Source organism: Rouxiella sp. WC2420, from assembly GCF_041200025.1.
GTDB lineage: Bacteria > Pseudomonadota > Gammaproteobacteria > Enterobacterales > Enterobacteriaceae > Rouxiella.
In genome coordinates this window covers 2,818,591-2,933,933 of record NZ_CP165628.1, presented here as the reverse complement: position 1 = coordinate 2,933,933, position 115,343 = coordinate 2,818,591, and the positions used below count along the sequence as shown (strand labels likewise).

Annotated in this window: 113 protein-coding genes and 1 pseudogene (2 of these 114 only partly in view); 58 read left to right on the top strand and 56 right to left on the bottom strand. The window is 49.3% G+C overall.

Going from position 1 to position 115,343, the window contains the following annotated elements; translation table 11 throughout:
* Both AB3G37_RS13370 and AB3G37_RS13365 read right to left on the bottom strand, forming a co-directional pair.
* A protein-coding gene (locus AB3G37_RS13370; protein ID WP_369788052.1) for an IS3 family transposase occupies positions 1-646 on the bottom strand; the annotation gives its coding sequence in 2 pieces (ribosomal slippage) (positions 1-397 and positions 397-646; 1,170 coding nt in all) (it extends 523 nt beyond the left edge of the window).
* Positions 647-715: 69 nt separating this feature from the next.
* Positions 716-1,513 (bottom strand): SDR family NAD(P)-dependent oxidoreductase, encoded by a 798-nt coding sequence (locus tag AB3G37_RS13365; protein ID WP_369788085.1) that lies wholly within the window; start codon positions 1,511-1,513, stop codon positions 716-718.
* 14 nt (positions 1,514-1,527) lie between these two features.
* On the opposite strand from AB3G37_RS13365, the gene AB3G37_RS13360 reads away from it, so the two are divergent.
* The 3 genes from AB3G37_RS13360 (at position 1,528) to AB3G37_RS13350 (ending at position 3,754) form a co-directional block, all read left to right on the top strand.
* Complete coding sequence (locus AB3G37_RS13360; protein ID WP_369788084.1) at positions 1,528-1,917, top strand: winged helix-turn-helix transcriptional regulator; 390 nt, start codon at positions 1,528-1,530, stop codon at positions 1,915-1,917.
* 161 nt (positions 1,918-2,078) lie between these two features.
* Complete coding sequence (locus AB3G37_RS13355) at positions 2,079-2,624, top strand: TetR/AcrR family transcriptional regulator (protein ID WP_369788083.1); 546 nt, start codon at positions 2,079-2,081, stop codon at positions 2,622-2,624.
* Positions 2,621-3,754 (top strand): MFS transporter, encoded by a 1,134-nt coding sequence (locus AB3G37_RS13350; RefSeq protein ID WP_369788082.1) that lies wholly within the window; start codon positions 2,621-2,623, stop codon positions 3,752-3,754. Before AB3G37_RS13355 ends, AB3G37_RS13350 begins: the two co-directional genes overlap by 4 nt.
* Positions 3,755-4,104: 350 nt before the next feature.
* Here AB3G37_RS13350 and AB3G37_RS13345 read toward each other — a convergent pair whose 3' ends face one another.
* The 4 genes from AB3G37_RS13345 to AB3G37_RS13330 form a co-directional block, all read right to left on the bottom strand.
* A complete protein-coding gene (locus AB3G37_RS13345; RefSeq protein WP_213052767.1) occupies positions 4,105-4,422 on the bottom strand; it encodes an EthD family reductase in 318 nt (105 codons plus the stop codon).
* Positions 4,423-4,477: 55 nt separating this feature from the next.
* Positions 4,478-5,932: an MFS transporter gene (locus AB3G37_RS13340; protein ID WP_213052917.1), complete on the bottom strand. Its 1,455-nt coding sequence runs from the start codon at positions 5,930-5,932 to the stop codon at positions 4,478-4,480.
* Positions 5,933-5,981: 49 nt separating this feature from the next.
* A complete protein-coding gene (locus tag AB3G37_RS13335) occupies positions 5,982-6,578 on the bottom strand; it encodes a TetR/AcrR family transcriptional regulator (protein ID WP_369788081.1) in 597 nt (198 codons plus the stop codon).
* Positions 6,579-6,688: 110 nt separating this feature from the next.
* Positions 6,689-7,177: a hypothetical protein gene (locus AB3G37_RS13330; protein ID WP_369788080.1), complete on the bottom strand. Its 489-nt coding sequence runs from the start codon at positions 7,175-7,177 to the stop codon at positions 6,689-6,691.
* Between the two features lie 126 nt (positions 7,178-7,303).
* Between AB3G37_RS13330 and AB3G37_RS13325 the strand changes: the two genes are divergently transcribed.
* The 3 genes from AB3G37_RS13325 (at position 7,304) to AB3G37_RS13315 (ending at position 11,118) form a co-directional block, all read left to right on the top strand.
* The gene (locus AB3G37_RS13325) at positions 7,304-8,194 is read left to right on the top strand and encodes an AraC family transcriptional regulator (protein ID WP_369788079.1); all 891 of its coding nucleotides are present in this window, start codon (positions 7,304-7,306) and stop codon (positions 8,192-8,194) included.
* 531 nt (positions 8,195-8,725) lie between these two features.
* Complete coding sequence (locus tag AB3G37_RS13320) at positions 8,726-10,366, top strand: RNA-directed DNA polymerase (RefSeq protein WP_369788078.1); 1,641 nt, start codon at positions 8,726-8,728, stop codon at positions 10,364-10,366.
* On the top strand, positions 10,363-11,118 hold the full coding sequence (locus AB3G37_RS13315; protein ID WP_127087896.1) for a hypothetical protein: 756 nt from the start codon (positions 10,363-10,365) through the stop codon (positions 11,116-11,118). Before AB3G37_RS13320 ends, AB3G37_RS13315 begins: the two co-directional genes overlap by 4 nt.
* Positions 11,119-11,278: 160 nt before the next feature.
* Here the strand turns inward: AB3G37_RS13315 and AB3G37_RS13310 are convergent, their stop codons facing one another.
* From AB3G37_RS13310 to minC, 5 genes are all read right to left on the bottom strand, one after another.
* On the bottom strand, positions 11,279-12,097 hold the full coding sequence (locus AB3G37_RS13310; RefSeq protein ID WP_019082174.1) for a haloacid dehalogenase-like hydrolase: 819 nt from the start codon (positions 12,095-12,097) through the stop codon (positions 11,279-11,281).
* A 503-nt stretch (positions 12,098-12,600) separates the two neighbouring features.
* The gene (locus AB3G37_RS13305) at positions 12,601-12,870 is read right to left on the bottom strand and encodes a hypothetical protein (protein WP_369788077.1); all 270 of its coding nucleotides are present in this window, start codon (positions 12,868-12,870) and stop codon (positions 12,601-12,603) included.
* A gap of 181 nt (positions 12,871-13,051) precedes the next feature.
* Positions 13,052-13,327: a cell division topological specificity factor MinE gene (minE, locus tag AB3G37_RS13300; RefSeq protein WP_009638075.1), complete on the bottom strand. Its 276-nt coding sequence runs from the start codon at positions 13,325-13,327 to the stop codon at positions 13,052-13,054.
* A gap of 3 nt (positions 13,328-13,330) precedes the next feature.
* Positions 13,331-14,143, bottom strand: a complete 813-nt coding sequence (gene minD, locus AB3G37_RS13295) for a septum site-determining protein MinD (protein WP_009638074.1) — start codon at positions 14,141-14,143, stop codon at positions 13,331-13,333.
* A gap of 58 nt (positions 14,144-14,201) precedes the next feature.
* Positions 14,202-14,900 carry a septum site-determining protein MinC gene (minC, locus tag AB3G37_RS13290; protein ID WP_369788076.1) on the bottom strand — a complete coding sequence of 233 codons (699 nt, stop codon included), beginning with the start codon at positions 14,898-14,900 and terminating at the stop codon, positions 14,202-14,204.
* Positions 14,901-15,036: 136 nt separating this feature from the next.
* Between minC and AB3G37_RS13285 the strand changes: the two genes are divergently transcribed.
* From AB3G37_RS13285 to AB3G37_RS13270, 4 genes are all read left to right on the top strand, one after another.
* Positions 15,037-15,309, top strand: coding sequence for a YcgL domain-containing protein (locus AB3G37_RS13285; protein ID WP_009638072.1), 273 nt, complete (start codon positions 15,037-15,039; stop codon positions 15,307-15,309).
* A gap of 140 nt (positions 15,310-15,449) precedes the next feature.
* Entirely contained in the window at positions 15,450-16,643 is a 1,194-nt protein-coding gene (locus tag AB3G37_RS13280) for a lytic murein transglycosylase (protein ID WP_369790957.1), read from the top strand.
* A gap of 12 nt (positions 16,644-16,655) precedes the next feature.
* A complete protein-coding gene (locus AB3G37_RS13275) occupies positions 16,656-17,342 on the top strand; it encodes a fumarylacetoacetate hydrolase family protein (protein ID WP_369788075.1) in 687 nt (228 codons plus the stop codon).
* Positions 17,343-17,479: 137 nt separating this feature from the next.
* The gene (locus AB3G37_RS13270; protein ID WP_369788074.1) at positions 17,480-17,929 is read left to right on the top strand and encodes a YcgN family cysteine cluster protein; all 450 of its coding nucleotides are present in this window, start codon (positions 17,480-17,482) and stop codon (positions 17,927-17,929) included.
* Positions 17,930-17,989: 60 nt separating this feature from the next.
* Here the strand turns inward: AB3G37_RS13270 and AB3G37_RS13265 are convergent, their stop codons facing one another.
* The 5 genes from AB3G37_RS13265 to AB3G37_RS13245 all read right to left on the bottom strand — a co-directional run bounded on the left by AB3G37_RS13265 (position 17,990) and on the right by AB3G37_RS13245 (position 20,099).
* Positions 17,990-18,205, bottom strand: a complete 216-nt coding sequence (locus tag AB3G37_RS13265; RefSeq protein ID WP_369788073.1) for a hypothetical protein — start codon at positions 18,203-18,205, stop codon at positions 17,990-17,992.
* Positions 18,198-18,395 (bottom strand): hypothetical protein, encoded by a 198-nt coding sequence (locus tag AB3G37_RS13260; protein ID WP_009638067.1) that lies wholly within the window; start codon positions 18,393-18,395, stop codon positions 18,198-18,200. The genes AB3G37_RS13265 and AB3G37_RS13260 overlap by 8 nt, the downstream gene beginning before the upstream one ends.
* Positions 18,396-18,452: 57 nt before the next feature.
* Positions 18,453-18,689 carry a hypothetical protein gene (locus AB3G37_RS13255; RefSeq protein WP_009638066.1) on the bottom strand — a complete coding sequence of 79 codons (237 nt, stop codon included), beginning with the start codon at positions 18,687-18,689 and terminating at the stop codon, positions 18,453-18,455.
* A gap of 92 nt (positions 18,690-18,781) precedes the next feature.
* Positions 18,782-19,048, bottom strand: coding sequence for a hypothetical protein (locus tag AB3G37_RS13250; RefSeq protein WP_369788072.1), 267 nt, complete (start codon positions 19,046-19,048; stop codon positions 18,782-18,784).
* 370 nt (positions 19,049-19,418) lie between these two features.
* A complete protein-coding gene (locus tag AB3G37_RS13245) occupies positions 19,419-20,099 on the bottom strand; it encodes a LexA family protein (RefSeq protein WP_369788071.1) in 681 nt (226 codons plus the stop codon).
* Positions 20,100-20,688: 589 nt separating this feature from the next.
* On the opposite strand from AB3G37_RS13245, the gene AB3G37_RS13240 reads away from it, so the two are divergent.
* The 21 genes from AB3G37_RS13240 (at position 20,689) to AB3G37_RS13140 (ending at position 40,380) form a co-directional block, all read left to right on the top strand.
* Positions 20,689-21,297 (top strand): hypothetical protein, encoded by a 609-nt coding sequence (locus AB3G37_RS13240; RefSeq protein ID WP_369788070.1) that lies wholly within the window; start codon positions 20,689-20,691, stop codon positions 21,295-21,297.
* Positions 21,298-21,726: 429 nt separating this feature from the next.
* Positions 21,727-22,020 (top strand): hypothetical protein, encoded by a 294-nt coding sequence (locus tag AB3G37_RS13235; RefSeq protein ID WP_369788069.1) that lies wholly within the window; start codon positions 21,727-21,729, stop codon positions 22,018-22,020.
* A gap of 121 nt (positions 22,021-22,141) precedes the next feature.
* Positions 22,142-22,936 carry a hypothetical protein gene (locus tag AB3G37_RS13230; protein ID WP_369788068.1) on the top strand — a complete coding sequence of 265 codons (795 nt, stop codon included), beginning with the start codon at positions 22,142-22,144 and terminating at the stop codon, positions 22,934-22,936.
* A gap of 16 nt (positions 22,937-22,952) precedes the next feature.
* Positions 22,953-23,168 carry a hypothetical protein gene (locus AB3G37_RS13225; RefSeq protein WP_369788067.1) on the top strand — a complete coding sequence of 72 codons (216 nt, stop codon included), beginning with the start codon at positions 22,953-22,955 and terminating at the stop codon, positions 23,166-23,168.
* Between the two features lie 58 nt (positions 23,169-23,226).
* Positions 23,227-24,783 (top strand): phage tail protein, encoded by a 1,557-nt coding sequence (locus AB3G37_RS13220; protein ID WP_369788066.1) that lies wholly within the window; start codon positions 23,227-23,229, stop codon positions 24,781-24,783.
* Between the two features lie 47 nt (positions 24,784-24,830).
* The gene (locus AB3G37_RS13215) at positions 24,831-25,262 is read left to right on the top strand and encodes a hypothetical protein (protein WP_369788065.1); all 432 of its coding nucleotides are present in this window, start codon (positions 24,831-24,833) and stop codon (positions 25,260-25,262) included.
* Positions 25,263-25,275: 13 nt separating this feature from the next.
* On the top strand, positions 25,276-25,653 hold the full coding sequence (locus AB3G37_RS13210; RefSeq protein ID WP_369788064.1) for a hypothetical protein: 378 nt from the start codon (positions 25,276-25,278) through the stop codon (positions 25,651-25,653).
* 284 nt (positions 25,654-25,937) lie between these two features.
* Positions 25,938-27,803: a hypothetical protein gene (locus AB3G37_RS13205; protein WP_369788063.1), complete on the top strand. Its 1,866-nt coding sequence runs from the start codon at positions 25,938-25,940 to the stop codon at positions 27,801-27,803.
* Positions 27,804-27,813: 10 nt separating this feature from the next.
* Positions 27,814-28,860 (top strand): hypothetical protein, encoded by a 1,047-nt coding sequence (locus AB3G37_RS13200; RefSeq protein ID WP_369788062.1) that lies wholly within the window; start codon positions 27,814-27,816, stop codon positions 28,858-28,860.
* Positions 28,861-28,862: 2 nt separating this feature from the next.
* Positions 28,863-29,966 (top strand): phage late control D family protein, encoded by a 1,104-nt coding sequence (locus tag AB3G37_RS13195; RefSeq protein WP_369788061.1) that lies wholly within the window; start codon positions 28,863-28,865, stop codon positions 29,964-29,966.
* Entirely contained in the window at positions 29,963-30,559 is a 597-nt protein-coding gene (locus AB3G37_RS13190) for a phage baseplate assembly protein V (RefSeq protein ID WP_369788060.1), read from the top strand. The genes AB3G37_RS13195 and AB3G37_RS13190 overlap by 4 nt, the downstream gene beginning before the upstream one ends.
* Before the next feature lie 11 nt (positions 30,560-30,570).
* Positions 30,571-30,936, top strand: coding sequence for a hypothetical protein (locus AB3G37_RS13185; protein ID WP_009638051.1), 366 nt, complete (start codon positions 30,571-30,573; stop codon positions 30,934-30,936).
* A gap of 4 nt (positions 30,937-30,940) precedes the next feature.
* Complete coding sequence (locus tag AB3G37_RS13180) at positions 30,941-32,068, top strand: baseplate J/gp47 family protein (protein ID WP_369788059.1); 1,128 nt, start codon at positions 30,941-30,943, stop codon at positions 32,066-32,068.
* The gene (locus tag AB3G37_RS13175) at positions 32,069-32,812 is read left to right on the top strand and encodes a hypothetical protein (protein ID WP_369788058.1); all 744 of its coding nucleotides are present in this window, start codon (positions 32,069-32,071) and stop codon (positions 32,810-32,812) included.
* Positions 32,813-32,869: 57 nt separating this feature from the next.
* Positions 32,870-34,783, top strand: a complete 1,914-nt coding sequence (locus tag AB3G37_RS13170; protein WP_369788057.1) for a hypothetical protein — start codon at positions 32,870-32,872, stop codon at positions 34,781-34,783.
* 1 nt (position 34,784) lies between these two features.
* On the top strand, positions 34,785-35,240 hold the full coding sequence (locus tag AB3G37_RS13165) for a hypothetical protein (protein WP_369788056.1): 456 nt from the start codon (positions 34,785-34,787) through the stop codon (positions 35,238-35,240).
* Positions 35,241-35,254: 14 nt separating this feature from the next.
* Positions 35,255-35,725 carry a hypothetical protein gene (locus AB3G37_RS13160; protein WP_369788055.1) on the top strand — a complete coding sequence of 157 codons (471 nt, stop codon included), beginning with the start codon at positions 35,255-35,257 and terminating at the stop codon, positions 35,723-35,725.
* A gap of 80 nt (positions 35,726-35,805) precedes the next feature.
* On the top strand, positions 35,806-37,416 hold the full coding sequence (locus AB3G37_RS13155) for a phage tail protein (protein ID WP_369788054.1): 1,611 nt from the start codon (positions 35,806-35,808) through the stop codon (positions 37,414-37,416).
* A 104-nt stretch (positions 37,417-37,520) separates the two neighbouring features.
* Positions 37,521-38,492, top strand: a complete 972-nt coding sequence (locus AB3G37_RS13150) for a hypothetical protein (RefSeq protein WP_369788053.1) — start codon at positions 37,521-37,523, stop codon at positions 38,490-38,492.
* A protein-coding gene (locus tag AB3G37_RS13145) for an IS3 family transposase (protein WP_369788052.1) occupies positions 38,473-39,641 on the top strand; the annotation gives its coding sequence in 2 pieces (ribosomal slippage) (positions 38,473-38,722 and positions 38,722-39,641; 1,170 coding nt in all). Before AB3G37_RS13150 ends, AB3G37_RS13145 begins: the two co-directional genes overlap by 20 nt.
* Positions 39,642-39,663: 22 nt before the next feature.
* On the top strand, positions 39,664-40,380 hold the full coding sequence (locus AB3G37_RS13140) for a hypothetical protein (protein ID WP_369788051.1): 717 nt from the start codon (positions 39,664-39,666) through the stop codon (positions 40,378-40,380).
* Positions 40,381-40,512: 132 nt separating this feature from the next.
* On the opposite strand, the gene iraP is transcribed toward AB3G37_RS13140, so the two are convergent.
* Positions 40,513-40,863: an anti-adapter protein IraP gene (gene iraP / locus AB3G37_RS13135; protein ID WP_369788050.1), complete on the bottom strand. Its 351-nt coding sequence runs from the start codon at positions 40,861-40,863 to the stop codon at positions 40,513-40,515.
* A 223-nt stretch (positions 40,864-41,086) separates the two neighbouring features.
* Here iraP and AB3G37_RS13130 point away from each other — a divergent pair.
* Positions 41,087-42,114 (top strand): annotated as a pseudogene (locus AB3G37_RS13130) (IS3 family transposase).
* A 95-nt stretch (positions 42,115-42,209) separates the two neighbouring features.
* Here the strand turns inward: AB3G37_RS13130 and AB3G37_RS13125 are convergent.
* Both AB3G37_RS13125 and AB3G37_RS13120 read right to left on the bottom strand, forming a co-directional pair.
* Positions 42,210-42,350: a hypothetical protein gene (locus tag AB3G37_RS13125; protein ID WP_369788049.1), complete on the bottom strand. Its 141-nt coding sequence runs from the start codon at positions 42,348-42,350 to the stop codon at positions 42,210-42,212.
* Between the two features lie 372 nt (positions 42,351-42,722).
* Positions 42,723-43,109, bottom strand: a complete 387-nt coding sequence (locus AB3G37_RS13120) for a winged helix-turn-helix transcriptional regulator (protein ID WP_369788048.1) — start codon at positions 43,107-43,109, stop codon at positions 42,723-42,725.
* A gap of 189 nt (positions 43,110-43,298) precedes the next feature.
* Here AB3G37_RS13120 and AB3G37_RS13115 point away from each other — a divergent pair, with 189 nt between their 5' ends.
* Positions 43,299-44,156: an SDR family oxidoreductase gene (locus AB3G37_RS13115; RefSeq protein ID WP_369788047.1), complete on the top strand. Its 858-nt coding sequence runs from the start codon at positions 43,299-43,301 to the stop codon at positions 44,154-44,156.
* A gap of 80 nt (positions 44,157-44,236) precedes the next feature.
* Here AB3G37_RS13115 and dsbB read toward each other — a convergent pair whose 3' ends face one another.
* Positions 44,237-44,767: a disulfide bond formation protein DsbB gene (gene dsbB, locus AB3G37_RS13110; RefSeq protein WP_009638040.1), complete on the bottom strand. Its 531-nt coding sequence runs from the start codon at positions 44,765-44,767 to the stop codon at positions 44,237-44,239.
* A 263-nt stretch (positions 44,768-45,030) separates the two neighbouring features.
* On the opposite strand from dsbB, the gene fadR reads away from it, so the two are divergent.
* The gene (gene fadR / locus AB3G37_RS13105) at positions 45,031-45,750 is read left to right on the top strand and encodes a fatty acid metabolism transcriptional regulator FadR (protein ID WP_369788046.1); all 720 of its coding nucleotides are present in this window, start codon (positions 45,031-45,033) and stop codon (positions 45,748-45,750) included.
* A gap of 124 nt (positions 45,751-45,874) precedes the next feature.
* Here the strand turns inward: fadR and AB3G37_RS13100 are convergent, their stop codons facing one another.
* Positions 45,875-47,410 (bottom strand): SpoVR family protein, encoded by a 1,536-nt coding sequence (locus AB3G37_RS13100; protein WP_009638038.1) that lies wholly within the window; start codon positions 47,408-47,410, stop codon positions 45,875-45,877.
* A 248-nt stretch (positions 47,411-47,658) separates the two neighbouring features.
* Complete coding sequence (locus tag AB3G37_RS13095; RefSeq protein WP_369788045.1) at positions 47,659-49,167, bottom strand: MFS transporter; 1,509 nt, start codon at positions 49,165-49,167, stop codon at positions 47,659-47,661.
* 114 nt (positions 49,168-49,281) lie between these two features.
* On the opposite strand from AB3G37_RS13095, the gene ftrA reads away from it, so the two are divergent.
* The 3 genes from ftrA (at position 49,282) to dadX (ending at position 53,153) form a co-directional block, all read left to right on the top strand.
* The gene (gene ftrA / locus AB3G37_RS13090) at positions 49,282-50,283 is read left to right on the top strand and encodes a transcriptional regulator FtrA (protein WP_369788044.1); all 1,002 of its coding nucleotides are present in this window, start codon (positions 49,282-49,284) and stop codon (positions 50,281-50,283) included.
* Positions 50,284-50,697: 414 nt separating this feature from the next.
* Positions 50,698-51,999, top strand: coding sequence for a D-amino acid dehydrogenase (locus AB3G37_RS13085; RefSeq protein WP_009638035.1), 1,302 nt, complete (start codon positions 50,698-50,700; stop codon positions 51,997-51,999).
* Positions 52,000-52,079: 80 nt separating this feature from the next.
* Positions 52,080-53,153 (top strand): catabolic alanine racemase DadX, encoded by a 1,074-nt coding sequence (dadX, locus tag AB3G37_RS13080; RefSeq protein ID WP_369788043.1) that lies wholly within the window; start codon positions 52,080-52,082, stop codon positions 53,151-53,153.
* 39 nt (positions 53,154-53,192) lie between these two features.
* On the opposite strand, the gene AB3G37_RS13075 is transcribed toward dadX, so the two are convergent.
* Positions 53,193-54,386: a multidrug effflux MFS transporter gene (locus AB3G37_RS13075; RefSeq protein WP_369788042.1), complete on the bottom strand. Its 1,194-nt coding sequence runs from the start codon at positions 54,384-54,386 to the stop codon at positions 53,193-53,195.
* Between the two features lie 165 nt (positions 54,387-54,551).
* On the bottom strand, positions 54,552-55,376 hold the full coding sequence (nadE, locus tag AB3G37_RS13070) for an ammonia-dependent NAD(+) synthetase (RefSeq protein ID WP_369788041.1): 825 nt from the start codon (positions 55,374-55,376) through the stop codon (positions 54,552-54,554).
* Positions 55,377-55,749: 373 nt separating this feature from the next.
* On the opposite strand from nadE, the gene AB3G37_RS13065 reads away from it, so the two are divergent.
* Positions 55,750-56,514, top strand: coding sequence for a YdiY family protein (locus AB3G37_RS13065; protein WP_009638031.1), 765 nt, complete (start codon positions 55,750-55,752; stop codon positions 56,512-56,514).
* 990 nt (positions 56,515-57,504) lie between these two features.
* On the opposite strand, the gene AB3G37_RS13060 is transcribed toward AB3G37_RS13065, so the two are convergent.
* The 3 genes from AB3G37_RS13060 to yeaG all read right to left on the bottom strand — a co-directional run bounded on the left by AB3G37_RS13060 (position 57,505) and on the right by yeaG (position 62,072).
* Positions 57,505-57,837 (bottom strand): hypothetical protein, encoded by a 333-nt coding sequence (locus AB3G37_RS13060; protein WP_369788040.1) that lies wholly within the window; start codon positions 57,835-57,837, stop codon positions 57,505-57,507.
* 974 nt (positions 57,838-58,811) lie between these two features.
* The gene (locus AB3G37_RS13055) at positions 58,812-60,086 is read right to left on the bottom strand and encodes a YeaH/YhbH family protein (RefSeq protein WP_369788039.1); all 1,275 of its coding nucleotides are present in this window, start codon (positions 60,084-60,086) and stop codon (positions 58,812-58,814) included.
* 51 nt (positions 60,087-60,137) lie between these two features.
* Positions 60,138-62,072, bottom strand: a complete 1,935-nt coding sequence (gene yeaG / locus AB3G37_RS13050) for a protein kinase YeaG (RefSeq protein WP_009637962.1) — start codon at positions 62,070-62,072, stop codon at positions 60,138-60,140.
* Positions 62,073-62,547: 475 nt separating this feature from the next.
* Here yeaG and AB3G37_RS13045 point away from each other — a divergent pair, with 475 nt between their 5' ends.
* Positions 62,548-63,297 (top strand): MipA/OmpV family protein, encoded by a 750-nt coding sequence (locus AB3G37_RS13045; protein ID WP_369788038.1) that lies wholly within the window; start codon positions 62,548-62,550, stop codon positions 63,295-63,297.
* Positions 63,298-63,523: 226 nt separating this feature from the next.
* Complete coding sequence (locus tag AB3G37_RS13040; RefSeq protein ID WP_009637964.1) at positions 63,524-64,378, top strand: aldo/keto reductase; 855 nt, start codon at positions 63,524-63,526, stop codon at positions 64,376-64,378.
* A 116-nt stretch (positions 64,379-64,494) separates the two neighbouring features.
* On the opposite strand, the gene AB3G37_RS13035 is transcribed toward AB3G37_RS13040, so the two are convergent.
* Positions 64,495-65,361, bottom strand: coding sequence for a D-hexose-6-phosphate mutarotase (locus AB3G37_RS13035; RefSeq protein WP_369788037.1), 867 nt, complete (start codon positions 65,359-65,361; stop codon positions 64,495-64,497).
* A gap of 157 nt (positions 65,362-65,518) precedes the next feature.
* Positions 65,519-66,517 (bottom strand): glyceraldehyde-3-phosphate dehydrogenase, encoded by a 999-nt coding sequence (gene gapA / locus AB3G37_RS13030; protein WP_009637966.1) that lies wholly within the window; start codon positions 66,515-66,517, stop codon positions 65,519-65,521.
* A 347-nt stretch (positions 66,518-66,864) separates the two neighbouring features.
* On the opposite strand from gapA, the gene msrB reads away from it, so the two are divergent.
* The gene (msrB, locus tag AB3G37_RS13025) at positions 66,865-67,278 is read left to right on the top strand and encodes a peptide-methionine (R)-S-oxide reductase MsrB (protein ID WP_009637967.1); all 414 of its coding nucleotides are present in this window, start codon (positions 66,865-66,867) and stop codon (positions 67,276-67,278) included.
* 149 nt (positions 67,279-67,427) lie between these two features.
* Positions 67,428-67,697 carry a YeaC family protein gene (locus tag AB3G37_RS13020; protein ID WP_009637969.1) on the top strand — a complete coding sequence of 90 codons (270 nt, stop codon included), beginning with the start codon at positions 67,428-67,430 and terminating at the stop codon, positions 67,695-67,697.
* A 109-nt stretch (positions 67,698-67,806) separates the two neighbouring features.
* On the opposite strand, the gene AB3G37_RS13015 is transcribed toward AB3G37_RS13020, so the two are convergent.
* From AB3G37_RS13015 to AB3G37_RS12990, 6 genes are all read right to left on the bottom strand, one after another.
* Entirely contained in the window at positions 67,807-69,447 is a 1,641-nt protein-coding gene (locus AB3G37_RS13015; RefSeq protein WP_369788036.1) for a GMC family oxidoreductase, read from the bottom strand.
* A complete protein-coding gene (locus AB3G37_RS13010; RefSeq protein WP_369788035.1) occupies positions 69,444-69,977 on the bottom strand; it encodes a sugar dehydrogenase complex small subunit in 534 nt (177 codons plus the stop codon). The genes AB3G37_RS13015 and AB3G37_RS13010 overlap by 4 nt, the downstream gene beginning before the upstream one ends.
* Positions 69,964-71,367: a cytochrome c gene (locus AB3G37_RS13005; RefSeq protein ID WP_369788034.1), complete on the bottom strand. Its 1,404-nt coding sequence runs from the start codon at positions 71,365-71,367 to the stop codon at positions 69,964-69,966. The genes AB3G37_RS13010 and AB3G37_RS13005 overlap by 14 nt, the downstream gene beginning before the upstream one ends.
* A 168-nt stretch (positions 71,368-71,535) precedes the next feature.
* Positions 71,536-72,273 carry a hypothetical protein gene (locus tag AB3G37_RS13000; RefSeq protein WP_369788033.1) on the bottom strand — a complete coding sequence of 246 codons (738 nt, stop codon included), beginning with the start codon at positions 72,271-72,273 and terminating at the stop codon, positions 71,536-71,538.
* Complete coding sequence (locus tag AB3G37_RS12995; protein WP_369788032.1) at positions 72,273-73,421, bottom strand: lactonase family protein; 1,149 nt, start codon at positions 73,419-73,421, stop codon at positions 72,273-72,275. Before AB3G37_RS12995 ends, AB3G37_RS13000 begins: the two co-directional genes overlap by 1 nt.
* 76 nt (positions 73,422-73,497) lie before the next feature.
* Entirely contained in the window at positions 73,498-74,823 is a 1,326-nt protein-coding gene (locus AB3G37_RS12990; RefSeq protein ID WP_369788031.1) for an MFS transporter, read from the bottom strand.
* Positions 74,824-75,101: 278 nt separating this feature from the next.
* Here AB3G37_RS12990 and AB3G37_RS12985 point away from each other — a divergent pair, with 278 nt between their 5' ends.
* Positions 75,102-76,136, top strand: coding sequence for a LacI family DNA-binding transcriptional regulator (locus AB3G37_RS12985; RefSeq protein ID WP_009637976.1), 1,035 nt, complete (start codon positions 75,102-75,104; stop codon positions 76,134-76,136).
* 156 nt (positions 76,137-76,292) lie between these two features.
* Here the strand turns inward: AB3G37_RS12985 and AB3G37_RS12980 are convergent, their stop codons facing one another.
* Positions 76,293-77,564 (bottom strand): alpha-hydroxy acid oxidase, encoded by a 1,272-nt coding sequence (locus AB3G37_RS12980; RefSeq protein WP_009637977.1) that lies wholly within the window; start codon positions 77,562-77,564, stop codon positions 76,293-76,295.
* A 271-nt stretch (positions 77,565-77,835) separates the two neighbouring features.
* Between AB3G37_RS12980 and AB3G37_RS12975 the strand changes: the two genes are divergently transcribed.
* Genes AB3G37_RS12975 through AB3G37_RS12965 form a run of 3 tightly spaced genes read left to right on the top strand, consistent with a single transcriptional unit; the run spans position 77,836 to position 80,575 of the window.
* The gene (locus AB3G37_RS12975; protein ID WP_369788030.1) at positions 77,836-78,501 is read left to right on the top strand and encodes an aspartate/glutamate racemase family protein; all 666 of its coding nucleotides are present in this window, start codon (positions 77,836-77,838) and stop codon (positions 78,499-78,501) included.
* Positions 78,502-78,504: 3 nt separating this feature from the next.
* Positions 78,505-79,776, top strand: coding sequence for a 3-oxo-tetronate kinase (otnK, locus tag AB3G37_RS12970; protein ID WP_369788029.1), 1,272 nt, complete (start codon positions 78,505-78,507; stop codon positions 79,774-79,776).
* Between the two features lies 1 nt (position 79,777).
* A complete protein-coding gene (locus AB3G37_RS12965; RefSeq protein ID WP_369788028.1) occupies positions 79,778-80,575 on the top strand; it encodes a hydroxypyruvate isomerase family protein in 798 nt (265 codons plus the stop codon).
* A gap of 49 nt (positions 80,576-80,624) precedes the next feature.
* On the opposite strand, the gene AB3G37_RS12960 is transcribed toward AB3G37_RS12965, so the two are convergent.
* From AB3G37_RS12960 to sppA, 8 genes are all read right to left on the bottom strand, one after another.
* On the bottom strand, positions 80,625-82,046 hold the full coding sequence (locus tag AB3G37_RS12960) for an efflux transporter outer membrane subunit (RefSeq protein ID WP_369788027.1): 1,422 nt from the start codon (positions 82,044-82,046) through the stop codon (positions 80,625-80,627).
* Positions 82,047-82,111: 65 nt separating this feature from the next.
* Positions 82,112-84,094 carry an ABC transporter permease gene (locus AB3G37_RS12955; protein WP_369788026.1) on the bottom strand — a complete coding sequence of 661 codons (1,983 nt, stop codon included), beginning with the start codon at positions 84,092-84,094 and terminating at the stop codon, positions 82,112-82,114.
* Positions 84,091-85,134, bottom strand: coding sequence for an efflux RND transporter periplasmic adaptor subunit (locus tag AB3G37_RS12950; protein ID WP_369788025.1), 1,044 nt, complete (start codon positions 85,132-85,134; stop codon positions 84,091-84,093). Before AB3G37_RS12950 ends, AB3G37_RS12955 begins: the two co-directional genes overlap by 4 nt.
* A gap of 226 nt (positions 85,135-85,360) precedes the next feature.
* The gene (locus tag AB3G37_RS12945; protein WP_009637984.1) at positions 85,361-85,609 is read right to left on the bottom strand and encodes a hypothetical protein; all 249 of its coding nucleotides are present in this window, start codon (positions 85,607-85,609) and stop codon (positions 85,361-85,363) included.
* Between the two features lie 384 nt (positions 85,610-85,993).
* Positions 85,994-86,779, bottom strand: coding sequence for a type I methionyl aminopeptidase (gene map, locus AB3G37_RS12940; protein WP_009637985.1), 786 nt, complete (start codon positions 86,777-86,779; stop codon positions 85,994-85,996).
* A gap of 92 nt (positions 86,780-86,871) precedes the next feature.
* Complete coding sequence (gene pncA, locus AB3G37_RS12935) at positions 86,872-87,519, bottom strand: bifunctional nicotinamidase/pyrazinamidase (RefSeq protein WP_369788024.1); 648 nt, start codon at positions 87,517-87,519, stop codon at positions 86,872-86,874.
* A gap of 9 nt (positions 87,520-87,528) precedes the next feature.
* Positions 87,529-88,539 (bottom strand): asparaginase, encoded by a 1,011-nt coding sequence (gene ansA / locus AB3G37_RS12930; protein ID WP_369788023.1) that lies wholly within the window; start codon positions 88,537-88,539, stop codon positions 87,529-87,531.
* 153 nt (positions 88,540-88,692) lie between these two features.
* Positions 88,693-90,549 (bottom strand): signal peptide peptidase SppA, encoded by a 1,857-nt coding sequence (gene sppA, locus AB3G37_RS12925; RefSeq protein WP_369788022.1) that lies wholly within the window; start codon positions 90,547-90,549, stop codon positions 88,693-88,695.
* Between the two features lie 165 nt (positions 90,550-90,714).
* Here sppA and AB3G37_RS12920 point away from each other — a divergent pair, with 165 nt between their 5' ends.
* The 3 genes from AB3G37_RS12920 (at position 90,715) to AB3G37_RS12910 (ending at position 94,277) form a co-directional block, all read left to right on the top strand.
* Positions 90,715-91,266 carry an NAD(P)H nitroreductase gene (locus AB3G37_RS12920; protein ID WP_009637989.1) on the top strand — a complete coding sequence of 184 codons (552 nt, stop codon included), beginning with the start codon at positions 90,715-90,717 and terminating at the stop codon, positions 91,264-91,266.
* A 241-nt stretch (positions 91,267-91,507) separates the two neighbouring features.
* Entirely contained in the window at positions 91,508-92,074 is a 567-nt protein-coding gene (locus AB3G37_RS12915; RefSeq protein WP_369788021.1) for a C40 family peptidase, read from the top strand.
* 271 nt (positions 92,075-92,345) lie between these two features.
* Entirely contained in the window at positions 92,346-94,277 is a 1,932-nt protein-coding gene (locus tag AB3G37_RS12910; protein ID WP_369788020.1) for a DNA topoisomerase III, read from the top strand.
* Between the two features lie 110 nt (positions 94,278-94,387).
* Here AB3G37_RS12910 and AB3G37_RS12905 read toward each other — a convergent pair whose 3' ends face one another.
* Both AB3G37_RS12905 and xthA read right to left on the bottom strand, forming a co-directional pair.
* Positions 94,388-94,801 (bottom strand): pyrimidine (deoxy)nucleoside triphosphate diphosphatase, encoded by a 414-nt coding sequence (locus AB3G37_RS12905; protein ID WP_369788019.1) that lies wholly within the window; start codon positions 94,799-94,801, stop codon positions 94,388-94,390.
* On the bottom strand, positions 94,798-95,607 hold the full coding sequence (xthA, locus tag AB3G37_RS12900) for an exodeoxyribonuclease III (RefSeq protein WP_009637993.1): 810 nt from the start codon (positions 95,605-95,607) through the stop codon (positions 94,798-94,800). The genes AB3G37_RS12905 and xthA overlap by 4 nt, the downstream gene beginning before the upstream one ends.
* 251 nt (positions 95,608-95,858) lie before the next feature.
* Between xthA and tyrR the strand changes: the two genes are divergently transcribed.
* Complete coding sequence (tyrR, locus tag AB3G37_RS12895) at positions 95,859-97,430, top strand: transcriptional regulator TyrR (protein ID WP_009637994.1); 1,572 nt, start codon at positions 95,859-95,861, stop codon at positions 97,428-97,430.
* A 178-nt stretch (positions 97,431-97,608) separates the two neighbouring features.
* Here the strand turns inward: tyrR and proP are convergent, their stop codons facing one another.
* The 3 genes from proP to AB3G37_RS12880 all read right to left on the bottom strand — a co-directional run bounded on the left by proP (position 97,609) and on the right by AB3G37_RS12880 (position 100,148).
* The gene (proP, locus tag AB3G37_RS12890; protein WP_369790956.1) at positions 97,609-99,081 is read right to left on the bottom strand and encodes a glycine betaine/L-proline transporter ProP; all 1,473 of its coding nucleotides are present in this window, start codon (positions 99,079-99,081) and stop codon (positions 97,609-97,611) included.
* Between the two features lie 457 nt (positions 99,082-99,538).
* A complete protein-coding gene (locus AB3G37_RS12885) occupies positions 99,539-99,874 on the bottom strand; it encodes a biofilm/acid-resistance regulator YmgB/AriR (RefSeq protein WP_009637996.1) in 336 nt (111 codons plus the stop codon).
* Positions 99,855-100,148, bottom strand: a complete 294-nt coding sequence (locus AB3G37_RS12880) for a hypothetical protein (protein WP_369788018.1) — start codon at positions 100,146-100,148, stop codon at positions 99,855-99,857. The genes AB3G37_RS12885 and AB3G37_RS12880 overlap by 20 nt, the downstream gene beginning before the upstream one ends.
* A gap of 706 nt (positions 100,149-100,854) precedes the next feature.
* Between AB3G37_RS12880 and AB3G37_RS12875 the strand changes: the two genes are divergently transcribed.
* The gene (locus tag AB3G37_RS12875; RefSeq protein ID WP_369788017.1) at positions 100,855-101,178 is read left to right on the top strand and encodes an EthD family reductase; all 324 of its coding nucleotides are present in this window, start codon (positions 100,855-100,857) and stop codon (positions 101,176-101,178) included.
* A 101-nt stretch (positions 101,179-101,279) separates the two neighbouring features.
* Here AB3G37_RS12875 and tpx read toward each other — a convergent pair whose 3' ends face one another.
* Positions 101,280-101,783 carry a thiol peroxidase gene (gene tpx / locus AB3G37_RS12870; protein WP_369788016.1) on the bottom strand — a complete coding sequence of 168 codons (504 nt, stop codon included), beginning with the start codon at positions 101,781-101,783 and terminating at the stop codon, positions 101,280-101,282.
* Between the two features lie 165 nt (positions 101,784-101,948).
* On the opposite strand from tpx, the gene ycjG reads away from it, so the two are divergent.
* Positions 101,949-102,929, top strand: coding sequence for an L-Ala-D/L-Glu epimerase (gene ycjG, locus AB3G37_RS12865; protein WP_009638000.1), 981 nt, complete (start codon positions 101,949-101,951; stop codon positions 102,927-102,929).
* 88 nt (positions 102,930-103,017) lie between these two features.
* Here ycjG and AB3G37_RS12860 read toward each other — a convergent pair whose 3' ends face one another.
* Together AB3G37_RS12860 and AB3G37_RS12855 are read right to left on the bottom strand one after the other, a co-directional pair.
* Entirely contained in the window at positions 103,018-103,443 is a 426-nt protein-coding gene (locus tag AB3G37_RS12860) for a hypothetical protein (protein WP_369788015.1), read from the bottom strand.
* Positions 103,444-103,740: 297 nt separating this feature from the next.
* Positions 103,741-104,430: a VIT family protein gene (locus AB3G37_RS12855; RefSeq protein WP_369788014.1), complete on the bottom strand. Its 690-nt coding sequence runs from the start codon at positions 104,428-104,430 to the stop codon at positions 103,741-103,743.
* A 270-nt stretch (positions 104,431-104,700) separates the two neighbouring features.
* Between AB3G37_RS12855 and AB3G37_RS12850 the strand changes: the two genes are divergently transcribed.
* From AB3G37_RS12850 to zntB, 3 genes are all read left to right on the top strand, one after another.
* Entirely contained in the window at positions 104,701-104,955 is a 255-nt protein-coding gene (locus tag AB3G37_RS12850) for a biofilm development regulator YmgB/AriR family protein (RefSeq protein ID WP_369788013.1), read from the top strand.
* An 823-nt stretch (positions 104,956-105,778) separates the two neighbouring features.
* The gene (locus AB3G37_RS12845) at positions 105,779-106,849 is read left to right on the top strand and encodes a hypothetical protein (protein ID WP_369788012.1); all 1,071 of its coding nucleotides are present in this window, start codon (positions 105,779-105,781) and stop codon (positions 106,847-106,849) included.
* A gap of 296 nt (positions 106,850-107,145) precedes the next feature.
* Complete coding sequence (zntB, locus tag AB3G37_RS12840; protein WP_369790955.1) at positions 107,146-108,129, top strand: zinc transporter ZntB; 984 nt, start codon at positions 107,146-107,148, stop codon at positions 108,127-108,129.
* A 221-nt stretch (positions 108,130-108,350) separates the two neighbouring features.
* Here the strand turns inward: zntB and AB3G37_RS12835 are convergent, their stop codons facing one another.
* The 4 genes from AB3G37_RS12835 to AB3G37_RS12820 all read right to left on the bottom strand — a co-directional run bounded on the left by AB3G37_RS12835 (position 108,351) and on the right by AB3G37_RS12820 (position 111,642).
* A complete protein-coding gene (locus tag AB3G37_RS12835; RefSeq protein WP_369788011.1) occupies positions 108,351-108,866 on the bottom strand; it encodes a hypothetical protein in 516 nt (171 codons plus the stop codon).
* Between the two features lie 167 nt (positions 108,867-109,033).
* Positions 109,034-109,462 (bottom strand): hypothetical protein, encoded by a 429-nt coding sequence (locus AB3G37_RS12830; protein ID WP_369788010.1) that lies wholly within the window; start codon positions 109,460-109,462, stop codon positions 109,034-109,036.
* A 34-nt stretch (positions 109,463-109,496) separates the two neighbouring features.
* A complete protein-coding gene (locus AB3G37_RS12825) occupies positions 109,497-110,408 on the bottom strand; it encodes a hypothetical protein (protein ID WP_369788009.1) in 912 nt (303 codons plus the stop codon).
* A 133-nt stretch (positions 110,409-110,541) separates the two neighbouring features.
* A complete protein-coding gene (locus tag AB3G37_RS12820; RefSeq protein ID WP_369788008.1) occupies positions 110,542-111,642 on the bottom strand; it encodes a hypothetical protein in 1,101 nt (366 codons plus the stop codon).
* Positions 111,643-112,152: 510 nt separating this feature from the next.
* Here AB3G37_RS12820 and AB3G37_RS12815 point away from each other — a divergent pair.
* The 3 genes from AB3G37_RS12815 to AB3G37_RS12805 form a co-directional block, all read left to right on the top strand.
* Positions 112,153-113,061, top strand: coding sequence for a homocysteine S-methyltransferase family protein (locus tag AB3G37_RS12815; protein WP_369788007.1), 909 nt, complete (start codon positions 112,153-112,155; stop codon positions 113,059-113,061).
* 100 nt (positions 113,062-113,161) lie between these two features.
* Positions 113,162-114,706 carry an ABC transporter substrate-binding protein gene (locus tag AB3G37_RS12810; protein WP_369790954.1) on the top strand — a complete coding sequence of 515 codons (1,545 nt, stop codon included), beginning with the start codon at positions 113,162-113,164 and terminating at the stop codon, positions 114,704-114,706.
* Positions 114,707-114,734: 28 nt separating this feature from the next.
* Positions 114,735-115,343, top strand: the 5' portion of a protein-coding gene (locus tag AB3G37_RS12805) for an ABC transporter permease (RefSeq protein ID WP_009638008.1). Its footprint extends 381 nt past the window's final position; only the first 609 of its 990 coding nucleotides appear in the window; it begins with the start codon at positions 114,735-114,737; its stop codon lies off the right edge, out of view.

Sequence of the window (115,343 nt, the reverse complement as noted above, 5' to 3'; positions counted from 1 at the left end):
GCGAACTGTCGCTCAAGATGGTTCGGGATAGCAACGTGCTCATGACCGCCACGTTTATACCGGTGAGTCGGCTGCTGGCAACTGACCAGTCCCAGCTCTTTCATGAGCCTGCCAGCAAGCCAGCGCCCCATCTGGTAGCCTCTCTGGGTTGCCATTGTGGCGATGCTTCTTGCTCCGGCCGAACCGTGGCTGATGCCATGCAGCTCAAGTACCTGACTGCGTAATATAGCCCGTCTGCCGTCTGGCTTTTCAGGACGGTTTTTCCAGTATTTGTAGCTGCTGCGATGAACCCCGAACACATGGCAGAGTGTGGCCACAGGATAACGCGCCCTGAGTTTCCCGATTATCGAGAACTGTTCAGGGAGTCTGACATCAAGAGCGCGGTAGCCTTTTTTAATATTTCATTTTCCATTTCAATACGTTGCATCTTCTTCCTGAGCTCACGTATTTCGATTTGTTCCGGCGTTATCGGGGAAGCTTTTGGCGTTTTGCCCTGACGCTCATCACGCAGTTGTTTGACCCATTTCGTCATCGTGGAAAGACCTACATCCATAGCCTTAGCGGCATCAGAGACGGTGTAGTTTTGATCGACAACCAGCTGAGCAGATTCGCGTTTGAATTCAGGACTAAAATTTCTTCTTTTCATTGGAGCACCTGTGTTGTTCTGAGGTGAGCATATCACCTCTGTTCAGGTGGCCAAATTCAGTAAACCACTTCAGATGTAGCTTGCTCGAGGGCTTGCAAGAAATGTGATAGCGTCGGCAATTTCGTCAAGCGTGCCAACGCGACCCATGGGAACTTGTGCGAACATGGGGAGCACTGATTGTTCAATTTCCTCCCACGGTGCATCATAAGGCAGACCTATATTTTTACCGGCCTGACGGAATGCTTTTTCGAGACGGAAACTAAGTATTGTGCCAGGTGAAATGGTATTTACAGTGATGCCTTCTTTTGCAACCGCTTTGGATAATGAAGATGTCATTGCAATAATCCCAGCTTTAGCCGCAGCATAATCGGGGCGTTGATCTGGTGGCATCAGAGCCGCCATGCTTGAAATATTGATGACTCTTCCCCACTTTTTTGCGCGCATATCCGGGAGAAAGCGATTGATGACACGTAAGGCTGAGAGAACGTTTTTATCATACCCTTCAGCCCATGTTTCTGGACGGGTTGATGTCCAGTCTTCAGTGAGTCCAGAACCGCCGGCGTTGTTTATCAAAATATCTACCGTTTCCACACATGATTTCACTTGTTCGAAAAGAAGATGAACATCATTGTCGCTCGTTAAATCACCCTTCACAGAGTAAGCCTGCCCACCCTGATTGGTAATATCCTTAGCAATACTTTCAGCTTTAGGCTTATCGCGGCCATGTATGATGACAATGGCCCCTTCATTTGCGAGACCTCTGGCTATAGCCTCACCGATGCCTTTGCTGCTGCCTGTTATCAGTGCAACTTTACGCTTAAGTTTTAAGTCCAAAATTTCTTCTCCTGTAATGACGTTGAAACCCATTGGAAGACATATCAATGAATGAATCAATTACGCACTTTAAAGTGCCTATAGAAGACGAAGGCAGTAAGCAATGTCTTGGACCAGAGGGCTCAGTGGCTTATGTTACTAAGGTTCTTAAAATTATTTCTGGAAGATGGACGCTTCCGATCTTATTCAGATTGTTTGCCGTATCTAACCTGCGCCCCTCACAGTTCTTGAAGAGTATTCCTGAAATATCACACAAAGTGCTTACTGAACATTTACGAAAGCTGGAAAAGGATGGGCTGATAAGCAGGAACGATTTTGGAGAAAAACCCCTACGAGTAGAATATGGACTTACTGCTTCAGGTAGGGATCTGATGCCAGTATTGATCTCGATGAGGGAGTTTTCCCGGCATCATCTCGAAAAATCGGTTGATGGTTAATAAGGCGGCTTTCTAGAATATCTTGCCTGACCCGCCCTCGTTGATAGACTCACTTTATTATGTCAGCTTTTCGCTCATTGCAGCCCCATGGCATCGGTCAATCAGAAAGGTGCAAAAAATAATCACCTTGAAAAAGTAAAGCGATCGGTTTACTTTTAGGTATGAATAAAAAAAGAGACATCCTGCAAGCCGCCGAGCGGTTGTTCTACCTCAACGGCTTTCATGCAACCAGCACTGATAACATTTGTAGTGAAGCGGGAGTATCGACCCGGACTCTCTATCGCTACTTTCCCACGCGTGAAGCGCTGACGGCGACAATTTTGGATGAGCGTCGCAAACGTTTCTTCTCTGAACTGTGTGATCCTCGACACCCTGACTCCATAAGTCATCTGTTTGATGTGATGGGAAACTGGATGAGTGTCTACGGCATCAGAGGTTGCTTTTTCCTGAAGGCTTGGGGTGAGTACTCTGGAGAGGTTCCCGTACTGGCAGAACAGGCCATGTCATATCGGTATGCAATGCGTGCATACATTGCGAAATGCATTGGCCATGCCTGTAGCAAAGAGAATCTCCCGCTCGCCGACGCTATTTGGACGTTATTTGAAGGCACGCTAACGACTGCCCTTGTAATGGGTGCAGTCGCAGCCTGCGATGCCGGAAAAACGGCCTCACTTATGCTCATCAACAGTTCTGGCGAGTACAAATGAAAAATGCGTGGTTAGGTCTGACAGGATTTACGCTTATTGCCGTCTCATATGGCATGGCGCGCTTTGCGTGGGGACTGATGCTGCCTGATGTTATGCGCGATATCGCCTTCACACCGCGGTTGGCAGGAATTCTCTCCGGCTGCAGTTTTATCGCCTACTGCATAGCCATTCTGGTAGCACCGTTACTCTCAGCGTTTGCAGGTCCGAGATTGCCTGCGCTAATGTCATCGCTTAGCGCAGCCTTTGGCCTGCTGATTATTGCTGTTGCCGGTTCGCAATGGCTATTGGGCCTCGGGCTTTTTATCGCCGGAATGAGTGCCGGCCTTGCCTCACCGGCACTCGCTGCAGCAGTCAGTCAAGCTATTGCTCACAGACAGCAGCCAATAATGAACACCCTAATAAATGCTGGGACCAGCGCAGGAATTATCCTCTCCGTGGCAGTTTTATCCTGGCTGCCGGGGGGCTGGAGAATGTCTTGTCTGTTGTTCGCATTTTTGGCGCTGCTGTGCGCGTTTCCCGTGTGGCATATTCTGCCAAAAGATAAGCCATTGGCTCGATATGGTTTTTTTCATGTGATACTGCATCAGCGCGCACTTCACCGAATGATGGCGATTGCTTTTTTTAGCGGGATTGTTAGCGCTGCCTGGTGGAGTTTTGGACCTGCATTGCTGCTTCGATTGGGTATTAAGCCAGATATCATCAGTCTATTATGGATGACGGCGGGTGCCGCTGGGATCACCGGCGCATTAACTGGACCGCTGGCGAAGATCATTGGCATGAATCGGGTCTATCAGTTTTCACAGTGCTGTCTGGCATTTCCGCTATTGCTCATCGCTTTTAGTCAGCATTTTACCTGGTGGCTGGTACCCGCGGTTGCACTGGGAGGCGCAGGTTATGTGACGCTTTCTGGCGTACTGTTGGTGTGGGGAGTTTCTGCGTCAGAAAACTCACCGGCAGTCGGCGTCAGTGGGCTGTTCTTTATGCTGGCCGCGGGGCAGGTTGTTGGATCAATGATTTTTGGTCAGATATATGCGATGACCAGCGGGGAGACGGCTCTACTCATCTTCGCCACGCTGCCCTTATTATTGGTTTTTGCAGTTCGAAGCAAAGACCTTAACCCGACATATTAATGCAGGTCGGTTTCAATATGCCAGTGCATTGATGCGTCCAATGTATGAGTCTGCGCGACTCATCCATAAATTTCTCAATCCGTTCAAAGTCCAGGCCACATACCGCCATCAAGCCTTAAATTAGCTCCGGTGATTGTCGTTTACCGAATATGGACTGTTACTAATTACATTCTTCCTGTAATAAGTGCGTTATTTCCAGGTTCGCTCTTCGCTCAAAGCTGCCGATAAATTTCGCCACAACCACAGTTAAATTAAGCATTCTAAAAAAATTATTTTGTTTTTTCTTAGACTGTGGAGGTCAGTTTCAGTATGCGCTACCGAGCAGTAGCGCATACTTGTCCTACCTTTCTTTATAAGCGTTGCGCACGCACGCGGACGGGGGTGAGATCGGTGAAAATTGGCACGTCTGCCATCACCGTAGGCACTTCCGGGGAGGAAAAGACAACTTCCATTGCCGCCTCATCACGGAAGATACACTCACAAACGGCGACCGTTCCTGTTTCTTCCACGGCTGGATAGAATGCGGCGACGTTGAGCAAACCATATTTACCCCATGAACGCATCACCAGCGGTAGGTGTACGTTATTATAATGTTCCCGATCAAACCGATCCTCCGGCGTTCCTTGATAAGTCACATACACAACGACCTGTGAATCATAAATACTCATAGTCTTCTCCTATTAAATGAATCAATAATTTATGTGTTACTTAAAAGTGCATAATTTAACGGGCTGCTTGCTTTTTAAACGCAGACGTTTCAACAGATTGCCGTGCAAGCTTAATGGCCAGTCCTGCCCCCATAGCCAGACAGCAGGCGATGCAGAGGATCGCGACAAGAAATGCATGAGTGATAGTTGCTGTGCTCTGGTGGTCGCCGATGAGGGTATAAAAAATTCCACCAATGACTGCAACGCTGAGTGCGGTGCTGATTTGTAAAGTTGAACTCGCTACCCCGGCAATCATGCCCGAGAAAGCGGGGGCAACGCGGCCTGTCACCATCCGCATTAGCGTTGGCAGCCCAAGACCCTGCCCAAAGCCGATGACAAACAGCAGCACAGCGAGCGGGGCGGTTGGGGGCGAGGCCCCAATAGCGGTATCTGAGATGAGGCAGGCCATGCCAATGAGCCCCAGAGTTTCCAATCCCATGCCAATGGGATTGACATAGTTCCCGGCAAAGCGCTTCAAATAAGCTGTTAACAGCGGGCCTAGCAGCAATCCTGCACCGAATGGCAGAAACACCAGTCCCGCGCTCAGTGCACTCTGATGTAAGGCACTTTGCAGGTAGACCGAAAAAAGCAGAAAGAAAACGCCGATCGAGTAAAACATTAAAGCCACCATCAGGCCTCGCGCTAAACCCGGCGTGCGCAGAACCCGCGGATCGATCAGCGGCGTTCCTCCCTTCTGACCAAGGCGAGTCTCATAGCGCCAAAACAACGTTGCCAGCAGTGGTACGGTTATGAACGATAACCATACCCACCAAGGCCAGCCGGCTGTACGACCTTCGATTAACGGGACTATCAGCAGACTCAGCGTCACTATGGATAACAGCACGCCGCCGGGATCCAGCTTGGCCGCATGCTTCGCCCGCGTTTCTTTTAGCAATGGGATGCCGAACATGATGACCAGCAGTGCGACTGGCAGGTTAACGAGAAAGATCGCGCGCCATCCTAAACCAAACAGGTTCAGCGAAATCAGGATACCGCCCAGTGCCTGCCCGATAACGGATGCGAGGCCAAACATCGCGCCATACAGGCTGAGTGCAAGCGGTTTTTCAGATTCGGGAAAAATGACCTGAATAGAGGCAAGTGCTTGAGGTGCCATAACAGCTGCCGTCAAGCCTTGCAAAATACGCCCGGCAATGAGCGTCCATGGGGACCAGGCAAAGCCACACAGCAGTGATGCGCCCGCAAAGCCTATAAGGCCAAGAAAAAACATTCGGCCACGTCCGTAAAGGTCACCTAACCGACCACCGGTAATTAATGTCACGGCATAAAATGCTGCGTAGGAGGAAATAACTAATTGTTCTGCCGAAGAGGAAGTGCCTAATTCTCCCTGAATCGAAGGAAGCGCAACATTGACAATAAAAAAATCAAGCGGCGGGAGGAACGTGCCAACCAGCAGTACCATGAACATGGCCCAGCGCCGTGGCTCAGCAGCTTTAGCATTAGTCGTTGACATAAAATCCTCTTTATGGAACCGATTGGTTCCCAATTGGGTAAAAAATTTCTTATTCCAGAATACGCATTGCACAATCCACCAAACCAATCATGTCTGCTTCAACCGCGCCAGTTTTACCTAACACTCGCATCCCTTGGATTTGGCATACCAGAAAACGCGCCATAACCTGCTCATCGCGTTCTGGGATCTCACCGTTTGCCTGACCGCGTACGATGGCACCCGCGTAAAGTTGCTGCAATCGTCGGAACATGCGTCCGGTTCGCTCTGCCACTTCAGCATCATGCGCCGCCATTTCAGTAGCCAACGAGACCACGAGACATCCGCGTAGCCCAAGATCACCCGATGACAGTTGAGCGCAGCGTAAAAGTGACTCACGAATTGTGTTCTTGACCTTGCCTGGTTGGGACAGCAAATTTGCAGTTTCCCGTAACCCTTTAGACATGTACAAATCAAGCGCGGCCAATAACAGACCTTTTTTATCGCCGAATGCCTTGTAGAGGCTGCCGCGCGATAATCTAGTGCCTGCGATTAAATCGGGCAACGACGTTCCTTCATATCCTTTATCCCAAAAGACCTGCAGGGCATCATCGGCTGCGGCACCAAGTTCAAATTCACGCGGTCGCCCGCTGCCAGTCGGATTTCTCATGGTTGTCCCTGCTTTTTTATCGCATAATTAGAAACTGATTGGTTCCTATGTTAGCGTCAACTTTAAGGGAACATCAAGTATTTAATGCGTCTAGCGTTGAGGTCAATGGGTTACCGGGCAACGGACCTGCTTCGTTTCCTTATATGAAATACTTGTGCTGTCACGCCAACTACCAGAGCGAGGGCAATAAACCCGAGAATACCGCTGAGCAAAGGAGATTGTGGGTTGGTCACAATAGGGTGGCTGTCAGGCACTCTTCGCAATGTTTCAGATACTGTCGGGACCATCAGAAAAAATACGGTCAGACTCAGGATAATGGTTTCCAGGTATAAGCCCGCTTGCCCTTTCCAGGGGATGAAACCTACGATGTATCCTGCGAGTAACAGTAGGAGAGTGGCGGCACCAATTACCGGACTTATGGGCTGATGTGCCACCAGAAAAACGGTGCAACAGCCAATTAACATGCTGAAGAAGTAGGCCACGCCCGCCTTTGAGCGAGGAACTATGCGGCCATGTTTGATGAACATATAAGCGGCCAATGGTACGGCGGGTAGGCTTCCTAATGTGTGTACCCAACCCAGCGGAGTTATTCCGAACATGCGACGATTCCTGTTTGAGAGATCTGTTGAAAGAGATAAGCTTCGTCGCTGTAATGTGTCAGTAATGACAGCGTTGAAGCGTTAAGATTACGATGCTTAAGCTATCAGAACCCTAGTGGGACCAACATGACCGAATTACTCGAAAATTTGACCATTCTTCCAGAGATGAGTCTGGACGGGCTCGCCTCAGGGGATCTTCTCTCACAGGTATTGGCCCAAATTCGCCTCACTGGGGATCGTGTCTACTCTTCGACACTGGCGCTTGGTGAACGGCTTGAATTGGATGCAAAAAGTGCCCATGTCTGCGTGCTTCGATGCGGCGAGATGCAGATAGAGGGTATTGATGGCCAGCAAGTGACAATCAGTCAGGGCGATATTGTATTGCTTCCTCATGATTCGGCATCGATAAATATCATCATGAGTGAGGGGAATGCGCTGGTAGTTATTTGTCGATTTTGGTTCGATGCCAGCAGTTTTCAAGCGATGCTGTTTGCAATGCCCAATCTGATCCATATCAAACAGGCCGAGGCGGCTACTTGGGCAGAAGGCATACTTCACTTTATGTTATTAGAGGCTAACGACTCGCAGCCAGGTGGCGCATTGATGGTTTCTCGTTTGATAGATCTCGTCGTTATTCGAATCCTAAGAACATGGGTCCAGCAGGGCTCTGCTTCAGGATGGCTTGGAGGCCTGTCTGATGAAAACATTGCCCGCACACTCAAAGCCATCCACGAAAAACCCGGTCAACAATGGCGCATTGATGCACTTGCTTCGTTAGCTGGAATGTCTCGATCCGGTTTTTGCGAACGTTTTAATAGGCTGGTTGGACGTTCACCGCTGCGCTATCAAAATGAATGGCGACTCAGCCTGGCGAAAGCCATGCTTTCAAAAAAAGATAGCCGCATAGGTAAGGTAGGTTTTGCCGTTGGCTATGAATCCGAAGCGTCCTTCAGCCGGGCATACAAAGCTTATTTTGGCCGTTCCCCTCGAGAGGATATTAGTCAGAAATTCGATTAGCTTTGGTCGGGTAAACTTTCTGCGCTAAACAGCCTACCCGTGACGATCCTCAGCATAGTGCCGGGAAGGAGCGAGGGGCCGTCTCATTAAATAACCTACGTTAACCCTGTTTCTTAAACGGACATGACAGTCTGCTGTGTGCCAGTAGCGGACATTGCTGACATCACAATGTGTTAATCAACCGGGAACAGTTTAGTCAGCAGGTGATGGGAGTGAGTTGTCAAAAGTTGTCGCCCGCCATCACCGCTAGCGAGGATTCTTGACTGTACGCGCTCTGAGATACAGTTGCTTCATTCAGTGGGCTACCATACTTAAGTTTTAAAATGATTCCCTTTATAAAATACATTTTAAAATAATACACAAAGTAAATTATTACCATTGTAACAATCAATCTATCTGAAGTGGTATTGGATTTTAATCAGGAAAAGTACTTTTTATTTTCAAGGGTAATAAGAACTTGCCTATTAATGAATCTTGTCATAAGTTAACTTTTTATATCTGAATATAAATGCAATTAATGAGTCGGTGGGGATGATGAATACAGTGAAACTTGAACACTTTATAAGAGCTATTGAAGATATTGGCGCTCATGGCGACAATGACATGTTGCCTTTTGATATCGATACAGTTTTCATTTCAGATTCAAAGACGCAGATAGCAAATATGGCTTTTGACTTCTTTGAAAGGCTTGAGAAAGATGGCAAAACAAATGCAAGAAATACTTTGAATGGAATTCAGGTTTACTCGGAGAGATTGCTTTCGCCAACTGGTGCAAGCGGCTTTAGAATTTCTACAAAGATACATCCATTTTGGAATATATATCTTAATGGTCTGGCTATCGCGATTGCAGAAATAAATGAATCAAAAAGAAGTCCAAATGCACACTCATATCGTTACGTAGAAACTGGTGAAAATTTATTTGATAGAGATAAGTCATGGAGGGCATATAAAGAAGTAACAATTAATGATGCGGCATTAATTAATGATGGGGCTGTTGTCATCCAAACAGATATATCAAGCTTTTACGAGCACATTTATCATCATCGTATCGAGAATTGTATTAATGATTTATTTGGTGAGGGTTCTACAGTTGCAACTCAAATAGATAGATTGTTAAGTCAGTTGTCAGCTGGCAGATCATTTGGCTTGCCGGTCGGAGGGCAATGCTCAAGAGTTTTAGCAGAGTTGCTAATGACCTCAGTTGACCAACTTTTGACATCATCAAAACTTAAGTGGCATAGGTATGTGGATGATTTTACTATTATTGCCAGTGATCAAGCTGAAGCGTATCGTGCTATTTCAATTCTGTCGAACGCTTTGGCAGATTATGGATTGTCATTAAACAGAACTAAAACAACAATTTTAAAAGCCCAACACTATAAAAACTTTGTTTATACACAATTGTTTGTTGATGATGATAAATCTAGTAAACTTAAAAAAATTGACTTACATTTTGACCCCTATTCAGACAATCCTGTTTCTGATTATGATGAACTAGTTGAAACTGTCGAGAAACTAAATGTACAAGCCTTACTTGATTTAGAAATCCATAAAAGTCAGCCAGACACTTTCTTAGTTAATCAAATAAGTAGAACATTGAAACTTCATGAGCCAGCTTTAGCATTACAGTTATGTATAACATTACTCTCTCCAGAAAATTTACATTCCTTTAGAAGTTCATTTTCTACAATTATTAAAGGTGTAATTTCCATTAGGAATGATGAGCGGTATTCTTCTATCTATCAAATGCTTGATAGGATGGTAGATGATATTGTTGTGCACTCTGAGCATCTACTGCTACCAGAAGCGAACTGTTTGCATTATTTACGTTCTCTAAGAGTAATTAGAACAAATAATCGAGCTACTTATGTTCATAGTTTATTAAATGAAAGTTCATCTGAAACAATTAAAAGAGCGTGTCTTGATTGTATAAGAAATTGGAAAGATAGACCTTCATTCGTTTCTGAGAGAAATAAGTGGTCAAAATTGACACCGGAAGTACAAAGAATACTTTGGCTCGCATCCTATAAATTTGGTGATGACGGAAAACATTTTAGGGATCAAGTAAAAAAAGCAATACCTAACTCTTGGTCATTAGGAATTGAACAAAAAGGAAAAACATCATTTTGTGAAATATTTATTAATTGGTGCCAAGGGGCGGAGAATAAATGAGATTTTTAAGGTTACCTGTCAAAGATCCTAGAACTGTAGCGCGAGATATTCCCGGCATCTGTGATTTGTTATTTCCACAATTGCTACCGGCAATCGTTGCACATCTCAATCGCGAGGCACAACCTATACCCGGCTGCACGATTATTGATGAAAGTATGTTGGTAGGAATAGATACAAATGCAGCTATGCTATTTGAAGTTGCCTATGTAAGAGCAGAGCAAATACTTGAAGAAAAAAATGAAGATTGGAATGAGTGTTTGTCTATCGCCCTGATTCGGCAATCAAGGTATTTTGATGCAGTTTTACCCGATAATTTATCAGATATTGAGATTAAAATAGCTAATCAAACTGCTACTAATCTAACAAAATCAATAAGATATTTGAGTGAGGAATGGGGTGATGGTAATGTAATTAGGTCTCCCATCATTCCTGGATTTCAATGGATAGCACAAGGTCAAGGAGATTTCTCAATCGGCCAGCGGCTGATCGAAGTAAAATGCACAAATAGAAACTTTTCGTCTTCTGATTACCGGCAGATTTTAATTTACTGGCTATTGAGTTTCTCATCCTCAATTGAGGGTGGTACGGATGAGTGGAAGACAGGTGTTCTATTGAACCCTAGAGCAAACAAATATATTGAAATTAATTTCAATGAGTTAGTTAGCATAGCAGCTTCTGGAAGAACTAAGTTAGAGTTGTTGGAGTTATTTTCGTCAATTGTGGGTGATTATGCATACAAATTAGGTGAGTAAATTCTACGAAATGAGTATGAGTGCTTTGCCTTCGCAGCCTGTAGTGGATAGCTAAATTTGGCCACTTTAACAGATATGTTAGTTTCCGCTTCTCGCTCATAGCTGACATGCGCTCCTTGCAACAGGCAGCATTGTGCCAGGAACGGACATCATTGACTGGCTATCCCTTTCTCTTAAATAATTGTAACAGTCCTTTTACTGTAACATCCAATTGACTCCCCTCGTTATACAAAGCAGGAACAACATAATTAGCCCTCTCTTCAGCTATTAACTTCTCGACTTTTTCTTGCGTAGTCTTATTATTCCATTTTTTATTGTCAAATACAGCCAAAGAAACTCCACCTTGATATCGAACCATTTTCATTGCTGGAATGTCTGTGTCTCCATCTCCAAAGTATATCATTTTTTGGAAAGGGATCTCGCGATCTTCGGGCTCAATGAATTTATTGATGGCTGCATTATCCCATGAGTTAGGAATGCCTTTATTTATTCTAAATAAAAATTGAGTCTTTGTAGTGTAATTGATTGCTTGTGCTGGCCATGTAACGGATTTACCATCAGGAGAATAATGATATTTACATGCATAGATATCACGGAATTTACAGCCTATGGATGTCCCTCTAATCATCGCATCTAAACCACTGGAAATTATGTAATGATATAATTCCAAGCCGTGTTGTTGAGCATAATCATTTATTCGCTCAAACCAGCCTTCAACACCGGGGAATAACGGGATTGATTTTCCATGTTTTTTCAAGTTGGCTTCAGTTAACTCTTGGGAACCAAGCTCACTTGCTTTCTCAGCAAGAAGTCCAAGATAAGACAATATTTCATCGCCATCATCATTCTTGGCCCGGTGTTTAACGGACTGCCAAAAAGAAGCAACATCATCAATTCCTAAAGCGGGCATAAGTCCGTGTTGGGCACAATCACCTTCTGCTAGAGTTCCATCAAAATCATAAATTAACGCACATTTCATCGGTTATACCTTCTTAACGTAACGCAAAAATATGGAACATAGTATGCAATGGTTGGAGGCAACGCAGTGATGTAAAAGATCAAAACTATATTAATGCCGATTTAAAATCGGTCAATAGAGATTTTAGCAATATGTCAAAAATTCTGCTCCACCAACTGGCTATTTCCTTTTGATTAAAACAACCAGATGTTTTTGATGCCCTAACTAATTGGACAAATAACAGTGAACTTCCGCTCCTCGCTCAAAGCGGACTCCTGCCTTCCAAAAAACCACCATTCTGATACTTAATTTCAGGTTGTTCGCCGCTTTAGCCCAGTCAGAATGACAGAGTAATCTTTGATGCTTCGGCAGTTCGAAAGAAGCGCCCTCGGGCGACTGCAAATCCTCATGGCCTGAAAGAGCGAGCCTTTCTGGTGGCCCCCCGTATAGCCTTTGAAATCGGAAATCATCCAACGGTGATCAAAGTATTTTAACTCCGCCACCCTGTGGCCTACTCTTCGCCGTCAGGCGAACTGGGAGGCGGCAAGCAGGATCAGTTCAAGCATGACTGAAACACAACCTTTTGAGTCAATAATGATGACGTCATAATGGCTGAATGATGCGTGTTTTAACTGGTTACGTAAGCGAAGACGCCCATCGGGTGTCTGTAGCATGGTGAGGGTCAGGCGGTCATTAGGATCGTTGGAGATAATAGGAACAATAATTGGAAAACAGACGCCACGAGGCAAAGACGGAGTTGGGGCATAGGGTGCTAAAACGGTAGCATTAATCATTTCACATACCTGAATAGGGGTTATTCAAGCGTCTCATTAATGAGGTGATAAATATTTTTGAATCTAAAGTAAGCAAACAGGTAACAGGCGTCGGCTCGCCAGACGTAATGGCGTGAGAAATAAACGTTAACCGGTAAAATTACCCCCCGTTCGAGAACAGGGGGCAGTCAGACGGCATCGGTCATTTAGGCGGTTCTTCCGATTCCGTCTCGGGCAGAGTAACGTTTAACTCTAGCACCGATATATCGTCACCTTTTTGCTCGAACTGAACGTGGAGCATTTCAGGGTCAATCTGAATGTACTTACAGATGACCGCTAAAATATCACGTTTCAGATCCGGCAAATAAGCGGGTTCACTGTCCCCTCGACGCCGTTCGGCTACGATGATCTGTAGCCGTTCCTTGGCTATATTGGCTGTCGGTTTTTTGCGGGACAAAAAGAAATCTAACAAGGCCATGGCTTATCCCCCAAACAGGCGTTTCAGAAAACTCTTCTTCTCTTCCTCAATAAAACGGAACGCACGTTCCTCACCCAGCAAACGACTCACGGTGTCGTCGTATGCCTTTCCGGCGTCTGATTCCTGATCCAGAATAACTGGCTCGCCCTGGTTGGACGCACGCAGTACGGACTGATCTTCAGGAATAACACCAACCAGTGGAATGCGCAGGATCTCGAGCACATCTTCCATGCTCAGCATGTCACCACGGCTGACGCGACCTGGGTTGTAACGTGTAAGAAGCAGATGCTCCTTGATCGGATCCAGACCTTGTTCTGCACGGCGGGATTTTGAAGACAAAATGCCCAGAATGCGGTCGGAGTCGCGAACAGAGGAAACTTCCGGGTTAGTGGTAATGACCGCTTCATCGGCAAAATACAGTGCCATCAGCGCGCCGGTTTCGATACCTGCCGGTGAGTCACAAACGATGAAGTCAAAGTTCATCTCACCCAGGTCGTTCAAGATTTTTTCAACGCCTTCACGAGTCAGCGCATCTTTGTCGCGCGTCTGTGAAGCCGGTAAAATGTATAGGTTCTCAGTGCGCTTATCTTTAATAAGAGCCTGATTCAGAGTTGCATCACCCTGAATAACATTGACAAAATCATACACAACGCGACGTTCGCAACCCATGATCAGGTCGAGATTACGCAAACCGATGTCAAAATCTATGACGACGGTTTTTTTGCCTTTTTGGGCAAGGCCGGTAGCAATGGCTGCGCTTGAAGTAGTCTTGCCAACGCCCCCTTTACCCGATGTAACAACAATTATGCGTGCCATGTAAGGATTCCTTGTCAAAGGTCGTAGTACCTGCTCGATACGTGTAGAAAGCAGGGACTTAATATAGAGGTTGTACGGTTAACACATTATCCAGGAGGCTAAGTCTCGCGGCCTGTCCAAAATAGTTGGATGGGATTTGATCGCTCAACCAGTACTGACCTGCGATTGAGACTAACTCAGCGCCCAGATGGGTGCAAAAAATCTGACAATTCGTATCACCCGCCGCGCCAGCCAGTGCACGACCGCGCATCATGCCGTAAATATGGATATTACCATCGGCTATGAGCTCGGCACCGGCGCTTACGCTGCTGGTTACAATAAGATCGCTGTTACGGGCATAAATTTGTTGGCCTGAACGGACTGGCGTGCTGACAATCCGCGTTTTTGCAGGTGCATTATCCGCAACAGGTGGCACAACCGGTACCGGGGGCTCTGCAATAACGCGCTTTGCCCGACCTTCGTTTAAAAGCGGTAATCCTGTAAGAGCGATCGCGCGCTTTTGCTGCTCATCTTTGCACCCACTGATGCCTACAACGCGAAAGCCTGCAGAAACGACAGCCTGTTGAATGTTTTTCCAGTCTGCATCCCCCGTTAGGGCTGCAACATTAATAACAACAGGGGCATTTTTCAGAAAATCGGGAGCTTGCTCAACTTTTTCCTGTAATGCCTGGTGAATAACCTTTGGCTGTGCGCTGTATAAATGCACAACTGATAAGGTAAAACTGCTGCCTTTTAGTTCTATTGGCGATTGTGACATCTATCCTGACTCAGTCTCAGCAACTTTAAATCCCCGGAATACCACACGGGGGGCGATATTCCGATGTACGTTATGCATGGTATAGTTACAGCTATATCTAGGCAAGCCACCGTTCCAATAAAATAGAGTTAAAAAAATGCTTTGTGCAATTTATAGAAGTAATAAACGTGATCAAACCTACCTGTATGTCGAAAAAAAAGACGATTTCACTCATGTTCCTGAAGAACTGATGAAAAGTTTCGGCAAACCGGATTTTGCAATGGTGCTAAATCTTGCAACTCGTGACAAGTTGGCGCACGCGGATATCGAAAAAGTTAAACAAGCTTTAATCGACCCAGGTTATTACCTGCAAGTACCGCCTCCGGTCGAGAGCTTATTAAATATTCACCTTGAGTCAGGCAATAAATAATCAGGTTATTTTAGGGTAAATCTGACATTTCCCGTCTTTTGTTAAAATGAGAGGCGGGAACCTTGCATTCATTCGCCGACTCCTTCAGGTTAATCTCTAAGTGGAATATTGATTGCCAAAAAAGGAAGCACGCGATGAGGATGAGATTATCGGTTATCACTCTGGCGATGGGTGCTGTCATGTTAAGCAGCTGCGCCAATGATAAAAATCAGGCTGCGGCCGCTGTTCCCGCGGGTCAAATTCAGGGCTCGGCTCCCACTCCGGCACAGGCTTCGCCGCAAGGGCCGGATCAGGCCCCTGCAGGCGCGGTTAATCCATTTGCTCCTAAAAACACTACAACAATTCCTGCGGTCACCCCTAAGCCCGGTCAAACTACGTTGGCAGCTCAAGGGCGTAATCCGGCCGAATTCCCAGGCTACGTTGAACAGTTAAAGGCCAAAGCTCAGCAGCAGGGGATAAGCCAAACCACCATCGATAGCGCATTCGCCAACATTCACTTTATTGACAGAGCGATCAGCTCGGATCAAAACCAGCTGGAAAATAAAATCACTCTCGACGATTACCTGCGTCGGGTATTGTCTGACTCGAAAATTCAGGAAGGTCAGTCTCTATTCCAGCAAAATAGTCAGGCATTACAGCAAGTCAGTGCCAAATACGGCGTTCAGCCGCAGTACGTAGTGGCGCTTTGGGGCATGGAAAGTGGCTACGGAAAAATACAAGGCAAAGACGACGTATTTTCTGCATTGGCCACTTTGGCGTTCGAAGGTCGTCGAGAAGCATTTTTCACCAAAGAATTTTTAGCCGCGCTGACTATTGTTGATCAAGGTAAAGCCAGCAGCGAGATGATGAAAGGTTCCTGGGCCGGTGCAATGGGGCAGTCGCAATTTATGCCAAGCTCTTATTTGAGATACGGTGCTGACGGCGATGGCGATGGCAAAATCGATATCTGGAATAATACGGCTGACGTTTATGCCTCGACCGCTAATTATTTATCCTCTGAAGGCTGGAAAAATAATCAGAGTTGGGGGCAAGAGGTCAAACTACCTACCGGATTCGATACCACACTGGTTGGATTAAAGAACGATCAGATGCGCAGCGTCAGTGACTGGCAGCAAAAAGGCATTGTCTCTGCCGATGGCAAACCTTTACCCGCTTCTGTGACACGTGCCTGGATTATTACTCCCGACTCCGATCAGGGACGTGCATTTTTGGTTTACGATAACTTCAGGACCATTATGCATTGGAATCGCTCGTACTATTTTGCTATCAGCGTGGGCATGATGGCAGATGATATTGCCGGAGCTGCCAATAGCGTTTCCGAAAATAGCGAATAAGGAACAGGGATTATGTATCAGCATCATGACTGGCATGGCGCATTACTTGATTTTCCCGTAAGCAAAGTGGTTTGCGTGGGCAATAACTATGCTGATCACATCAAAGCTGATCACATCAAAGCTGATCACATCAAAAACATCGGCAGTAAGCAGGACAGCGAACCGGTCGTTTTTCTCAAACCGGAAACGGCGCTGTGCGATCTTTTGCAGCCAGTTGCTATCCCCAAGGACTTCGGTGCGGTGCATCATGAGATTGAGCTAGCGGTGCTGATCGGCTCTCCCTTAAAGCAGTCTACGCAAGAGCGCGTGGCTGAGGCCATTGCCGGATACGGCGTCGCGCTGGATATCACGCTCAGAGATTTGCAGTCAGGATTTATCAGGCAGGGGCAGCCCTGGGAGAAAGCCAAGGCTTTTGACGGCTCCTGCCCGGTCTCTGGATTTATATCGGCGGCGGAATTTGGCGATGCGCAACAGGCAGAGCTTGTTTTGTCGGTTAATGGAGAAATCCGCCAGCAGGGCAACACGCGCGATATGATCACCCCGATTCTACCGTTGATTGCTTACATGAGCCGCTTCTTCACGCTCCGCGCTGGCGATATTGTCATAACCGGCACGCCAAAAGGAGTGGGGCCGATTGCAGCAGGCGATCGTCTCGAGATTTCACTCAACGGCAGGCTGTTAAACACGCGAGTGATTTAACCCGACTATAATGTTGGATGACGTTGAGATATCACTGAAGGCAAAGCGGTTAATGTCGGATTTCAGCCGCTTTACTTGCATCTCGCGGCTAAAGCGTCTATATAGTCACCCTCATTTTACTAAAACCGGATGTCACTATGTCTCAACTCGCTTTTTGGCAGCAAAAAACGCTGCCTGAAATGACCGATGAAGAATGGGAAGCACTGTGCGACGGTTGCGGGCAATGCTGTTTACATAAGTTAATTGATGAAGACACGGACGAGATTTACTTCACCAACGTTGCCTGCAACCAGTTGAACATCAAGTCTTGCCAGTGTCGCAACTACGAAAACCGCTTTGCACTCGAAGAGGACTGCATAAAACTGACTCGTGAAAATCTCACCAAGTTTGATTGGCTGCCGCCTACCTGCGCTTATCGTCTTATCGGTGAGGGCAAAGATCTGCTGCCGTGGCATCCGCTGCTAAATAAAGACTCCAAGTCAGCGATGCACGGTGCGCGTATTTCGGTACGCCATATCGCCGTCCGCGAAGACGACGTGGTGGATTGGCAAGATCACATCCTCAACAAGCCGCAGTGGGCTAGATAAATTAATAAACAAAATGGGCTAAAGTTTGGCCCATTTGGTGACTATAAAACTCCATTGCCATCATCGGAATATCTTACGATTATTCCTGGCCCACAGCTCTTTCTCATGATCTTCTCTGCACTCACGACAGCAATAACTTGTGCCAGCCAAAGATTTCTCACCACAGTCGCCGTTTTTGCAAATCGGGGAAGGCGGGGTGGGTTTAGCGCGATTAGCTATTGCTGCATTGAGATGATGCTCAAATTCAGCGGTTGCTTCATCAATAATATCAGCCATGAGATTGCCTCCTGCTTTTCACTGTCATCGTTTTATTTTCAATTGCTTCGTCGTAACCCCGTTGATAGACATCATCAAAAAACGCTCTGATAAACTCAACGCGAGGCAGGCTCATTGAATGCCTTCTCTTAATTATCCTCCCGCTAACATCTTCAATATATTCATTCATATACTCATCAAATTTGTTCATTGAAACCTCTTTTACCCGCGGCAATAAGCCTCGATTCAACGAGGCTCGCCATGTTTTTTATGACTTATTTCTTTCCGTAATCATTGCATCGGCGATGGCGTATGCGGCCTCACTCAAGTCGCCATAGTTAGATGAAGTCATCGCGCTACCCTGCGTAATAATCGCGCCCAGCATGGCGTTGGTTGCCAGATAGTCGCGCAGAGTCATACCGTCTTGTGCATAGTTGTGCTCTTCGAGCCAGTCGTCTTTGCTATAGGGCCGCGCAAAGGCTTGCCCGCCATTATCGATAGTCATAATTCCATCCTTATCAGTTGTTTAGGCGAAAAAAAAACGCTCAAGGCGGCGTTCAGTGTGTGATGTCGTTGTTCGCGGTAACGGGAAACGCGCTATTTCCGAGGCGCGACGGCGAAAAGTGCGACCTGAGGCAGGCAAAGATTGTCAGCGCTGGGGTAATAACGCGTCTCGCGGACTGACAACGCTTTATCAACCCGGTTTACCGGTTTGCGCTTGCAGCTGAGTTCGGCACGGCTGGGTCGTCCCGGCGTAACATTCAATTCTTTGCTGAAGTCGTTAACCGCCAGCGTTTGCAAATGTTGGCGGCTTTCGCGACGTCGAGTGGCCGCTGTTCCATTAAATGAAGTCTTGCGAGTCATGTTGATCTCCTAGGTCGTGTAGAGAAAAATAGCTTGCTGAACCAAATGGTTGCTTAGCATTTTGATTGGCTTTTCAGCCACGTGGGTGTGATATGCACCGTTCTAAAGAGCTGATTGAGTTAGAGGGACTTTATGCGGTCGCCAATTCCCATTCGATAATAAATATTGAACTAATAGTACGATATTGGCAAGGGTGTTTAGTACTTTATGTGGTAATTTAAAATGAACTTTTGGTTTAAATTTTGAATGGTAAGGGATTTATTTTAGAAAATTGCTGCTGAGGGGATGAGGTCGTGAAATGAAAGAGCAGGGGCGTAAAAAACCCAGCACAAGGCTGGGTTGGTGCGTAGTAACTATTTAAACAGGCCGATTACAGCAGCCTAAGCTTGGTCTCAACGGCGACGCCAATAATCCGGCAATTACCGTTGATAGGAACCATTGGCCATGCAGGATTAAGCCCTTTAAGGTATTTTTGCCCGCTGTCGATCACAAACTTCTTGAATGTCGCTTCGTTAAAGTCGGTGAGTTTAGCCACCACCAGTTTTCCGTTGGTGGCTTCTTTACCCGTATCAAAGAGAACGAAAGTACCTTCAGGAATACTCAGGCCCATTGGCGCGGTCATTGAATCGCCGTCAACCAGCAGCCAGAATCCTTCGCCTTGTATATGGGCTTCTGATTCAAGCCACAAATCGATTTCTTTAAGACTGTAGGCTTCAATGGCTTCGTTCCAGGCTCCGGCCTGCACCTTGCTGAGTACCGGATAGGTTGCCCCACGGGTGTATGGCCTGAAGTTTGAAACGTTACTGTTTTCACCGGTAGTAATTCCTAACTGTAACCACACCGGGTCAACTTTTAGAAACTTGGCCAATTCTGCCATCACTGCGGGGCGCGGTAACGATTCGGCATTTAACCATTTGCTGACGCCTTTCGATGAAAGGCCTGTCGCACGGGATAAAGCCATCCCGCGTCCGTGTTCGTCGAGCCCAGCATCTTTACAGGCTTGCGCAAGCCTCTGAGCAAATTCTTCACGCAATTTTTCAGTTCGAACCATGAGTACGATAATAAACCTCTTGTAAAAACTTTCAGTACAATTGTAATATGTACTAAAAGTACGAGATTGGGTTGCCGCTAGCATATCGGAAGTTGCGATTAAAAAATAGCCCAACCCGGAGATATAGGCTTCTCGACGGAAAAAACTGGCTTGCCACCTCGCTCTTTAAACAACGGACCTCATGTACTACGTCGCTGCAAAGCGAATTTAAAGAATTCAAGACCCTGTTAAAGCCCAAATCAATAGAGCAAACCAACAGTGTAAAGCTTCACGCCAGGCATGGGCCAAGGGGGCCATATGAAACGAAGCTGGTTTTTTTACGATGATCTCACTTCGGCAGAAGCCGACGAATTAATCCTCCAGTATCAATCGCGCAACATCCAGACCCGCAGGGAACTTAACCCAGACAGATTGTCCTGGAGCGTGTCCGCGTATCTTGAAGAAAACCCTCGGCGCCCCAGGCCTAGCAGTCGCTGGCTGAGCGTCCTTGGAAAAATCATTTGATGCACTCTTTCTTGACAGATCTGCCGCGTATTTTTATGCACCGAGGCAACGTCACCATCAAGTTTTCGCAATAATGGAGAAATAAATGAGAAAGCAAGACGCCATTTACACACTGCCGATGATTTTAAAACAAGCAGACTTGCGCCGGGTGTGGTGTCGTGGTCGCAAGACCATCACTCCTTCTCAACGAGTGTGGACGCGCTACATGCTGTCTCTATGGGGCAAGCATTTAGGAGGCGATGATGCACCGGCAGGTTGTGTCAACGTGATAGGCCGCTTGATGATCCGTTCCGAATGGAGCCACGATCAGGCCGAAAGAATTATTAATGTCGTAAAAGATCTCTACAGCCAGGGTTATCGGGGTGAAGAGCTATTCAACGTTGCGCGAGGGATAGTCCTGCCTGGTACTTCGATAAACGGCATATTCGCTTCATTTTCAGAAACCGAGGATGCGGCTTTTGTCGAATCAGTGATGCATAAAGAAATTAAGCGCGATAGTCCGATTCGCTCTATTGCTATTAAACGCTATTGCGATCGCCGCACAGTCCAAAATATCGCGCAAGATATTAACTACCACACCGGCTTTGATATTCAGGCTGCCCGAAAGCGCGTGACGTGGTGTGAAGAGATACTGGAGGAAGAGTTATTTTTTGCAATGAAGCGCCTTTTAGAGGTGGAAGTTACCCACAATTAAAATAAATTAGGAATTTATTTAAAAAAAGATTGCCAAATAAGAAATTAAGCTGTATATTTCATCTAAGCTTGAAAATTAAAGCGACAACAAATCACCGCAGTAAAGCCGCAGTAAATAAGTACGCCAATCTAAGTACAGTAATTAAAAGCACACCAAATACAATACGGTAATAGAAAGTACGGTAATAGAAAGTACGGTGACAAATTAACGGTTTACGTTTTAGCATTTCATTAAAACTTCAGCGCCGAACAAATTCAGAGGCCTTTGCAGAAATGCAGAGGCTTTTTCGTATGCAAAATCGGGCTACGTTTATTGCTCACCCTACAATCTTTTTAATCTCCCTTTAACAAGGGCGATTATTTAAAAGCACTCTCCTCATTACGTATGCGAAATATCCAACTCTAAGGCTCACCTCGGTGAGCTTTTTTTATGACTACAGCACACCTAACAACGGTTGGCGTTGGAGACAATGAGATGAACCAAAACGGTGACGGATTTTGGACTCACTATTGGGCCACGGTTACAGCTTTGGCCAGCGCGGCAGGGTTGACCACTGAACAGTGGATTTACGTATTTTGCGCCATCTTTGGCGCGCTTTTGTCGTTTGGTTCCTACCTGGGCAATCGACAGGCTTTTAAGGCAAAACAAAACGAGGACGAGAAGCGTACTGAAATGCTTCGCACTTATCTTTCTTCCAGAAAAGACAATTCAGCCGCCCAGTAACACCATAGAACCCCGCAGAATTTAATTTCCAACTGATGACGTCATTGACGTGATGTCATTTCCCGCGCCGAGCTTCACAACATGTAATGGCGCTTAACCGCAATGCAGGCAATAACCTGATATGGCTGATCCATCAGAAATACTCAATGTCATTGCGGCGCAGGTAGCCGCAATTGTCTACCCAAACGGCACGAGTTCGGCCAGCATTTCCGGCACGGCACTCAATGTTTACGCAGGCTGGCCCGTTCATAGTGTGCTTAATACTGACATTCTGGCCGGAACCTCACACATCTCGGTATTTCCACTGGATGGAGAGCAAAAAATTCCCACCGCGCTGGGGCGGCCCTATCGGGAAGTGGAAAGCGGGGACCCCACGATCGTTGCGACGGTAAGTGATTCATCTGTCACGCTTTCTGGCACGGTATCGACACCGCAGAACGTTTACCTTCTGGTCGATGGCACCGGGTATCACTACGCCGTGCAGTCCGATGACACGCTGACGACAATTGCCACCGCGATGTCGACGCTTATCCCTGCCGCCAGCAACGTTGATGCCGTCATCTCCATACCGCAGGCGATTGAGATTATTGCCAGAGTCGGGGGAGTCGGTTCACAGGCGCGCGAGCTACGCAGACAAACCAAGGAGTTCATGGTCACTGTCTGGGCGCCAACTACCGCGCTGCGCGATAGTTTAGGCAGTGCGCTGGATTCAGGACTGTCAATAAACAGCAATCTACAGCTGTCTGACAACCTGCCGGCGTTTATGATTTATTCCCGCTCGATGTTTTCCCGGGACACCCAGATTTACCGGCGCGACATCGTTTTTTCGGTGAACTACGCCACCTCGCAAACCCTCTCGGCGCCACAGGTAGTGGCACCGGTTATTAGCATCAACGACTACACCCAACCCCACTAAATTATCAGGAGTAATCATGGCAGATACCGATGACGTTAACGCGTCAGGCACTATTGCGCCCGTAAGCGCAGCTTCATCCTCGGCAGCAGTGGCTTCAAGCCTCGGCTTTATCTTGGTCACCCGCTTTGCATTTGCAGATTATCAGGTCGGCGACGAGATAACCGATGAGGATGAAATTAAAGACATTCTCGCTGGCGAACTCGCTGTCTATGTGATTAAACGCGCAGCATAAAACCCCTCTCATTTAACACCAGAGCCCGCCTGAAGCGGGTTTTCATTTGGAGATAGCCATGCCGATTTATCAAGCTGGCAGTTTGAACACCTCTGCGCTGACCGCGCCAGACTTATACGTCCAGGTTGTTGCACCCAAGACGCAATACATTAACGGCGTTGCTACTGACGGCCTTGGGCTGGTTGGTATCGCAAGCTGGGGCCCGGTTAACAGCCCGTTCCAGATTGGTTCAGCCAGCGATCAGGCGCTGTATATTGGCAGTCAGCAGAACCGTAAATACGATCTTGCCACTGCGGTAGCGATCTCCCTACAGTTGGGGGCGACTAATCTGAACTGCGTTCGTGTCACAGACGGCACCGACATTGCCGCCAGCGTTGCGTTAAATGATGCGGCAAGCAGCCCGGTTGCCGGCGTTACGCTGACTGCGATTTACAGCGGCACTACCGGTAACAGCATTCAGGCGATGATTACTGGCGGCACCGCGGCCAACTCGTACAAGTTGACTATTTATCTGCCTGGGCAAACCGCCGAAGTGTTCGACAACATCACCGGTACCGGTGCGGCCTTCTGGTCGAATTTGGTCAGCGCGGTGAATAACGGTCAGACCAGCGTGCGCGGCGCAAGCCAGTTGGCCATTGCGACCCTGGGTTCAAGTACTGCACTGCCGGAGGTAACGGCGACTTACACACTGGTTGGCGGCACTGATGGTGTTGATTCTATTAGCGATACTACGCTGATTGGCATCGACGGCAGCAGCACGACCCGTAAAGGCATGTATGCTCTTCGCGGCACCAACTCGCAGGTGATCAATCTGGTCGGTCTGACCACCTCGACCCTGTGGCCGACAGTGAATACCTTTGCCGCCAGCGAAGGCTCCTACGCAGTCTCGCAGTTCACGGCAGGCACCACTTATTCCACTGCGGCAACTCTGCTCACCGCTGCCGGTGTCGACAGCTGGAACTTCAAGGCGATGGTCGGCGACTGGACCTACTGGCTGGACAGCGTTAACGGCCTGACCCGCATGGTTGAACCGGCAACTTTCGAGGCGGCCAATATCGCCTCTCGTAGTCCGAGCGTGTCAACTCTCAACAAGTCGATTAGCACCATCGTTTCTACCCAGCGCAGTCTGGCTAACCAGCCTTACTCGCTGTCAGAAATTGGTTCAATCAACTCGGCACGTTTGGACGTAATTACCAACCCATGCCCGGGTGGCAATTACTTTGGTATCCGCTCTGGCCGTAATACCAGTTCCACCGCCAGTCAGAATGATGATACCTACACTCGCATGACCAACTATTTGTCACTGACTCTGGCGGCGAGCTTTGGCGATGTCGTAGGCCAAAACCAGACTGCCGACCTGCGTCGTGAAACCAAAAGCACTATTGAGGCGTTCCTGCAAAACCTTGACGATCAGGGGATGATTGGCGACCCGAACGGCGGCGCGTCCTTCTCTGTCACTCTGGATTCGACCAATAACTCAGACTCTCAGGTAGCACTCGGTTACATGCAAGCCGATGTCGCCGTCAAATACCTCAACGTAGTGCGTTATTTCCTGATTAACCTCGAAGGCGGCGGTAGCGTCTCCATCTCGGTTTCTAATTCAGCGTCCAACTAATCACTCAATAGACCCGCTACGGCGGGTTTTCTTTTCGGAGCAAAACTATGCCGCAAAATGGATACACTCTTGGCCGCGATATCGCAGTCGATATCGTTACCGCCTATGGAACTCTGCGTATTCCGCAGGTTATCAGCTTTGAAGCCAAACCCAGCGTTAGCAGCCTGGTTATCACGCCGCTGACTGGCCTGACCGATGAACTGCTGATCCCCAAAAACTGGAGCGGGACCCTCGAAGCCGAACGGCAGGATGCAACCCTCGACGCCTGGTGGGCGCAGTGGGAAGCCGACTATTACAACGGCGTTAACCGCGCGGCGGGCACCATTACTGAAACCGTCGAAGAAGTGAATGGTTCAGTCAGCGTGTGGCGTTATACCAACGTGCAGGTCCACTTCAGCGAACCGGGCAAGAAGTCGGGCGATCAGACTGTTCGCCAGTCAATGACCTTCACCGCACAGCGCCGCATCCGCGTATCCTGATTAAGAGAAACACATGGCCAATTTAAACGTTCACGCAAGTAAAGATAGAGACCTGAAGCCGCTACAGGAAGAGGGCAGCGCTGTGACTGATGCACGCGGCCGAGTGATTAAAATTCGCGAGCTGGATGCCGTTCAGGAGGCCAGAGTATTTTGTGCGGCAGGTGCAGAAGACGCGGTGAACATGCCTTACATGAATATGTACGTTTTTCCGGCAGCCAGGGTTGAGGAGATTGACGGTGAGAAATATGCCGTTCCTACCAACAAACTGCAAATCAACGGCATGCTTAGCGTATTGGGCAAGGCCGGTTTGAATGCAGTGCAGGAGTTTATGTTCCAGCAAATTGGTGAAGAAAACACTAATCAGCTGGATGATAACGCCGCAAAAAACTAGCCCGGAATCCCGAGTTTCGCAATCAATGCTGGTTGATGAAAAACGGGGTTCCTTTCCATATCGTATTCAACATCACCGAACTTTTGCCACATGAAAGATTCGCGATGGCTATCGTGTTTAGCGAATTTGAGGGCAACAAGTTTAACTGGACGACAAAACAGTTTGAGGAGCCGAGCTGATGATACCGGCGGAAATCTCCGGCCAGAAAGCTCGCACTTCGATACGGTTATCAACAACCCTGGCCATGGTGCCAGGGTTTTTTATTGCTACGCATGAGGTGGTCTATGGGGTCCAAAAAGAGGGGCCGTCGCGGCGAAAGCGGCAAGAATCGCAAGAGGAGGCCAAACAGCCCGCCGGGCAACAGGCCAGAAAATGAAGTGCCTGAAGAAGATAAAAAATCTGACGACAGTATCCAGTCCAAATGGGAAAAGTTAAAAGATTTTGCGGGAAAAGGTAAGGATACCTATGACAAACTCAGCGCGGTCAATGATATAGGCGTAAATTATGAAAGGCTGCTGGCGGGTATGCGAACGCGAGGGGTGAGTGAGCCGCAGATCAAACAGGCGCAAGATGACGTTTTTAACAACTATGTTCCCGGCACTTCTCGATTAGATCGGATGAGTATTCTCGCTGACGCGCAAAAAACCTTTAACCCCGGGCTCACCAAAGACAAGTCTCTGCAAGCGGCTGAAATGATGGTGCCGATACTTTCGCGCTATGACGTCGCCTCTAAATTGAGTGATGATGCCTACGATGCTGCTAAAGATGATAATCGAAATACTATCAATGATTTAGTTTCCTCAATGGGCGCGCTAAACAATCCGGAACGCGCCACCGAAATAGTCGATAGCGTTTTTAAATATACTCAGGGCACTGGCCAGACTATCGATGAGAAGAAAACCGAGGCATTTCTCGCCAACAAAAGTGTGGCCAGTCACAACCAAAACCTGCACGCGCTTTTCAGCGTTCTTGAACCGGTTATCAGTGACCTCGGCGGTGATGAGACGGCCAGCGGTTTGCAGAAAGCCTCCGACTTTATTAACGGCAAGAAGCCATTGTTACCGAATTCTCGTCGGGAAATTTTAAGACTGGGCATCGGCAATGCGCAAGGTACGGGGCAGTCACCGAGTCTACATGCTCTGCAGAATTCAGACGTATCAAGCTACACGCAGCAGCTGAAAACTATTTACCAAGCCCACGGTATCAACAGTTCAGCCGATATGCAGCGTGAGAACGGCATTCTTTTTGGCCGCGCAGGAGCAAAAGTCTATAACCAGATAATGGGCGCCATGGATAAAACGCAACCCGGTTATGACAGCGCCATGAGCGTTGGGTCGGTAGTCGATAATCCTGCAAATCAGCTGTTGCTTGCGAAAGATCAGGTTGAAAAGGCCAAGGCGGATGTTCAGTTATCGGCTGCAGAAAAGACTGGAATTATGCCGATTTTTAAAAAAATCAATCAGGGCCAGGCTAAAGCCAGCGAATACGCTGCAAACTTTATCGATAAACACCCGCTACTGGATAAGGTCGGTTTGGGGGGATATTTAGCTTATCAAGTCCCCGGTGTTAAATCCTGGCTTGAGAAAAAAGCGTTGGCGCTTGGCGGCCCGCTGAAACGTGCCGGAGGCTACCTTGGCCGCATGGCTGTCAATGTTGCAAAAAACAGGTTGCCTGCGTTGGGCAGAGCAGCATTACCCTTTCTTGCCGAGACACTCCCCGAAGTCGCATTAGGTGCCCTGTTAGCGCCAGAAGTCCTCGCAGCTGCTACGGTGGTCGGGGCCGGTTACTCGGGATATGAGCTTTACAAATACTTCAAAAAAGACCCCCCGCAGGGAGACAATTTCAAAGCGGTGACGGCTGTTGCAGCCAAAGGGTCGTCGCCATTTAACGTGAGCAATCCTGATGCGGCCGAGCAATATCGGCATCTGGTTAATCCTGACCTATATCCTGCCGTGCCTGCGAAATCATCCTCCAATGAATCTCGGCAGGTTAATTTGCTGATGACCAGTGAAGGGCGACAGGTGCTTATTGCCACCGTGGTGGGAGGGATAAATAAAGAGGCTTCCAAACCCAGAAATAGCGTCAGCGGTTACGACGCTTCTCTCTACGGTATTTTACCCGGCTCGGTAAGCAAATTAACGACCAATTAACGGAGTTTATATGTCGGTATTAAGCGTACTGAATAAACTGGCCCCGGCGACAGACACGACCACGACCCGACTGAAACTCGGAGACTTCCAGTTTGCTGATTTTGAAGTCCCGGAACGTATGTCGATTCCGGCCAGGCAGAAAACAGTCATTCACCAAATGATTGGCGGTAAGCGCGTCATCGACGTGCTCGGCGTTGAGTACGACGCGTTTAGCTGGTCCGGCATTATTACCGGTGCCAAGGCGGCTGACCGGGTGACCACGCTGGAACATATGCGTGACGCCGGAAAGGTGCTGAAGCTTACACTGGGAACCTATAGCTTTAACGTGGTGATCACCCGTTTTACGCCAGTGTTCGAGTTTATCTATCGTAGACCTTACACCCTCGAGGTGGCGATCGTTGAACGAACAGATGCACCGGTTCGCGCCGATACACTGACCGGTGCGCTGGATGCGCTGGTGAACAGCGACCTTGGCAAAGCGCTGGATCTTGCCAGTATTGCGGGCTCTTCGTCGGTCAAAGGCGCCACCACCAAGGCAACTTCACTGATAGGTGAGGTGAAGACCGCGGTCAGTACCGTGCAGTCGGCAATAAACGGTGTGAAAAACTTTGCCTCGGCGACGATAGATGAGGTGCAAACGGTGGTCCGCCCGATAGTCGCCGCGCAGAAGTTGGTCAGTCAGTCGATTACCCAGGTTGAAACCGAGGCGAACAGCATTGCCACGCTCGGCGGTTTAGTTCCCGGTAATCCTATTTCAAAAACCATTACCAACCTGGCCACTCAGGCTCAAACCGCGGTACAGCTACCCGCGCTTTACCAGTTGCAGAGTGTGCTTGGGAGGCTGAGCAAAAACGTTCAGTCCGGCCAGACCGCAGACGGTGTCAAGACTATTACCCATTCTGGCGGCAACCTTTTCCAGCTGGCCTCCGAATATTACGACGACGTCTCCAAGTGGATTAGCCTTTACATTACCAATCATTTCACCGATACCACTCTCACCGGTATCAACACCGTGTCTATTCCCTCCAATCCAACCAGCGAAATTGAAACGAGCTAACTATGGATATCAACAACCCGATAGTGACGCCCAATGCGCGTGGCGTGGGTGGGCGATGCCTGTTAAACGGCGTCGAAGTACCTTTTGTATCATTTGACGTAGAAAGTAATTCGTTCAAATCGGCGTCAACATTCAATCTGACGTTAGCAACTTCGGCGCTTCCAGCCGCAATGGGATTGCTCAGCTACTGGTCCACCCAGACCACCATCAAGGTTGAGCTATCGGTAAAGCTGACGACCGCCTCGGGCACAGACGAGAAAAAGCTGATTGTCGGCAATATTGACAGTTGGGAGTTCAATCCGGCGCATTTTGAAATTACGGCCAGCGGGCGCGATTTTACCGGACTATTGATTGACGCCAAGTCAGCCGGAGAGAGCTTCAAGAACTACACCAGCTCGCAGATTGCCAGCCTGCTCGCGCAACGTCACGGACTGACTCCGATAGTGACGGCAACCCGCGGGCGTTTTGGTGAATTCTACCAGATTGACTCGGCGCATCTCACCGGCGAGCAGACCGAATGGGACCTGCTCAACCAGTTGGCGGCGATTGAGGGCTACACCACTTACGTGGACGGTAACAGCCTGTATTTTCAGCCGATCCCTGACCCCGCGAAGGCTAAAAACTATGTGATCCGCTGGCAGCCGCCGGGGTCGCTGGCTTATCCGCAGTGTAATGTTTCGGACGACTTGCATTTCACCCGCGCCTTGACGATTTCTAAAGGCATCAAGGTCGAAGTGAAAAGCTGGAACTCAAAGCGCAAAAACAGGCAGTTCGTTGCCACCTATCCCAAGACTACGGCAACCAGCACCAGCGCCCAGCCGCAGCTTTACAGCATTGTCCGTAACGGGCTATCGCCGGAGACCGCCGATGCATTGGCAATGTCGATTTATAAAAGTATCTCGCAGCATGAAATGAAGTTCACCGCCTCGACCGCGGGGGACAACCTGCTCACGCCGCAGACACTTATCCGCATTGAAGGAACGCAAAGCCCGTTTGACCAGACTTATTACTGCGACAGCGTGCATCGTTCACTGAGCTGGGACGCGGGTTACACCATGTCGATTTCCGGCAAAAACCATAGCCCGGCACTGGAAACTTCATCATGAAAGCACTAATGAACGCCATTGCGGGGCGTGCGATGCAGGCCAGCGCAGGGGACACCGGCACGCGGCAGGGCATTGTTACCGCTTACGATCCCGATGTTTACGCCGTCAAAGTTCAGTTACAACCGACTGGCGAAGAAACAGGATGGATACCGTTGCAATCGCCCTGGGTTGGTAACGGCTGGGGGCTGGTGGCAGGGCCGGTGATTGGCGCGGTAGTGGTCATCGAATCTGACTCTTTCAACATTGGTAACGGCGTGGTCGCAGGGCAGTTGTTCAACGATATCGACCGGCCACCGTCTGTGCCGTCCGGTGAATTTTGGCTGGTTCATCAGTCCGGCTCGCTGCTGAAATTCACCAACGATGGGCAAGTGCTGGTCAGTTCGCCCAAAAAAATCACCTATACCGCGCCCGCTCATCACTTCACCGGTGGCGACGTCACGATTGATGAAAACCTGATTGTAGTTAAAGACATTTACGATCAGAACCAGGCGGTGGGATCGGTCAACACTCTGCGCACTACTTATAACGGCCATACCCATATCGAGAACGGCAAGGGGAGCAACACCGCGAGTCCGAACCAGCAAATCAACTAAACGGGTAATTCATGAAGGATATTTATCACTATATAGGCGGTGACCTGAGCACCTCGCCGACGGGAGACCTGCGCCCGGTTGAAAGTACCGAACGCGGCAAGCAGCGGGTTCTCCGGCGGCTGATGACCAACCCCGGAGATTATATTTTTCACACCAGTTACGGCGCAGGTCTGGGCCAAAAAGTCGGTGAATCAGTCAACATTAATGAATGGACCGCGTTGATCCTTGGGCAAATGCTGCTCGAGGATGCGGTGGCGCAAGACCCGACGCCCACCATTACGCTGACCATTATCGATCAGGGCGTTAGCGTTTATGCCAGTTACACCGACGCAACAACCGGCACTCCTGCAACTCTCAGTTTTGACGTGACGAGGTAATCGCGTGGCTCTCAATTTAAAAACATTTGCAACACTGGTCAGCGATCAGGTCACCGCACTACAGGGTGCAGCTGCCGGGCTGGTGGATACGGCAATAGGCAGTATTTTGCGATCGATTGTTGAATCCAACTCAGCGGTAGTGATGTGGATCCAGCAACTTATTGTAGATCTTTTGGTGACAACCCGCGCCGCAACCAGCTCGGGCGATGATCTCGATAGCTGGATGGCGGATTTCAGCTTTACCCGCCTCGCGGCTACGGCAGCGACGGGGCAAGTGGTGTTCAGCCGCTTTACTGCGACCAATCAGGCGGTAATTCCGGTCGGCACTCAAGTGTCTACCACCGACGGCACGCAGGCCTATCTGGTCACTACGGATACCACTAATGCCGCCTATGACGCGACACAAACCGGCTATGTGTTAGCCGCCGGCGTGGCATCAGTCAGTGTGCCGGTACAGGCCGTGACGGCGGGTGCGGCGGGAAATGCGCAGCAGGGAACGATCACCGTGATCTCCGGCTCGATTCAATATGTTGATACGGTGACTAATACGGTGACGTTTGGCAGTGGCGAAGATGCAGAAAGCGATACCGATTTTCGGGCCCGTTTTGTGCTGTGGATTGCCTCGCTCTCGAAATCGACCCTGTCGGCGATTGGTTACGCGCTGTCGAGTATGCAAAACGGCGTGACCTACACCTTGACCGAAAATCAGACCTACAGTGGCCTGTCTCAGCCTGGCTATTTCTATGCCGTGGTGGACGACGGAAGTAGCTCCCCGTCAAGTACCTTTCTGGGGCAGGCCTACAGCGCGATCGACGCGGTGCGCGGGTTTACGGTCACATTTAGCGTCTTTGCGCCTGAGCTGGTCACCGCCAATATCGCGATGACCCTCACGCTGAGCGCGCCCGCCGTGCGATCCGAGGTGGTGGCATTGGTCGACGCGGCGCTGGAGTCATACGTCGCGTCACTGGCTTTGGGGCAAACATTGCCTTTCACCCAGCTGGCCACCATTGCCTATGGCGCCAGCCCGTATGTCACCAACGTAACCGGGGTCACGCTGAACGCCAGTTCTGCCGATGACTTAACAGCAACCGCCAGTCAGGTTATTCGCGCTGGCACAATTTCGGTGAGCTAAATGGCGACTGGCGATTCCCAAGATATGTTAAGTCGTCTCAAGGCGCTTATCCCTCCGACCTGGTATGGGGACAGCAGCCCGATTAGAGACGCGATCCTCACCGGCTGCGCCACGTCGCTGGCCTGGTGTTATTCACTTTACCGGTATGCAAAACTGCAAACCCGTATCAACACGGCGACCGACGGCTGGCTGGATATCGCTGCTTATGATTTTTTTGGTAAAAATCTGAGCCGCTCTGCTGGCCAATCGGACGATCTTTTTCGCAATACCATCCACACCAACCTGTTCCGCGAACGAGGGACGCGCCAGTCGATAATCAATATCCTTGAGGATTTGACCGGCAAGTCTCCCGACATCTTTGAACCTTCAAGACCGCAGGACACCGGGGCCTACGCAAGCCCGACTCTCGCCTACGGTTTGGCGGGCGGATATGGCTCCATCCTGATCCCCTATCAGGCGTTCGTCACGGCTTATCGCCCCGAGGGTACGGGCATCCCCTATGTGGCCGGTTACAATGCGGCTTCGTCGGGTTATAGCGATGCGTCACGTGGCGAATATGCCTCACAGGACATGATAGGCGGGTTGATTACCGATGCACAAATCTATGAAGCCATCGCCTCAGTGAAAATGGAAGGCACGCTGGTGTGGGTAAAAATATTATCGCATCGCACTGACGGCTATCCCCGCCTGGGGATTGATTTCACCCTCGATGAGTCATTGCTGCTGGAATATTCGCAGTGGTAATGGCGTGCATCGCAAAACAATTATCCAACACATATTTCCCTCCACTGGAGAATCATAATGGCATTTACTGATGGTCAACTTTTGACCGCGGCTGAATTAAACGATTTGGCCAACAAAGCCGATCTCGACAGCGCGGTTGCAGCCAAGATTGACGAGATCAATGGCTACAGTTTAAGCGCTGCACAATCGGCAGACACAGCGGCCTCAAACAGTACTTCGGCGCAGAATGCGGTTGCGCTTGCTCAGCAGGCGGCAGCCGAGGCGCTGGCGGCAGAAGACGTATTGCGAGCCAATCTGGCCGCAACTGCCGGTGCGGGTTTGTCGGGTTATGCGCTAAGTCAGAGTTATCCCGCCAATACTGTGGGTAAAAAACTTAATCGTAGAATCGATATCGAAGATTTCGCTGATGAAAACTCGGAGGCCGGTGACTGGACTATTGCCATTCAGGCCGCGATCAATCAGTCACTGATCGACGGCAGTGATGTTTATGGCGCTGGTGACTACACCATCTCCAACACGCTAAAAATTGCCGGTTTTGCTTCTCAGGGATTAAATCTGTATCTCAACTCATTGAGTGTGAATACCGCCTTTCCAAAGTGCGATAGCTTCTGGGATTCACCTACGCCAATGATCCTGATTGGCGATGGTGGCGCTAACGTCACAGGAATCAATATCACTATTGGCACTCTAAGAGGCGGGTTAACGGATGCCACGACCCAGGCGGTCGAATATGTTGCTGACGGAATTAAGCCTAACGGTAACGGCTTTGCTCTATCCCATATTCATATCGGCAGTGCAATTTACTGTTATGCGGTTATTCGCACGGGGGATCAGCTAACGCCTAATGCTTCAATGTGGATCACTGGGGATTTCTGGACGCAGAATTATCTTGGCGTATTGATAAAAAGCGGTACCGGTACTGGCTCACCGATAGTCGAGGGTTGGAAGTTCTTCGTTAAGTTTATTGCTGCTAACCACTATGGCGGTATCTGGTTTGATAACGGGGGCCAATATGCTCAGGTGAATGGCGATTTTGATTTCAATGGCGGCTGGCTTAGTATCATGCATCTTTCGGATGGAACTAACGTCGCAGAGCTAGCAGGAACCGCTGGTGCAAAACTCACCGATGGCACGACTGAACTGTCATTTATTGCCCACTACACCTATCAAGGCTCTGACTATGTCATCGTCGCCGCTGATAGCGCTATCTCCACTTATGGCGGAGGTACGGGGGTATTCCCTTGGACGGCAGGAACTACGATCACCACCGTGGATTCCAGCGATCTGGCGATTAAGTTCGACACCGTGATGGTGCCAGGGGACAACGCTTCTTCAAACAACTTTATCGACATTATTCATGACTTCCAGTACACCGCTTTTGGCAAAATTCAGGTCGTTGCTGGTTATTTGTCGGGGGTTTATGGCGGTTTGCTGCACAGTTCAGTACTCCTTTATCAAAACTCATTCGATGGAGTTACCCAAACTATAGATGGTATGGCGTTTGCAAATTCTGGAAGCACGTTGAGCTTTTACAATAAAACTCTTTCAGATGCTCCTTTTGCAAACATTACTTCTGAGTTCATCAACTTCGAGAAAAGGCTTTACCAAAAAGACCACACCACGATAGGGATAAGTACTTATATTGCCGTTCCCAGAGCTACCGGCATAGATGATTTTACTCATATTCTGCCGCTTACCGATTCATCCACTGATAAGTACGGGCTTGAAGGCTCTGCGTGGCATGTCGAGATTAATTCCAATTATTCCGGTTGTGGTGGTTCTCATGATGTTTTTGCCTGGGGTATAGGCAATGCCACGGTGTGCAACCAGCAGCAGTTCGGATATGCCTATGAGTGGCGATATATGCAGCAGGTTAGCGATGATGGTACAGCGATTACAGGTGTGAACTTGGAAATACGTCAGGATTCGCAAGATGTCATTATTTTTGCAGTGAATATGAGGAGAATTTAAAATGTCAGATACAGTCGTTCCCGTCGTTGCAACGTCGTCTAGAATTAGTGCAAATGCAGGAGGTACTGCGACCGCAGGAACCTCTTTGCTGGCTGTCTATACCAACCCGGTTTTTGTCAATTTGCCTTTGTTGAATGCTATGGGGGTTGAGATTGATGGCGAGAATTATGCTCCTATCTGGGATATGCTCAATATTGGTGGGCGTATTACCCAAGATACCAATGCTATTCAAAAGGTGGGGCCAGGCATACTGGCAGATATATCTATTACAGATATCAATAGAACACTCGATACCACAGATGAAACAGACGTAGTGCAGGAGATTTATAAAAACCAACTGCTTATTGCAGATAATTTAAATTATATTGTGAGCCAAATTAATCTCCATCGTGAAAATTACACTATTCTGCTTCAATATATGATCAACTATAAATTATTAAATTCTGCCTCATCTTAATAAGGAAAATCATCATGGCTTTAACTGGTTCTATTTCAATTAACTCTCAAAATTTAGCTGCTGCCTACGTGGTTGTTAGCTCCATTACCCTAGAGGGGACTCAAGCACTGGCAATGTTTTCTCTGTATGCTAGCGCGGATGCTTATATTGCCGGTGCATTACCGATTATCACCTATCCTGGATATATTCCTTACTCTATGAGTCAGGTTCCGTTAGACGTGGTGGAAACCTCAAGCTATGCTGCGGGTTTATTCCCAGATTTTACTCGAGTCACTACTGCAAATAAAGCATCTGTTACTACTGTGTCTACAGACCGAGCTGCAATTCTAGCCGCTGCACAGGCTTCTCTTGCAGCCTCGACTAGCGCTTCAGGTGCCACTTCTACGACTGCAGCATCTTCAACGACATCAACAGATGCTGTCGCCAGTGATTCGGCATCGACTGCCAGTGATACCTCGGGGACTACAGAAAGTACTTCAAACTAATTGACAGTATTATTAATTTGTTTCCGCATTACTTATTATTTCTGCAGTCGAGATATAACTTAAATCCTCATGGAGTTAAAATGGATCGCCAAATCGTCTATCCAGGCGCAATTCCGCTTGAAACAGATCTATTAAATACCAATAAATATGCCTTAATAGGTTTGGCCAAACTGTCTTCATCAATAATGGGCGCCTCGACCTATTTTAGAGGGTTGGAGTGTACGCCATCCGATTCTGCCGCAATGACCATTGATATTGCTAAAGGCGAAATATATAGTCTGCAAAATATAGATGGAACCGCGTATTCATCAATTAATGCAGACACAACCAATTCAATTCTTAAACAAGGCATTATTCTTTCATCAACGTCATTTAGCCTATCGGCCCCGGAGACTGCGGGCCAGTCAATTAATTATCTTGTTCAAGTAACTTACAGTGATATTGATTCCGGCGCTGCCGTTTTGCCCTATTATAATACCGCGAATCCAACCGTTGCTTATAGTGGGCCTGCTGGATCAAGCGCTGCGCAAAATACCGTCAGGTCCGGCGTATGTAGCGTTTCATTAAAACAAGGCGTTGCGGCATTAACCGGCACTCAAGCTACGCCGTTGCCAGATGAAGGATATAACGCAGCCTGGATCATTGCTGTGGCCCAAGGTGAAACGGCTATTACTGCTGCTAACATTAGCGTTTCTCCTGACGCAACTTTTCTCCCGGCCAAGGGGATAGTTGATGCTGCACAGTCAAAGGTGATGACACACGGTGTTGATACCGGCGCGACCAATGCCTATTCCGTAAACTTTTCACCCGCAATTACTGCTTTGACGGATGGCATGGAGCTGACCTTCCTGGCAAATAGCAGCAATACTGCCGGAACCACTTTGGCCGTTAATTCTTTATCAGCTTCGCCACTGGTGAATATCGCGGGTTTAATTCTGGCTGGTGGTGAAATCGTTTCCGGCGGCTACGCTACGGTTAAATGGAATGCCGCGATTGACGTGTGGATGTTGATTAATTCAACGGGAATTGGGGCTTCATTAGCCAATCTGGGGCTGAGCTCGTTATCTTTGCAGGGGGGATTGTTGGGTATACCTAAAGTGTATACGACCAGTGGTACCTATACGCCGACCTCGGGGACCCGATTTGTGAAAATCACCTTGACAGGCGGTGGCGGCGGGGGTGGCGGCGCAAATGCCACGACTACTTCGCAATCCTTCTCCGGCGGCGGCGGTGGTGCCGGGGCCACAGTCGTCGCTTATTTTACACTAACCGGAGTTAGCCATTACGCCATTACGGTCGGGAAGGGCGGCGCGGGCGCAAGCAACGCATCTGCGGCTACCGGCGGTACCAGCTCTTTTGCTGGACTATATTCTGCACTGGGGGGCGAAGGGGCAAAACTTGTCTCCGTTACCCGTGCGGCGGGGGGTTCAGGCGGAATTGCTGCTGGCGGAGTTATAAATATTGATGGTGGATATGGTAACGACGGGCAGAACGGTGCTTTTTTGCTAACAGCAAACGGCGGCAGCTCCTATTGGGGCGGTGGAGGTCGCAGTTCAGATGGCGTGGTGGGTTTGGCTGGAGTGGCTTTCGGCTCTGGCGGTGGTGGTGCGTATGATGCTTCACTAACCGGAACTGCTTTTACCGGCGGTGCGGGTAAGACGGGCATCGTGGTTATTGAGGAATACGCATAATTACACACGCCAACAAACAGCGACAAGAAAGTCTGTGCCAACTTTTTGAATAAATTTAAAAATCATAAATCCGCTGCGGCGGGTTTTTTATTTTGGAGACATAAATGGATCGCCAAATAGTTTATCCGGGTGCCATTCCGCTTGATAAAGACCTGCTGTACACCAATAAAAATACCATGATTGGTCTCGCTAAATTATCAGCGTCACTAATGGGTTCATCAACCTATCTTCGAGGACTGGAATGTACGCCATCGTCGCCCGCCTCGATGACTGTCAATATCGCCGAAGGTGAAATTTATAGTTTGGAAAACATTGATGGTACGGCCTATTCCTCGCTGGATGCCGATACCGTTAATTCAATTCTTAAGCAGGGGCTGATTCTTTCTGCTACCTCATTTACTTTATCTGCACCAGCAACCACGGGCCAGTCAAGAAACTACCTTGTCCAGGTCACTTATACTGACATCGACACCGATTCTGAGGTTTTACCGTATTACAACTCTGGGAATCCCTCGGTGGCTTACAGCGGACCGGAGGGAAATGGTGCAACGCAGGATACCGTTCGCTCTGGAGAGTGTTCAATCGCACTTAAGGCCGGTGTTGCAGCCGTTACCGGGACACAAATCACACCCGCTACTGATAATGGATACACTGCTGCCTGGGTAATTACCGTTCCTGCGGGGGCGACCACAATTACCACAGCCAATATCTCACAGGCAGTCAGCGCGCCGTTTATTCCCGCCTCGGGTCTGGTTGATGGCATTCAGAAAAAATTACTGACCCACGGTAGTGATACTGGCTCTGCCAACGCCTATAGGGTGAATTACAGCCCGGCGATAGCAGCACTCACCGATGGGATGGAGCTGAGTTTCAAGGCGGCCTTTAGCAATACCGGAGCTTCTACATTTTCTCAAAACGGCCTGACGGTAAGCCCTATTTTCAGCGTAGGCGGCGGCGCATTAAAGGGTGGGGAAATAGTCTCCGTGAAGTGGTTTACTGAATTTGGCCACCTGAACAGAGGTGATATGCTCACCTCAGAACAACACAGGTGCTCCAATGAAAAGAAGAAATTTTAGTCCTGAATTCAAACGCGAATCTGCTCAGCTGGTTGTCGATCAAAACTACACCGTCTCTGATGCCGCTAAGGCTATGGATGTAGGTCTTTCCACGATGACGAAATGGGTCAAACAACTGCGTGATGAGCGTCAGGGCAAAACGCCAAAAGCTTCCCCGATAACGCCGGAACAAATCGAAATACGTGAGCTCAGGAAGAAGATGCAACGTATTGAAATGGAAAATGAAATATTAAAAAAGGCTACCGCGCTCTTGATGTCAGACTCCCTGAACAGTTCTCGATAATCGGGAAACTCAGGGCGCGTTATCCTGTGGCCACACTCTGCCATGTGTTCGGGGTTCATCGCAGCAGCTACAAATACTGGAAAAACCGTCCTGAAAAGCCAGACGGCAGACGGGCTATATTACGCAGTCAGGTACTTGAGCTGCATGGCATCAGCCACGGTTCGGCCGGAGCAAGAAGCATCGCCACAATGGCAACCCAGAGAGGCTACCAGATGGGGCGCTGGCTTGCTGGCAGGCTCATGAAAGAGCTGGGACTGGTCAGTTGCCAGCAGCCGACTCACCGGTATAAACGTGGCGGTCATGAGCACGTTGCTATCCCGAACCATCTTGAGCGACAGTTCGCCGTAACGGAGCCCAACCAGGTGTGGTGCGGTGATGTGACCTATATCTGGACAGGTAAACGCTGGGCGTACCTCGCCGTTGTTCTCGACCTGTTCGCAAGAAAACCAGTGGGTTGGGCAATGTCGTTCTCGCCGGACAGCAGACTCACCATGAAAGCGCTGGAAATGGCATGGGAAACTCGCGGTAAGCCCGTCGGGGTGATGTTCCACAGCGACCAGGGTAGTCATTATACAAGCAGGCAGTTCCGGCAGTTACTGTGGCGATACAGGATCAGACAGAGTATGAGCCGGCGCGGAAACTGCTGGGATAACAGCCCAATGGAGCGCTTCTTCAGGAGTCTGAAGAACGAATGGGTGCCGGTGACGGGTTACGTAAGCTTCAGCGATGCAGCTCACGCCATAACGGACTATATCGTTGGATATTACAGTGTACTAAGACCGCACGAATATAATGGTGGGTTACCACCAAACGAATCGGAAAACCGATACTGGAAAAACTCTAACGCGGTGGCCAGTTTTTGTTGACCACTACACCGGTGGCAGCGTGGTGCTTAAATGGAATGCGACACTCTCTGCCTGGTCTCTGATGAGTACGACCGGAAGTGGTGCTCAATTAGCCAACCTCGGTATTGGCAGTGGAACCTTCAAAGGCTGGCTGCTGGGGGCGCCAAAAGTGTTTACTGCCAGTGGCACCTACACGCCAACTGCCGGCACCAAAATGATCCGCGTAACCGTTACTGGCGGCGGTGGTGCGGGCAGTGGTTGTCAGGGAACGACGACTGCACAAACTATTTCTGGTGCTGGAGGCGGTGCCGGAGGCACGGCAATCAAGACCATGGCGATAACCCAAAGTTCTAGCTATCCAGTCATCATTGGTGCTGGTGGCACTTCGGTTACAGGGGCAAGTGTCAGTGGCGGCAGCGGTAACCCGTCTTCGTTCAATGGGGAGGTGATTGGCTACGGAGGTGGCGGTGGCGGCGGAGGTGTTACAGCGTCATCGGCCGGAGGAGTGGGAGGGGCATCTTCAGGCGGGGACATTAATATCAGCGGTGGCTATGGCAGTGATGGTCAGTCGGGTACTTTTGTCTTTGCAGGAAACGGCGGCACATCATTCTGGGGCGGGGGCGGTCGCGCGGGTTCTAGTTCTGGCTCTGTCGGGCAAGCTTACGGATCAGGCGGCGGAGGTACATATTCCAGTTCTGGTACAGCGCAAACAGGCAGTGCCGGTAAATCAGGCATTGTTATCATTGAGGAATTCTCGTAGATATTACATTACTGTTTGAATTCCAACGCGTTAAATAATCCGCCCTGTTGAAAACCAATATCTAAACCAGCCGATGCGATACAGAGAATATTGCTGTCACCAAGGGGCATTTCGCCCCCTGGTTTGCCATTGTTACAGCGGACTTTTAGGTTCTTCCTCTTTTAAAGAGGCGAAATTATCAATTGATTGCTGGCTGATAGTTTCATCGGCTTTTTCAATCAATGAAGTCATTTCAAGTAGTTCCTGGAATTTGGATAATAACAGTTCAGCATCTGATTTAATCAAATCATCCGAGGAGGCGAGCACCGAGTTGATGGCTTTACTTACGCTGCCTATCATCTCGGAAGGGCCTCCCTCTTTGCCAATCGTCAGCATCAGCGCGCTTATCAGCAGGGATTGTGCTTCAACCTGTGCAGTAAGCTGTTTATATTCTGCATCCATTGTAGATATTTTGTTGAGCATATGAATGATGACGTTTCTCATAAATACCCTTGGATCAAATGGTTAACTGCAATCCTAAACCATCGAGGTGACATATCCTCTGAAGTTTACTAAGCGAGTCCTTTTACGGAAAGCTTAATATGCCAGAAACAATGTCTTTTATGATAGCGAAGCATCACACTCATTGCGCAAATCCTATAAAAAAACCCACCAAATGAACTGCACCCCAAAAGTTGGATACCCGACTAAGTAAGGTGCAATTTTTATGAGCAAGTATTCTCTCAGCTTTAAGCTTCAGGTCGTGCGGCACTATCTCTCCGGGCTGGAGGGGCAAAAGGCCACGGCAAAACGCTTTGGTATCGATCACAGTACCGTTCGTAAATGGTCTGCCGCCTGGGAACTTCATGGTGAAGCCGGGCTGACCACCCGCCATTTCTCCTATTCTCCGGCCTTTAAAGAGTCCGTTATTTTGCATATGCGTGAACACCGCCTGTCCGTTCGCGAAGTCTGTGCAAAGTTCCCTATCCCTGCTTTTTCCTCGGTTTGCCAGTGGGAACGACTGTATGATGAAGGCGGTCTTGAAGCCCTGACAGACAACCGCCGCAGGAAAAAAATAATGCCGGAAAACCCTGAAAATAAGCCAGCCGCCCCTTCGCAAACGGACCTTAACTCGGACGAACGTGAGGAGCTTGAACAGTTACGCGTTGAGGTGGCCTATCTAAAAAAGCTGCAGGCCTTGCTCAGGGAAAAAAACGCGGCAAAGCCGCCGGCAATGTTCTGAACCGCCAGTTCAGCGTGGACAAACCCAACCAGAAGTGGGTAACGGACGTGACGGAATTTAAGATAGGCAGGGAAAAGCTGTATTTATCCCCGGTTCTCGACCTGTATAACGGTGAGATAGTCGCGTATCAAATGGAATCTCGCCCGCGGCTGTCGATGGTTGACGATATGTTGACTAAGGCTTTGTCGGTTCTGAGCGAGGGCGAATATCCGCTGCTGCACTCAGATCAGGGCTGGCAGTATCAGCTGGGGCACTATCAGAAACGTCTCAGGGAAGCAGGGCTGAAACAGAGCATGTCACGAAAGGGAAACTGCTATGACAATGCGGTGATAGAGAGCTTCTTCGGCACGCTGAAAGCGGAGTGCCTGCGTCTGGATGAATATCGAAATATCAGCGAGTTACGAGCAGGTATTGAGAAATATATCGACTATTACAACCATGAAAGAATAAAACAAAAGCTAAAAGGCCTGAGTCCGGTAGAGTACCGAACCCAGGCCCAATTAGACGCCTGACATAAACCTTCCAACTTTTTGCGGTCAGTTCACAAAGGCGGGTTTTAGCATGGTATGTTTTCAGAGCTAGGCTGTTTAAGTGATGCTAAGTCGTTTTAGTGATGATAGTAGCCGCCACCACCGCCGCCGTGATAGCCACCGCCGCGATGACCATCGTGATAATAACCTGGCCAGAAACAACCACTCAGTGAAGCAATAACCAGCAGAACGCTAACCGCTTTTAATGCATTTTTCATGATCTACCTCCAATAAATTCATATTGAAAGTATCCAATATTCAACGTTTTTATCTATCAACTTTATCTTAAAAAAAAGAGTTAAAAAAAGAGATAAAAAAACCCACCAAAAAGGTGGGCGGAAAGAATTTCCAAAAATTTACACACATATGCTAATGATAGCGTTGGTTATCATACCATTTAGTTATTGTTCCGCATGTAAACTCTTTGTAAGCGTTCGTTAAATAAACACTAGTTCTTAACAAGGGTTTTATTCATCCTGCTCATACTTTAAGTAAGAGATAAAAAAGAGAGTTAATCCGCATGATGACTTATTAATACATATAAATAATCAGTAGGAAATTTATTATCACTTACCTTTTTAGATCGATTTTTATACTTGGTCGTTACCGCTGGCTTCAAGTACCCGAGGTAAATTGTGTTCTATCCAGTCACTTAACTGAATGACTTGTTGATAGACTTCCAGCCCCAAGGGGGTGAGGGAATATTCAGTGTGTGGTGGCATCACCGGCAGCATGGTGCGATGAATGAACCCGTCTTTTTCGAAAGTTTGCAGCGTTTGTGACAGCATTTTTTCGCTGATACCGACAATTTTCTTTCTCAATTCGTTGAAGCGTAGAGTGTCTTTGTCTAACGCGATCAAAACCAAAATGCCCCATCGACTGGCAATATGCTGCAAGACTTGCCGAGAAGGGCAGTTGATATCCAGCAATTTCCCGTGCCTAACTTTCTGAATACTATTTATATTGCTGTCGCTCATAGGTTTATTTCCAACAAATTTAATACTAACAAAATTGTAAGTACTTACTATTGGATAGTATATATTTTATAGTGCCTGCCGTACAAGGTGTGAACATCAATTACCTCGGGCAAGCTGGTGTGCTGAGTCTGCAAGTTTCATTTCTATGCAAAATTTAGCGTGGCCAAAGTTCAACTTATGGAGAACATTATGATCGCAGTTACGGGTGCAACAGGTCAGTTAGGCCGTTTAGTCATTGAAGCATTACTCAAAAAAGTTCCTGCCGGTGAAATCGTTGCGGCGGTGCGCAATCCGGTGAAAGCTGAGGATCTCAAACAGTTAGGTGTTGTCGTTCGCCAGGCTGATTACAGTCAGCCTGAAACTTTAAAATCGGCGTTTACAGGAGTCGACAAGCTGTTGTTGATATCCTCTAGCGAAGTGGGGCAGCGCAGTGCTCAGCATCAGGCGGTAATAGATGCGGCAAAAGGCGCGGGCGTGAAACTGATTGCCTACACCAGCTTGTTAAATCTGGATAATTCGCCATTGTCGCTGGCACGCGAACACCGTGATACGGAGGCCGCTCTGCGCGCTTCCGGCATTCCTTTTGTGCTGCTGCGAAATGGCTGGTACACCGAAAATTATGCCGCCAGCATTGCGCCCGCATTGGCACACAACGCGTTTATAGGGGCCGCCGGCGATGGAAGAATTGCCTCTGCTCCCCGCGCAGACTACGCCCAGGCTGCAGCGAATGTGATTTTGGCCGATTCTCAGCAAGGCAAAGTGTATGAACTGGCTGGGGATGAAAGCTACACGCTGGCCGAATTTTCCGCCGAAATCGCACAGCAGTCTGGCAAAACGGTAAATTATGTGAATTTATCTGAATCAGAATTCGCTGCGGCGCTGAAAGGAGCAGGGCTGCCGGAAGGTTTGGCGGATATGCTGGCGGACTCAGATGCCGGTGCCAGTAAAGGCGCGTTGTTTGATGACAGCGCAACGTTAAGTCGTTTGCTTGGGCACGGCACGGGTTCTTATCAGGGCGTGATTGCCGCCACCCTTAAATCGCTGTGATCCGGATATTGCGCAGCCTGTAACAGGTAACAAAAAGGCTTCCCACAACAGAAGCCTTTTAATATGTTCAAAGAACTCGTTTAACGAGAAAACAAATCCCGACGCCGGCTCTTAACAAATTGAGCAACCGCGACCAGAATGCCAATCAGCAAGAATACGCCGAAGACACCTACCAGCCACTGCGGCATGCCAAGTGTCAGGAAGGTCCAGGATCTCTCTGCACAGTCACCCGTTGCTACAAACACGCTCGGCAGCCATTTATCCAGCGGCAACCAGCCTGGAAAACGGGCAGCAAAGTCACAGGTGACAAAAGGTGACGGGTGTAGCTGGATCATAGTGTGTTGCCATGACAGGCGCAGGCCCTCGGCGGCACTGTAAATCCAGATAATAATCGCGCCGTAACGTAGCCAGGTTGCCGGGGCAATGGCTCCGACGATGCCAGCACCAAGAATGCCAAACAGGGCGCAACGTTCATAAATACACATCACACAAGGGAGTAACAACATCACGTGTTGGAAATACAGCGCGGCCAATTCTAGAACAAGTGCGGTCAATGCCATCAACAGCCAAGCTCCGCGCCCCTGAGAGCAACGGTTAAGATATTGCAACATAGGTTTATCTTCCATGCAGTAAACTATCGACAGGCAGTGTAAACCAATTCACCCCAACTGCCAGTGACTTAAGGGAAAAAATGTCTTTGCTAAATGTTTAGAAGATATGTTGCACAAAACCGCTGTACAACGCACATTTCGTCCAAACCAATCTTAATAAGTAAGAAACAGAAGCTATAACCGAAGTTTTTCATCTGGTATGATGAGCTGAATTATAACTTCTTATAAGACAGCTGAAGAAGCTGTAACGGAAAGCCACAAACATGGTTATCAAGGCGCAGAGTCCTGCCGGTTTTGCCGAAGAATATATTATTGAAAGTATTTGGAACAGCCGATTTCCTCCAGGTACTATTTTGCCAGCAGAAAGAGAGCTTTCTGAACTTATTGGTGTCACCCGTACAACGTTGCGTGAAGTGTTGCAACGTTTGGCGCGTGATGGCTGGCTGACCATTCAGCACGGCAAACCCACTAAAGTGAACAACTTTTGGGAAACCTCGAATCTCAATATTTTGGAAACACTGGCCCGTCTCGATCATGAAAGCGTGCCACAGTTGATCGATAACCTGTTGTCTGTGCGAACCAATATCGCGACCATTTTCATTCGCAAGGCAATGCGTTCCAATCCTGAAGAAACACAGCAGGTATTGGCCAAAGCCTCGATAACGGACGATACCTCAGAAGCGTTTACCGAACTTGATTACGGCATTTTCCGCGGATTGGCATTTGCGTCGGGTAACCCGATTTACGGATTGATTATTAACGGCTTGCGCGGTCTGTACACTCGCGTTGGGCGCTATTATTTCTCCAATCCGGCTGCCCGCAAGCTGGCAATTGATTTTTATCAGCAGCTTTCCACTATTTGTGAAGAGAAAAAGTTTGATCAAATAGTCGACTGCGTGCGCAGTTACGGTAGGGAAAGCGGTGCGATTTGGCACAGTATGCAGCTTGCCATGCCCAAAGATTTAGCGGATCAACGCCGTTAAGCCGAGTGAAAGTTTACTAGAAGGGCGCCTGAGCGCTTGATACCGGCGGTTAACACTGGCTGGTATCACGCGCTCAGGCGCCCTTTTTTGCTTTCTACTAGCTGATAAAAATACTTGCCATCAATTACAGTGCAGAAGGGCGAGCCGGACAGCGTTCCAGCATCTCTACGCTGCCGTCCTCGTTTAACTGCTCCATATAGACGTCGAATCCCCACAGTCGATGAATGTGTTTCATCACTTCGCGGCGGCTCTTGTCCAGCGGCGCACGATCCTGCGGAATGTAACGCAGGGTTAAAGAACGGTCGCCGCGCAAATCCACGTTCCAGACTTGGATGTTCGGCTCGTGATTGCTCAAGTTGTACTGCGCTGAAAGCTCCTGACGAATTGCCCGATAACCTTCTTCATTATGAATAGAGGAAATCTCGAGATAATTGTTGCGATCGTCGTCGAGCACGGTAAACAAGCGGAAATCACGCATGACTTTTGGCGAAAGGAACTGACTGATAAAGCTTTCGTCTTTGAAATCCCGCATGGCGAAATGCAGCGTTTCAAGCCAGTCAGAACCCGCGATGTCCGGGAACCAATATTTATCCTCCTCGGTCGGAGACTGACAAATACGTTTGATGTCCTGGAACATGGCGAAGCCCAGAGCATACGGATTGATACCGCTGTAATACGGGCTGTTGTAAGGCGGCTGGAACACCACATTAGTGTGGCTGTGCAAGAATTCAAGAATAAAGCGATCGCTGACTTTTCCCTCATCATACAGATGGTTGAGAATGGTGTAGTGCCAGAAAGTCGCCCAGCCTTCGTTCATGACCTGAGTCTGTTTTTGTGGATAAAAATACTGGCTGATTTTACGCACGATACGCAAAATTTCGCGCTGCCAAGGCTCAAGCAGTGGCGCATTTTTTTCCATAAAGTACAAAATATTTTCCTGCGGTTCGGAAGGGAAGCGGCGCACCTGTTCTGGCGCATCCTCTTTATCCTTGCGAGGCAGGGTTTTCCACAGGGTATTTACCTGACTTTGCAGATAGGCTTCGCGACTTTCCTGGCGGGCTTTCTCTTCAGTCAGCGAAATTTTCTGCGGACGTTTATAGCGATCGACGCCGTAGTTCATCAGCGCATGGCAGGAGTCGAGCAAGCGTTCCACCTCTTCCTCGCCATAACGCTCTTCACAGCGGCTGATGTAACGCCGTGCAAAGATCAGATAGTCAACTATTGAGCTGGCATCGGTCCAACTGCGGAACAGGTAGTTATTTTTGAAAAATGAGTTGTGGCCATAACAGGCATGGGCAATAACCAGCGCCTGCATGGTGATGGTATTTTCTTCCATCAAATACGCGATACAAGGATTGGAGTTAATCACAATCTCATAGGCCAGACCTTGCTGACCGTGCTTATAACGCTGTTCGGTTTCGATAAACTTTTTACCGAATGACCAGTGGGTATAGTTGATAGGCATACCGATGCTGGAATAGGCATCCATCATCTGCTCGGAGGTGATTATCTCGATTTGATGCGGGTAGGTTTCTAGCCGATAACTCTTGGCAACCCGGTCAATCTCTTCCAGATAGGTCTGGAGCAACTCAAACGTCCAGTCTGGTCCATCACTCAAACGTTTGTCTTCAGTTTTATGTTCCTGGGTCTTTGTCGTCATCAGCGCACCCTCAGTCAGTTACGGACGCAACAGTGTTTTAAATATATGCATCCACTATTAATCGTAGCTCAATCTCAACCTCGTGCAGGCCGTAGAGCATATTTATATGCTTTTTCATTGCCTTAACGATTTAACAATTTTAGCTGGGGCAAACCGGGGGATGAGACTTTTCCCCGGTTACGAAATCTATATCCCTAGCGGCTGATGGTGTCAATGACAAAGCAGAAGAATGCTTTGTAAAGAAATTCTTATGATTCAATCTCGGCGCGGCCCAGCGCCGACTTTACTCGGAAATTGAAAAGAAAATGACTGGCCAAAGCCAGAATACATACCCCTGCTGCTCCATACAGTAGAACCCCACTGAATCCTGAAATCAGCGCCTCTCGCGCTACAGAGGCCAGAGCCGGTGGTAAAGAGTTTTCGCCACCGGCCAATTTTTCGGCAAGAGATTGCAGCCCTTGCATACTATTCTCTGCAGGAAGAGCTTCGCACAACGCCAGCTTTACTCCCGCAACCAGCAGCGTTCCCATCATGGCGATATTGATTGCCAAAGTAATCAGTCTGGCGCTCATGTCCATTCCCGAGGCCATACCGGCCCGATTGGCAGGTAAAGCGCCGGTAGTCGTATGGGTTACCGGAGTATTTGTCAGCCCCAGCGCTACTCCGGCCACCACGGCACCCGGCAGCACGCCAATAGTCCCATGCAGTCCGAAGTACATTAGCCAAAAACCTATGCCAATCCCCAGCAATCCGGAGGGAATTACTTTTCCTGCGCCAAATCTTGAAACCAGTCTCGTGGCGAGCGGCGGCATTAGCAAGGTAGGCAGGGTGTAGGCCAATAAATAAAGTCCCGCGGTCACAATGTCGTAGCCCAGTACCGTCTGAAAATAGATGGGCAGATAAATCATAAACGGCCAAAAACTGAAATTCATGCCTATTGACCCCAGCAACGCGCCAGAGAAAGCGCGGTTACGGAATACGGTAAAATCAAACATAGGATGCGGATGGCGGCGCTCGATATAAATGAATATCATCAGGCACAGCAAAGCAATGCCGACAATGAACAGTCCACGATCGCTGAGATAGCCTATTTGTCCGCCCTGGGTGATATAAAATGTCAGGCTCAGCACCGTGGCGGTGAGCGAGACGACTCCGCCAACGTCCAGCTGCTGATTTTCGTGATCGCGCGATTCCTCGACATTTTTATAAGCCAGCAAGCCAGTGATTATTGCGATCACCACGTGGATCAGAAAGACCCATTGCCAGCTCGCCAAAGCCACAATCAGGCCGCCAATCATTGGCCCAAATCCCAGCCCGAAACCAAACACAACACCCCAGGCGGTAAACGCCGTATTGCGTGCTTTCCCAGGTGGAAATTGCGATGACAGAATGGCAATCAGACAAATTAGCATCGCGCCACCGCTCATTCCCTGCAGAAAACGGCCAAAGATAATCAATGAGGGAGAATTTGCAGCGCCACAGAGCAAAGACGTCAGGCCGAATCCTGTAATACTGATTAAAAATAAACGCTTGCGACCAAAACGATCCGCCAGTGTTCCGGTCGCCATCAGTACGGTGGTGCAGGCCAAGGTATAAGCATTCATTATCCATTGCAGCTGGGTAAAGCTGGCGTGGATTTGCTTTTCAAGTATTGGCAGGATTACCGGAACGCTGGATATCTCCAATCCTGACATCATCGCGGCCAGACACACGGCAGTAAGCGCCAGTTTGTTTCGAGTCGAAAGTAAAACGGCCATAAGAAAGTCCTATCACGCTGTAAAGGCGGTCAGCATGAAAGATTCGAACAATACTGGAAATATGTGGTTGTGCCATATATCGTCAATATTATGCCAATGAGAAACCCGTGAATTATGCCAACACTTTCCGTAACACCTGTGTTTAATCGACGATTAGTGCTTCTAGCCTATGAAAGGCTGTGTACTTTCGAATTTGGGATTGCCGTTGAGGCTTTTGGTCGGGCGGATGAAACTACCGGCGAGCCGCTGTATGAGATGGCCGTTGCTTCAGTTGAAAATGGAATCTTTGCCGCGCAGGGGGGAATACGGCTGGTGGTGGATGGTGGCCTGGAACTGCTGGAAGGTGCAGGGACCATCGTTATTCCGGGCTGGCGCAGTATTGACGAACCGCCAACTGCCGAGTTAATTGCCGCTTTACAGCAAGCTCATGCCAGTGGCGCGAGGATTGTATCGATTTGCGCTGGAAGTTTTGTGCTGGCCGAAGCCGGGTTGCTTGACGGCAAACGCGCTACTGCCCACTGGAACAGTACTCAGGCGCTGGAGGATCGTTACCCGGCAATCAAGGTGTGCCACGGCGTGATTTATGTCGATGAAGGCAGCCTGATAACCTCATCGGGAGGGGCTGCGGGCGTTGATCTGTGCCTGTATCTCATACGTCGTGATTACGGAACGGTGGTGGCGAACCGCGCGGCACGCAGGATGGTTACGTTTTCCCATCGTGAAGGAAATCAGGCGCAGTATTTGCCCCAGCCGGTGAGCGGCCGAGAAAGCAAAAGTCTTTCGCCACTGCTCGAAAGTCTGCGCAGTCGACTGGATAAACCGCTGGCGATTGCCGAGCTTGCCGCGGAAGCCGGAATGAGTCGCCGCACTTTTCTACGTCGTTTCCAGGAGACTACGGGCACGAGTCCGGGGGAGTGGATGCTTGGCATCAGGATACAAAACGCCTGCCGACTTCTTGAAAGCCAAACTCTGAGTATTGAGCACGTTGCCGAACTTGCGGGTTTTGGATCGGCGGAAACGCTACGCCACCATTTTCGTCAACGGATGGGGATTACGCCAACGCAATATCGCAAACAGGCAGTGGAATCACAGCCGATTCAGCATTCCACCGTTTGATCTCTCGGCGTGGCATGAAAATCGGGATTATAAATCTCCATGCTCGTTAAAAGGGCATGCCATGGTGCAGAAACAGAGAATCTCATTTAATAGCGGTTGGGTAGTTGAATATTTCAATTTTTAGCCACTAACCCAGTATTTAATCCTGAGTATAGGTGCGCTTTGTGACGGCCAATTGCCCTTGATAGCAATGATAGCATTGCTATCAAAATGCCAGAAATTGCTTCCAATTAGCAGAAAATGTTGCTGTATATCGTTATTTAGTCGCGCCTATTGAAAAATTATTCAGTTTCAACGATAAATGTTTGTGAAATTCTTCACAATTCTGGCTCTGAATGTTGGGTTAACGCCGTTTTCAGGTTAACTTCTGCGCCAGAATATTATGCTTTGTAGTAAGCCGAACTGGAGTCGAGTATGCGAGTGGTGATTTTAGGCAGTGGTGTAGTAGGTGTCGCCAGTGCATGGTATCTGGCAAAAGCGGGACACGAAGTTACGGTGATTGACCGTCAGTCCGGCCCGGCAGAAGAAACCAGCGCAGGTAATGCCGGTCAGATCTCACCCGGTTATGCCGCTCCGTGGGCCGCTCCTGGCGTTCCGTTAAAGGCCATCAAGTGGATGTTCCAGAAACACGCGCCTTTGGCAATTCGTCTCGACGGCACCAGTATGCAGTTGAAATGGATGTGGCAGATGCTACGTAACTGCGACATGAATCATTATCAGACCAACAAAAGTCGCATGGTGCGTTTGTCGGAATACAGCCGTGACTGCCTCAGGGCTTTGCGTGAGGACACCGGCATTCAGTATGAAGGTCGTCAGGGCGGGACATTGCAGTTGTTCCGCACCGAACAGCAGTTCGCCAGCGCCGCTAAAGACATTGCCGTGCTGGAAGAAGCCGGGGTGCCTTACCAGCTGCTGGAGTCGAGCCAGTTGGCTACCGCTGAACCTGCATTGGCGCAGGTGGCCCATAAGCTGACGGGTGGCCTGCGTTTGCCTAATGATGAAACCGGTGACTGCCAGCTGTTTACTCGTCAACTGGCTGAAATGGCGCGTAAAATCGGCGTGAAATTTGAATTTAATAAAAGCGTGGATCGCCTTTTGGTTGAGAATGGCCAAATTTCAGGCGTGCAGTGTGGCAGTGAAATCGTAAAAGCCGATGCTTATGTGGTGGCCTTTGGGTCTTATTCCACCGCGCTGTTGGCCGATTTGGTGTCGATCCCGGTTTATCCGCTGAAAGGTTACTCACTGACTATACCTATCGCGGACGAAGCCTCCGCGCCGTTTTCTACCGTGCTCGACGAAACCTATAAAATCGCTATTACTCGATTCGACCAGCGGATCCGCGTAGGCGGGATGGCGGAAATTGTTGGTTTTAATACTCAACTGGCCAAGGCGCGTCGAGCAACGCTGGAAATGGTGGTTAAAGATCTTTACCCCAACGGTGGCCGCGTTGAAGAGGCGACTTTCTGGACCGGTCTGCGCCCAATGACGCCAGACGGCACGCCAATTGTTGGTAAAACCACCTTGAAAAATCTTTACCTGAACACCGGGCATGGAACTTTGGGGTGGACCATGGCCTGTGGTTCGGGTCAGTTGCTTGCCGATATTATGTCGGGCGTGACTCCGGCAATTCCGTCAGAAGACTTGTCTGTGGCGCGTTATAGCGCCGACTTTATTTCGCACAATGATAAAGCCCATAAAATGCATCCGGTAGGCTAAAGCTTTCTGAGTCGGAATATAAAGATAAAGGTCCGCCGCATTCATCACGGCGGGCGAAAAGAGTTATTTCAGGAGATTTCATGCCACGCCCGATTTCTGCCATCCTGTCGATGTCAGCGTTACAAAACAATCTGCAGGTAATTCGTCGCCACGCCCCGCAAAGTAAGGTTTGGTCGGTGGTTAAAGCCAACGCTTACGGCCACGGCATTGCGCGTATTTGGCAAAGCCTGGCAACAGCGACCGATGGTTTTGCTTTACTAGACTTTCATGAAGCCATTTTGCTCAGAGAGGCCGGTTGGCAAGGCCCGATATTGCTGCTTGAGGGCTTTTTCAGCCCAGAAGATTTGTTAGCCATTGATCACTACAGTTTAACTACTGCCGTGCACAGCCGTTGGCAGTTGGCGGCTCTGGCAGCAGCAAAAGTTACTGCGCCGCTGAATATTTATTTAAAAATTAACAGCGGGATGAATCGTCTTGGATTCCAACCTGCTGAAATTAATGAAGTCTGGCATCAACTACGCGCATTGCCGCAGGTTGGTGAAATAACGCTGATGAGCCATTTTTCCAGTGCAGACAGTCTGGAAGGAGTTAAGGCTCAGGAAGATATTATCGAAAAAGGTACCCGTCAGCTGCCTGGGCCACGTTCGCTGGCCAATTCTGCGGCAACTTTGTGGCACCCACAGACACACCATGATTGGGTTCGCCCGGGGATTATTCTTTATGGAGCCTCGCCCAGCGGCAATGTACAAGATATTGCCCATACTGGCCTCAAGCCGGTGATGCAGCTTCGCAGCGAGCTTATCGCGGTGCAACATCTTCAGATTGGCGATCGCGTGGGTTACAGCGGTCGCTATCGCGCTGAGCGAGAGCATCGTATTGGCGTGGTGGCTTGTGGTTACGCTGACGGGTATCCACGCCATGCGCCTAGTGGAACTCCGATAATTGTTGACGGTGTGAAAACCATAACACTCGGGACCGTTTCAATGGATATGCTGATGGTTGATCTTACCCCTTGCCCGCAGGCTAAAATCGGTTCGCAGGTTGAACTGTGGGGCGATCGGTTGCCCATTGACGAGGTGGCTCTAGCGGCGGGCACGCTGGGATATGAACTGATGAGCGCACTGGCTCCCAGAGTGCCGGTTATCGTAGCCTGATTTTACTCAGCTTTTGAACTGGCCCGCTCGGGCCAGTTTCTAATTCAGAGCCGCAATTTTACCTTTAATCCTTTTACTGCGACGTTTTGCCGTCCAGGCCCAGACAAAAGCGGTCAGCATCACCAGCGCCAGACTGGCCTTAGGCGGCAAAGGCAGTGCCATAGCAATCAGCCCAAGCGCCGCACCGCCAGCCATTTGTACAAATCCTACCAGAGCTCCGGCAATACCTGCCTCGCTGGAATAGGGCTCAAGCGCGTAGCTGGTGGCCGGTCCAATAACAAAAGCTAATCCCGCACAGGCGCTGGCAACCGGAAGCATATAAGCCCAGGTCGACAGCTGAGTCTGGTCCGATAACATGGCCAGCTCGGCGAACAGTGCGATGCCGCCTAGCAGCATCAGAATAGCCCCGGTAGCCAGGCAGGTTGGCCGTCCTACTTTGCGAATAACTTTACTGGCGATAAAACTCATCAGCATGATCCAAAAGCCGTTAGCGCCAAAGACCAGTGAAAATTGCAGCGGAGTCAGGCCTCCGTTGGTCATCAAAACCGTAGGTGCCAGCGAAACATAGGTCAGCGCCATTCCCATTGCTCCGGCATTCACCAGCGCAAAAATCAGGAAATTGCTGTCACGCAAGATACGCAAATATTGCCGCAATGGCAGGCTGCCGACCTGTTTGGTATTGGCAGGGCGAGTTTCTGCCAACAAAAACACCACCAGTAACAGGGTGATCAGGGTATAGCCGCACAGTGCCCAAAACGGCGCGCGCCAGCCATAGTATTGAGCAATAAGCCCTCCGATAAGAGGGGCTAAAGCAGGGACAATATTTAACGTTCCATTAAGAAAACCAAAGGCGCGTGCGGCGTCATCGCCCTCCAGCCTGTCGCGTACACTACTGAAAATCACCACCGAGGTGCAGCATACGCCAAGGCTTTGTACTACGCGTGATGCCATAAATAACGCGGCGCTAACGGCTGTTGCAGCCATCACCACTCCCAGCATGTAAAGCAGAATACCGGCGATGGCAACCGGGCGACGTCCATAGCGGTCAGCTAAAGGGCCTGCCAGTAACTGTCCGATGCCCAGCACCAAAATAAATAATGAAATAGAAGATTGGATCAAGCTTTCGCCGCTGTTCAATCCGCTGGCAATTGCCGGAATAGCAGGAAGATAGAGATCGATGCCTAGCGGACCAAGCAGAACCAGAGTCAGTAATAAAAAAAGGAATTTTTGCATTTGTTACCGCGCATCCATTCGAAAAAGGGAACAAGAGTAATGATTTCGTTATGAAATGAAAAGCGATGCGTGGGATCTATTACACAGAATTGGGATGCAGGCCGAGGGGATGGCTATCAGGACATCTGGAGAGATGTCCTGATTATTCACAACAGCTAGAAAGCGTTATTTCCAGAAATCATCAAACACGGTGATTGGCGGCTGACGTTTATGTTCAGTACGCAGATACCAATTTTCTATAATTTTGACATATTGGGTATCAACTGTTTTGCCTTCCAGATAATCATCAATCAGCTCATAGGTCACCCCAAGAGCCGCTTCATCAGGCAGTGCAGGGCGGTTATCTTCAAGATCGGCAGTGGGAGCCTTGGTATATAAATGTTCAGGGCAGCCTAAATGTTTAAGCAGCGCTTTCCCCTGGCGCTTGTTTAAACGGAAAATAGGGTTGATATCGGTGCCACCATCGCCGTACTTGGTGAAGAAACCCGTCACTGCCTCTGCAGCATGATCGGTGCCCACGACGACACCGGATTTCATTCCTGCAATACTATATTGCGCTTTCATACGCTCACGAGCTTTTTCGTTGCCCTTGATAAAATCGCTTAATTCGATACCCGTATCACGCAGGCTGGCTTCGCTGGCCAGGATAGCATTCTTGATGTTTACCGTTAACACATTGTCTGGCTTGATAAAGTCGATAGCATCAAGGCAGTCGGACTCATCAGCTTGAACACCATAAGGCAGCCGTACAGCATAAAATTGGTAACCGGCTTCTGGCAATTCATTTCGTAATTCATTAATTGTCGTTTGGCAAAGTTTGCCGGTAAGAGTAGAATCCTGCCCGCCGCTAATGCCCAATACCAATGATTTTATGAAAGGGTGGGCGCGCAGGTAACTTTTAAGAAAATCGACGCTGACGCGAACTTCCTGCTCGGCATCGATTTGTGGTTTAACGTGCAGAGCCTGGATTATCTCTTGCTGAAGTGCCATGACCATTCCTCCTGAGAGCTGCCAGCGAAAACCGCGGCAAATATTTTTGAATTAGACAGTTAGTTTAAAACTAACCTGCTCCGGAAGAAAGGACAAGGTACGGGGTTCAAGAATGACGTTGAGAGTAAAGAACAATCCTTTAAAGCGTAATGTTTTTGTATGTTTGATTTTCAGAAAATATACAACCTTAGGAATGTTCTAAAAAATCAGAAGGTAAAAGGATATTACCAGCCTGGTGTTGTATATTTGTTGACTGTTAATTATGCAAAATGCCATCGGTTAGTTCTGCATTAAAGAGAGTGTGCAGAGGATGGTATTTAAAAAATCACCCGCTTAATCTTGTTATTTGCCTTACATTCATTGGGGATGCAAAATGTTTTTTAGTGTTGTTCGTCGTTTACCCGCCTGTGCCTTAGTTTGTGGTGCGGCACTGTTTAGTGTTTCAAGTCTTGCAGACACCGATGTTTTCACTGCATTGGACAACCCTGCTACCGCGAAGAAAAACTTCGATGGTAACGTGCAGGCGGGTTACAGCGCACAGACCGGCAACACAAGTAATAATAATCTGAATGCCAATACCACCATGACTTGGTTCCAGCCAAACACGGCTTACAGTATTTGGGCTTCAGCCGTTAATACTTCCTCTTCAGGCGTTCGTTCCTCTGAAAAATATCAGGCTGGTGCTCGTACTCGTTATAACTTGTCAGACGTTAACTATCTGTTTGGTCAAGCAAACTGGTTAACTGACCGCTTCAATGGCTACCACGCGCGTGATACTGCAACGCTCGGTTATGGTCGTCAGATCTGGAACGGCCCCGTTCATACTCTGAACCTCGAAGCCGGTCCGGGCGTCCGCCATGATGAATTTACCGAAGGCAGCAGTACGACAAAACCGATTGCTTACGCATCCGGTACTTATTCCTATCAGATTAGCGATACTGCTAAATTCAGCGAAGGCGTTTCAGTTCTAGCCAACGATGATACTACGTTGAACTCTGAGACTGCGCTGTCAGTAGCTATTAACAAGAGCTTCTCATTGAAGCTGGCTTATAACGTGACTTATAACACTAAGCCACCATCCAGTGCGCCAGATAAGACAGATACTGTGACCTCAATTAACCTGGTATACGGACTGTAATCCCTTAGTTAATTAGTTTTACCACTTAATAGTGTATTTAAAAAAGCCAGCCTTCGAGCTGGTTTTTGTATTTTTAGTGATAAATTGCAAAAAAATTATAAAAAATGCTTTTTGCTAGCAAGATGACATATGGGACGGAGTCAACGATCAAAAATTTCCAGCAATAATGAAGATTAGTTTGACATCAAATATTTCCATAACCAGTGATACGACAGATAACCCATGCAGGCAAGCACTTGAGCGTCAGGTTTCAAAAGTCCTAAAGTTTGTCCGTAATTTTGTGGTGTGTTTGTTTTAATGAAAAATTGCTAGCAAATTTTTTTTGATATTGTAATCAGTTTTACACTATTTATCAAACTGCGGGCGGAAGCTTTCCGCTGGTTTAATTAGCAGCTGTATATGTTAGTTTTAAAGGGGAATAGGCCGTACTGGTTAAATGGTGAGCGGTTGTAAAGTGAAAGATGAGACTTGAATAGATGAAAATTTTGTTAATTGCACGTTTTTTAATCGAGCACTCAATTTCTAAGATTAAAGATATGAGATTTAGCTCACTTTTTTTCAACACCATGGCCCAGAAAGCTACATAGCTTTTAAAGTATGAGATTTCCATCACTAATTCGGGTGATATTTTATGTCAAGATTTTCTTAACATAACTAGCAAGGATTAAGAAAATGATGAAAATGGAACAAGAACACTCACTGATGACTTTCAACGAAAAGGTGTGGTTAGGTATTTTTGCCGTCTGTTCGCTGTTCTGGATGTCCTTGGTCGCAGCGGGTGTCTATGCGGTTGTTTCATGATTCAAGAATGATGAAGCTCTGCATGCAACGTGCCTTGAAATGCCTGTACAATTTATCTTTGATTTCGATGTCGTAGATAATTTACTTGAACGATGATGAAATTATTTCCTCTTAAAATTTCAAGTAAGTGCAGGTAGTACTAACGTCAAAAAAGATTTGATATTCAACCTATTACAATATTCATCATATTTACACGGGAAAAGTTTTCTTTTTCCAAATAACATTACCTCTATTTTTAAATTTAAAAATAAGTTTAGGAATAGTCAGTGAAAGAATTATTGAAACAATAAAAAGAAGAAAGCTTAAGAGATTATTTTGTGATGTTGGGGAGTAATTAGCATAATAAACAATGCTAAGTACAGTCAATGTTACTCGCGACCACAAAATTATTCTTCTCTCATTACGGCTAATATGCCCCTCTATGCGTTCACTGCCGCACTTTTTACAGCGAGTTATATCTTGTTCCAACTCATTTTCACAAAAAGGACAGCAGTTCACTTCTGTAAAATTTTTGTTGTTCATAAATAGTTCCCACGTATTAGATTTTTAATCGATAAGCGTTGTCTAAATCCTCCATTGGGATATGTGATAAACAATCACGCCACTTATCACTTGATACTGGTTAAGCTGGTTTAAACGGATTGTGACAATGTTAGTCAATTGGAATAATAGAGTACTCTCAAACCTTACGTCATTCAATGGCGCTATGGTTAAATAGCATATAGTGCTTAACTTGAGTTGGTGTCAGTTACACTCTTCAGCTTCAATAAAGTATTAAGATGTTTCTAATTCCTCAATGAAACAGCAAGTGAGAAATGCTATCTAGCTCTAGTCTAATCACAAATATCCCTTAATATTTTCAAGCTACATCATTACAATAATAAGATGCACTATCGAATATATGTCGATTGTGACTTAACTCATATTTATTTTATAAATACATAATAGCCATATTTAGTGTAAAAGCTATTCAAATCGAATTGGATATTTTTTATATTAATCTTCTCATTTGTATTCAAGGGGTTACATTATTTGGGTTCGGTGCTGAGAATGTTGATTCTAGAAATATTTTAAAAATTAAAAACGCTTAAAATTAAGTGTTACTTAGAGTTCAAAAATTATTCATTTTAAATGCGTACTTTTAATTGATTAGTTTTTTTAACATTATTTAATATGATTAAATGAAAAAAATTAATGTAATAGTTCAGGATTACTCAAATTGAATTAACCCGTTATTTTAATGATCAATGGAACGATTTAAGTTAATTATTCTCTACATTTAGATGTGCTAGTAATAGTTTCATTGGATGCTTTTTCTATATCGATGTTTTGTGTTATGAAATAATAGTTCCCACATTTCAAACCTTTACCAAAAGTTTTCATTTATTGTTAAATTTATATAAGAATTATTTTAAGTATGAGGAGAGGGTATGTCGCAAGATAGGCATAAAAAAGCCGGAGCAAAATTCTGTCCGGCTTTTAGTTTGATAATGGGTTTAGTTATCTGCCGTTTGCTTATGGAAAAGTTCGCGGAATACAGGATAAATATCTTCCTGCTCGCGAATATGTTGCATCGCAAAGTTCGAGAAATGTTGCTGTAAAACTTCATACTCGCGCCACAGAGTCTGGTGCGCGCGGCGGGTTATTTCGATGTAACTATAATAACGCACCATTGGCAAGATCTTCTGAGCCAGCAGTTGGTGGCAAAGTGGCGAATCGTCTGCCCAGTTATCACCATCGGAAGCCTGCGCAGCGTAGATATTCCACTGAGCAGGGTCGTAGCGTTCCTGAATAACTTCATCCATAAGCTTCAATGCACTTGAAACAATGGTGCCCCCGGTTTCCTGAGAGTAGAAGAACTCCTGTTCGTCCACCTCTTTTGCCTGGGTGTGATGACGGATGTAGACAACGTCAACGTTTTTATAAGTCCGACTCAGAAACAGGTAGAGCAGAATATAGAAACGTTTGGCCATGTCTTTGGTTGCCTGATCCATGGAACCTGATACGTCCATCAGGCAGAACATCACCGCCTGGCTGGAAGGTTCGGGACGGCGCTCGTAATTTTTATAGCGCAAGTCGAAAGTATCGATAAACGGAACCTTGGCAATTTTCTGCCGAAGTTCGGCTATCTCTTTACGCAGCCGCTCCTCCTCCAATAGTTGGGCAGGCTCAGTGTTTTCAACTTCATTAAGTGTGTTTTCAAGCTCACGCAGTTCGCGCTTTTTACCCGCAGACATCGCGGTACGGCGAGCCAGCGAGTTTTGTAATGAACGGACTACGCTAATATTTGCCGGTACGCCGTTTGAGGTGTATCCGGAGCGGTGGGTTTTGAATTCGGTAAGCTGCTTGTACTGATTCTTTTTCAGATTGGGCAGCGCAAGGTCCTCGAATAACAGATCGAGATATTCATCTTTTGAAATCTGGAAGGAGAATTCGTCCTGACCTTCACCGTCCTGACTGGCATCCCCTTGACCACTTCCGCCGCCACCGCCGCCCTGAGGACGCTCGATACGGTCGTTAGTGATGAAGTGATCGTTGCCGGGATGAACACGGTGGCGCAAACCACCGCGGCCCTGGTGGAACATGGGTTCGTTGATATCTTCATTGGGGATCGAAACAGACTCCCCGCTGCTCACGTCGGTTACCGAACGCTTATTGATGGCTTCGGCGATCGACTGTTTTATTTGCGACTTATAGCGGCGCAAAAAGCGCTGGCGGTTAACCGCGCTTTTATTCTTGCCATTCAGTCGACGGTCAATAAAGTACGTCATATAGCCCCCAAACAACGTTGCCAACGATCCCCGCTTTACTGAGATTGCCTTTTACGATGACTTCCTGACACGCAGATACCACTCGCAAAGCAGGCGAACCTGTTTGCGCGTATATCCTTTTTCCATCATTCGATCGACAAAGTCATCATGTTTTTTCTGTTCGTCAGTCGATGTCTTGGCATTAAAGGAAATAACAGGCAGCAACTCTTCGGTATTGGAGAACATTTTCTTCTCGATAACCGTGCGCAACTTCTCGTAACTGGTCCAGTTCGGATTACGGCCACTATTATTAGCACGGGCACGCAGCACAAAGTTGACGATTTCGTTACGGAAATCTTTAGGGTTACTGATACCCGCCGGTTTCTCGATTTTTTCCAATTCCGCATTCAGAGCCTCGCGGTCGAAGAGCTGACCGGTGTCTGGATCGCGGTATTCCTGATCCTGGATCCAGAAATCGGCATACGTGACATAACGATCGAAAATGTTTTGTCCGTACTCAGAATAGGATTCCAGGTAGGCGGTCTGGATCTCTTTACCGATAAACTCGGCATATTTAGGGATCAGATAGCCTTTCAGGTGCTCAAGGTATTTTTCGGCAATGTCCTGCGGGAACTGTTCGCGCTCGATCTGCTGTTCAAGAACATAGAACAGATGTACCGGGTTGGCGGCAACTTCTGCATGGTCAAAGTTAAATACCCGAGACAGAATTTTAAAGGCAAACCGCGTTGACAGGCCGTTCATACCTTCATCGACGCCTGCGTAGTCGCGATACTCCTGGTATGACTTGGCTTTCGGATCAGTATCCTTAAGGCTTTCACCGTCATAAACCCGCATTTTCGAATAGGTGCTGGAATTTTCTGGTGTTTTCAAACGTGAAAGGATAGAGAATCGTGCCAGCGTTTCCAGAGTTCCGGGCGCGCATGGGGCGTGTACCAGCTCACTGTTGCTAAGCAGTTTGTCGTAAATTTTGATTTCTTCCGACACGCGTAGGCAGTAAGGCACCTTCACAATGTAAACGCGGTCAAGGAATGCTTCGTTGTTCTTGTTATTACGGAAAGTCACCCACTCGGATTCGTTGGAGTGAGCAAGAATGATCCCGTTGAACGGCAGGGCAGAAATACCCTCGGTTCCGTTATAGTTACCTTCCTGAGTAGCGGTTAGCAGCGGATGCAAGACCTTGATTGGTGCCTTGAACATCTCGACGAATTCCATTACCCCCTGGTTGGCACGGCACAGTGCGCCGGAATAACCGTAGGCATCCGGGTCGTTCTGGGCGTGATTCTCGAGTTTACGAATATCGACTTTACCGACCAGCGCAGAGATATCCTGATTATTTTCGTCACCCGGCTCTGTTTTGGCGATTGCAATCTGCTCGAGAATACTCGGCCAGACTTTAACCACTTTAAATTTGGTTATATCGCCGCCAAATTCATGCAGACGCTTCGCGGCCCATGGCGACATGATAGTGCCAAGGTAGCGGGTAGGGATGTTGTATTCTTTTTCAAGAATATGGGCATCCTCCTGAGGATTAAACAGGCACAGAGGATGATCATTCACCGGGCTGCGTTCGCCGTTGGCACTCAGTACGTAAATGGGTACTCGTTGCATCAGAGCTTTAAGTCTTTCAGCCAGAGAGGACTTACCGCCACCGACCGGACCCAGCAGATAGAGGATTTGTTTTTTCTCTTCCAGACCTTGAGCGGCGTGTTTGAGGTAAGAGACAATCTGCTCGATTGCATCCTCCATGCCGTAAAACTCTTCAAAGGCAGGATAGCGTGCGACGACGCGGTTGGAGAATAGACGCGACAGGCGTGGTTCAAGCGCGGTGTCGACCATGACGGGTTCACCTATTGCCATCAACAGGCGTTCCGCGGCGTTAACATAAGCACTGCGATCTTGCCGAGCGATGGTAAGAAATTCCTGCAGTGTGAACTCTTCATCCTTGGCAGCTTCATAGCGCTGGCGATAATGGTCAAATATGTTCATAGATGCCCGTCCTTCGTTATTTAGCACAGGTTAAAGAGAGCTTGAAATGCGGTGGAACAGCTCCCGGAAGAAAATTTCCCCAACTGACTCTGTCATACAGATTTAGCAACCCTTATGCCAACTTACTTGTTGCTCTATTTAATTTAAGTAGAGTCATGTTTACGGTCATGAGCAACACGAACAGGTTACTTTGCCAGCAGTTTTTTCTCCTAATATTAAGCGTAGTTTGACCTGCGAAAAATTTCCTGTGTTAAATTGCAGTTTTTTAAGCCATATCAAGGACTCAGTTGTTGTGAGGTTACCTACAGGCCTTGCAGCACGGGGGATACGGCGATAATGAGTACTTTTTAGACATAATTATTTCATAATCCGCATATAAATTATCTGGTTGCTTTAGGTTTGTGTGCGCTATACATGAAACTTAATTACGATTCATTTACACTACGTTCGATTTTATTTTCTTACGGATGAACACATGAAAACCAACATGATTAAAGCTTTGCCAGTAGCTGCCATTATGGCCTTGCTGAGTCAGACCGCACATGCGGATACCTTTTCAGTCGGGGCCGGAGCATTGGCGGCAACTAGCCCTTACCGTGGTTACGACACCAAATATTATCCGCTCCCGGTCATCAATTATGATGGAGACACGTTCTACGTTCATACGTTAGTTGCGGGTTATAACCTATGGAAAGACCAGCAAAATCAGTTGAGTATCATAGCGGGTTATAATCCGTTCAGTTTCAGACCTGGTCATAGCGATAACGAACAGTTAAAGCGGCTGAAAAAACGTCACGGCACGCTGATGGCGGGTCTGGCTTATTCTTATAACGCCGAATGGGGTACTATTCGTACCACGCTGACGGGCGATACTCTGGACAACAGCAATGGTATCGTAGGTGATGTTGCCTACCTTTACGCTATCAAAGGCGATAACTGGGCAGTCGTGCCGGGCGTCGGTGTGACGTGGGATAGCGCGAATCAGAACAAATACTACTACGGCATCAGCAACAGAGAATCTTACCGCAGCGGTCTTGAGTCTTATAAACCTAACGATAGCTTCACGCCTTATGTCGAAGTTTCTGCTAAATATAGCTTTAACCCGCAGTGGCAGGCATTCGTTACCGGTCGCTATACCCGTCTGACCAACGAAATCAAAGACAGCCCAATGGTGAATAAATCTTACACTGGCCTATTAATGACCGGCGTAACCTATACTTTCTAATCGCGGCTCAAACAACGCATGCATCCAATTGGTGCATGTGTTGATTGCTAATGGGGCATTTTTGCTCCATTTGCACATTTAAGGAGCAGCCTGACTGACGGCTGTATTTTGAGATGTGCATCACACTATTCAACCGAGTTAATCTATTTACTTCATGGTAACGAGTTCAATCCGTGCTGATTGGGCTTGAGACTACCGCATAAAATGACCTAAACAGGAGCAGAGGATGAACGCGAAAACCGTACAGTTTCCAGATGGAACTCGGGTTCCCGCAGTCGGACAGGGTACCTGGTTTATGGGCGAGCGAGAGTCTGAATTTCGTTCGGAAGTCAAAGCATTGCAACAGGGAATTGACCTGGGTTTAACGCTGATTGATACCGCCGAGATGTACGCAGACGGTGGGGCAGAGCGCGTAGTTGGCGAAGCGATTGCAGGGCGTCGAGACGAGGTCTATCTGGTCTCGAAAGTCTATCCGCAAAACGCCGGTGGCGATCGCGCCATCAAGGCCTGTGAACAAAGTTTGCAGCGTTTAAAAACGGACAGTCTCGACCTCTATTTATTGCACTGGCGTGGATCGATACCTTTAGAAGAAACAGTGCGCGCCATGGAGTCTTTACAGCAAGCCGGTAAAATTCGTCGCTGGGGGGTATCGAATCTGGATACTGTCGATCTTGAGCAACTTTGGCAAACTCAGGGCGGTGATGCCTGCCTGACAAATCAGGTGCTTTACCATGCCGCGTCGCGGGGTATTGAATATGATTTGCTGCCTTGGTGTCGTGAGCATGAAATGCCGATTATGGCTTATTGTCCACTCGCGCAGGCCGGTAAACTGCGCCAGGAAGTGCTTAATCATCCGGTCATGCAGCAACTGGCTCGGGCCAGAGGGGTTAGCAGTGCGCAAATTGCCCTGGCTTGGGTAACACGTTGGGACAATGTGATTGCCATTCCGAAAGCCGTTCAGCCTGATCATATCAACGACAACGCCGCAGCATTAACCCTGAAATTGACGCCAGAAGAAATTGCGCTTATCGATCATGCATTTCCGCCGCCTAGTCATAAAACATCCCTCGACATCGTTTGATCAAAACGCTTATTCGCTGCATCTAGTTTGAATCAAAATAAAGGGACAGCCTAGGCCGTCCCTTTAATATTTTCGTCTGCGAAAGCGATTGGTTGATCAATGATTGATTAACAGGGCTACTCGATTTCGAAAGTGATCGATAAACGCGCCGGAGCCGATTCAGTGCTGATCTGTGAATGTGAAACCGCGGCTGTTTCAACGCAAACCATGGTTTTGTAACCGTCGTCTGCCATGTCTTTCATTGATGCCGAGTTTTTGGCGCCTGGATTCCAGCTCACCACGTCGCTATTACCATGATGTTTAACGCGAAGCTTGCGTTTGAAAACCGGATCAACGATCAGGCTTTCGGCTTCAGGCTCGACAAAGATGCGATCGGTTTCGCCATCGAAAGTCAACGCGCCAGTCAGCACCGCTTTTTCCCCGCCCAACACTTTATCAATGTAAGGTTTACCCAGACCTTCAACAGACACATGGCTAATATCGCCGATTTCAAAATAGGCGTGCAGCGCGCTGGTGGTCTCAAAATCACCGTGCGACTCAAGCTCGATGTGGCATTGATCACCCAGAGTGAAGTGCGCGTGCAGAGTAAAGGCGTGTGGCCAGTGCTTGCGCGTTTCTTCGCTGTCTTTCAAAGTCAGGGTGAGTTTGACCGACTCGTCAGTTTCGCTTTGTGCGGTGAGCTGCCAAGGCAGATTGCGCGCAAAACCGTGCGATGGTTTACCCGCCGGACCAAACCACGGCCAACAGACCGGCACTCCGCCGCGAATTGCAGTTCCTGGTTCGAAAGCAGTTTCACTGCTCAGCCAGATGACCGGTTTTTGCCCCGTAGGTTGCCATGCCAGCAAATGCGCGCCCTGTAAAGCGATAGCGGCCCGTCCTTTCGGATGCGTGATAACCAGCACTGGCAGCTCTGCCATTTGACATTGGCTCACCGCAGGAGAAAGTTGTTTTAGTACCGGTAGGGAGAAGAGATGTTCAGTCATTATAAAGTCCTATGCAAAGTATATGAACTCAGACAGGGAGGAACTGACCGGATTTTTATCCAAAAAGAAAAGGGCGACACAATGTCGCCCTCTGTCAGTTCGCCATAGCGCTTGCCGTTAACTTCCAGGTTGCCCATGAAAGCGTAGTGGCAAAAACTTATTTGTTAGCGATATGAGTAATCAGATCCAGAACTTTATTTGAGTAGCCAGTTTCGTTGTCGTACCAGGAAACCAGTTTCACAAAGTTGTCGTTCAGAGCGATACCAGCTTTAGCATCGAATACTGAAGTCAGTTTTTCGCCGTTGAAATCGGTAGAAACAACTTCATCTTCGGTGTAGCCCAGAATACCTTTCAGTTCGTTTTCTGAAGCGCGTTTCAGCTCGGCACAAATTTCTTTGTAAGTTGCTGGTTTTTCCAGACGTGCAGTCAGGTCAACCACTGAAACGTTAGGAGTTGGTACGCGGAAAGCCATACCAGTCAGTTTGCCGTTCAGAGCCGGGATAACTTTACCTACTGCTTTGGCAGCACCGGTAGAAGAAGGAATGATGTTCTGAGATGCGCCGCGGCCGCCGCGCCAGTCTTTGTGAGACGGGCCATCAACAGTTTTCTGAGTAGCGGTAGTTGCGTGAACAGTGGTCATCAGAGCTTCAACGATACCAAACTTGTCGTTGATAACTTTAGCCAGCGGTGCCAGGCAGTTAGTAGTACAAGAAGCGTTGGAAACGATTTCCTGACCATCGTAAGAGTTGTGGTTAACGCCCATGACAAACATAGGGGTGTCATCTTTAGATGGACCAGTCAGAACCACTTTCTTGGCGCCAGCAGTAATGTGGGCACGTGCGGTTTCGTCGGTCAGGAAGATACCGGTCGCTTCAGCGACAACGTCAACGTTCACTTCATTCCATTTCAGGTCAGCTGGATTACGCTCTGAAGTACAACGGATGGTTTTGCCATTCACAACCAAGTGACCGTCTTTAACTTCAACGGTGCCGTCGAAACGACCGTGAGTTGAGTCATACTTCAACATGTACGCCATGTATTCCGCATCTAACAGGTCGTTGATTGCAACGATTTCGATGTCAGAACGTTCCTGCGCAGCACGGAAAACGATACGGCCGATACGGCCAAAACCGTTGATACCTACTTTGATAGTCATATATTCCACCAGCTATTTTTCAGTGAATAAAAGGTTGGTTGTAAAATTACAAAAACCTTGGTGAGCGTCAAGCGGAATCGTGTCAATTGTTGCCGTAGGTCAATCATTGCAACCACGATTGCTCGCTTATTGTACGTTCCGTTTCTAAATCAGCTGTTACGCATATTGGGGCCAAATGGCGAGGTTTAAACTCTCCTCAATCAAATATGTGATCACAGTCACACATGTTCTGAGCCCCGCACCAATGGCATAGAGTTTAAGCCAAAACCGGCTGACTCGTTGTTACTTTTTTGTTATTATTAGCTGTTATTTTAGTTGATTTTATTATCTCGAAGAGAACGGCAACTATGGCCAATGAATTCAAAGATACACCCGAAAATCCACAACTTACTGATATTCAAAAGTATGTGACGCAAGAACGCGGCACCGAACGTCCTTACACCGGCAAACTGCTGCACAACAAGCGCGATGGGATTTACCATTGCCTGGTTTGCAACACGCCACTGTTTTTCTCGGACACCAAATACGATTCCGGCTGCGGCTGGCCGAGCTTCTACCAGCCGGTGACTCACGATGCTATCAATTATCTCACTGATAATACGCACGGCATGGAGCGCGTTGAAATCCGCTGTGCCAACTGTGACGCGCATCTTGGCCACGTTTTCCCTGACGGCCCAGAGCCTACCGGTGACCGTTACTGTGTGAATTCGGCATCAATGAGTTTTATCGATGGCGAAAACGGCGATAAAATCGCAGGCTGATTAGTCTAAAAGATCACTTTTCGGATAAATAATCGGTGAGTTATTCGAAAGCTATTTTTTTAAATAAATTTTAACAAAATCGATTCAGCTCATTATTCATCCATCTTGAATAATTTGATTAAATTTTCTGTTAGGCAGGAGAGTTTGCAATGGAAATCCGTGAACTGGTTGACGTCATGACGCCGGAAATTTATCAGCGTTTGGCATTGGCGGTTGAGCTGGGTAAATGGCCTGACGGTGTTCGTCTCACCGAACAACAGAAAGAGCACAGCCTGCAAGTGGTGATGCTTTATCAGGCGCGTCACAATGTCGATGCCCAGCACATGACGGTAGGCACCGACGGGCAAATCGTGACCAAGAGCAAGCAAGAGCTTAAGCAGCAGTTTAAAGATGATCTGATCCGCATCAAGCCAGAGTAAAAGTATTATCAACGACCTGATGAATCTCAGGTCGTTGGATTATCAGCGTTTTATCTTCAGATGAGCAGGGCTAAAGTTTCTGACTCCTCAATCTATAATCCTTTTATTGTTAAACCTTCATCACCTTCAACATATGGTCTGCCAACCGCAAACTCAGCGCAGCGCCGGTTAACGTCGGGTTCATACAAGAGGTTGAAGGCATGACTGAGGTCCCGGCAATAAACAGATTGGGATGATCGTGGGTCTGGCAATCACTGTTCACGACGGAGTTTGTCGCATCATCGCCCATAATGGTGGTGCCCATAATGTGCTGCCTGTCCTGATAACTGGTATCAATTTTAAGGACCTCGGCGTTCAGCAAGGTGGCAATTTTGTCGAAATCCTTGAGTGCCGCTTCTTTACCCGCCTGCCAATAATCCGTGACGCTGTAATAGATTTCAGGCACTGGCAATCCAATGCCGTCAGTTTTGGTCTTGCTCGGCACAATACGATTTTCTGGCAAAGGCAGCGTTTCTAAATCAACGGCAAAATTGAGCGAACGAGCCGACTGGCGACGCAGTTCTTCATCCAGTTTCGATCCCAAAATTCCCTTGGCGATCAGCGCCGAAGCAAAATCCGAGGTGGGTACGGTATTTCGCACCTTGGTTTTATAACTCGGAAAATCTTTGCGAAACTCACCGTCGCGATTGTTTAGATACACCAGCAGCTCGGTCGGCCCCTGACCCGGCCAGACATCCTCCTTCATCATGACGTTCATGCTAATCCCGGTATGCCCCATCAGATTGCGCCCCACTTGATCGGAACTGTTGGCGATGCCGTTGGGATATTTTTCCGAAGTCGACATCAGCAGCAGTTTTGGTGATTCAATACCGTAAGCCGCGAGCACGAAGTAGCGGGCGGTTAAATGATGCTCGGAGCCATCCGGTTTTTTGTACCAGACACCGCTGATTTCACCCGCTTCATTGGCTTCGATTTTATATACCACTGAATTATCAAGTAGTTTTACCCCCAGACGCTCTGCCTGGTCGATATGCACCGTGCCATCATATTTCGCACCAATCGGGCATACAGGATTGCAGTTGTTGTTTCCGGCACAAACCGGACGATCGCCATAAGGCCGCGTCGCACGCCCATTGGGCTCATAGACCGGGTGAAAATCGCCTTTTTGTAGCAACTCGGCCAGTCGAGTAAACAGATAGCTGGGAGTCAGGCCTTTCATCGGGAATGGCGTGGATCGCGGTGGCCACGGGCGTTTGCCCTGACCGCTCTCGTCCTGACCGTCAACACCAGAAACGCCCAGTTCATGCTCGGCTCGCCCGTACCACGGTTCAAGTTCTTCATAACCAAACGGCCAGTCGCGCCCACGGCCATACAGGCTTTGCAGTTTGAAATCATTGGGGATCATGCGCCACAGCGCCGACCCAAAGTGCCAAGTCGTTCCCCCGACCACGCGCAAGTATTTGGTAGGGTATTTAACCGGTCCGGTTTGCTGAAGATAGCTGCCATAGGTTGAGGGTACGTGTGGCAAATCCGGATAAGGGGAGCCCGCGCCCTGCAGTTTCATATTGGTCAGCGAGACTTTTACCGGCGAATTTCGAAAACGCTCGACGATCTCGGCGCGCTTAACCCGCGGACCGGCCTCGAGGATAATCACCGACTTGCCAGCCTTCGCCAGCTGAGTCGCAATCAGGCCACCCATTACGCCGGAACCAATAATGATGACATCGGCATCAACGGTTTTATCAGTCATACATTTGCTCCTTCAGCGGCGGGTGGATTGACAGGTTTTGGTCCCCAGCTGTCCGGGCCCCCGCCATAAGTCGGGATCACCAGAATGCCGCGAGTTGGCAGATACATCATTGCGTCGGCATAGGCGACAAGCTCAATATTTTTGTCCTCGCCCACGATGCCGGTGTACCAGGCTGAAACGATAAGCCTGGCCGTTGTATAGCGTGGATCGGCGTGATCGATGGCGGCAATAAAGTCGTCCATGTGTGCAAAGTGCTGGCCGTCGAGATAAGTTTTTAACGCACTGAGGCGGGTTGGAAAATCTGGGTAGTTTTTGATTAATGCATTGTAATAACGCTGGCTCAGCAATGGGTTGGCAGGGCGGCTAACCAGAAAAGAGCTAATAGGAGCAAAACCGCTGCTGTTCATTTCCTGCGCCTGCACTTTAAGTGCCGGGAACAGCGAAGCCGTCAGGGCGCTCAAAGACAAGACGCCGATCCCCTGTAACAATCGGCGACGGGTGACTGATTCGGGATGATTATTTTCCGACATGTTGCCTCCTTCTTTTATTCACCAAAAACGCCAACAGAATGATTATCAGGATCAACACGACGCCGCCGGTTAACATCACCGCTGGCGAGGTCAATCTGGCCAGCAGTGGTTTTTTGCCGCCGTTGCGGATTTCTTTAACCTGATCTGCGGTGACGCTGACTTGAGGGTTACCGAAGTTTTTCAACACATAATTGCTGACGTCGGCAATTTGCCGATCGCTCAGTTGCACACTGTAATTGCCATCTGGGCCAAAAGCGGGCATTGCCAACTGTTGGCCGTTGATATCGCGATGCACGCCGTAAAGGATAGCGGCGACCAGATTGGCAGGATTATCCGCTCCGGTAGCAGAGTTATGGAACAGCGAAGGGTAGTAGGCGGTGCCTTGCCCCTGTGCCTGATGACAGTTCGCACAGCTGCCGCTGTAGATTTGCCAACCGGGGTCGACAGCCGAGCTGTTGCCACGCAGCGCAAGCTCAGTGTTGGCGGGCTGCCCATAGCTATCGCGGGATTTTTCTGCGCCGGTATCTATCGCCGGAATTTGCTGCAGATACGCGACCATCGCCTGAATATCGCTATCGTCAAGATGTTGGGTGCTGTGTTCGACGGCTTCAGCCATTGGGCCCGCTGCCTGAGCTTTACCGGCGAGATGGCCCGTTTTCAGATACTGCGCCAATTCGACGGCAGACCAGTTACCGATACCCGAGTGTTTATCGGGCGTAATATTGGGGGCGTACCAGCTTCCCAGTTCGCCGCCGGAGAGCGCCTTGCCGTCATCCTGTCCCATCAACGCGTTACGTGGGGTATGGCAGGTATCGCAGTGTTCAAGCGCATTGACCAGATAATTACCGCGATTAACCTCGGCAGAGACATCCTCAGCCGGAACAAACGGTTTATTACGGGAAAACAGGGTATTCCACAGCGCCATAGAACTGCGAATGTTGAACGGGAAAGCAAGCCGAGTCGGCGTTGAAGGTTTATCTACCGGGGCTACGCCGTGCATGAAATAGGCGTAAAGCGCATGAATGTCCTGGTCGGTAATCCGCGAATACGAGGTGTAGGGCATGGCGGGGTAAAGGTATTGCCCCTGCTTGTTAATACCCTCTCGAACGGCGCGGGCAAAGTCCTGCTCGCTATAATTGCCGATCCCCGCCACTTTTGATGGCGTAATGTTGCTGGCATAAATGGTACCCAGCGGTGATTGAATCGCATACCCGCCTGACATCGCTGCGCCGTCATTTGGTGGTGTATGACAAGCGCCGCAGTCTGCGGCAATAGCGAGATACTTTCCCTGCGCAATAAGTTTCTGCGGACTCGGGCTGTCCGCCGCCTGGGCATTAAAACCGCTGGCGAAAAGAATACCTATCGCGAGAGACAAACAGTGTCTTCTCACGGCATTGCTCCTGTATAAAAAAATCAAAAATTATATTTTTATTATGTGTGGTCGTTATGTATTGAAAATCGAGCCTTCCTGCTGATGATTAACGACAAATAGCCCGCAGAAGCTCAAAGCCGCTGCGGTATGATTATCTTATGAAAATGCTGATTATGAATTCAGTACTCACTTCAGTTCATAGTCATTGAAAACCAACGGCGTATCGCCACCGTTGATAATTTCAACCGGTCCGGCGGTGGTCAGCGCGGCGTCACCCTTATGTACCCAGATTTCTTTGTTGCGATTAGGGCGACCGGGAATGGCCTCCAACACGCGCCCCTCGGTAAAGAACACCCTGACACCCGGCCCTTTCTGCTGATAAACGCCGCTGCTTTCACCGGGTTGCAGTGTCACTTTCCAGCCGTTAACCGATTTCTTGTCCAACACCTGCTGAAAGGCGGGAGTCGACGGGCGAGAAGCGGTGCCAAAACCTGGCGGGCCGGCCTGTTTGATCTCAAAGGCAATCTGCATATTGAGGCTGGAACCGGTGTTAGTTATCTTGTCGACCTCGGAATGCCCCTGATGCGCGCCAAATTTTACGTTGCCGCTTTTCATTGCAAAGTCTTTGGCAGGTTTGTTCGGGTATGACGCCTGCACCGGGCTGCCATCAACGTGAGTATTAACGTAATCCAGATGCTGCTCGTGAAACAGGGTCGACTCCCCGGGGCGAATCATCACCCGCATCACCGTGACATACTGGTTTTCGAGTATGACGTGGTGATGAGGTTCAAGATTGGTCGGCACGATAGGCTCGGCGGCAAAGGCTGCGGGTAGGGCGTTTGACGCGAGCAAAATCGCCGACAGAGTAATATTGGCAAATTTAATGATGTTTCTCCTTGGGTTAGTCCAGCTTTCCGTAAACACTACTGTTCAACTATTGATACCCAGTTGCCGCCTTTGCCGGTCGGATAACGGCCAAGCAGGGCTAATTTACCGCTGGTTTGATCGATGCTGTAGAGCGAAAGCTGGTTCGACTTTTGGCCGGATTCAATCAGGAAACGGCCACTGTTATCGATAGCGAAACCGCGTGGCTGAGCCTCGGTTTTAATGCTGTTTAAATAAGTCAGATGCCCGTTGTCTGGGTTAACGGAAAAAGAAGACAGGGTGCTGCTGGTTCTTTCCGTGGAATAAAGGAAACGTCCATCAGGAGTCAAATGGATATCTGCCTGCCAGATTCGCGGCTTGTGCGAAGGCGGCAAATCATCGTCTCCGGTTAGCGGACGAGCCTCTCCGCGCTGCATATCTTCCTGCGGCGAAACTGAGCTTACCGATTCCTGCTCGTGAGCCTTGCCTTCAGCATCCAGCGTCACCCGTGTGATATTGCCCGCCATCTCAGTCAGGATGTACATGTTTTGGTCGCCCTGCCTGTCGCGTTGCGGGGCAATAACAAAGTGACGCGGACCGGTTGCGGCCTCTTTCTGAATGTTGATCGACGGCGGACTGTTGGGTGTCACCTTGCCTGTAGCAGGGTCAAAGTGGAATTGCAGCAATTGGTCCGCGCCTAACAAGGTGACATACAGGAAACGGTTGGTCGGATCGGTTTGTATCGCGTGCGCGCGCTTACCGGTGTGGACGACTTGCACTGGCGGCGTCTCGACCTGGCCCTGAGCATTAATGCGGTTGATGGTAAATAAATCGCCGCCGTAAGAGGCACTCAGCAGAAAATGCCCGCTCTTATCGGTGGAAAGATAGGCCATGCTCTCTTCCAGCGGCGACTGGCCGACCTTTTGCAGCTTGCCGTCGGGCTGGATTTTATACACCACCACGTGATAAGGCTTGCTGCGAACTGACACATAAAGCAGTTGCTTGTCTTTCGCTACGGTTGATGACATCACCTTGTCACCCGCCGGAAAATCTCCCAGCGGCTCGAGTTTTTTGGCATCTTTATTCAGCAAATAACCTGAAACTGTGCCGCTGTCCGCGTTGGAGACGTAGACAAAACTGCTGGCCCTGGCGGCCCCGGTGACAGCCATCAGTGACATTAGCGCGAGGGCGCAGGCACTTTTCTTCATGACGATGATCCTTTTTTTCAATGTAGGGTACTGCTGTGTTGTCGCACAGCTTTAGTCTTACTAATGTTTTGGTCAATCATTGGCTAGAAATTGATGCTTGTGGCTGATGTTTGATTCTGGCATTCGGTTTGCTTTTTGGCGTATCCAGCGGCTCGATTTTGCCGATCACAAACAGGAAGTTGAGTGCTCCCAGCAGGCAGATGCCGCCCGCGACGCACAGTGGTATCACAAACGAGCCGTGGCTCAGTCCCAACATCAAACCGGTGAACGACGCGGTAACAATACCGGCCAGATTACCGGCAAAGTTCTGGATGCCGCCCAGCGTGGCGACATAGCCAGAATTTGGCGCAACGTCAGCGGGCAGAGTCCAGATATTGGCAGCGGTGAACGCCAATCCGGCATAGGTCAGAGAGAAAAGGGTGAGGATCACCGTGATATTGCTGGTGAAGGCCGCAAAGGCAATCACTGACGACAGCACCATACCGCCGACCAAACAGGTTTTACGCGCGGCGGTCAGGCTGAAACCTTTGTTGAACAGCCAGTCAGAGGTCAGCCCACCGAGCAGGCTTCCGGGAATACCCATCAGCGCAGGAATTGCGCCCAACGTGCCCAACTCCTTCAGCGAAAAGCCTTGTGACATAGTGAGGTAGGTCGGGAACCAGGTCACAAAAAAGTAGGTCGCAAAATTCATGCAGAAGAAGCCAATCATCATGCCCCAAACGTTGCGATAACCGAACAGCGTGCGCAGTTTGATTTTCTCGGTGCCTGCAATGTGGCGCTCGCCGCGATCGGCGATCAGGTTGTTTTTTTGCTCCTCGTCGAGACCTTTCATCTGCTCGGGTTCGCGGTAGAACACCAGCCACAGAGCCACCCACACCAGTCCGATGCCTCCGGTGACCACGAATGAGGTTTCCCAGTCCCAGGTGCTGATAATCCAGGCGACCAACGGCAGAGCCAGCGCGGTGCCGGCTCGTGGACCCGCGTCAAAAATACCTGATGCGGTGCCGCGCTGCTTTTTGGCAAACCAATTGTAAACCACTTTGGCGCAGCCTGGATTGCCGCCAGCTTCGCCGACGCCCAGCAGCAGACGCGAGATAAAGATCGAGCTAAAACCTTTACCAAAGGCGGTCAGGACGGTAAACAGTGACCACCAGCCCACGGCGATGGCCAAACCGGCGCGCGCGCCTAGTTTGTCGATCATACGCCCGGCCGGGATTTGCATCAGCGCGTAGGTCCAGAAAAAAGCGCCGAGGATCAAGCCCATGCTGGCATCGTCCAGCCCGAGATCTTTTTTAATATGCGGAGCGGCAATGGCCAGATTAACGCGGTCGATATAATTTATAGCGATCGCGAGGAAGCAAAATACAATCATCATCCAGCGGATTCGAGGGTATCTACGCATGGTGAAATCCTTTATTATCGTTTGTCTATTAGTAGGTTATGAGTTTCTCAAGCAGAAACTCCGTTATGAGGACATTCAGCCAAACAGACCGCAGAGTGGCCTTCTCCGATTCGGTTCTGTTATTATTTGGTGAACTTAGAGCCTCAAGTTTGATAATGTGATGTTAAAAGTAAGCGATTACAAAATTCAGTCAAGCCAAAAGTAAGCGCTTTCAAAGTAAGGCGGGAAGTGTCTGCAATTTTTGTGGGCGACATCACTAATTTATAGGGATCACGGCAATGAATGATAAGACCCTGCCTCAGGGAAGAGCTTCACTGGAGGACGTCGCCAAACTTTCCGGCGTCTCGACCGCCACCGTTTCTCGCGTGCTCAACGGCAGCGCCACCGTGCGTCAATCGCGCCGCGAGGCGGTAGAGCGCGCCTGTGAAGAGCTTGGGTATGTCATTAATCGCGCGGCGCGAACGCTGGCGTCACGGCGTAGCATGACCATCGGGGCCGTGGTGCCGACTCTGGCAACCGAAACCTTCTCCCGCACCTTGGCGGCGTTTCAACATCATATTCATCAGTCAGGTTATACGCTGCTGCTGGCCAACTCGGATTTCGACCCCGATATTGAGCTGCGCGAAGTGAATAAATTGCTGGAGTACGGTATCGATGCGCTGATGCTGGTGGGGCACACCCATCATCCGCGCCTGTGGGAGCGGATTCGACAACATGCGATCCCCTGCATTCAGACCTTTTCGATTGACCCGCAATATCCAAGTATTGGTTATGACAGTATTGAGGCAGCAAGCCGGGTTGCCGGGCATTTGATCACGCTGGGGCACAGGCGGTTTGGTATGATAGCGGGCACACCGCCGACCAATGACCGGGTGTCCGATCGCCTGCGAGGAACTCGGGAAACGCTGGCTGGGGCGGGGCTTTCACTGCCGGATTTTAATCTGATTGAATGCGCGTTCACCATGAACGACGCCCGTAAGGCGATGTTCACCTTGCTCGATGGTCCCGAGCCACCCACGGCGGTTATCTGCGGTAACGATATGTTGGCTTTTGGCGCACTGCGGGCGGCCAGCGAGCGTTATTTGCGGGTTCCCAACGATATTTCGATCACCGGATTCAATGATTACGAGTATGCCGAGCATCTTGAACGCCCGCTGACTACCATGCGCGTTGAGTTGGATCAGATTGGCCTGCGCGCGGCCGAGTATCTGCTGGCAACGTTGAACGGCGAGGCGGCCGAGCCGCAGGCGGTAATGACTCCCGAGCTTATCGTGCGTGGCAGCACCGGCTCTGCGCCGCGAGCGTCGCAGTAATTTTATCTATTTCAACCAGCACAAAAACTCCGCACCATTGCGGGCGGAGTTCGGTTTTAGGGGTGGCAGCAATCAATCTGCAGTCAGAATAATCAAAATTTCAATAAGTTATCTGCGCAAGGGCGGATGATGCTTCAGGCCGTTACCGCTCGGGTTTTACAAATTGACGTCATAAAACGGCGCCCGACGCAGCAGCGCCGAGTTCAACTCTTGCGGACTGCGCACGCCAACCAGCGCTAAATCGCGGTCAATTTCGTCACGCAGGATATGCATCGCGTGTTCCACTCCGGCCTGACCGCCGATCACCGCGCCATAGAGGAAAGGGCGGCCGAGGAAGGTAAAATCGGCACCCAGCGCAAGGGCTTTCATCACGTCAGTTCCGCGTCGAATACCGCTGTCGATAATTACCTTCATATTGCCTTTTTTCGCCGCAATCTCAGGCAGGGTGTGCAGCGGTGGCACGGTATAATCCAGCTGACGGCCTCCGTGATTGGACAGGATAACCGCATCTACCCCCAAATCTCGCGCGATAAAAGCGTCGTCCGGCGACATTAATCCTTTCACCACCAGATTACCTTTCCACTGTTTGCGGATTGCTTCGACGTGTTTCCAGTTCAACTTATCGCGCGCGTTGGTATTGCGCACCTTGCTCGACATCATCGGCGGGCCGCGCTCGGCGTCGGTATTTTCAAAGTGCGGCGCACCGTGGCGAAGGAAAGTCTGCGCCACGGTGCCCAGCAGCCAGCGCGGGTTCATCGCGCTTTCGAAACAGACTTTAGGCGTGACCTTGATAGGCATGCTGAATCCGCTGCGGGTATTGTGCTCACGATTGCCGAGCATCGGCGTATCGCCGGTGACCACCAACGTTTGATAACCGGCCTGGGCTACCCGATCGACCAGCCGGTCAATGCGCGGCTGATCGCCTGCCAGATAGGCCTGGAACCAGGCATTGGGATTCGCCTCGTGAACGTCTTCGAGCCTGACCAGCGAAGACGCGGAGAGGATCATCGGCGTATTCATGGCGCGGGCGGCTTTAGCCAGCGAGATATCGGCACGGTAGGCGACAAAAGATGCGCCTCCCAGCGGCGCTACGCCAAACGGATGGCTGTAGGTGTGGCCGAACAGTTCCACGCTCTGACTGCGCCCGGAAACGTCACGGAACATGCGCGGTACAAAAGCATACTGTTGATAGGCTTCAAAATTGCCTGCTATGCCGCGTCCGGTTTCAACGCCGCCGGCAACATATTGATAAATCATGTTAGGCAGACGACGACGGGCGTGGCGCTCAAAGTCTTCCAGCGCCAGTAAATCGCGAAACTCGCGAGGGAGTTTTGATGCCGCCACGGCCGGAGCACTAACGTTGCCTGCCGGGCTTACGCTGCTGCTTACCCCGGACTGTAAAGAGGATTCGTTGGCAGATGTTGTCATGATGCGTTCCCACAATCTTTGCTTAATGAGTAAGTTGCCTGCATTTCAGGGCGGATTCTAGCGCCCGGAAGAGACATTAAATTTGAAAGCGCTTACAATGGTCATTGCAGTATCTATCAATTCTGCTTAAACGTAACAGGATTATAACTTTTTTATGTGACACAGCTCACTTTACAGAGTCATTTGTAAGCCCTTACATTATAGGTGTAGGTTTGCAGTGACGAAAAAACTGATCGTGCTGTGAACGCATCCACGTCTGTCAGGGGGTTTTATGTCACACCGCATCGTATTACTTCACGCCACGCCGGTCGCGATGGCACCCATCCATAGCGCGTTCAAGGAAGAATGGCCAGAAGCAGAGATAATCAACCTGTTGGATGATGGCTTATCGACTGACCGCGCACGTGAAGATCAATTGAGTCGTTCGATGATTGACCGCTTTGTACGATTTGGTCGCTACGGCTATGACATGCAGGCGCAGGGGATTCTGGTGACCTGTTCGGCGTTTGGTCCGGCAATTGACCAACTGGCGGCAAGTTTGCCGGTGCCGGTGTTGAAACCTAATGAAGCGATGTTCCAGGAAGCGCTGGAGCAGGGGAAAAAGATCGGCATGCTCGCCACTTTTGGCCCGGCAGTAGAAACCATGACCGAGGAGTTCGACAGTTACGTTAAGGAACATGGCCTTAGCGCCACGCTGACGACCGTTCTGGTCGAAGATGCGATTGACTTGCTGCGTAACGGCGATGCCGACAGCCACAATCGGCTGGTGGCTGCACGCGCCAAAGAGTTGGCCCACTGCGATGTCATCATGCTGGCACATTTCTCCACCTCACGCGCCGCCGCCAGCGTGCGTGAACAGGTTTCTGTACCGGTGCTGACTGCGCCCCACGCGGCGGTAAAACGAATGAAAGCCAGTATTCTGAGCGGGAAGGAATAAGTTATGTTAATTGGCGTGATTGCAGACGATTTTACCGGGGCCAGTGATATTGCCGTAACCCTTTCAAAGGGCCTCCCGGGCGAGGGCGGATTACGCACCACGCAATATCTCGGCATTCCACAGCAGCCCGCCGACACTACTGTCGAGGCGGGGGTTGTGGCACTTAAAAGCCGATCAATTCTGGCGAAACAGGCCGTGGAACAGTCGCTGGCTGCCTGTGAATGGTTGTTGGCTCAGGGGTGCCAGCAGATCGTCTTTAAATATTGCTCGACATTCGACTCCACTGTCGAGGGCAATATTGGCCCGGTCACCGATGCGCTGGCCGAGAGGCTCAATGCGCAGCGCGTCGTGATGTGCCCGGCTTTTCCTGCCATGGGGCGCACGTTGTATCAGGGGCATTTATTTGTCCACGATAAGCCACTGAATGAGTCGGGCATGGAGCATCATCCTTTAACGCCGATGAAAGATGCCGATCTGCGTCGCGTTTTGCAACAGCAGACGCGCAATGCCGTGGGGCATATTGCGTGGCACAAGGTTAACGAGGGCAGTGAACCTTTGCGTCAGGCGATTACCCGGCAGGGAGGCAGTGAGCGCATTCTGTTACTGGTCGACGCGCTGAACGAAAACGATTTACGCACCTTGGGGCAGGCCTGCGAAGGGTTACCGCTGATTACTGGCGGGTCAGGCATTGCGCTGGCCCTGGCGCACAATTTTATCGTCCGTGGCGAAGCCAAAGGGCATCACGCAGGAGTCGCTGCGGTTGCCGGTCCTGAAGCAATACTGGTCGGAAGCTGCTCGGGGGCGACGCGTGGTCAGATAGACGAGCATCAAAAATTGCATCCGGTGCTGATGATTGATGTTAGAGATGTACTGACCGGCGTTACCGATGCCAACCGGCTGGTGGCATTTATTGAGCAGAATCAGGGGCGCGCTCCGCTGGTGTATTCTTCGGGCACGCCAGAATCCGTTAAGCAAATCCAGCAAGAGTACGGGCGTGAAAAGGTGGCGGCTGCGCTGGATAATCTGTTTGGTGACACGGCTAAAAAACTGGTGGCCAACGGCACGCGGCGGATTGTGGTCGGCGGTGGCGAAACCTCGGGTGCGGTGGTAAGTGCCTTGAATCTCGGTGCATTAATCATTGGCGAAGAAATTGATACCGGCGTTCCTGCAATGGTATCTCAAGGGCAGGACCCGATTGCTCTGGCGCTGAAATCCGGTAATTTTGGCGCAAAAGATTTCTTTGCCCGCGCGCTTAACACACTGCGAGGCGACTAATATGCAGGGCCTGCATTTTTGCGCCAACCTGAAATGGTTATTCACCGAGTTGCCGTTTGAGCAGCGTTTTGCCGCCGCGGCGCAGGCAGGTTTCGAGGCGGTAGAGTTTGGATTGCCTTACGACTATGAGGCAGATTTTCTCCTCCAGCAGTTAAAAGAAAACGGCCTGCGACAAATATTGATTAATACGCCGATAGGTCCGGCGGACTCTGTGATGCGCTCGGGGTCCGCTTGCCAGCCACAATCCAGCGAATTCTTTAGAAACGGCATGCGCGAGGCGCTACGCTATGCCGCCGCGCTGGACTGTCCGTTCATTCATTTGCAGGCCGGGATTTTACCCCCCGGTGTAAACGAGCGTGAGGCATTGCAGCAGTTTATCAGCAACATTAAATGGTCACTGGAACTGGCGGTTGAACAGGGCGTCTGCCTGTTGCTTGAGCCGATTAATCTGCGCGATATCCCCGGCTTTTTCCTGCACGATTTCCATTTGGCGGCCAATATCATCGAGCAGTTTAACAGCCCACATCTGCGACTAATGTTTGATATCTACCATTGCCAGATTTCGCACGGCGATATTAGCCACAATCTGCTGCGTTATCTGCCATTAACCGGGCACATTCAGGTTGCCGACGCGCCCTATCGCAGCGAGCCGGGCAGTGGGGAGCTGAATTGGGATTTCATCTTCAAACTGCTTCGCCAGCAGGACTATCAGGGCTGGATCGGCTGTGAATATAAACCCCTCACCAACACGGCAGAAAGCTTGTCAGGTGGATGGTCAGGTTTGGGGTCAGGGAAATAAATGCCGAAAAAAAGAGTTGAGCGGGAGGCCCGGAGAAAATGTGCCGCACTCAGCCTGCATAGTCTCCGCCCAGCGCCGCATAGAGCTGTAGCGCATTATTCTTGCGAGCCAGCACATTTTCCAACTGCCTAATCCTGGCCTGACGCAGGGTTCTCTGCGCCTCCAGCCAGGGTTGGATATCACTGCCTCCCTGCTGCCAGCGAGTCAGGGTCAGCCGTTCGACCTGCTGCGACAGCTTCAATGATTGCGCTAGCTCTTTTGCCTCTTCCGCCAGCTGCTGACGGGCCGTGAGCGCGTCTTCGGTTTCTCGCAGTGCGTTGTATAAGGTCTTCTTAAAGCTAACCGCGTTGGCCTGATAAACCGCCTCGGCGCTTTGTCGCGTGTAGCGAGCTGTGTTGAATTGTACCATCGGCAGGGTGAGTACAGCGGCCAGCGCAGCTACGGGGTTAGCCAGATAATCCGTAAGACTCGGACTGGAAGTGCCATAGCTGGCGGTTAGGTTGAGTGACGGGTAAAAACTCAAACGAACGGCATCGGCATTAGCCAAACTGCTGAGCAACCTTAATTCCGCCGCGTGCACGTCCGCACGGCGCGACAGCAGATCGGCGGGTAAACCAGGGGCGGGAACGGGAAGCGCGACATCGTCGAGATCGGCTAATTCAGATTGTTTTTGCTGTGGCGCATCGCCCATCAGTAATGAAAAGGCGTGGCGCGCCTCCTCGCGCTGTTGAACGAGGGTTAATAGTATTGTTCGCTGCTCACTAAGCTGGCGCTGGGCAAAAATAACCTCTCCTCGCGACGTCGCACCCGCCTGATAGCGCACCTCGGCAAGATGTGAAGTGTCTGCCGCAACTTTTAGGTCGGCTTGAGCATTGACCAGCAGCCGATTCAGATAGGCAATTTGCCAACGCGACTGAGCCACTGAAATACGTATTGCCAGTCGCGCTGAATGCCAGTCGTCCTCACTGGCCTGAGCATCAAGGTCGGCGGCTTGCCGCTGCGCTTGCGCACTGCCCCAAATATCTAACGGGTAACTCAGCGCTGCATTAAGCCCGGCGTTGCGATAGGTCACTGGAGAAAAATCCCCGGAAGACTTCAGCGGCCGCGATACTCCAGTATTCAAAGACACTAAGGGCGTTGGCCAGCGCGACAGCCCGGTCAGAGCAGCCTGCAAACGGGACAATTTGAGCTGCAACTGACTGAGTTTAAGGTTGTCGTTTTGCCGCAGGGCAATTTGCAACACACGCGTTAAATCAGGGTCGCCGAGTGAGGACCAAAAATCCTTACCCGCTGTCAGAGATAGATTATCCGGCGCTGTGGAGTCTGAAATCCTGTTTTGTCCCGACAGGCGATTAACTCCTGTGGCGATGTTGACTGGGGAAGTCACCGTTGCAGCCTGCCAGTTTGCGGGAATGGCAGGGCGTGCGGGCGGCTTGCTGCGCAGCAGGTTACAGCCGGATAGCTGCATCATAATCCCCAAAATAGCTGCTGAACAAGACGCCCGAACAAGTGGCTTTTTCAGCGAGAGTAAATGTTTCATTCGCGGGTTAGTGCCTCTGCCGGGTCTAACTTGGCGGCTTGCCAGGCGGGCAGCCAACCTGAAATAACCCCGACCAACACCGCACAGCCCACGGCGGTCAGTATTGCGGGCAAAGAAAATATCAGCTGCCACGGATGAATCAGCCAGGACAGCGAGATGCCCAATACAAGTGACAGCGTCACTCCAACCAGTGCGCCTGATAAGCACAGCAATACTGCCTCGGTTAAAAATTGTCGCTGGATGTCCCACCGACGCGCACCGACCGCCATTCGGATCCCGGTTTCACGTGTTCTCTCGCTCACCGAAACCAGCATGATGTTCATCACACCGATCCCGCCGACCAGTAAGGAAATCAGTGCAATCAGCGACAGAAATAACGACAGGGCAAAACTGGTTTTTTCCACCGAATTTACAAAGGCGGCGCTGTCCAGCATATAAAAATCCTGTCGCCCATGCAGTCGCGTCAGCATGCGATTTATTGTCGATTTTGCTGTTTCCGCAGACACCGATTCAGGCAGCGAAACTGCGATAGAATCAAACCAGTCCTGGCCCAGCAGGCGGCTGGTGGCCGTGCTCCACGGCAGCCAAAGATTTAATGTATTGCCACCTGAAAGTGAGCCGCTACGCGCCACGCCGACAATTTTAGCCGGTAGCGTGCCGACCAGAATGATTTCGCCCAGTGGATTGCTACCGCGAGGAAACAGCTTATCTTTTAACGATTCACCCACCACGACCACGGAGGACTGTTGTGTAATATCGCGAGGCAGCAGTGAGCGGCCCTGCAGCAAATTCATATTCCCGATGGCCATAAATTCGGCGCTGACGCCGTTGACGGTGGCGTTGATATCTGTTCGCTGTCGGCGAATGCGCAAGTTTGTGCTGACGTTAGGCGTCGCGGCTGTGATCCAGCGTTGCTGTGCCAGCACAGATAAATCTCGGTCACGCAGTGAGTGAATGCTGGCGGCTTGATCATCGCCGTACCCTTTGCCCGGATAGAGGGTCACGACGTTGCCGCCCAGTGATGAAAGCGTATCGAGCACGTATTGCCGAGCGCCAGCCCCGGCGGCGTTGAGCGAAACAACCGAGACGATGCCAATGACGATACCTAATAATGTCAGGCAAGAGCGCAGACGATGAGCGGCCAAGCTGCGACCGGCACTGCCAAAGGCATCCTGATATTCATGCCATCGGGTGCGCCAGCCTCGATTATTGGCACAATAATGTGACGTTGTCACAAATTGCTGTGGTGATTTTTCAGTAATCTTGTTGTCGCTATCGCCATCATTGGGTAAATCAGAGACAATTTTTCCATCAGCCAGGTGAATAATACGTTCGGCGTAATCTGCCACTTTAGCGTCGTGAGTAATGATGATAACCGTGTGGCCTTGCTGATGCAGGCTTTGCAATAACTGCATTACCTCGCTGCCGCTGCGGCTGTCTAACGCGCCGGTGGGTTCATCGGCAAGAATCACCTCTCCGCCGTTAATCAGCGCGCGCGCAATGCTGACTCGCTGCTGCTGGCCGCCGGACAAACGTCTGACGTTGCGATCCTCATAGCCTTGCATACCCAGCCGGTCTAGTAATCTACGGGCGTGATCTAGGCGCAACTGGCGGGATTGATGGGCATAGCGGGCGGGGATTTCAATATTTTCGCGCACTGATAAAGAGGGGATTAAATGGTAACGCTGGAAAATAAAGCCGAATCGCTCCCTGCGAAGGCCAGCCCGCTGGTCGCTGTTTAATTGTTCTACGTCCTGCCCGTCAACCTGATAATGACCGCTGCTCGGAGTATCCAGACAGCCGAGAATATTCATCAGTGTCGATTTACCCGAACCAGAAGGGCCGACAATCGCCACCATTTCACCCGCTTTGATGCTGAGAGAAATATTGTCGAGCACACTAATCAGCGCATCGCCTGTCTTAAAACGACGGCTAACGGCGGTCAGGCACAACAGCGGCGGCGGGGAGAGTGAGTTCATAATAGGCCTGCCGAGTCGTTCACTAATAACACCTGTTCGCCGTCACGTAATCCCTGTTTCACCTCTATAAAGGTGCCGTCATCAATGCCCGTCATAATGATTCGTTCAATCGTTTTGCCATCAAGGTTTATGGCCTTGAGCTGATAGTGGTCGGCTGAGACCGCGCTGCCCAGTGCGGTCAACGGGATTGCCAGCACATTTTTAACCTGATGCAGTTCCACACTGACTTGTGCGGTCATCTCTGGGCGCAGGAAACCCTCCAGGTTCTCAACGTCAAACAGGGCGTTATAAAAAACCGCATTGTTTATCTTCTCGGCAGCAGGTTCCAGCTTTTTGATTTTGCTGCAAAAAGGCTGATGCGCGGCCCCCAAAGTGGTAAAGCACACTGGCTGACCTTGTTGAATGAGGGTTATATCTGCTTCGGGGATCTGTGCGTGGACGGTCATCACACTCAAATCAGCAATTTCAAGGATCACCGGCACCTGATAAGACGCGACCACCGTCTGGCCTGCCTGCGTTGTGACAGAAAGCACGGTGCCGCTGACCGGTGCAATAATCTGTGTGTAGCCGAGATTGGTTTCTGCGGTGGCGACCCGGATTTGCTGCTGGTGAATTTGCGCATTCATGGCGGTCAACTGAGCCTGCTGGACCTGCAAGTCAGCCTCGGCGGCCTCCACGTCTTGCCGGGCTGCGGCATCTTGACGGTACATCGCTCGCTGACGTTGCAGCGCCAGAGTCGATCTTTTCACCAGCGCCTGATTGGCATTCTTTTGCGCCAGTAAACTGTTCAGCGCGACCTGAGCATCCTGTAGCGCATTTTGCGACAAGGCGGGATCGATCTCTCCGAGCAGCTGGCCCTTAGTGACAAAATCACCGGGACTGACCCACAGTGAAGTCAGTTGACCTGATGCCTGCGAACCCACATCGACTTGTTTAATAGGCTGTAGAAAACCGCTGGCCAGCACTGTTTGTTTAAGCGTTTGACGGCTTACAATAAATGTTGGTGGCGGGGGGGGATTTTGGGTGTTTGAAATTAACATCCAAACAATGAGCAGAGAGAATATGATTATCGTGATGGAAAAATAAAGCTTTTTCTTGTGGTGGTAAAAACGCACTGGCATTATAAATAAAATCCTTATTATTTAAGTTATCAATGATTGCATCAGGTGTCATGACGATTTTAATTATAATTCTTGTGGGTTTTTATAGTGAAATATATTTATAAAATATATAAAGCCCTCCGCGTGCAGGAGGGCTGGAAATAGACTACAGGCAGGAGAGCACTTGCGAAACAGAAGTTCCGGCAGGGAGTTGGCTCAGAATTTTGATAATCTGGTCATAAGTCAACTCGCTGGCCGGAACACCAACTGGCAACAGGCCAGGCAGGATTGAACAAAGGCCTGGGATTGGCAGCGGGATTGGCGGGATAGGCAACAGATCGGCGTTGGCTGTTGAACTAAAACCTGCGGCGGCCATTAAAACGAATGCAGCTCCGAGCAATTTAATTTTATGCACAATAATTTTCCTTATTCCTTAATGGAAATAAACGTTTTAGTTGAAAAGATTGCAGAGTTATTTAAGTGTGATGAAATTATCATGCTTAAATAACACTGGAGTTATTACGCCTAAGATTAAGAGGTGATTAACTTTGGCAAAACAAAATTTAGCTGATTGATTTTTTGTGTCATCTATTATTTTTAAAATATTAGCCCAGACATGATCTGAGTCATGCTTTTAAGAAATAATGACGTTTATTTTGCATTAAGCTATTTATAAGGAAAATGATTAAGGAATTAATTATATAAAAATACAATTTTAATGCGCTGAGTTTACGTTTTTATTTAAAGTCTCAATGTCTATGCCGCCATGAATCATGACGGCAAAGAAGCTCGCACGGCGTTAAATCGCCTCGTAGTCACCGGTGCCTTCCGGCCACGGGGTCAGCAAGTCGTAACCGGTGTCCGTTACTGCAATGGTATGTTCCCACTGAGCAGATAAAGAACGATCTTTAGTTACCACAGTCCAGCCGTCGGACAGGACGCTGGTGGCTGCCTTACCGGCGTTGATCATCGGTTCAATAGTGAAAATCATCCCTGCTTCAAGTACCAGTCCTTCTCCGGGGCGGCCATAGTGCAGCACTTGCGGGGTGGTGTGATACTCCTCACCTACGCCGTGACCACAGTATTCACGCACTACCGAGAAACCGTTGCTTTCAGCTATGTGCTGAATAGCCGCACCCACGTCACCCAAGGTTGCGCCGGGGCGCACGGCCTTGATGCCTGCGACCATCGACTGATAAGTGACTTCGACCAGACGTTGACCGCGAATGCTTGGTTTGCCCACGTAATACATGCGGCTGGTGTCGCCGTACCAGCCATCCTGAATAATGGCCACGTCGATGTTGACGATATCGCCGTCTTTAAGCTTTTTGTCCGCCGGAATACCGTGGCACACCACGTGATTCACTGAAGTACATGAGGTTTTTGTATATCCGTGGTAACCAATATTGGCTGGAGTGACTTTTAGCTCATTGACAATGTAGTCATGGCAAAGCTGGTCAATCTCGTTGGTTGTTACACCGACCTTAACGTAAGGCTTGATAAACTCCAGCACTTTAGCCGCGGTATTGCCTGCGGTGCGGGCTTTTTCAATTTCCTGCCGGGTATGAATTTTTACTGAGCTCATAGTTAATCGACTTCTTTTGGTGAGGAAACGGGGCACGCATTCTCCATGCGACCCGTTTCAAAGTGTTTATAACCGCATCGTTGACGGCAAAATTATAGCGTGAAATCCAGATTGCTCACCCATTGGGCGAGGCTTTGTACTTTGGCACCGGCGAGCTGCATCTGTTCAACGGCTTTTTTACTGTCATCGGCGTCGAGGTTCACGCCGCGGCAACCGTCACTGATCAACGTCACCTCATAGCCCAATTCCAGGGCATCCAGCACGCTGAATTTCACACAGTAATCAGTGGCGAGCCCCATGACGACCAAATGTTCGACCTGCTTATTCTGCAACCAATCGTGTAGCGGGGTCGCTGCCCGTTTACCGTTATCGAAAAATGCGCTGTAGCTGTCGACTGACGAGTCTTTGCCTTTGTGCACGATGTAGTCCAGCCCGGCGGTGTTTAGACTGGGATGAAAGTCTGCCCCCGGCTGATTCTGCACGCAGTGAACCGGCCACCACACCTGTGGCAGGCCTTCAAGCTCACCCACTGTACCGACCTCTGCCGAGGAATTGATTGCAAAGCTGCGATGATCGGCAGGGTGCCAGTCCTGAGAAGCCGCTACTGGAATATTGGCGTGGCGACAGGCGGCGATGGCCAGATTGGCGACGTTTATTGTTTCATCACCCTCTGCAACGGCTAGCGCGCCGCCGTGACAAAAATCATTTTGCAGGTCAATGAGCAACAGTGCAGAGTTCATGTTATCCCCTTAAACGGTTAATTCACCACGCAGGTCTTGTTGCATCTGCTCACGGATTTCAGCAGCGGAAAGCGGCTGGCTGAGTAAATAATGTAGCTTGGTCAGGGTCGCTTCTACGGTCAGATCAAAGCCGCTTATCACCCCGGCGTGGGCCAGCGCGTTACCGGTCGCGTAGCCGCCCATGTTGACCTTGCCTGAAATACACTGCGTCAGGTTGACCACCACGATGCCGCGCTCGGAAGCATCTTTCAGCACCTGAAGCAGATCGCCTTTTTGTGGCGCATTACCTACGCCATAAGACCGCAAGATCAAAGCTTTTACCGGTTGTTGTACGAAGTTACGCACGACCTCGGCCGAAATTCCAGGATATATCGTCACTACGCCAATAGGCTGCGGGGTGATGTTATGCACGCGCAGCGGGCCGGTGGCGGCAGGAATTGACGGTGTTGCCAGGCGGCGGATATGAATACCGGCTTCCAGCAACGGCGCCATATTCGGCGAAGCAAAGGCGTCAAAACCGTCGGCGTGGGCCTTGGTGCTGCGATTACCGCGATAGAGTCGGTTATTGAAGAACAACGTCACTTCATTCACCGGATGGTTAGCCGCAATATACAGCGAATTAAGCAGATTGATTTGACCGTCCGAGCGCAGAGCCTCCAGCGGGATCTGCGAACCGGTCACAATGACGGGCTTGCCAAGGTTTTCCAGCATGAACGACAGCGCGGAAGCGGTGAACGCCATGGTGTCTGTGCCGTGCAAAATAACGAAACCGTCGTATTGGTCATAATGGGCCTGAATATCATCGGCGATATGTTGCCAGTCTTCCGGCGTCATATCTGAAGAGTCCATCAGCGGTGAATATTCTTGTATGTGAAAATCAGGCATTTCAGGGCGATGGAATTCTGGCATCAGCGCCAACTGACGTTGTAAATGGCCAGAGACAGGAATGTAGCCCTGTTCGGAACGCGCCATGCCGATGGTACCGCCAGTGTAGGCAACGTAGATCGATTTTTTAGTCATTTGCATAATTCTTTTTTTAATCAGCCAGACAGGCCAGGTGGGGCGATTATAAAGCTAGTGAGGCAGGAATAAAAATGTGAATGCGAATTGATAAAAAAAATGGCCCCGCGAGCGGAGCCATTCAAGGTTTATTGTTCAGACATTAAGCAGCGTTTATTTAACGTCGCCGCAGGTCAGGCACATTGCGTAGCGGTTTTGCGGATCGTTCATGTTGCTGAACAGGTCCGCCTGAGTGCTCATTTTCAAAGCGATATCGGCAACCGGCGCAGGCAAATAGGCCTGAGCAACGGCGGGCAGCATCGCGTGAACAGACGCATTCATCTGCGAGAAAATCAGGTCAGTCATGCTTGGCTGGTCGACATACCAGTTCAACTGCCAGGTCGGCAGTTTAGCCAGCTCTGCGGCTTTCTTCACCGCGTCGTCGAAATCACCCAGCTCATCAACCAGGCCGTTGTTTTTCGCATCGGTACCGATCCAAACGTGGCCCTGAGCAATCTGGTCAATCTGCTCCGGCGTCTTGTTACGGGCCTTGGCGACCAGTCCCAGGAACGTTTTATAGCCGTTCTCGATGTTCAGTTGCATCATCTGCGAGAACTCCGGCGGCAATGCCTTGGTGACGGCAATATCGGCCAGCGGCGAGGTCGCAACACCGTCAGTATGCACACCAAATTGTCCCAGCGTGTCCTGATAAGTATTGATCACCCCGAAGATGCCGATAGAACCGGTAAGGGTGCTTGGGCTGGCAATAATGTAGTTAGCCGGCGTTGAAATCCAGTAACCGCCCGAAGCCGCCATGCCGCCCATTGAAACGACCACCGGTTTGCCCGCCGCGCGTGCCGCAGCCAGCTCGGAACGGATGACTTCAGAAGCGCTGACACTGCCACCCGGACTATTTACGCGGAACACGATAGCTTTAACTTTCGGGTCCAGACGCGCCTTGCGGATTTGTTCGGCCGTGGTATCGCCACCGACTTCACCCGCCTGGCCTTCTCCGTCTACAATGGCACCGTTTGCGAAGATAACCGCAATCTGCGCAGCATTATTGTCCTGTTTCGGTTTCGGCGTGTAGTCGTCAAGACTGGTGTAGTTGAAGTCTTTCTTGTCTTTGTCATAGCCAAAAGCTTTGATCATCGCCTCATCGGCATCGCCACGCGAAGCCAAAACGTCGACCAGCTTGCTCTTCAGCGCGTACTCGGCCGTGTCGCCGCCTGCTGCCTGCAAACCGGTTAACATCCCCTGTGCGCCAGGGAACAGCTGCTCTGGCGTCAACTGGCGATTCGCCGACACAGTATTGAGGTAATTGTTCCACAAACCACCGACCCAGCGGCTGTCGGCATCACGCGCTGCCGCAGACATATTGTCGCGCATCAAAGGCTCTACCGCAGACTTATAGGTGCCCACGCGGAAGATATTGGTGGTCACTTTGAGTTTGTCGAGCAGGGTCTTGTAATACAGGGTATTGGTGGCGAAACCGTGGAGATCGACCGTGCCCATCGGCGAGAGGTAAATCTTGTTGGCAAAGCTTGCCAGATAATACTGCGTCTGGTTATAGCTATCGCCCACCGCATAAATTGGCTTACCGGCATCGCGGAATTCGCGCAGCGCCTTGCCAATATATTGCAGTGAAGACTGATCAGTGCCGGTGAAGTCAGTGAGAGACAGCACCATGCCGGTAATATTTTTATCGTCTTTGGCAGCGCGGATGGTATCAACCAAATCAAACAGCGAGGTTTCCTGCAGGCGATTGCTGGAGGTGCCCAGCAGTTCTCGGCCCAGTTGGCGAACCTTATTGTTTACCGAAGGTTTGTCGACCACTGAACCGCTTAAATCGACCAGCAGCGCGCCCTTGGTTGGGGTCTCGACCGGCTTGGATTGCAGCTCGTAATAAATTCCTGCGCCGACCAGAATGATCAGAATCAGGAAAAGGTTAAGAATAAACTCTCTTACAAAGTTAAGCAGACGCCAGGTCCACCTAAAAAAACCGGCGATGATTCGCCACAGTATGCGCATGTTCTCTCCATCTAGAGCAACTAGTGCAGCTATCCTAATGACCTGACGAAGAAATGTCAGCATTAAATCATTTCATAATTTGGCAGACAGCACGGGGTCGAATAGCCACGACGAGGGGGCTTATGCTACGGTTAACAGATTACAACTGATACCAAGGAGAGATTTATGGACGCTCTGGACCTGCTGCTCAACCGTCGTTCCGCCTCACGTCTCGCGGCCCCTGCGCCTTCAGGCAAAGTGCTGCAAAACATCATTAATGCCGGCATGCGCGCACCCGATCACGGGGCTTTGCAGCCGTGGCGTTTTGTGATCGTCGAGAACGACGGCCTGATTCGTTTCAGTAATTTGCTGAGAAGTGCGGCCGAGAAAGATAAAATGGACGATAAGGCCATTGAAAAGGCGACTCAGGCTCCGCTGCGCGCGCCGCAGATTATTACTATTATCGCCGATATTAAAGACAGCCCTAAAGTGCCGGAGTGGGAGCAGGTCGTTTCTGCCGGATGTGCGGTGCAGGCAATGCAAATGGCCGCACTGGCGCAGGGCTTTAATGGCATCTGGCGCACTGGCGCATGGACCGAGCACGCCGCCGTGCGCAAAGCTTTTGGCTGCGCCGAGAAGGATCAAATCGTCGGCTTCCTTTACTTGGGCACGCCGCAGCTTAAATCAAGCACCCAAGTCATACCGGCGGATAGCGCCGCATTTGTCAGTTATTTCTGATCATTGCCAAATGTGCTCTGGAAACTCCTCTGCAAAGGGGAGTTGTCAAATTTTTCAAAATATTGAATTTAGCGGACTATTCCTATATTTTGCTTGAAATTCATACAGTAATAAACACCCGGCGAAAACCCCTTACGTAAAGTATTGTAAATCAGTGTAATTATGTTCCTCACGCTATTCAGCCCTTTGATTTTATAGGCTATAAATCCTTATCGATTATTTTCATCACCCGGTAACATCAATGAAGTCTTTAAAATCATTCAAATACGTATTCTGTCTTTCATTGTTGATTCTGGCCGGATGTGCCTCAAAAAAACCTTCAGATACTGCTAATTCAGATAATGCCTCGCAAATTACCGACCAGCAGTCAGATCTCATCTCCGTTGTAGCCGCACTACACGATCAAATGCATTCATGGCAAGGCACCCCTTACCAGTGGGGCGGCACGAATTTGCAGGGTGTAGACTGCTCCGGTTTTGTCTGGCGAACCCTTAAAGATCGCTTCAATATTCCGATGGACCGTGTGACTACCGCGCAGCTGATTCACATGGGGCAGCGTGTCAATGAAGACCAGCTACAACCGGGCGACCTGGTGTTCTTTCGCATTAACCACGAGATGCACGTCGGGTTCTACGACACCGATCATAACTTCCTGCATGCCTCGGTTAGCAAAGGTGTGATGCGCTCCTCGTTGAATAACCCTTATTGGAAATCGGTGTTCCTCGAAGCCAGAAGGCTGACCCGCGAATACGACGCGCAGATCACCTTTAATCCTACAGGCTCTGACAGCCAGTTAGCTAAAAACTGATCCCGCGTTAATCTTTTCAGGGAGACGGTTATTTGCAATCCCTGAAATCAACGATTGCTCTGCGTCTCTGGCAAGATTTTTAATCATCAACGGGGCGCACGGCAGTGGGTTGCTTGCTATTAAAACGTGCAGTTATTTCCTGATTTATCCTATAAATCCTTTTTTCGCCGTTTTTGTGAGCGAACGTCCTGCCTCTACCCCGATCGCGACTTATCAATTGTTTGCCTAGCGGCTAACATAGGGGAATGACCTAGTTTGTGAGCCATGCCTGATGCGATTGTTTATTGCCGAAAAACCCAGCCTTGCCAGAGCAATAGCTGATGTCTTGCCGAAACCGCACAAACGCGGTGATGGGTTTATTGCCTGTGGGAATCAAGACATCGTGACCTGGTGTGTCGGGCACCTGTTGGAACAGGCTCAGCCTGATGCTTATAACAGTCGCTTTGCACGCTGGGCACTGGAAGATTTACCGATTATTCCAGAAAAATGGCAGTTGCAGCCGCGCCCCTCAGTGGCCAAGCAGTTAAACGTAATTAAACGATTGCTGCTGGAAGCCAGTCAGGTGGTCCACGCGGGTGACCCGGACAGAGAAGGGCAACTGCTGGTGGATGAGGTTCTGGACTATCTTGAGCTCAACGCCGAGAAACGCCAGCAGGTTCAACGCTGCCTGGTTAACGACCTGAACCCGCAGGCGGTTGAGCGCGCGATTTCCCGTTTGCGTGACAACCGCGATTTTATTCCGCTTTGTGTCTCCGCGCTGGCGCGTTCGCGTGCCGACTGGTTGTATGGCATCAACATGACGCGCGCCTATACCATTTTAGGGCGCAATGCGGGATACAACGGCGTGTTGTCAGTCGGCAGGGTGCAAACGCCGGTGCTTGGGCTGGTGGTGCGTCGCGACGAAGAGATTGAAAATTTCATCCCCAAAGACTTTTTCGAGGTTAAGGCGCACATCGTCACTCCCGCTGATGAGCGTTTTGTAGCCGTCTGGCAACCGAGTGAGTCATGCGAGCCTTATCAGGATGAAGAAGGACGATTGCTGCATCGTCCGCTGGCCGACCACGTTGTCGCTCGCATCGGCGGTCAACCCGCGATCGTCACCGGCTATAACGACAAGCGTGAGTCAGAAACGCCGCCGTTACCGTTTTCGCTTTCAACGCTGCAAATCGAGGGCGCCAAAGCCTTTAACCTCAGCGCGCAGAAAATTCTCGATATTTGTCAGCGCTTGTACGAAACCCACAAACTGATTACCTATCCGCGTTCTGACAGCCGTTATTTGCCAGAAGAACACTTTGCCGGGCGTCATTCCGTGCTTAACGCGATTAGCGTTCATCAGCCAAACCTAATGCCCCAGCCTGCTTTGGACACCGACAAGCGTAATCGCTGCTGGGACGATAAAAAGGTCGATGCTCACCACGCGATCATTCCTACCGCCCGCAGCAGCAAGGTCAATCTCACCGATGATGAGAGTAAAATTTATGGCCTGATTGCTCGCCAGTATTTAATGCAGTTTTGTGCCGATGCGATGTTCCGTAAATGCGTGATTGAGTTGGAAATTGCCGGTGGCAAATTTGTTGCCAAGGCACGTTTTCTTGCCGATGCCGGCTGGCGCACTTTGCTGGGCAGTAAAGAGCGTGACGAAGAGAACGAAGGTACGCCGCTGCCGGTGGTAGCCAAAGGTGATGAGCTGCTGTGCGAACGGGGCGAGGTGGTTGAACGCCAGACCCAGCCGCCAAGGCCGTTTACAGACGCCACACTGCTTTCTGCAATGACCGGTATTGCGCGCTTTGTGCAGGATAAGGCGCTAAAAAAGATCCTTCGCGCCACCGACGGTTTGGGCACAGAAGCGACGCGAGCGGGCATTATCGAGCTACTGTTCCGCCGCGAATTTCTCTATAAGAAAGGGCGCTATATTCATTCTAGCGATACCGGTCGTGCGCTGATCCATTCCTTGCCGGACATTGCGGCTCGCCCTGATATGACTGCCGACTGGGAGTCGAGCCTGACCCGTATCAGCGAGAAAAACTGCCGTTATCAGGATTTTATGCAGCCGTTGGTTTCGACCCTGCAAAGCCTGATTGTGCAGGCCAGGCAAAATCGCGTCTCACCCGCGTTTCGCAGCCTGCCATCCAAGCCCAAAGCTGAGGCGGGGGCCAGGCGCAAACGGGCACCGGCCAAGGCGAGCAAGCGCAGCGAAGAATAAGTTCAAGTCAATTCTTTAAAAAGATGCAGATTGGAAAAGCTGGACGATAGGTTTTTGTAATATAAACCACTTTGCTGACAGAAAAGAAAAGGTGACGTCGTCACCTTTTTTTAATGATTATTTTCAGTGCGTTGAGCTATATAGGCGTGGAGAAGAGGGAGGTCTGCCGGCGCTAGATCGTAGTCCAGAGCCTGCTGCGGAGTGACCCAGGTAAACTGGCTGTGACAACGTAACGTTATCTCCCCGCTAAACGCACTCACGCGCCAGGCGTGTAAATCAATTATTCGCTCACCCTGAGGCCAGGCATAGTGAGCAATCCAATCGTCTACCCGAGCCTGAATATTCAGCTCCTCAAACAGCTCCCTGCTCAGTGCTGCGGGCTGAGTTTCACCCGCTTCAACTTTACCGCCGGGAAACTCCCAGTGCCCGGCCAGAGAGCTCTGAGCGTCGCGCTGAGCCAGAAGAATAAAGTCGCCGCGTTCAATGATTGCGGCGACCACTTCCAGCTTGATTAGCGGATTCACTTTAGGTCGAACTCAGCCCAGATGGGGGCGTGATCGCTGGGTTTTTCCATTCCGCGAATAACATAATCGATACCCGTGGCCTTGCAGCGTGCCGCCAGCGGAGTACTCGCCAGCACGAGATCGATGCGCAGCCCGCGGTTGTCATCGAAGCCTTTTGAGCGATAGTCAAACCACGAGAACTGATCGTTGGCTTCTGGATTGGCGGCGCGGAAAGTGTCAACCAGGCCCCAGCCTTTTAGCCTGTCCATCCATTCGCGTTCTTCCGGCAGGAATGAGCATTTGCCGGTGCGCAGCCAGCGCTTGCGGTTGTCTTCACCGATACCAATGTCGAGATCGGTTGGGCTGATATTCACGTCGCCCATGACCACAACCGGTTTTTCTACCGACAATTGCTGCTGCAAATAGTCCTGCAAATCTTGATAGAAACGCTGTTTGGCCGGGAATTTGGTTGGATGGTCACGGCTTTCGCCCTGCGGGAAATAGCCGTTAATCACCGTCAGCACGCCCTGAGGGGTTTCAATGTCGGCCATGATGATACGGCGCTGGGCGTCTTCTTCATCATTGGGGAATCCGCGGCGGACCTCAAGCGGTTTTTCCTTGGTCAGCAGCGCGACGCCGTAATGGCCTTTCTGCCCATGATAGTAAACGTGATAGCCGTATTGGCTCACGTCTTCCAGCGGGAACATATCGTCGTGGACTTTTGTTTCTTGTAGCCCGATGACGTCTGGCTGATGTTGTTCGATGATCGCCGCTAGCTGATGTGGGCGAGCGCGCAATCCGTTGATATTAAAAGAGACGAACTTCATAGTCGGGAACCATTTGGCGTTGAATTCAGGCGATGATGTTAGCAGAGTTTTTTGTGTAATGTAACGAGCCGCCCGAGCTGTTCATCTGCCTTCACACCGTTACTCCAGAGTAAAGACGGCGTAGTTGGCGACGAAAGCGGCAGGTAGACAATTTTCTGTCAACATTCTGTGACAGTCTCTTTTTACACCCAGCCTGACAGGGTATTATACGTTTAAGAAATTTTTGTTTTCCCTGAAAAAGGTCAAAACTGATGCGCCTGGAAGTTTTTTGCGAAGACCGCCTGGGTCTTGCCCGAGAGTTGCTCGATTTATTAGTGCTGCGCAGTATTGATTTGCATGGGATCGAAATCGCCCAGATTGGCCGCATCTACCTGAACTTTACTCAGCTGGACTTTGATACTTTTCGGGCGCTGATGGCCGAAATCCGCCGAATTGAAGGCGTGACCGACGTCAGAACCGTGCCGTTTATGCCGTCTGAGCGCGAACACCGCGCCCTGCGTGCCTTGCTGGTCTCAATGCCGGAACCGGTATTTTCCATCGACATGAAAGGCAAGGTCGAGCAGGCCAATCCGGCAGCACAAAGCCTTTTCGAGCTAAGCGAAGCCAAAATCCGCAATTACACCGCCGCCAGCCTGATAAGCGGCTACAACTTTACCCGCTGGCTGGAGCATGACAGCAGCCTGCCATACACCGAACGGGTCGTTATTCAGGGGCAAGATTTCCTGATGGACCTCACGCCGATCAAACTCGATGACGAGAATCAGGCCAGCGAAGTGGTGGGTGCGGTTGTGATGCTGAAATCGGCGGCGAGAATGGGCCGCCAGTTGCAGGATTTAACGATTAACGATGAGCGCGAGTTTGACCATATCGTTGCAGTCAGTCCTAAGATGCGTCAGGTGCTGGATCAGGCTAAAAAGCTGGCAATGCTCGATGCACCGTTGCTGATTATTGGCGATACCGGCACCGGCAAAGATTTGCTGGCTCGCGCCTGTCATCTGCGCAGCGCGCGCGGAAAAAATCCGTTCCTTGGCCTTAACTGCGCTTCCTTGCCTGATGACGTGGTGGAAAGTGAGCTGTTTGGCTATGCGCCCGGAGCTTACCCCAATGCGGTTGACGGCAAGAAAGGTTTCTTCGAACAGGCCAATGGCGGGTCGGTTTTGCTGGATGAAATCGGTGAGATGTCACCACGGATGCAGATCAAACTGCTGCGTTTTCTCAACGACGGCACTTTCCGTCGGGTCGGGGAAGAGCACGAGGTGCGCGTTGATGTACGCGTGATTTGCGCCACGCAAAAGAATCTGGTGGAGCTGGTGCAGCGCGGTGAGTTCCGTGAAGATCTCTATTATCGCCTTAACGTTTTGACCGTCACATTGCCGCCGTTGCGTGAACGGCCAACGGATATCATGCCGCTGACCGAGCTGTTCGTGGCGCGTTTTGCCGATGAGCAGGGGATGGCACGTCCAAAGCTCAATGCACAATTAGGCAGTTATCTGACCCATTACGGTTGGCCCGGTAATGTGCGCCAGCTTAAAAACGCCATTTATCGCGCATTGACCCAGCTGGAAGGCAATGAGCTGCGACCGCAGGATATCGCGCTGCCAGACTTTGATGTTGAAGTCACGCTGGGAGAAGAGGCGTTAAACGGCTCACTGGATGATATCAGCAAACGTTTTGAACGCTCAGTGTTGACCCGCCTGTATCGTACTTATCCCAGCACTCGCAAACTGGCAAAACGACTGGGGGTTTCGCACACCGCTATCGCCAATAAACTGCGCGAATACGGCCTAAGCAGCCGCAAGCCAGAAGGGGATTCCGAGGAGTAATTTCCAGGATTTTTTGAGTTAAGCCGATTTTCAACTGTTTCGCCGAGGCAAAGCTAGCCGCTGCGATGCGCATTCGAACCTAACGTAAACAATTCTTTGCTCGAAAAAAAGCCGGTCAGTTAACATTACTGACCGGCTTTTTCATTTTCTACTTTGCAAAACTATTTCAAATGCCCGATCACTGAATTTCTGGATGCTGATCGATCAGGTGTTTTCTTTTGGATTGCAGCTCGGCTATCTGTACATCAATATCTTCGATTTTTTGCTCGATATTATCATGATGCTCCTGCAGGATTTCCTTGGCTTCGGCACGGTCAGAAGCTGCAGGCGTCGCGCCTTTCAACGGTTTGTTGGCGGTTTCTTTCATATAAATACCGGTAACTAAACCAATCACGGCCACGACCATCAGGTAGTAAGCCGGCATAAACAGATTATGAGTTGCCTCAACTAACCACGCCGCGAAAGTGGGCGTTATACCGGCAACCATCACCGAAACGTTGAAGGCAATCGCCAGCGCGCTGTAACGGATATTGGTAGGGAACATCGCCGGTAGGGTCGAGGCCATCACGCCAATAAAGCAGTTAAGCAACACGGCGAGTATCAGGAACCCGAGGAAAATCAGCCCAATCACGTTACTCTGGATCAGGATAAAGCTCGGGATTGCCAGAATAAACAGCCCGATGCTGCCGATTATCACAAACGGTTTACGACCAAAGCGGTCACTCAGCAAGCCCATAAATGGCTGAACAAACAGCATTCCCACCATGATGGCAATGATGATAATCAGGCCGTGATCTTCAGAATAGTGAAGGCTGTGCGACATATAGCTCGGCATATAGGTCAGCAGCATGTAGTAGGTCACGTTAGTCGCGATGACCAAACCTACGCTGACAATCAACGCTTTCCACTGCTTGGTAAAGATTTCACGGAACGAAACCCTTGGCGGCTCGGCAATTTCTTTGCGCGAGTTGCTGTCGATCTTCTCTACGTGCTGCTGGAAAGTCGGAGTTTCCTCGAGCGCGTGGCGCAGATAAATCCCGATCAGCCCCAGCGGTGCGGCAATAAAGAACGGCAAACGCCAGCCCCAGGAGAGGAAGTTTTCATCACCCACAATGCTGGTGATTAGAATAACCACGCCCGCGCCGAGAATAAAACCAGCGATTGAGCCGAAGTCCAGCCAGCTGCCCAGGAAGCCACGTTTTCTATCGGGTGAATACTCGGCGACGAAGATGGCCGCGCCGGTATATTCACCACCAACCGAGAAGCCTTGCGCCAGCTTGGCTGCCAACAGCAATACGGGAGCCCATATGCCGATGGAGGCATAGGAGGGTATCAGCCCGATAGAAACGGTACTGATCGACATAATAATAATGGTAATCGAAAGCACTTTTTGACGGCCAAACTTGTCGCCAAGACGGCCAAAGAATACGCCACCCAGCGGGCGAACCAGGAAAGGTACCGAGAAGGTTGCCAGAGCGGCAATCATTTGCAGGCCGGGATCGGCACCTGGGAAGAACACTTGACCCAGCGCGACGGCGACGAAGCCGTAAACACCAAAATCGAACCATTCCATAGCGTTACCCAGTGCTGCTGCGGTAATCGCTTTTTTGAGTTTGGCATCATCAATGATCGTGATGTCATTGATATGCATTGGTTTAGCACGTTTCTTTCTTAGTTTAAGCATAGTATTCCCTTGTCTAAGCTCACTCCACTATTTACAGCGGGAGAAGCTTAAAATCTTAATAAACTTCCATAGGCATGAATAGTATAGGTTATTTCCAGAAAGAGGAAAAATGTAAACGAAGGGTAGAATTAATTACCAGGGTAACAAAAGAGGGAGCCTAATATAAATATATATAGGGGGATTTATCATATAAATAGCCGATGACTCTTTGATACCTAAGCCGATTCTACAAGGTTATAAATCGTTGACCTCACTTCCCTAATTGATGAATAATAAAGCAGGTTGTTTGATTTTTGTGCCGAAATAAAATTTACCCTCTCGAATATTTCTTTGAGAGGGCAGTTTTAATATCTGAGCAGGCGTGGAATGATTAATTTCCTTATGGCTTACACTTTACGGATAATGTTTATCCGCGTTGCCATAACTAAAAGTCCGAGTCGTCTGGCGTTACGCCAAGGACTAACTCCAGCGCGTTGCGTAAAATATCCTGCTGTACCACATCGCGTGTGATCTCAAGCTCAGAGATCAGACGTAAAATGATATCCTTATTGGTCAGGTAACCCTGAACGGCAATAATGTTTCTGGCAATAGCACCAATAACCTCACGTTCACTATCGAACTTGTTATCGATATGACGAATACTGTCCATAACCCGTTTTTCCCGCGTGCGTTGTTCACCGCAGAGAAGCCCGTTGGAATTCAGTACATCGTTGAGTGCAAGGTTACCGGTGAATTCTGAATCAGTGGTTCTTTTTGCCATCTTGCTGCCCTTCAGCTGTAAAATGATGTAGCACGTTGTTCGTGTCTCGAACATTGTAGCTTCTCGTGGCCTGCGTTGAGGTCACAGTTTGATTGACCTCACCTAAGGTTCGCTCACAGGCGCGTTTAATTACGTCGTTTTTAGCGCTTGCCGCCATGCTTTTCAGTTGGATAACAACACCCGCGATGGTGACATCACCCCCTGATTTCAACACGGCCAGCACGGCCTCGCCCAACAGGCTGTCGTTCAGTTTTTCTTCGTCATTTCTTTGCATATATACAACCCTGAATGGCCTGGCGGACTTTACAGTCGCAGCCAAGTTCATTCCCGGTACATAATTAACTTCTCAGCTTAACCACTATGCGACCCATAGTTACATCATCTGAAAACGAGGGCGCAATGTTAAAATGGTGAGCCGCGCCAGTGGCCGTTACGCTGTATGGGTCTCCACGCATGTCATGTCCTCATTCAATAATTAGTTAAGTAACAATCACTCTTATGCATATAAACTTATACAACAATTTGAGTGTTGTACAGGTTTTTATGTGCAAAATTGCGAGGGAGTTGCTTTTTGTGGTGGCAATTTTTCTGTTAAATGCGCACTTAACAGAAATTAATTCATTACGAAGTGTTGAGTGGTTAAATCATAAAGAAAAGGGTGCAAAAGTAACTTATGTGATTGGCATACTTTTGGGTTGAATACAAAAATAAAACGATAATTTGACTGGAATTAATTTTTAAATACCTGATTTATACCTGAGTGAGCAGAGTGATGGGTCTTTTAAAAGTTTATTTGGATAACCTCTCGATATTGTGCGATCTTTAAAAAAATTGACCTGATTAATAATAATTTCTCTTTAGGTTATATACCTACCAATACAACACATTGCATTGTAGGTCGACCAGCAAGAATTGTTGAACATAATTGATGTCTAGAGGCTATATTGGAGCAATGTTTGTTATTAACCAGGAGAAGTAAATTGATTAAACTTAGCGTGATGTATCCGTATAGCCCAGAAGCGCATTTTGATTACGATTACTATCGCGATTCTCATATGCCATTGCTGAAACAGCGTCTGGGTGAAGTTTGCCGTTATTACACTATCGACAAAGGTTTCAACGCCGTAACTCCTGATAGCAATCCGGCCTTTATCGCCATGTGCCACGTATATTGTGACTCCGTCGAAGCCTTAATGACCGCAATTGGCCCTTATGCTGAAGAGTTGGCTGCCGATGTCGCCAATTTTACCAACGTGACGCCGATACAGCAGATAAGCGAAGTGATTATCGAGAAGAGCAAATAAGGCATTACCGCGTTTGACTCACGACCCATAAAAAAGCCCCGCGTCAATGGCGGGGCTTTATTTTGTCTCAATAATAGCTGACTGAGTAAATCGCTAATCGCTTATTTCAAAGCCGCCAGCGCAGCATCGTAATTAGGCTCTTCGCTGATTTCGCCAACCAGTTCACTGTGTAATACGTTGTCTTGCTCGTCCAGTACCACCACTGCGCGCGAAGTCAGGCCAGCCAATGGGCCGTCGGTGATTGCCACGCCGTAGGTCAACTTAAACTCGTCACCGCGCAGGGTTGACAGAGTCACGACATTTTCCAGACCTTCTGCACCACAAAAACGTGACTGGGCGAATGGCAAATCTGAAGAGATGCACAGCACCACGGTGTTGTCGATTTCGGACGCGAGCTGATTAAACTTGCGCACGGAGGTGGCGCAGGTGCCGGTATCAACACTTGGGAAGATGTTCAGGACTTTGCGTTTGCCGGAGAAGCTGCTCAATGCAACATCAGAGAGATCTTTTGCCACCAGAGTGAACGGCTTGGCCACGTCGCCTTTCTGCGGCAGCTGGCCTGCAACGCTAACAGGATTGCCTTTTAGATGTACGGTCTGAGTCATGATTTTTCCTTATTGCAAAGTAGCAAGATGATTTTTTTCAGTGGTTCACTCAGATAGTAAACAAGTAATTGTTTTTAATTGCAAAGGCAATTTTTATCTGACCCCAAGCTATACTGACAAAAGCCTCCTCGCATGGTGCCCGAAGGTGTTTTCATGGAGTGGTTAATGAGAAGCGTACGCTTTTATCCTGAAGCCTGGCCGTTACACACGGCATTTGTTATTGCTCGCGGCAGCCGCACTGAAGCGCGCGTTATTGTGGTGGAAATCGAAGAAAATGGCGTAGTGGGCAAGGGGGAATGCACCCCGTATCCACACTTTGGCGAAAGTGAAATTTCGGTGATGGCCCAGCTCGGCGTGGTTGACCAGATTATTGCTCAAGGCACTGACCGGCCCGCCTTGCAAACCTTGTTGCCCGCGGGGGCAGCGCGTAACGCCCTCGATTCGGCACTGTGGGATTTGCAGCGTCAGCAGAGTGGGCAAACCCTGTGGCAACTCAGCGGCACACATCCGGTTGCGTCAATCAGCATGGCGCAAACCTTGAGCGTCGATACGCCTGAAGCTATGGCACAGGCTGCGATGGCCCATCAGCAGAAGGGGGCCACCTTGTTAAAAATTAAACTCGATGACCATTTTATCACCGAGCGCATGGTGGCTATTCGCAGCGCGGTACCCAATGTGTCACTGATTGTCGATGCCAACGAGTCCTGGCAAAGCGAGGGGTTGGCCGCACGTTGTCAGCTGTTGGCCGATCTTGGCGTGCTGATGCTGGAGCAGCCGCTGCCCGTTGGACAAGATGACGCGCTGGCCAATTTCATTCATCCGCTGCCAATTTGTGCGGATGAAAGCTGTCATACGGTTGCAGATTTACCCAAACTGGTGGGTCGTTACGAGATGATAAACATCAAGCTGGATAAAACTGGCGGCCTGACAGCGGCACTCGAATTAGCGGCAGCGGCGCGAGAACAAGGGCTTGAAATTATGCTCGGCTGCATGCTGTGTACTTCAAGGGCGGTAAGAGCAGCTCTGCCGCTAACCGCGGGCGCGAAGTTTATCGACCTTGATGGGCCAACCTGGCTTGAAAAAGATGTCACGCCTGGGCTGGCTTTTCACTGCGGGGTGATTGATTTACAGGCGACAGGGGATTAATAAAAAGCATCAAGCCCTGATGCGCAGGCAGCAAGGCTTGAATGGCCGGTTTGAGATAAACCGGCAAGGCGGATCCCGCAGGGTAGAATTACTTTTTAGCCAGCGGATCAAACACGGTATAAGGCGTACATTTGTACTGCTGACCGGCCATGCTCAGCTGATAAAGCTCGGCGCCGCTGTTGCCCGCAGGACTTTCGTTAATACCAAAACGAATAGTGGTATTTGAAGGGTCTGGAGTGAAAGTTCTGTTATCCGGGTTGTAAGTCGACAAGGTATATGTAACTTTGTCGCTTTCATCTGCGGTACGGTTACCGAAATAGATCTGTGAAGCATTGGTCTTCGGATCGGTAATCTGCAGAACCATCGTGTCATCACTGGCAATCGCGCTGGTGAGTACTTTCATACCGCCGCAATGAGTAAAACCTGCTGCTGTATAATCGCCAATCATGTCTGCGGCGTGCGCCATGTTGGCCAGAGAACCGACGACCAGCAATGACAAAAGCATTTTTTTCATTTTAATATTCAACCTGATGTTTAGGCCAGGCATCACTTGTGTCTGGCTTGCTACTTATACAATAGGGTTCGATGAGCATATGTAACAAAGTATCAAATGCTGTTACCCCCTTGAAGGTTAATTCACAGAGGACTTTTTAAGCAGCAAGGATACTTGCAGCATCCCTTGACCAAGTCAAGTTAAGCGGAACTTATCGGCCGATTCTGGTAACGAGTCTTTTGGCCGGTAAACTTGTCACCAATGCCGTACTGCGGATCACCGGCTGCAACAATTGCCGTCATCGCGATTGCTGCATCGCTAAGCCACGACTGCACCGAACAGCGCGCCGACGCCCGAAGAGACTCCCATGGCCAGCGCGCTCCAAAAGGTTACTCTGATCACCGCAGGCAGCAGCGGCGCACCGCCGGCTTTAGCTGCCACTCCGCCCAGCACCGCAAGGGACATCAGTGCGGCAATTGCAATCGCCGGAAGAGCCCACTGCCCGGCGAGCACAATGGTCACGATGAGTGGCAGCGCGGCGCCTAAAGCAAAACTCATTGCAGAGGCAATGGCTGCCTGTAATGGCCGCGCGGTGGTGATTTCAGAAATGCCCAATTCGTCTCGCGCATGTGCGCCCAAGGCATCGTGGGCCATCAGTTGTCGGGCGACTTCTTTGGCCAACGGCAGTTCCAATCCCCGGCTGGAGTAAATCATTGCCAGCTCGTGCAGTTCGCCATGAAAATCAGCCGTAAGCTCCTCCCGTTCTTCAGATAATGCCGCTTTTTCGGTATCTGATTGCGAGGAAACTGAGACATACTCTCCCGTGGCCATCGACATCGCGCCTGCCACCAAACCTGCCACGCCGGTTAATAACACGCTGTGCTGTGCCGCATTGGCCGAGACAACGCCCATCAACAAGCTGGCAATAGAGACAATTCCGTCGTTGGCGCCTAGCACGGCCGCCCGCAGCCAGCCAATTTTTTCAATGCTATGCGGTTCTCTATGCATCTGTTTGATCCATTTTTAAGTGCGGCACTGATGTGGCATGGATTGCGCAACACATCCGACCACACAAATTGCTTGCCGAATACCTGTACAGATATAAGTGTAGTGTATAAGTTTAAAGCCAAACATCGACACGCTGGCGACGTTAAACACAATAGCGTTAATTCTGAAACCCTATCAGCTGTGGGCGTTTTCAGAATTATTGCCGTTAGCCAAAGTGTCATTCCTGCAACTTACTATAGTTTTTCTGATATACGACTGGAGAATACTAAAATGTACGATATGTTTTCTACCGATCTGAAATTAGCTGACTATATTCATGTTTCAAATCCAGAAAATTACTCGGGTAATCAAGTGGTTTCCTCTATTTGTCGTGAGCTGAAACAGCATAGGCAATCTGTCAGCAACAAAGACATTATTCTTCGTCTGATAACCTTGATTGAGACTGAGCAGGATGCCAACCAGCACGATGATTATCTTAAGGCGCTGGAGTACGTGGTTTACAGCACTCCTGACGATTTCGATTAAACATGAATGAAGTACGCAAAGGCCTGGCCTACCGGTGTCAGGCCTTTGCATTTTCTCATGGCTAAGAAACCGTTTCCGACTGTTATCTACAGCACTGATTTTTACCGTTCAGCAGACAGATGAATCAGCGTCAACATATAATGATATAAACCTTATCTGCGTACTAAATCCGACCATTGGCGTTAAATTTATTTATCAGCATTAAATTAGCTCAATATCGGTGAGCATTATTTGTTTAACTGAGAGATTCACAACTGTTGTTTAATCACCGGGTAGGAAACTACACGCGAAAACATCATTATTATTGCACTCTTTCCAAGTACAGCTATGTCATATATTCTTTATCGCATCGCTGTACTTGTTTTTTTCTTAACTTTTCCGAAATAAATTCACATTCTTTTATTAACAAACTCTCGCCTAATATTGAGTAATCTCATCAATTAACTTTCTAAACACTTATCTTCTTTTATCTCCTAGGTTTTATGATTAAGTGCTGCTATTAATAATAACGCACGGATTGATAAATTATAACCACCTGAAAAGTAAGTGGGTTGTTATTTAAGCAGTGCCATAAGTAAACAATAATAGTTACAGTTTGAATTATGGTTTCATCAAAATTAGTGAAGAGACTAAAAATAACACAAAGAGTTAGCGATGCGTGCCCTCGAAAGTCGTTAGCAAAGAATGTAAGCATTTTTTGATAAGATCCCTGCTAATTGCCCGTGCATCCTTTAATGCAAATAGGGAAGTCCTGAGTTAAGACCCTTATCTATAACGAGTAGTTCAATTCTTTAAATATAAAAAAGCAAAGAGAGATAAATTAATGAAACGTTCAACGCTGGCTTTATTAGTTTCATGCGGACTTTTTTCCGCTATGAGTCATGCAGCTCCGGTGCAATTATCTTCTTTTGGTAATGTGCCAGCTGACAGCAAGGTGAATGGCTTCCATGGCACGTTTCTTTATGGCAACACGGGTACTGTAAACGGATTTGATTTGCCGATTCTTGGTTATGACGAGTTGGATAAATTAAATGGTTTCCAACTGGGTGTCGCGGCAGGTTCACATATTCGTGAAGGGATGAACGGCGCGGCTGTTGGCCTGTTTAACTGGCACGGTGGCGATGACAATGGCGTTAACATCGGTCTGGCGAACCAGGTTGGCAATTTGGACGGGGTCAACGTGGGTCTTTACAGTGCCACTGCAAATGTTACTGGTTTGAATCTGGGCCTGGCCAACTACACTGCAGACGTTACTGGGTTCAACCTTGCCGGCCTTGGCAACTATACCACCGGCTCCGTAACCGGCCTGAATATCGTGCCTTTCAACTGGACACAGGCTAAAACCACCGGTACCAATGTGAGCCTGTTGAACCATACCGGCGATGTTACCGGTTTAAACATCGGTGCCGTAGGCAACTGGACTGAGGGCAATGTTAAAGGTGCCAACATTGGAATCATCAACAAAATTGGCAATGTTAAAGGCCTGAACCTCAGCGCCCTAAACTGGTCAGAAGATGTCACCGGTGCCAACATTTCTGCAATCAACCGCACTCATAACGTGACGGGTTTAAACCTGGCGGCAGTTAACGTGGGCTGGAACATTACCGGCGCAAATATCGGTGCCTTGAACTATTCATACGATGTAACGGGTATGAACCTGGGCGCGATAAACATTGCCCATAACGTGAAAGGTGCCAACATCGGTGCTATCAACGTTTCTGTCAGCAGCTCCAGCGATTTCGGTGTGATTAACTATGCCGACAGCACCTCATTCCAGTTCGGCCTGTTCAACGCCACCAAAGATCTGGAAGGTTTGCAGATTGGTTTAATCAACGTTGCAACCAACGCCACCGTACCTGTTTTACCGCTGGTCAACTTCCACCGTTCATTCTAAAAACTTTGGCAGTCACAAAACTCATGGTTTGACAGTAAAAAGCTCCCCATCATCAGGGAGCTTTTTTTATTGCTACGGGTCAAGGCACGGTTTTATGCTATTGATAATCATCTGCTTAGCTCAGAACTCAGCACATTTTGAAACACTCTGCCTGGCGTCACACACATCTTCAGCTGATTCTCATGGCATGATTGGCGCGTTTATCGGTTATCTACAATGAGTGTTTTAAACCGATTTGTTGGAGCTTCAAAGAGTTAACGCTAAACTTAGACAAACAAAAAAGAGTGAGAAATAACGTGGATGTCATCAAGGGTGAAGAACTGCAAGTTTCAGACGCTGTCTATGCATATCAGCTAGATGGCAAAGGTGGCGTAAGCGTAATCAAAGAAGATAGCGTTGCCAGTACCGAAAACCCCTGCTGGTTGCATCTCGATTATTCGTTGCCCAATAGTGAAAAGTGGATCAACAGCACGCCGCTACTGCCGGATAACGTCCGTGAAGCGCTGGCGGGGGAAAGTATTCGCCCGAAAGTCCTGCGCATGGGCGATGGAACGCTGGTAACACTGCGCAGTATTAATCTCAACGCCAATGCACGGCCGGACCAGTTGGTCACCATTCGTGTTTATCTGACGGATAAAATGATTATTTCAACGCGACACCGCAAAGTGTTCTCGATGAATGAAATCATCAATGATATGCAGCACGGCAGTGGTCCTACCGATACAGGGAGCTGGCTGGTTGAAATGTGTGACGGGCTGACCGATCACACCAGTGACTTTATCGAAGACTTGCACGACAAAATTATTGATTTCGAAGATGCCTTGATGGACCAGCAACTGCCGGAACGCGGCCAGATGGCATTGTTACGTAAGCAACTTATTGTATTACGTCGTTATATGTCGCCGCAGCGTGACGTGTTTGCGCGATTGGCAAGTGAACGCCTGCCGTGGATGACTGATGATGAACGCCGCCGGATGCAGGAAATCTCAGACCGACTTGGCCGCGGCCTTGACGATCTCGATGCCAGCATTGCACGCACCGCGGTACTTTCGGACGAAATCAGCTCGTTGATGGCCGATGCGCTCAACCGCCGCACTTACACGATGTCACTGCTGGCGATGGTGTTCCTGCCGACGACCTTTTTGACTGGCCTGTTTGGGGTCAATTTAGGCGGCATACCTGGGTCCAGCAATCATTTGAGCTTTGCTATTTTCTGCGGGCTGCTGGTGTTGCTGGTCGGGGGGGTTGCCCTGTGGATGAAGCGCAGCAAGTGGTTATAGTTCAAGAACCGCTTTTCATGGCATAAAAAAAAGCCGGTCATTGACCGGCATTATGTGAATCAATCGCTATGCAATTATTCTAAATTATTAAAATAGGACAATATGGAGCACAACGCCCATCGCTTGACGTTGCATTCACCTGCGTTATAGATACTGCTCCACTTAGTGGGTATGTTTATTGATTTAGAACAAATTTTTTCGAGAAAGCAACGTTTTAAAAATTAAATACCAACCAGATAAAGTGAAGTGTCAGTTTCTGCCTCGTCATTAAAGGTTTGATCAAACAGGAACCAGGCTTTTAACATGTCATCGTTAGCACCTTGCGGATGATGCTCAATATATATCTCGCATAGCAGTGCAAATATCATCTCCCGATCGATGAATAGCAGATTGACCATCAGTGTTGCACTGTCGAATAGCGCCTTAAACATTCCTCGATATTTTTGCTTATCATGTTGCTCAAGATTTTTCTCTTGTAAAAATTCCTTTGTCGAAGGGGAAAGGTAAAATGCCCGCTCTTCATTGTTCCAATTATCAACGTCAGAGGACATTTTCTTGATTATGCGTATCTGCAAACGGTCTAAAAATGCTGGACCTGATAATTCTGCAAGCATAAAGGCGCTGGAGAGCCGGTTTCTGTTTAACGCCGCAAAATCCTTTGCATTAACGGGGGAGTACTTAACGCCCGCTAAAGGTATTTCTGGGCTGAAAATGTAGCGTGGCCCTTGATTAACCAACAGCAATTCATCCTGCTGCTCTATGTTAGCACCCTCGGCGGGGCTTTATTTAATATAGCAAACTGCGAGACGTTTCCGAAACCTGCAGAAACAATCAGGCGAATGGGCCACTGATATTTTTGCGAGAAAAGGGGTAAGTTTTGCGCAGAGGTTTTGGGCCTCAGTAGCTAGATATCTTCGGCCTTGCGCGGCGTCTGCCAGCTGTTTAAGGACGTATTTATGCCTCTTTGCCAGCGGATTACCCCTAACCGTAAGCTTGAGTCAATAATGGGTTTATTTGCTTGTGGCCAGTAACGGTTTAATAAATTATTTTCATTTGCCGCGCTGTGGCTTAATTGATAAAGCCTGTCCAAAGCAAATTGCCATATTGATTGAAAATTGTCTGGCCAGCCATTATTAATACAATATTCCCAAGGCCACAGAAAGATTTCTGCGCTTGCATGCGGTTGTTGATGATAGAAGCTAAAGAAGGTGTTTTCCCCATGTCGGTGATGCATTAAGAGCTTACGGGAAAGTAAATCTTGTTTTTTATCTATCGAGAAGAAGTCTGCATTCAAATGATTTAAGTTATCAATGAAGTTTATAGATTTTTCCAAGATGCTAATACTTTGATCAATCCATTTAAGTAAATTAAGATACAAATTCCCCTGAGCATGTTTGTTTATTATCAGTGCTAGAAAAATCCTGATCCGGTGATGCATTACCATATAGAGGATGGAAATCAAGCTGATAACCAAAGGTGGAAAGTTGAGTTATGCTGATCGGCAGCCCAGATTGGTCATTTTCTGGAGCATAATAAAATTGAACGGGTGAAGCACCATTGATAGAGACAACTTCCGGTAAAATTGGATGCTTGACTACGCCTGAGGGTAATGAAATAACGTCAACTTTAGTACAGTGTAATTGCCAGGCAAAAGGAATGGATAACTCGAAAAATTCGACTGCTGTGATTTCATCTCGGCGCAAGGCTGCCAAGCCTTTATCCAAACGATTGAACCTGTCCAGGCTACGCCAAACGTTCTCATGATGCTCAATGTCCTCAATTTTATAAAATATTTGGCGGTCGTCTCCTACACTGGCGTATAAACCTTGCGCGGCATCTTCCTGCCAGCCTAAATAACAAAAATGTGTTAAAGGGTCCCACCAGAATCCGACGAAACCCGTGCCTGGTAAATTCTCTAATAAAATTCCTCCTTTGATAGCCGTTTTATCCCTCAGTCGAGCAGCAAGTGTTGGAAAGTTTGTTTCATTGCCCATTACGGAGTCTAACGCGTTTGAAAATGCGCCAGCCGAGGAGTTATTGAGTTCCGGGAGAGGAATGTTACGGGTAGAAGCCCATGTTTGTAATAATGGATGGGTAGCAATTTGACTCAGGCGCTGTGCCTGATCGGGAATAAGGTCAAACTCTCTTTTTTCCGATGAACTAAAGAAGAAAAATCGTCGTGTTAGCCAGTTATTTAGTTGAGTTTTCGCCAGGGAAAATTGAAATTCATTAGTGGCATCACTGAGTGCGGTTAGCACGATGTCTGACTCTTTACGCACTCCATTCAGCAGTGCCTTATTAATATCGACAATGGAAGAGGCCAGGGCGGCAGGTAATAAATGAGAGGTCGGAGTAATAAAACGGGACTGTTTATCAATATCACCAAAACATAAACGGCTTAACGTCAGGTTGTCAGGTTGTCAGGTTGTCAGGTGATTCAGGGAGTTGCCGAAATAGCACTGGAATTTCCTGCGGATTACCCAGCGGCAGAAGTAAACCGTGTGACGTAATATCAGTTCTCAGTGCCAACCCGGCAACGCTTTTAATTTGGTTCAAAGTATTTATTTCGTGATAAAGGCTGACTGCCAATTTCCCCTGTCGTAATGCAGCAATAAGCCTATCAACGTTGAGCTGAGGGAGTTGTCTCAATGCGAGAGCGATTAATCCAGATTGTTCATTAATCGCATTGCTGAGCATCAAGTGAAAGTTTTCATACTGCATACCCAATGAGGGCATGAACATCAGTTGTTGCAGGCTTGCGGCTAATCGCTTATCGGCAATCAGGCTGGCAAAAAGTGTGTTTTGCAACTCTGACGTCTGAATGATGTTTAATCCAAGATTTTTAAGTGCCGTAGCGAATATGGATTGAGATTGAGCAGGCAGTCGGTCATCATCCAGCAAAGCAATTTGTCGAATAGCAGTTAAATGAACAGGTATCAATCCGGCATCGATAAAAGCGCTTTTGGCTATTTTAAATAGATCTTCCACGGTGGCATAGGACAAACCCAGCTGGTTGGCAATAATTGCGCCGAAACATAGCCACTGTGAAGAGAGTGATTTAAGGGGAGCGTCGGTGAACACGCCGATGATGTAAATAAGACGGTCAATGTTCCAACTGTGCTGCATTCCGATTAACGAGATTATTGATGATAGCGCTAATTGTATTGATTCATTCATTTTCAGACGGTCTTTACTGTCTGTGTCAGTAATATTTAATAATCTCAGTAGCGTATTGGCATGCTCAAAATCAAGGTCGCCATGCTGGTTGAAAAGGGTGTCCCAAAGCGCGCCGGCAAGAGGCCAGCCCGTTTTATCTGTATTGAGCCAAGACCTGACTTTTGTAATGATTTCAAGACAGTTATTGGCCGCTGTAGGCAGCGATAAGCCACTATTTTGACTGTATGGCTGCACAGCGTTATTTGTTAATTCGGCAAGCCTAGTTTGATAAAATAATTTTTTCCCAAGATAAGTAAAAAGACCAGCAATCGGAATCAGCAGGGTGCCACCAAGCACCGTGTTATAACACCGGGGTCGCCATCTTCGCTGGTTAATAACCCCGACGGCCGTAGCACCAGTAACTAATAGCGGAATAGATACCGCTTTCCAAGTCTGTTTCTGAATGTTGCCGGGAAGGTTTCGGGCACTAGGGCTGATCGTCTAAAGCGTCAAAATACGGTTGCTGATAAAACGAAGCTATTTCAGCCGAGGTATTTGCAGCATGAGTCATTGCGTCGAAAATACGATAACCGCCAGTCTTATCATCTATTGAGCAACTGTTATTTGCAGTGTAACAAATCGTAACCTTCTCAGGCCCCATGACTTCCTCCAACGACTTACTTTGCTAAGTCACTCAATGTAGCAAACTGCTCTCCGTTGGTTTTGCAGATAGCGCGCATTCACAAATTTGATTTCACACTTCTATCCATAAAGATATCTAGACATCTAAACTCTCGTTTTGTAGAGTATTGGCAATTCAAAAAATATCAATCGACCACACGATAAATCACGGACAACTAAACAAAAATGAGTAAAAACATTGTGATTCTTGATGGCGGCATGGGCCGTGAATTGGCTCGCATGGGAGCTCCTTTCCGTCAACCCGAATGGTCCGCGCTGGCTTTGATGGAGGCTCCACGATTCGTTCGTCAGGCGCATGATGCTTTTATCTCTGCAGGTTCGCAGGTGATCACCACAAATAGCTACGCAGTGGTGCCTTTTCACGTCGGTGATGAGGTCTTCGCCGAGCGAGGTGCAGAACTGATTGCGTTGTCAGGAAAACTAGCCCGTGAAGCGGCCGATGCAGCCATTGTCCCGGTGAAGGTCGGTGGATCACTGCCGCCGGTGTTGGGTTCATACCGCCCCGATTTGTTCGAGCCGCTCAAAGCTAAAGCGCTGCTTGAGGTGCTGGTTGCCGGTTTGACCGACTATGTGGATTTTTGGCTGGCCGAAACGCAAAGTTCGATTGCCGAAGTTGAGCTGGTGCGTGAAGTTGTGGGTGAGGACGCGCGCCCACTTTGGTTATCCTTTACTTTACAAGACACTCTCAACCCTCAGGGGCAGGCATTATTACGCTCCGGGGAATCAGTGGCCGATGCGGTTAAAGCAGCATTACGGTTGTCTGCGAAAGCGGTATTGTTTAACTGTAGCCGTCCAGAAGTGATGGCCAGCGCGGTGACGGAAGCTCGTACCACCGCCCAACAGCAAGATTCAGATCTCGATATCGGCGTTTATGCCAATGCTTTCGAACCTTCTGACAACAAGCGCGGAGCCAACGAAGGGCTGAGCGAAATGCGTAAAGACACCGACCCGCAGGGCTATCTTGGCTTTGCCGAAGAATGGGTGGCGGCGGGTGCCACTATGGTCGGTGGTTGCTGTGGGATCGGGCCTGAACACATTGCGGCGCTGACCCAGGCTTTGGCCTCACGCGACTGATAATAGTTTTGCTGACGCGCTTATTTCCGCCAGTCAAAATACATTGTAGTTAAAAAAATAAAATCAATTGGGTTTCAGACCTTATTAAGGGAAAGTCATGATAGATCGTCGTTCGTTTATCAAAAGCGCAGGAGCTATCTCCGTCGCTGCGGCAACCAGTTCACTGTGGCCGTTTTCCAACGCTTTTGCCGCTGAGGCTGCAATGCCAAAAAAGGGCGGTCATCTGGTCGTTGGCATTGACAATGCCTCAAGCACTGATCGTCTCGATCCGGCTTTCTGGTTTGAAACTTACATGTATTTTGTTGGTTCGCAGATTTTCAACAGTCTGGTAGAAATCGACGAGAAAGGTGAACTGGCCCCGTCACTGGCAGAGTCGTGGTCGTCGGCCGATGGCAGCAAAACCTGGATCCTGAAAATTCGTCAAGGCGTGCAGTTCCACGATGGCCGAGCCTTGGGCGCAAAAGACGTGGTTTATTCGCTGAATCACCATCGCGGTGAGAAATCAACGTCTCCGGTTAAAGGTTATCTGGATCCAGTAACCTCTATTACCGCGACCGGTGAGCATGAAGTTACTGTTAAACTGAACTCGGCGGACGTCGAATTTGTCTGGCTACTGAGTGCGGTGCATTTTGTGGTAACCGCCGAAAACGAAAGTTTCGACAAAGGGATTGGCACCGGTGCATTTATTCTGGAGAAATTCCAGCCGGGCGTGACCACACTGACTAAACGTAATCCTAATCACTGGAACAGTGCTCGTGGCCACGTCGATTCTGTCGAAACACTGGCAATGAACGATTCCACTGCACGGGTTGCAGCCTTGGTGAGCGGCTCGGCCCAGCTGATTAACCGCGTTAATCCGCGCATTGTGGGGCGTATTCAGCATATGCCTAATATTCAGCTGATTCGCGCCAGGGACAGTGCAATTTATACCTTCCCGGGACTTTCAAATCTGGCACCTTTCAACAATGTTGATGGCCGTCTGGCATTAAAATATGCCATCGACCGTAAGCAGATTATTGATACCGTGCTGGGCGGCTATGCCAGCGTGGCCAACGACAATCCATTCTTCCCGTCGAATCGCTATTTTGCTAAAGATATTCCGCAACGGCCTTATGACCCGGATCAGGCCCGTTTCCACTGGAAAAAATCTGGCTTTACTGGCCCATTGACCTTGTCGGTCGCTGATGCTGGATTCCCCGGTTCCGTCGATGCTGCACAACTTTATCAGCAATCAGCAGCCAAGGCGGGCATTGACCTGAAAGTTGACCACGTTCCCGATGACGCTTTCTGGAATGATGTCTGGCAGAAAAAAGTGTTTGTTTCTTCCAACTGGGCCAGTCGTCCTACCGCCGATGCCATGCTGTCGCTGGTATTTACCAGCCAGTCGTCATGGAATGAATCTGCCTGGCACGTTCCGGCCTTTGATGCGATGGTCAAAGCGGCACGCGGCGAGGCTGATGAGGCCAGGCGCAAGCAAATTTATCATGATATTCAGGTGATGCTGGTAGATCAGGGCAGTGAAATCATCCCGCTGTATGCCGATGCGCTTGATGGTTGCTCGATTAAAATCAAAGGCTTTACTTCCGTGCCTGGCATGCCGCTGAGCGGAAACCGCGCGGCAGAAAAAGTCTGGATCGAAAGCTGAGGCAGCTTAAGCAAAGCGAGTAAATGGTATGACTGAAATGACTTCGCAACGGCCTTCGGGCCGTTCAACTTTATTAAGCCTGGTATTTTGGCGACTGGGTTACGGCGTATTAATGGTGCTTGCCGTTTCCGTATTGATTTTTATCGGCGTGCAATTGTTACCGGGTAACGCCGCGACGGCGATTCTTGGGCAAAGCGCGACGCCGGATGCGATCCGCGAACTTAACTTGCAACTGGGATTGGATAAACCGGCGATAAGCCGCTACCTGAGCTGGCTGCTGGGAGTGTTGCACGGTGATTTCGGCATCAGCTACACCAGCCGCGAGGCCATTGCCGGTCCGCTGTTTACCCGTCTGGGTAATACACTGTTTCTGGCGGGATGCACCGCGGTCATTGCCGTGCCGCTGGCGCTGCTGATTGGTTTTCTGTCGGTGCGTTATCAGGGCAGTATTATCGATACGCTGCTCAACGGGATTGCCCGCGCCGCCGTTGCGCTGCCGGAGTTTTTCTCTGGATATTTACTGATTCTGATATTTGCGATCACTCTCGCGTGGGCGCCAAGCAACAGTACGTTATCGGATTCGATGTCTTTTACTGCCAAACTTTCAGCTATTTCATTGCCTTGCGCCACGCTGGTG

Excerpts from the sequence above, each read along its gene's own strand:
- otnK (WP_369788029.1), top strand. The coding sequence starts at position 78,505 with ATGTTAATTGGCGTGATTGCAGACGATTTTACCGGGGCCAGTGATATT.
- AB3G37_RS13160 (WP_369788055.1), top strand. The coding sequence starts at position 35,255 with ATGGCTTTAACTGGTTCTATTTCAATTAACTCTCAAAATTTAGCTGCT.
- AB3G37_RS13155 (WP_369788054.1), top strand. The coding sequence starts at position 35,806 with ATGGATCGCCAAATCGTCTATCCAGGCGCAATTCCGCTTGAAACAGAT.
- AB3G37_RS12960 (WP_369788027.1), bottom strand. The coding sequence starts at position 82,046 with ATGATGCAGCTATCCGGCTGTAACCTGCTGCGCAGCAAGCCGCCCGCA.
- AB3G37_RS13190 (WP_369788060.1), top strand. The coding sequence starts at position 29,963 with ATGAAAGCACTAATGAACGCCATTGCGGGGCGTGCGATGCAGGCCAGC.
- AB3G37_RS13210 (WP_369788064.1), top strand. The coding sequence starts at position 25,276 with ATGGCCAATTTAAACGTTCACGCAAGTAAAGATAGAGACCTGAAGCCG.
- AB3G37_RS12855 (WP_369788014.1), bottom strand. The coding sequence starts at position 104,430 with ATGCATAGAGAACCGCATAGCATTGAAAAAATTGGCTGGCTGCGGGCG.
- AB3G37_RS13325 (WP_369788079.1), top strand. The coding sequence starts at position 7,304 with ATGACCGAATTACTCGAAAATTTGACCATTCTTCCAGAGATGAGTCTG.
- AB3G37_RS13315 (WP_127087896.1), top strand. The coding sequence starts at position 10,363 with ATGAGATTTTTAAGGTTACCTGTCAAAGATCCTAGAACTGTAGCGCGA.
- AB3G37_RS13225 (WP_369788067.1), top strand. The coding sequence starts at position 22,953 with ATGGCAGATACCGATGACGTTAACGCGTCAGGCACTATTGCGCCCGTA.
- AB3G37_RS13040 (WP_009637964.1), top strand. The coding sequence starts at position 63,524 with ATGAACGCGAAAACCGTACAGTTTCCAGATGGAACTCGGGTTCCCGCA.
- nadE (WP_369788041.1), bottom strand. The coding sequence starts at position 55,376 with ATGGCACTTCAGCAAGAGATAATCCAGGCTCTGCACGTTAAACCACAA.
- AB3G37_RS13265 (WP_369788073.1), bottom strand. The coding sequence starts at position 18,205 with ATGGCTGATATTATTGATGAAGCAACCGCTGAATTTGAGCATCATCTC.
- AB3G37_RS13115 (WP_369788047.1), top strand. The coding sequence starts at position 43,299 with ATGATCGCAGTTACGGGTGCAACAGGTCAGTTAGGCCGTTTAGTCATT.
- minE (WP_009638075.1), bottom strand. The coding sequence starts at position 13,327 with ATGGCCTTGTTAGATTTCTTTTTGTCCCGCAAAAAACCGACAGCCAAT.
- iraP (WP_369788050.1), bottom strand. The coding sequence starts at position 40,863 with ATGAGAAACGTCATCATTCATATGCTCAACAAAATATCTACAATGGAT.
- AB3G37_RS13285 (WP_009638072.1), top strand. The coding sequence starts at position 15,037 with ATGCTTTGTGCAATTTATAGAAGTAATAAACGTGATCAAACCTACCTG.
- AB3G37_RS13150 (WP_369788053.1), top strand. The coding sequence starts at position 37,521 with ATGGATCGCCAAATAGTTTATCCGGGTGCCATTCCGCTTGATAAAGAC.
- AB3G37_RS13060 (WP_369788040.1), bottom strand. The coding sequence starts at position 57,837 with ATGAACAACAAAAATTTTACAGAAGTGAACTGCTGTCCTTTTTGTGAA.
- AB3G37_RS12955 (WP_369788026.1), bottom strand. The coding sequence starts at position 84,094 with ATGAACTCACTCTCCCCGCCGCCGCTGTTGTGCCTGACCGCCGTTAGC.
- AB3G37_RS12850 (WP_369788013.1), top strand. The coding sequence starts at position 104,701 with ATGTACGATATGTTTTCTACCGATCTGAAATTAGCTGACTATATTCAT.
- fadR (WP_369788046.1), top strand. The coding sequence starts at position 45,031 with ATGGTTATCAAGGCGCAGAGTCCTGCCGGTTTTGCCGAAGAATATATT.
- AB3G37_RS13280 (WP_369790957.1), top strand. The coding sequence starts at position 15,450 with ATGAGATTATCGGTTATCACTCTGGCGATGGGTGCTGTCATGTTAAGC.
- AB3G37_RS13185 (WP_009638051.1), top strand. The coding sequence starts at position 30,571 with ATGAAGGATATTTATCACTATATAGGCGGTGACCTGAGCACCTCGCCG.
- AB3G37_RS13200 (WP_369788062.1), top strand. The coding sequence starts at position 27,814 with ATGTCGGTATTAAGCGTACTGAATAAACTGGCCCCGGCGACAGACACG.
- AB3G37_RS12995 (WP_369788032.1), bottom strand. The coding sequence starts at position 73,421 with ATGAAGAAAAGTGCCTGCGCCCTCGCGCTAATGTCACTGATGGCTGTC.
- AB3G37_RS13340 (WP_213052917.1), bottom strand. The coding sequence starts at position 5,932 with ATGTCAACGACTAATGCTAAAGCTGCTGAGCCACGGCGCTGGGCCATG.
- AB3G37_RS13075 (WP_369788042.1), bottom strand. The coding sequence starts at position 54,386 with ATGCAAAAATTCCTTTTTTTATTACTGACTCTGGTTCTGCTTGGTCCG.
- AB3G37_RS13035 (WP_369788037.1), bottom strand. The coding sequence starts at position 65,361 with ATGACTGAACATCTCTTCTCCCTACCGGTACTAAAACAACTTTCTCCT.
- pncA (WP_369788024.1), bottom strand. The coding sequence starts at position 87,519 with ATGAACTCTGCACTGTTGCTCATTGACCTGCAAAATGATTTTTGTCAC.
- AB3G37_RS12920 (WP_009637989.1), top strand. The coding sequence starts at position 90,715 with ATGGACGCTCTGGACCTGCTGCTCAACCGTCGTTCCGCCTCACGTCTC.
- AB3G37_RS13330 (WP_369788080.1), bottom strand. The coding sequence starts at position 7,177 with ATGTTCGGAATAACTCCGCTGGGTTGGGTACACACATTAGGAAGCCTA.
- AB3G37_RS13195 (WP_369788061.1), top strand. The coding sequence starts at position 28,863 with ATGGATATCAACAACCCGATAGTGACGCCCAATGCGCGTGGCGTGGGT.
- AB3G37_RS13305 (WP_369788077.1), bottom strand. The coding sequence starts at position 12,870 with ATGATTAATGCTACCGTTTTAGCACCCTATGCCCCAACTCCGTCTTTG.
- dsbB (WP_009638040.1), bottom strand. The coding sequence starts at position 44,767 with ATGTTGCAATATCTTAACCGTTGCTCTCAGGGGCGCGGAGCTTGGCTG.
- AB3G37_RS13120 (WP_369788048.1), bottom strand. The coding sequence starts at position 43,109 with ATGAGCGACAGCAATATAAATAGTATTCAGAAAGTTAGGCACGGGAAA.
- AB3G37_RS13175 (WP_369788058.1), top strand. The coding sequence starts at position 32,069 with ATGGCGACTGGCGATTCCCAAGATATGTTAAGTCGTCTCAAGGCGCTT.
- AB3G37_RS13020 (WP_009637969.1), top strand. The coding sequence starts at position 67,428 with ATGGAAATCCGTGAACTGGTTGACGTCATGACGCCGGAAATTTATCAG.
- ycjG (WP_009638000.1), top strand. The coding sequence starts at position 101,949 with ATGAGAAGCGTACGCTTTTATCCTGAAGCCTGGCCGTTACACACGGCA.
- AB3G37_RS13355 (WP_369788083.1), top strand. The coding sequence starts at position 2,079 with ATGAATAAAAAAAGAGACATCCTGCAAGCCGCCGAGCGGTTGTTCTAC.
- ftrA (WP_369788044.1), top strand. The coding sequence starts at position 49,282 with ATGCCAACACTTTCCGTAACACCTGTGTTTAATCGACGATTAGTGCTT.
- AB3G37_RS13360 (WP_369788084.1), top strand. The coding sequence starts at position 1,528 with ATGAATGAATCAATTACGCACTTTAAAGTGCCTATAGAAGACGAAGGC.
- AB3G37_RS12915 (WP_369788021.1), top strand. The coding sequence starts at position 91,508 with ATGAAGTCTTTAAAATCATTCAAATACGTATTCTGTCTTTCATTGTTG.
- AB3G37_RS13165 (WP_369788056.1), top strand. The coding sequence starts at position 34,785 with ATGTCAGATACAGTCGTTCCCGTCGTTGCAACGTCGTCTAGAATTAGT.
- AB3G37_RS13095 (WP_369788045.1), bottom strand. The coding sequence starts at position 49,167 with ATGGCCGTTTTACTTTCGACTCGAAACAAACTGGCGCTTACTGCCGTG.
- AB3G37_RS12950 (WP_369788025.1), bottom strand. The coding sequence starts at position 85,134 with ATGTTAATTTCAAACACCCAAAATCCCCCCCCGCCACCAACATTTATT.
- AB3G37_RS12885 (WP_009637996.1), bottom strand. The coding sequence starts at position 99,874 with ATGGCAAAAAGAACCACTGATTCAGAATTCACCGGTAACCTTGCACTC.
- minD (WP_009638074.1), bottom strand. The coding sequence starts at position 14,143 with ATGGCACGCATAATTGTTGTTACATCGGGTAAAGGGGGCGTTGGCAAG.
- AB3G37_RS13270 (WP_369788074.1), top strand. The coding sequence starts at position 17,480 with ATGTCTCAACTCGCTTTTTGGCAGCAAAAAACGCTGCCTGAAATGACC.
- msrB (WP_009637967.1), top strand. The coding sequence starts at position 66,865 with ATGGCCAATGAATTCAAAGATACACCCGAAAATCCACAACTTACTGAT.
- AB3G37_RS13065 (WP_009638031.1), top strand. The coding sequence starts at position 55,750 with ATGTTTTTTAGTGTTGTTCGTCGTTTACCCGCCTGTGCCTTAGTTTGT.
- AB3G37_RS12980 (WP_009637977.1), bottom strand. The coding sequence starts at position 77,564 with ATGACAACATCTGCCAACGAATCCTCTTTACAGTCCGGGGTAAGCAGC.
- AB3G37_RS12965 (WP_369788028.1), top strand. The coding sequence starts at position 79,778 with ATGCAGGGCCTGCATTTTTGCGCCAACCTGAAATGGTTATTCACCGAG.
- AB3G37_RS13240 (WP_369788070.1), top strand. The coding sequence starts at position 20,689 with ATGAGAAAGCAAGACGCCATTTACACACTGCCGATGATTTTAAAACAA.
- tpx (WP_369788016.1), bottom strand. The coding sequence starts at position 101,783 with ATGACTCAGACCGTACATCTAAAAGGCAATCCTGTTAGCGTTGCAGGC.
- tyrR (WP_009637994.1), top strand. The coding sequence starts at position 95,859 with ATGCGCCTGGAAGTTTTTTGCGAAGACCGCCTGGGTCTTGCCCGAGAG.
- yeaG (WP_009637962.1), bottom strand. The coding sequence starts at position 62,072 with ATGAACATATTTGACCATTATCGCCAGCGCTATGAAGCTGCCAAGGAT.
- AB3G37_RS13335 (WP_369788081.1), bottom strand. The coding sequence starts at position 6,578 with ATGAGAAATCCGACTGGCAGCGGGCGACCGCGTGAATTTGAACTTGGT.
- AB3G37_RS13235 (WP_369788069.1), top strand. The coding sequence starts at position 21,727 with ATGACTACAGCACACCTAACAACGGTTGGCGTTGGAGACAATGAGATG.
- xthA (WP_009637993.1), bottom strand. The coding sequence starts at position 95,607 with ATGAAGTTCGTCTCTTTTAATATCAACGGATTGCGCGCTCGCCCACAT.
- proP (WP_369790956.1), bottom strand. The coding sequence starts at position 99,081 with ATGCATATCAATGACATCACGATCATTGATGATGCCAAACTCAAAAAA.
- AB3G37_RS13230 (WP_369788068.1), top strand. The coding sequence starts at position 22,142 with ATGGCTGATCCATCAGAAATACTCAATGTCATTGCGGCGCAGGTAGCC.
- ansA (WP_369788023.1), bottom strand. The coding sequence starts at position 88,539 with ATGACTAAAAAATCGATCTACGTTGCCTACACTGGCGGTACCATCGGC.
- AB3G37_RS12975 (WP_369788030.1), top strand. The coding sequence starts at position 77,836 with ATGTCACACCGCATCGTATTACTTCACGCCACGCCGGTCGCGATGGCA.
- AB3G37_RS13245 (WP_369788071.1), bottom strand. The coding sequence starts at position 20,099 with ATGGTTCGAACTGAAAAATTGCGTGAAGAATTTGCTCAGAGGCTTGCG.
- AB3G37_RS12990 (WP_369788031.1), bottom strand. The coding sequence starts at position 74,823 with ATGCGTAGATACCCTCGAATCCGCTGGATGATGATTGTATTTTGCTTC.
- AB3G37_RS13170 (WP_369788057.1), top strand. The coding sequence starts at position 32,870 with ATGGCATTTACTGATGGTCAACTTTTGACCGCGGCTGAATTAAACGAT.
- AB3G37_RS13125 (WP_369788049.1), bottom strand. The coding sequence starts at position 42,350 with ATGAAAAATGCATTAAAAGCGGTTAGCGTTCTGCTGGTTATTGCTTCA.
- AB3G37_RS13205 (WP_369788063.1), top strand. The coding sequence starts at position 25,938 with ATGGGGTCCAAAAAGAGGGGCCGTCGCGGCGAAAGCGGCAAGAATCGC.
- AB3G37_RS13365 (WP_369788085.1), bottom strand. The coding sequence starts at position 1,513 with ATGGGTTTCAACGTCATTACAGGAGAAGAAATTTTGGACTTAAAACTT.
- AB3G37_RS13275 (WP_369788075.1), top strand. The coding sequence starts at position 16,656 with ATGTATCAGCATCATGACTGGCATGGCGCATTACTTGATTTTCCCGTA.
- AB3G37_RS12880 (WP_369788018.1), bottom strand. The coding sequence starts at position 100,148 with ATGCAAAGAAATGACGAAGAAAAACTGAACGACAGCCTGTTGGGCGAG.
- AB3G37_RS13260 (WP_009638067.1), bottom strand. The coding sequence starts at position 18,395 with ATGAACAAATTTGATGAGTATATGAATGAATATATTGAAGATGTTAGC.
- AB3G37_RS13085 (WP_009638035.1), top strand. The coding sequence starts at position 50,698 with ATGCGAGTGGTGATTTTAGGCAGTGGTGTAGTAGGTGTCGCCAGTGCA.
- AB3G37_RS12815 (WP_369788007.1), top strand. The coding sequence starts at position 112,153 with ATGAGTAAAAACATTGTGATTCTTGATGGCGGCATGGGCCGTGAATTG.
- AB3G37_RS12845 (WP_369788012.1), top strand. The coding sequence starts at position 105,779 with ATGAAACGTTCAACGCTGGCTTTATTAGTTTCATGCGGACTTTTTTCC.
- gapA (WP_009637966.1), bottom strand. The coding sequence starts at position 66,517 with ATGACTATCAAAGTAGGTATCAACGGTTTTGGCCGTATCGGCCGTATC.
- AB3G37_RS13010 (WP_369788035.1), bottom strand. The coding sequence starts at position 69,977 with ATGTCGGAAAATAATCATCCCGAATCAGTCACCCGTCGCCGATTGTTA.
- AB3G37_RS13345 (WP_213052767.1), bottom strand. The coding sequence starts at position 4,422 with ATGAGTATTTATGATTCACAGGTCGTTGTGTATGTGACTTATCAAGGA.
- minC (WP_369788076.1), bottom strand. The coding sequence starts at position 14,900 with ATGTCACAATCGCCAATAGAACTAAAAGGCAGCAGTTTTACCTTATCA.
- dadX (WP_369788043.1), top strand. The coding sequence starts at position 52,080 with ATGCCACGCCCGATTTCTGCCATCCTGTCGATGTCAGCGTTACAAAAC.
- AB3G37_RS13045 (WP_369788038.1), top strand. The coding sequence starts at position 62,548 with ATGAAAACCAACATGATTAAAGCTTTGCCAGTAGCTGCCATTATGGCC.
- AB3G37_RS13310 (WP_019082174.1), bottom strand. The coding sequence starts at position 12,097 with ATGAAATGTGCGTTAATTTATGATTTTGATGGAACTCTAGCAGAAGGT.
- AB3G37_RS12910 (WP_369788020.1), top strand. The coding sequence starts at position 92,346 with ATGCGATTGTTTATTGCCGAAAAACCCAGCCTTGCCAGAGCAATAGCT.
- map (WP_009637985.1), bottom strand. The coding sequence starts at position 86,779 with ATGAGCTCAGTAAAAATTCATACCCGGCAGGAAATTGAAAAAGCCCGC.
- AB3G37_RS13320 (WP_369788078.1), top strand. The coding sequence starts at position 8,726 with ATGATGAATACAGTGAAACTTGAACACTTTATAAGAGCTATTGAAGAT.
- AB3G37_RS13220 (WP_369788066.1), top strand. The coding sequence starts at position 23,227 with ATGCCGATTTATCAAGCTGGCAGTTTGAACACCTCTGCGCTGACCGCG.
- AB3G37_RS13015 (WP_369788036.1), bottom strand. The coding sequence starts at position 69,447 with ATGACTGATAAAACCGTTGATGCCGATGTCATCATTATTGGTTCCGGC.
- AB3G37_RS13100 (WP_009638038.1), bottom strand. The coding sequence starts at position 47,410 with ATGACGACAAAGACCCAGGAACATAAAACTGAAGACAAACGTTTGAGT.
- AB3G37_RS13250 (WP_369788072.1), bottom strand. The coding sequence starts at position 19,048 with ATGACTCGCAAGACTTCATTTAATGGAACAGCGGCCACTCGACGTCGC.
- AB3G37_RS13055 (WP_369788039.1), bottom strand. The coding sequence starts at position 60,086 with ATGACGTACTTTATTGACCGTCGACTGAATGGCAAGAATAAAAGCGCG.
- AB3G37_RS12985 (WP_009637976.1), top strand. The coding sequence starts at position 75,102 with ATGAATGATAAGACCCTGCCTCAGGGAAGAGCTTCACTGGAGGACGTC.
- sppA (WP_369788022.1), bottom strand. The coding sequence starts at position 90,549 with ATGCGCATACTGTGGCGAATCATCGCCGGTTTTTTTAGGTGGACCTGG.
- AB3G37_RS12860 (WP_369788015.1), bottom strand. The coding sequence starts at position 103,443 with ATGAAAAAAATGCTTTTGTCATTGCTGGTCGTCGGTTCTCTGGCCAAC.
- AB3G37_RS13215 (WP_369788065.1), top strand. The coding sequence starts at position 24,831 with ATGCCGCAAAATGGATACACTCTTGGCCGCGATATCGCAGTCGATATC.
- AB3G37_RS13350 (WP_369788082.1), top strand. The coding sequence starts at position 2,621 with ATGAAAAATGCGTGGTTAGGTCTGACAGGATTTACGCTTATTGCCGTC.
- AB3G37_RS13255 (WP_009638066.1), bottom strand. The coding sequence starts at position 18,689 with ATGACTATCGATAATGGCGGGCAAGCCTTTGCGCGGCCCTATAGCAAA.